Annotated in this window: 94 protein-coding genes, 1 tRNA gene, 1 other RNA gene and 7 pseudogenes (1 of these 103 cut by a window edge); 42 read left to right on the top strand and 61 right to left on the bottom strand. The window is 64.6% G+C overall.

Annotated features, from left to right (window positions below; genetic code table 11):
• Positions 1-354 (top strand): annotated as a pseudogene (locus tag BLEFHOIH_RS09580) (hypothetical protein); the annotation flags it as partial.
• Positions 355-2,271: 1,917 nt separating this feature from the next.
• Here BLEFHOIH_RS09580 and BLEFHOIH_RS09585 read toward each other — a convergent pair.
• The 7 genes and pseudogenes from BLEFHOIH_RS09585 to BLEFHOIH_RS09615 all read right to left on the bottom strand — a co-directional run bounded on the left by BLEFHOIH_RS09585 (position 2,272) and on the right by BLEFHOIH_RS09615 (position 7,316).
• The gene (locus BLEFHOIH_RS09585; protein ID WP_125461641.1) at positions 2,272-2,559 is read right to left on the bottom strand and encodes a hypothetical protein; all 288 of its coding nucleotides are present in this window, start codon (positions 2,557-2,559) and stop codon (positions 2,272-2,274) included.
• A gap of 63 nt (positions 2,560-2,622) precedes the next feature.
• On the bottom strand, positions 2,623-3,225 hold the full coding sequence (locus BLEFHOIH_RS09590) for a hypothetical protein (RefSeq protein WP_125461642.1): 603 nt from the start codon (positions 3,223-3,225) through the stop codon (positions 2,623-2,625).
• Between the two features lie 192 nt (positions 3,226-3,417).
• A pseudogene (locus tag BLEFHOIH_RS09595) lies at positions 3,418-3,696 on the bottom strand (ATP-binding protein); the annotation flags it as partial.
• Between the two features lie 451 nt (positions 3,697-4,147).
• Positions 4,148-4,579, bottom strand: coding sequence for a DoxX family protein (locus BLEFHOIH_RS09600; RefSeq protein ID WP_088344809.1), 432 nt, complete (start codon positions 4,577-4,579; stop codon positions 4,148-4,150).
• 139 nt (positions 4,580-4,718) lie between these two features.
• The gene (locus BLEFHOIH_RS09605; protein ID WP_245296944.1) at positions 4,719-5,942 is read right to left on the bottom strand and encodes an epoxide hydrolase; all 1,224 of its coding nucleotides are present in this window, start codon (positions 5,940-5,942) and stop codon (positions 4,719-4,721) included.
• 136 nt (positions 5,943-6,078) lie between these two features.
• Positions 6,079-6,495: a nuclear transport factor 2 family protein gene (locus BLEFHOIH_RS09610; protein WP_088344813.1), complete on the bottom strand. Its 417-nt coding sequence runs from the start codon at positions 6,493-6,495 to the stop codon at positions 6,079-6,081.
• A 68-nt stretch (positions 6,496-6,563) separates the two neighbouring features.
• A complete protein-coding gene (locus BLEFHOIH_RS09615) occupies positions 6,564-7,316 on the bottom strand; it encodes an SDR family oxidoreductase (protein WP_088344815.1) in 753 nt (250 codons plus the stop codon).
• Between the two features lie 111 nt (positions 7,317-7,427).
• Here BLEFHOIH_RS09615 and BLEFHOIH_RS27225 point away from each other — a divergent pair.
• Positions 7,428-7,577 (top strand): annotated as a pseudogene (locus BLEFHOIH_RS27225) (LysR family transcriptional regulator); the annotation flags it as partial.
• A gap of 21 nt (positions 7,578-7,598) precedes the next feature.
• Here the strand turns inward: BLEFHOIH_RS27225 and BLEFHOIH_RS09620 are convergent.
• Entirely contained in the window at positions 7,599-8,519 is a 921-nt protein-coding gene (locus BLEFHOIH_RS09620) for an SDR family NAD(P)-dependent oxidoreductase (RefSeq protein ID WP_088344817.1), read from the bottom strand.
• A gap of 99 nt (positions 8,520-8,618) precedes the next feature.
• On the opposite strand from BLEFHOIH_RS09620, the gene BLEFHOIH_RS09625 reads away from it, so the two are divergent.
• Complete coding sequence (locus BLEFHOIH_RS09625; protein ID WP_210191678.1) at positions 8,619-9,515, top strand: LysR family transcriptional regulator; 897 nt, start codon at positions 8,619-8,621, stop codon at positions 9,513-9,515.
• A gap of 430 nt (positions 9,516-9,945) precedes the next feature.
• Here the strand turns inward: BLEFHOIH_RS09625 and BLEFHOIH_RS27230 are convergent.
• The 4 genes and pseudogenes from BLEFHOIH_RS27230 to BLEFHOIH_RS09640 form a co-directional block, all read right to left on the bottom strand.
• Positions 9,946-10,078: pseudogene (locus BLEFHOIH_RS27230) on the bottom strand (LysR family transcriptional regulator); the annotation flags it as partial.
• Positions 10,079-10,099: 21 nt separating this feature from the next.
• Positions 10,100-10,807 carry an SDR family oxidoreductase gene (locus BLEFHOIH_RS09630; RefSeq protein WP_088344821.1) on the bottom strand — a complete coding sequence of 236 codons (708 nt, stop codon included), beginning with the start codon at positions 10,805-10,807 and terminating at the stop codon, positions 10,100-10,102.
• Between the two features lie 125 nt (positions 10,808-10,932).
• A complete protein-coding gene (locus BLEFHOIH_RS09635; RefSeq protein ID WP_245296963.1) occupies positions 10,933-11,421 on the bottom strand; it encodes a cytochrome c in 489 nt (162 codons plus the stop codon).
• A 183-nt stretch (positions 11,422-11,604) separates the two neighbouring features.
• Positions 11,605-11,862: a hypothetical protein gene (locus BLEFHOIH_RS09640; protein WP_125461644.1), complete on the bottom strand. Its 258-nt coding sequence runs from the start codon at positions 11,860-11,862 to the stop codon at positions 11,605-11,607.
• A gap of 106 nt (positions 11,863-11,968) precedes the next feature.
• Here BLEFHOIH_RS09640 and BLEFHOIH_RS09645 point away from each other — a divergent pair, with 106 nt between their 5' ends.
• From BLEFHOIH_RS09645 to BLEFHOIH_RS27235, 4 genes and pseudogenes are all read left to right on the top strand, one after another.
• The gene (locus BLEFHOIH_RS09645; protein ID WP_245296945.1) at positions 11,969-12,904 is read left to right on the top strand and encodes a LysR family transcriptional regulator; all 936 of its coding nucleotides are present in this window, start codon (positions 11,969-11,971) and stop codon (positions 12,902-12,904) included.
• 859 nt (positions 12,905-13,763) lie between these two features.
• Entirely contained in the window at positions 13,764-14,051 is a 288-nt protein-coding gene (locus tag BLEFHOIH_RS09650) for a CopG family ribbon-helix-helix protein (RefSeq protein ID WP_088344825.1), read from the top strand.
• Entirely contained in the window at positions 14,048-14,338 is a 291-nt protein-coding gene (locus BLEFHOIH_RS09655; protein WP_088344827.1) for a type II toxin-antitoxin system RelE/ParE family toxin, read from the top strand. The genes BLEFHOIH_RS09650 and BLEFHOIH_RS09655 overlap by 4 nt, the downstream gene beginning before the upstream one ends.
• A gap of 137 nt (positions 14,339-14,475) precedes the next feature.
• Positions 14,476-14,607 (top strand): annotated as a pseudogene (locus BLEFHOIH_RS27235) (sigma 54-interacting transcriptional regulator); the annotation flags it as partial.
• 458 nt (positions 14,608-15,065) lie between these two features.
• Here the strand turns inward: BLEFHOIH_RS27235 and BLEFHOIH_RS09665 are convergent.
• From BLEFHOIH_RS09665 to BLEFHOIH_RS09705, 8 genes and pseudogenes are all read right to left on the bottom strand, one after another.
• Positions 15,066-15,311, bottom strand: a complete 246-nt coding sequence (locus tag BLEFHOIH_RS09665) for a hypothetical protein (protein WP_088344829.1) — start codon at positions 15,309-15,311, stop codon at positions 15,066-15,068.
• Positions 15,312-15,456: 145 nt separating this feature from the next.
• Positions 15,457-15,633: a hypothetical protein gene (locus BLEFHOIH_RS26620; RefSeq protein WP_170937086.1), complete on the bottom strand. Its 177-nt coding sequence runs from the start codon at positions 15,631-15,633 to the stop codon at positions 15,457-15,459.
• 466 nt (positions 15,634-16,099) lie between these two features.
• A pseudogene (locus BLEFHOIH_RS27240) lies at positions 16,100-17,151 on the bottom strand (IS3 family transposase); the annotation flags it as partial.
• 325 nt (positions 17,152-17,476) lie between these two features.
• Positions 17,477-17,860: a DUF6768 family protein gene (locus tag BLEFHOIH_RS27010; protein WP_210191679.1), complete on the bottom strand. Its 384-nt coding sequence runs from the start codon at positions 17,858-17,860 to the stop codon at positions 17,477-17,479.
• On the bottom strand, positions 17,823-18,464 hold the full coding sequence (locus BLEFHOIH_RS09690) for a sigma-70 family RNA polymerase sigma factor (RefSeq protein ID WP_210191680.1): 642 nt from the start codon (positions 18,462-18,464) through the stop codon (positions 17,823-17,825). The genes BLEFHOIH_RS27010 and BLEFHOIH_RS09690 overlap by 38 nt, the downstream gene beginning before the upstream one ends.
• Before the next feature lie 268 nt (positions 18,465-18,732).
• Complete coding sequence (locus BLEFHOIH_RS09695) at positions 18,733-19,575, bottom strand: Fic family protein (protein ID WP_088344839.1); 843 nt, start codon at positions 19,573-19,575, stop codon at positions 18,733-18,735.
• A 120-nt stretch (positions 19,576-19,695) separates the two neighbouring features.
• A complete protein-coding gene (locus tag BLEFHOIH_RS09700; RefSeq protein WP_088344841.1) occupies positions 19,696-20,490 on the bottom strand; it encodes a hypothetical protein in 795 nt (264 codons plus the stop codon).
• The gene (locus BLEFHOIH_RS09705; RefSeq protein ID WP_088344843.1) at positions 20,487-20,807 is read right to left on the bottom strand and encodes a hypothetical protein; all 321 of its coding nucleotides are present in this window, start codon (positions 20,805-20,807) and stop codon (positions 20,487-20,489) included. The genes BLEFHOIH_RS09700 and BLEFHOIH_RS09705 overlap by 4 nt, the downstream gene beginning before the upstream one ends.
• Before the next feature lie 52 nt (positions 20,808-20,859).
• Here BLEFHOIH_RS09705 and BLEFHOIH_RS09710 point away from each other — a divergent pair.
• Positions 20,860-20,933 (top strand) — tRNA-Arg (locus BLEFHOIH_RS09710).
• Positions 20,934-21,733: 800 nt separating this feature from the next.
• Here the strand turns inward: BLEFHOIH_RS09710 and uvrA are convergent.
• From uvrA to BLEFHOIH_RS09725, 3 genes are all read right to left on the bottom strand, one after another.
• Positions 21,734-24,361, bottom strand: a complete 2,628-nt coding sequence (gene uvrA, locus BLEFHOIH_RS09715) for an excinuclease ABC subunit UvrA (RefSeq protein WP_088344845.1) — start codon at positions 24,359-24,361, stop codon at positions 21,734-21,736.
• 229 nt (positions 24,362-24,590) lie between these two features.
• Positions 24,591-26,117 carry an aldehyde dehydrogenase family protein gene (locus BLEFHOIH_RS09720; RefSeq protein WP_245296946.1) on the bottom strand — a complete coding sequence of 509 codons (1,527 nt, stop codon included), beginning with the start codon at positions 26,115-26,117 and terminating at the stop codon, positions 24,591-24,593.
• Positions 26,118-26,283: 166 nt separating this feature from the next.
• Positions 26,284-27,291 (bottom strand): NADP-dependent oxidoreductase, encoded by a 1,008-nt coding sequence (locus BLEFHOIH_RS09725; RefSeq protein ID WP_210191681.1) that lies wholly within the window; start codon positions 27,289-27,291, stop codon positions 26,284-26,286.
• 838 nt (positions 27,292-28,129) lie between these two features.
• On the opposite strand from BLEFHOIH_RS09725, the gene BLEFHOIH_RS09730 reads away from it, so the two are divergent.
• From BLEFHOIH_RS09730 to BLEFHOIH_RS09740, 3 genes are all read left to right on the top strand, one after another.
• Positions 28,130-31,915, top strand: a complete 3,786-nt coding sequence (locus BLEFHOIH_RS09730; protein ID WP_170937087.1) for a hypothetical protein — start codon at positions 28,130-28,132, stop codon at positions 31,913-31,915.
• A gap of 441 nt (positions 31,916-32,356) precedes the next feature.
• Positions 32,357-33,094, top strand: a complete 738-nt coding sequence (locus BLEFHOIH_RS09735; protein ID WP_125461645.1) for an outer membrane beta-barrel protein — start codon at positions 32,357-32,359, stop codon at positions 33,092-33,094.
• Positions 33,095-33,266: 172 nt separating this feature from the next.
• On the top strand, positions 33,267-33,587 hold the full coding sequence (locus BLEFHOIH_RS09740; RefSeq protein ID WP_088344853.1) for a hypothetical protein: 321 nt from the start codon (positions 33,267-33,269) through the stop codon (positions 33,585-33,587).
• Positions 33,588-33,614: 27 nt separating this feature from the next.
• Here BLEFHOIH_RS09740 and BLEFHOIH_RS09745 read toward each other — a convergent pair whose 3' ends face one another.
• The 10 genes from BLEFHOIH_RS09745 to BLEFHOIH_RS09790 are packed head-to-tail and all read right to left on the bottom strand — an operon-like array spanning position 33,615 to position 41,599.
• Positions 33,615-34,169: a hypothetical protein gene (locus BLEFHOIH_RS09745; protein ID WP_088344855.1), complete on the bottom strand. Its 555-nt coding sequence runs from the start codon at positions 34,167-34,169 to the stop codon at positions 33,615-33,617.
• Positions 34,166-34,729: a type II secretion system protein GspM gene (gene gspM / locus BLEFHOIH_RS09750; protein WP_125461646.1), complete on the bottom strand. Its 564-nt coding sequence runs from the start codon at positions 34,727-34,729 to the stop codon at positions 34,166-34,168. The genes BLEFHOIH_RS09745 and gspM overlap by 4 nt, the downstream gene beginning before the upstream one ends.
• A complete protein-coding gene (locus BLEFHOIH_RS09755; RefSeq protein ID WP_088344859.1) occupies positions 34,719-35,756 on the bottom strand; it encodes a PilN domain-containing protein in 1,038 nt (345 codons plus the stop codon). The genes gspM and BLEFHOIH_RS09755 overlap by 11 nt, the downstream gene beginning before the upstream one ends.
• Positions 35,753-36,655, bottom strand: coding sequence for a type II secretion system protein GspK (locus BLEFHOIH_RS09760; protein WP_088344861.1), 903 nt, complete (start codon positions 36,653-36,655; stop codon positions 35,753-35,755). The genes BLEFHOIH_RS09755 and BLEFHOIH_RS09760 overlap by 4 nt, the downstream gene beginning before the upstream one ends.
• Positions 36,652-37,359, bottom strand: coding sequence for a prepilin-type N-terminal cleavage/methylation domain-containing protein (locus BLEFHOIH_RS09765; RefSeq protein WP_170937088.1), 708 nt, complete (start codon positions 37,357-37,359; stop codon positions 36,652-36,654). Before BLEFHOIH_RS09765 ends, BLEFHOIH_RS09760 begins: the two co-directional genes overlap by 4 nt.
• On the bottom strand, positions 37,359-37,778 hold the full coding sequence (locus BLEFHOIH_RS09770; RefSeq protein WP_170937089.1) for a prepilin-type N-terminal cleavage/methylation domain-containing protein: 420 nt from the start codon (positions 37,776-37,778) through the stop codon (positions 37,359-37,361). Before BLEFHOIH_RS09770 ends, BLEFHOIH_RS09765 begins: the two co-directional genes overlap by 1 nt.
• Entirely contained in the window at positions 37,775-38,248 is a 474-nt protein-coding gene (locus BLEFHOIH_RS09775; RefSeq protein WP_088344867.1) for a prepilin-type N-terminal cleavage/methylation domain-containing protein, read from the bottom strand. The genes BLEFHOIH_RS09770 and BLEFHOIH_RS09775 overlap by 4 nt, the downstream gene beginning before the upstream one ends.
• Before the next feature lie 7 nt (positions 38,249-38,255).
• A complete protein-coding gene (gspG, locus tag BLEFHOIH_RS09780) occupies positions 38,256-38,705 on the bottom strand; it encodes a type II secretion system major pseudopilin GspG (RefSeq protein WP_348626041.1) in 450 nt (149 codons plus the stop codon).
• 19 nt (positions 38,706-38,724) lie between these two features.
• Positions 38,725-39,960, bottom strand: a complete 1,236-nt coding sequence (locus BLEFHOIH_RS09785; protein WP_088344871.1) for a type II secretion system F family protein — start codon at positions 39,958-39,960, stop codon at positions 38,725-38,727.
• Positions 39,953-41,599 carry a GspE/PulE family protein gene (locus BLEFHOIH_RS09790; protein ID WP_088344873.1) on the bottom strand — a complete coding sequence of 549 codons (1,647 nt, stop codon included), beginning with the start codon at positions 41,597-41,599 and terminating at the stop codon, positions 39,953-39,955. The genes BLEFHOIH_RS09785 and BLEFHOIH_RS09790 overlap by 8 nt, the downstream gene beginning before the upstream one ends.
• A 221-nt stretch (positions 41,600-41,820) precedes the next feature.
• Between BLEFHOIH_RS09790 and gspD the strand changes: the two genes are divergently transcribed.
• Complete coding sequence (gspD, locus tag BLEFHOIH_RS09795; RefSeq protein WP_170937090.1) at positions 41,821-44,031, top strand: type II secretion system secretin GspD; 2,211 nt, start codon at positions 41,821-41,823, stop codon at positions 44,029-44,031.
• Here the strand turns inward: gspD and BLEFHOIH_RS09800 are convergent.
• A complete protein-coding gene (locus BLEFHOIH_RS09800) occupies positions 44,024-44,632 on the bottom strand; it encodes a prepilin peptidase (RefSeq protein ID WP_088344877.1) in 609 nt (202 codons plus the stop codon). The genes gspD and BLEFHOIH_RS09800 overlap by 8 nt on opposite strands.
• A gap of 174 nt (positions 44,633-44,806) precedes the next feature.
• Between BLEFHOIH_RS09800 and BLEFHOIH_RS09805 the strand changes: the two genes are divergently transcribed.
• A complete protein-coding gene (locus BLEFHOIH_RS09805; protein WP_088345158.1) occupies positions 44,807-45,427 on the top strand; it encodes a putative 2OG-Fe(II) oxygenase in 621 nt (206 codons plus the stop codon).
• Between the two features lie 18 nt (positions 45,428-45,445).
• Here the strand turns inward: BLEFHOIH_RS09805 and BLEFHOIH_RS09810 are convergent, their stop codons facing one another.
• The 4 genes from BLEFHOIH_RS09810 to BLEFHOIH_RS09825 are packed head-to-tail and all read right to left on the bottom strand — an operon-like array spanning position 45,446 to position 48,534.
• Entirely contained in the window at positions 45,446-46,045 is a 600-nt protein-coding gene (locus tag BLEFHOIH_RS09810) for a HupE/UreJ family protein (protein WP_170937091.1), read from the bottom strand.
• Positions 46,042-46,650 (bottom strand): HupE/UreJ family protein, encoded by a 609-nt coding sequence (locus tag BLEFHOIH_RS09815; protein WP_088344880.1) that lies wholly within the window; start codon positions 46,648-46,650, stop codon positions 46,042-46,044. Before BLEFHOIH_RS09815 ends, BLEFHOIH_RS09810 begins: the two co-directional genes overlap by 4 nt.
• Positions 46,651-46,660: 10 nt before the next feature.
• Complete coding sequence (locus BLEFHOIH_RS09820) at positions 46,661-47,635, bottom strand: HupE/UreJ family protein (RefSeq protein ID WP_088344881.1); 975 nt, start codon at positions 47,633-47,635, stop codon at positions 46,661-46,663.
• Positions 47,632-48,534 (bottom strand): peptidylprolyl isomerase, encoded by a 903-nt coding sequence (locus BLEFHOIH_RS09825; RefSeq protein ID WP_088360705.1) that lies wholly within the window; start codon positions 48,532-48,534, stop codon positions 47,632-47,634. Before BLEFHOIH_RS09825 ends, BLEFHOIH_RS09820 begins: the two co-directional genes overlap by 4 nt.
• Before the next feature lie 329 nt (positions 48,535-48,863).
• Between BLEFHOIH_RS09825 and BLEFHOIH_RS09830 the strand changes: the two genes are divergently transcribed.
• Together BLEFHOIH_RS09830 and BLEFHOIH_RS09835 are read left to right on the top strand one after the other, a co-directional pair.
• Positions 48,864-50,888 (top strand): hypothetical protein, encoded by a 2,025-nt coding sequence (locus BLEFHOIH_RS09830; RefSeq protein ID WP_088344885.1) that lies wholly within the window; start codon positions 48,864-48,866, stop codon positions 50,886-50,888.
• Positions 50,889-51,035: 147 nt separating this feature from the next.
• Positions 51,036-53,627 carry a fused MFS/spermidine synthase gene (locus BLEFHOIH_RS09835; RefSeq protein ID WP_088344887.1) on the top strand — a complete coding sequence of 864 codons (2,592 nt, stop codon included), beginning with the start codon at positions 51,036-51,038 and terminating at the stop codon, positions 53,625-53,627.
• A gap of 310 nt (positions 53,628-53,937) precedes the next feature.
• Here the strand turns inward: BLEFHOIH_RS09835 and BLEFHOIH_RS09840 are convergent, their stop codons facing one another.
• The 3 genes from BLEFHOIH_RS09840 to BLEFHOIH_RS09850 all read right to left on the bottom strand — a co-directional run bounded on the left by BLEFHOIH_RS09840 (position 53,938) and on the right by BLEFHOIH_RS09850 (position 58,258).
• Entirely contained in the window at positions 53,938-54,924 is a 987-nt protein-coding gene (locus tag BLEFHOIH_RS09840) for a glycosyltransferase (protein WP_245296948.1), read from the bottom strand.
• A 435-nt stretch (positions 54,925-55,359) separates the two neighbouring features.
• Positions 55,360-56,976 (bottom strand): DHA2 family efflux MFS transporter permease subunit, encoded by a 1,617-nt coding sequence (locus tag BLEFHOIH_RS09845; RefSeq protein ID WP_088344891.1) that lies wholly within the window; start codon positions 56,974-56,976, stop codon positions 55,360-55,362.
• Positions 56,977-56,989: 13 nt separating this feature from the next.
• On the bottom strand, positions 56,990-58,258 hold the full coding sequence (locus BLEFHOIH_RS09850) for an HlyD family secretion protein (RefSeq protein ID WP_245296949.1): 1,269 nt from the start codon (positions 58,256-58,258) through the stop codon (positions 56,990-56,992).
• 194 nt (positions 58,259-58,452) lie between these two features.
• Here BLEFHOIH_RS09850 and BLEFHOIH_RS09855 point away from each other — a divergent pair, with 194 nt between their 5' ends.
• From BLEFHOIH_RS09855 to BLEFHOIH_RS26625, 3 genes are all read left to right on the top strand, one after another.
• A complete protein-coding gene (locus tag BLEFHOIH_RS09855; RefSeq protein WP_088344895.1) occupies positions 58,453-59,097 on the top strand; it encodes a TetR/AcrR family transcriptional regulator in 645 nt (214 codons plus the stop codon).
• A gap of 569 nt (positions 59,098-59,666) precedes the next feature.
• Positions 59,667-60,788, top strand: coding sequence for a TAXI family TRAP transporter solute-binding subunit (locus BLEFHOIH_RS09860; protein ID WP_245296950.1), 1,122 nt, complete (start codon positions 59,667-59,669; stop codon positions 60,786-60,788).
• A gap of 74 nt (positions 60,789-60,862) precedes the next feature.
• Positions 60,863-61,762: a hypothetical protein gene (locus tag BLEFHOIH_RS26625; protein ID WP_170937092.1), complete on the top strand. Its 900-nt coding sequence runs from the start codon at positions 60,863-60,865 to the stop codon at positions 61,760-61,762.
• A gap of 526 nt (positions 61,763-62,288) precedes the next feature.
• Here the strand turns inward: BLEFHOIH_RS26625 and BLEFHOIH_RS09870 are convergent.
• Entirely contained in the window at positions 62,289-64,625 is a 2,337-nt protein-coding gene (locus tag BLEFHOIH_RS09870) for a hypothetical protein (protein ID WP_088344901.1), read from the bottom strand.
• Between the two features lie 63 nt (positions 64,626-64,688).
• Entirely contained in the window at positions 64,689-65,804 is a 1,116-nt protein-coding gene (locus BLEFHOIH_RS09875) for a TAXI family TRAP transporter solute-binding subunit (protein WP_170937093.1), read from the bottom strand.
• 393 nt (positions 65,805-66,197) lie between these two features.
• Here BLEFHOIH_RS09875 and BLEFHOIH_RS09880 point away from each other — a divergent pair, with 393 nt between their 5' ends.
• Positions 66,198-66,962 (top strand): metallophosphoesterase family protein, encoded by a 765-nt coding sequence (locus tag BLEFHOIH_RS09880; protein ID WP_088344904.1) that lies wholly within the window; start codon positions 66,198-66,200, stop codon positions 66,960-66,962.
• A gap of 151 nt (positions 66,963-67,113) precedes the next feature.
• A complete protein-coding gene (locus BLEFHOIH_RS09885) occupies positions 67,114-67,566 on the top strand; it encodes a host attachment protein (RefSeq protein ID WP_088345160.1) in 453 nt (150 codons plus the stop codon).
• Positions 67,567-67,713: 147 nt separating this feature from the next.
• Here BLEFHOIH_RS09885 and BLEFHOIH_RS09890 read toward each other — a convergent pair whose 3' ends face one another.
• Complete coding sequence (locus BLEFHOIH_RS09890) at positions 67,714-70,410, bottom strand: bifunctional acetate--CoA ligase family protein/GNAT family N-acetyltransferase (protein ID WP_088344905.1); 2,697 nt, start codon at positions 70,408-70,410, stop codon at positions 67,714-67,716.
• Between the two features lie 96 nt (positions 70,411-70,506).
• Complete coding sequence (locus BLEFHOIH_RS09895) at positions 70,507-71,448, bottom strand: ornithine cyclodeaminase (protein ID WP_245296951.1); 942 nt, start codon at positions 71,446-71,448, stop codon at positions 70,507-70,509.
• A gap of 143 nt (positions 71,449-71,591) precedes the next feature.
• Here BLEFHOIH_RS09895 and BLEFHOIH_RS09900 point away from each other — a divergent pair, with 143 nt between their 5' ends.
• Positions 71,592-73,175 carry a gamma-glutamyltransferase gene (locus BLEFHOIH_RS09900; protein WP_088344906.1) on the top strand — a complete coding sequence of 528 codons (1,584 nt, stop codon included), beginning with the start codon at positions 71,592-71,594 and terminating at the stop codon, positions 73,173-73,175.
• A gap of 208 nt (positions 73,176-73,383) precedes the next feature.
• Positions 73,384-73,818: a hypothetical protein gene (locus BLEFHOIH_RS09905; protein WP_088344907.1), complete on the top strand. Its 435-nt coding sequence runs from the start codon at positions 73,384-73,386 to the stop codon at positions 73,816-73,818.
• A 24-nt stretch (positions 73,819-73,842) separates the two neighbouring features.
• On the opposite strand, the gene BLEFHOIH_RS09910 is transcribed toward BLEFHOIH_RS09905, so the two are convergent.
• The 4 genes and pseudogenes from BLEFHOIH_RS09910 to cysQ form a co-directional block, all read right to left on the bottom strand.
• The gene (locus tag BLEFHOIH_RS09910) at positions 73,843-74,604 is read right to left on the bottom strand and encodes a Crp/Fnr family transcriptional regulator (RefSeq protein ID WP_088344908.1); all 762 of its coding nucleotides are present in this window, start codon (positions 74,602-74,604) and stop codon (positions 73,843-73,845) included.
• A 325-nt stretch (positions 74,605-74,929) separates the two neighbouring features.
• Positions 74,930-76,561, bottom strand: a complete 1,632-nt coding sequence (locus tag BLEFHOIH_RS09915) for a hypothetical protein (RefSeq protein ID WP_088344910.1) — start codon at positions 76,559-76,561, stop codon at positions 74,930-74,932.
• Positions 76,562-76,679: 118 nt separating this feature from the next.
• Positions 76,680-77,159: pseudogene (locus BLEFHOIH_RS27245) on the bottom strand (DUF1134 domain-containing protein); the annotation flags it as partial.
• 510 nt (positions 77,160-77,669) lie between these two features.
• Positions 77,670-78,506 carry a 3'(2'),5'-bisphosphate nucleotidase CysQ gene (gene cysQ, locus BLEFHOIH_RS09925; RefSeq protein ID WP_088344912.1) on the bottom strand — a complete coding sequence of 279 codons (837 nt, stop codon included), beginning with the start codon at positions 78,504-78,506 and terminating at the stop codon, positions 77,670-77,672.
• Positions 78,507-78,794: 288 nt separating this feature from the next.
• Here cysQ and BLEFHOIH_RS09930 point away from each other — a divergent pair, with 288 nt between their 5' ends.
• The 3 genes from BLEFHOIH_RS09930 to BLEFHOIH_RS09940 all read left to right on the top strand — a co-directional run bounded on the left by BLEFHOIH_RS09930 (position 78,795) and on the right by BLEFHOIH_RS09940 (position 80,331).
• A complete protein-coding gene (locus BLEFHOIH_RS09930; RefSeq protein WP_088344914.1) occupies positions 78,795-79,436 on the top strand; it encodes a histidine phosphotransferase family protein in 642 nt (213 codons plus the stop codon).
• Between the two features lie 56 nt (positions 79,437-79,492).
• Positions 79,493-79,894: a response regulator gene (locus BLEFHOIH_RS09935; RefSeq protein WP_245296952.1), complete on the top strand. Its 402-nt coding sequence runs from the start codon at positions 79,493-79,495 to the stop codon at positions 79,892-79,894.
• Between the two features lie 122 nt (positions 79,895-80,016).
• On the top strand, positions 80,017-80,331 hold the full coding sequence (locus BLEFHOIH_RS09940; RefSeq protein ID WP_088344916.1) for a hypothetical protein: 315 nt from the start codon (positions 80,017-80,019) through the stop codon (positions 80,329-80,331).
• Between the two features lie 582 nt (positions 80,332-80,913).
• On the opposite strand, the gene BLEFHOIH_RS09945 is transcribed toward BLEFHOIH_RS09940, so the two are convergent.
• Positions 80,914-81,612, bottom strand: a complete 699-nt coding sequence (locus tag BLEFHOIH_RS09945; RefSeq protein WP_088344918.1) for a response regulator transcription factor CtrA — start codon at positions 81,610-81,612, stop codon at positions 80,914-80,916.
• Positions 81,613-82,290: 678 nt separating this feature from the next.
• Here BLEFHOIH_RS09945 and BLEFHOIH_RS09950 point away from each other — a divergent pair.
• The 4 genes from BLEFHOIH_RS09950 (at position 82,291) to BLEFHOIH_RS09965 (ending at position 84,850) form a co-directional block, all read left to right on the top strand.
• Complete coding sequence (locus BLEFHOIH_RS09950) at positions 82,291-82,713, top strand: flagellar export protein FliJ (RefSeq protein ID WP_088344920.1); 423 nt, start codon at positions 82,291-82,293, stop codon at positions 82,711-82,713.
• A gap of 114 nt (positions 82,714-82,827) precedes the next feature.
• Positions 82,828-83,313, top strand: a complete 486-nt coding sequence (locus BLEFHOIH_RS09955; protein ID WP_088344922.1) for a YajQ family cyclic di-GMP-binding protein — start codon at positions 82,828-82,830, stop codon at positions 83,311-83,313.
• A 93-nt stretch (positions 83,314-83,406) separates the two neighbouring features.
• Entirely contained in the window at positions 83,407-84,084 is a 678-nt protein-coding gene (locus BLEFHOIH_RS09960; RefSeq protein ID WP_125461648.1) for a hypothetical protein, read from the top strand.
• A gap of 196 nt (positions 84,085-84,280) precedes the next feature.
• Complete coding sequence (locus tag BLEFHOIH_RS09965) at positions 84,281-84,850, top strand: hypothetical protein (protein WP_125461649.1); 570 nt, start codon at positions 84,281-84,283, stop codon at positions 84,848-84,850.
• A gap of 126 nt (positions 84,851-84,976) precedes the next feature.
• Here BLEFHOIH_RS09965 and BLEFHOIH_RS09970 read toward each other — a convergent pair whose 3' ends face one another.
• A complete protein-coding gene (locus tag BLEFHOIH_RS09970; protein ID WP_210191682.1) occupies positions 84,977-85,453 on the bottom strand; it encodes a DUF488 domain-containing protein in 477 nt (158 codons plus the stop codon).
• A gap of 116 nt (positions 85,454-85,569) precedes the next feature.
• Positions 85,570-85,845 carry a DUF1153 domain-containing protein gene (locus BLEFHOIH_RS09975; RefSeq protein ID WP_088344928.1) on the bottom strand — a complete coding sequence of 92 codons (276 nt, stop codon included), beginning with the start codon at positions 85,843-85,845 and terminating at the stop codon, positions 85,570-85,572.
• A gap of 384 nt (positions 85,846-86,229) precedes the next feature.
• Here BLEFHOIH_RS09975 and BLEFHOIH_RS09980 point away from each other — a divergent pair, with 384 nt between their 5' ends.
• From BLEFHOIH_RS09980 to BLEFHOIH_RS10000, 5 genes are all read left to right on the top strand, one after another.
• Positions 86,230-88,653 (top strand): penicillin acylase family protein, encoded by a 2,424-nt coding sequence (locus BLEFHOIH_RS09980; RefSeq protein WP_170937094.1) that lies wholly within the window; start codon positions 86,230-86,232, stop codon positions 88,651-88,653.
• A 330-nt stretch (positions 88,654-88,983) separates the two neighbouring features.
• A complete protein-coding gene (locus BLEFHOIH_RS09985; RefSeq protein WP_088344932.1) occupies positions 88,984-92,457 on the top strand; it encodes an indolepyruvate ferredoxin oxidoreductase family protein in 3,474 nt (1,157 codons plus the stop codon).
• 420 nt (positions 92,458-92,877) lie between these two features.
• Entirely contained in the window at positions 92,878-93,540 is a 663-nt protein-coding gene (locus tag BLEFHOIH_RS09990; RefSeq protein WP_088344934.1) for a peroxiredoxin, read from the top strand.
• A gap of 170 nt (positions 93,541-93,710) precedes the next feature.
• Positions 93,711-93,926: a DUF433 domain-containing protein gene (locus BLEFHOIH_RS09995; protein WP_088345170.1), complete on the top strand. Its 216-nt coding sequence runs from the start codon at positions 93,711-93,713 to the stop codon at positions 93,924-93,926.
• A 161-nt stretch (positions 93,927-94,087) separates the two neighbouring features.
• A complete protein-coding gene (locus tag BLEFHOIH_RS10000) occupies positions 94,088-94,708 on the top strand; it encodes a LysE family transporter (protein WP_088344936.1) in 621 nt (206 codons plus the stop codon).
• 27 nt (positions 94,709-94,735) lie between these two features.
• Here BLEFHOIH_RS10000 and ffs read toward each other — a convergent pair.
• Together ffs and BLEFHOIH_RS10010 are read right to left on the bottom strand one after the other, a co-directional pair.
• Positions 94,736-94,831: signal recognition particle sRNA small type (gene ffs / locus BLEFHOIH_RS10005), an RNA gene on the bottom strand.
• 73 nt (positions 94,832-94,904) lie between these two features.
• Positions 94,905-95,681 (bottom strand): nicotianamine synthase family protein, encoded by a 777-nt coding sequence (locus BLEFHOIH_RS10010; protein WP_088344938.1) that lies wholly within the window; start codon positions 95,679-95,681, stop codon positions 94,905-94,907.
• A gap of 112 nt (positions 95,682-95,793) precedes the next feature.
• Between BLEFHOIH_RS10010 and obgE the strand changes: the two genes are divergently transcribed.
• A complete protein-coding gene (gene obgE / locus BLEFHOIH_RS10015; protein WP_088344940.1) occupies positions 95,794-96,849 on the top strand; it encodes a GTPase ObgE in 1,056 nt (351 codons plus the stop codon).
• A gap of 194 nt (positions 96,850-97,043) precedes the next feature.
• Positions 97,044-97,757 (top strand): septal ring lytic transglycosylase RlpA family protein, encoded by a 714-nt coding sequence (locus BLEFHOIH_RS10020; RefSeq protein WP_088344942.1) that lies wholly within the window; start codon positions 97,044-97,046, stop codon positions 97,755-97,757.
• 494 nt (positions 97,758-98,251) lie between these two features.
• Here the strand turns inward: BLEFHOIH_RS10020 and BLEFHOIH_RS10025 are convergent, their stop codons facing one another.
• Together BLEFHOIH_RS10025 and BLEFHOIH_RS10030 are read right to left on the bottom strand one after the other, a co-directional pair.
• Complete coding sequence (locus BLEFHOIH_RS10025) at positions 98,252-99,376, bottom strand: M20 family metallopeptidase (RefSeq protein ID WP_245296954.1); 1,125 nt, start codon at positions 99,374-99,376, stop codon at positions 98,252-98,254.
• Positions 99,377-99,379: 3 nt separating this feature from the next.
• Positions 99,380-101,341: an acetoacetate--CoA ligase gene (locus BLEFHOIH_RS10030; protein WP_088344944.1), complete on the bottom strand. Its 1,962-nt coding sequence runs from the start codon at positions 101,339-101,341 to the stop codon at positions 99,380-99,382.
• A 138-nt stretch (positions 101,342-101,479) separates the two neighbouring features.
• On the opposite strand from BLEFHOIH_RS10030, the gene BLEFHOIH_RS10035 reads away from it, so the two are divergent.
• From BLEFHOIH_RS10035 to BLEFHOIH_RS10045, 3 genes are all read left to right on the top strand, one after another.
• Complete coding sequence (locus BLEFHOIH_RS10035; protein ID WP_088344946.1) at positions 101,480-103,330, top strand: AsmA family protein; 1,851 nt, start codon at positions 101,480-101,482, stop codon at positions 103,328-103,330.
• Between the two features lie 263 nt (positions 103,331-103,593).
• Positions 103,594-105,150, top strand: a complete 1,557-nt coding sequence (locus BLEFHOIH_RS10040) for an extracellular solute-binding protein (RefSeq protein WP_125461651.1) — start codon at positions 103,594-103,596, stop codon at positions 105,148-105,150.
• Between the two features lie 734 nt (positions 105,151-105,884).
• A complete protein-coding gene (locus BLEFHOIH_RS10045; RefSeq protein WP_088344950.1) occupies positions 105,885-107,276 on the top strand; it encodes a hypothetical protein in 1,392 nt (463 codons plus the stop codon).
• Positions 107,277-107,370: 94 nt separating this feature from the next.
• Here the strand turns inward: BLEFHOIH_RS10045 and BLEFHOIH_RS10050 are convergent, their stop codons facing one another.
• On the bottom strand, positions 107,371-108,663 hold the full coding sequence (locus BLEFHOIH_RS10050) for an adenylosuccinate synthase (protein WP_088344952.1): 1,293 nt from the start codon (positions 108,661-108,663) through the stop codon (positions 107,371-107,373).
• 175 nt (positions 108,664-108,838) lie between these two features.
• Between BLEFHOIH_RS10050 and BLEFHOIH_RS10055 the strand changes: the two genes are divergently transcribed.
• A complete protein-coding gene (locus BLEFHOIH_RS10055) occupies positions 108,839-109,786 on the top strand; it encodes a DMT family transporter (RefSeq protein ID WP_088344954.1) in 948 nt (315 codons plus the stop codon).
• Here the strand turns inward: BLEFHOIH_RS10055 and BLEFHOIH_RS10060 are convergent.
• On the bottom strand, positions 109,773-111,446 hold the full coding sequence (locus BLEFHOIH_RS10060) for a mucoidy inhibitor MuiA family protein (RefSeq protein ID WP_170937095.1): 1,674 nt from the start codon (positions 111,444-111,446) through the stop codon (positions 109,773-109,775). The genes BLEFHOIH_RS10055 and BLEFHOIH_RS10060 overlap by 14 nt on opposite strands.
• A 181-nt stretch (positions 111,447-111,627) precedes the next feature.
• Between BLEFHOIH_RS10060 and BLEFHOIH_RS10065 the strand changes: the two genes are divergently transcribed.
• Positions 111,628-112,332: a pyroglutamyl-peptidase I gene (locus BLEFHOIH_RS10065; RefSeq protein ID WP_170937096.1), complete on the top strand. Its 705-nt coding sequence runs from the start codon at positions 111,628-111,630 to the stop codon at positions 112,330-112,332.
• Between the two features lie 7 nt (positions 112,333-112,339).
• Here BLEFHOIH_RS10065 and BLEFHOIH_RS10070 read toward each other — a convergent pair whose 3' ends face one another.
• From BLEFHOIH_RS10070 to BLEFHOIH_RS10080, 3 genes are all read right to left on the bottom strand, one after another.
• Positions 112,340-113,143, bottom strand: coding sequence for an ABC transporter permease (locus BLEFHOIH_RS10070; protein WP_088344960.1), 804 nt, complete (start codon positions 113,141-113,143; stop codon positions 112,340-112,342).
• Complete coding sequence (locus tag BLEFHOIH_RS10075) at positions 113,140-113,862, bottom strand: ABC transporter ATP-binding protein (protein ID WP_088344962.1); 723 nt, start codon at positions 113,860-113,862, stop codon at positions 113,140-113,142. Before BLEFHOIH_RS10075 ends, BLEFHOIH_RS10070 begins: the two co-directional genes overlap by 4 nt.
• A 92-nt stretch (positions 113,863-113,954) precedes the next feature.
• The gene (locus BLEFHOIH_RS10080; protein WP_088344964.1) at positions 113,955-114,257 is read right to left on the bottom strand and encodes a hypothetical protein; all 303 of its coding nucleotides are present in this window, start codon (positions 114,255-114,257) and stop codon (positions 113,955-113,957) included.
• A 258-nt stretch (positions 114,258-114,515) separates the two neighbouring features.
• Here BLEFHOIH_RS10080 and gfa point away from each other — a divergent pair, with 258 nt between their 5' ends.
• Positions 114,516-115,030, top strand: partial view of an S-(hydroxymethyl)glutathione synthase gene (gene gfa / locus BLEFHOIH_RS10085; protein WP_088344966.1) — the 5' portion only. It continues 58 nt past the right edge of the window; the window shows 515 of its 573 coding nt (coding positions 1-515); it begins with the start codon at positions 114,516-114,518; its stop codon lies beyond the right edge, outside the window.

The raw sequence follows: 115,030 nt of genomic DNA on the forward strand, positions 1-115,030 counted from the left end.
ACCAAGATCACAGGTCCGCAGCAACTGACCGATCCCCGCGCCATGCCGCTGAACGACTTCATCGAGGAGGTAATGACACTGCTCGAGGCGGGTGATCACGATCGAAGAGAAATTCTCGTGCAGCGGGCGCGCGGCGACCGCATGGCTGAGAAGCGGCTTCCTAGTCAGCGCGGTCGGCAGGAGATAGGCAAGGCGATCTACACGATCCCGGCCAATGTCGGCCAGGGAGATTGGAGCGTTGCGTTTTCTGCCGGATCTCATAGAAACACCCCATCTTGCATACACTTCAGTCCTGCGCAGAGTGATGTCGGCCCCCCGCTCCTGGAAGTCTACAGGACACTCGCGGATTCCTAGGGCCCTAGTGTCAAGCAAGCCTCCTGATGGCCTCCTAAGGTGTCATAAAGCCTCCTGTTCGCCCGGCGAGCGGTGCCCCCAGGTCGCAAGTGGAGGCCGGAAGTTATACCCGCTGGACGTTGCGAAATTCCGTCATTAGGGAAAATCGTTATTCCGTATTCTCGCTACTGCGGCCCTCCCAATTTCGCATTTTTGCTATTGCGGAGAGCCCAGATCCGTAAAGCCGCAACTCCGCAACTGCGAGGTTTGGGCGTACGATCCCAAGGCCGGCTGGACGGCGCAGCACGGCAAAAGCAGAGGCCATGGACCGGCTGATGGTCACCGCGGCCGGTGTGAACGAGCCGTCGCATCGGCGACGACACGCCGGGTCTATACCGGCAATGCCTATGCCAGCCATCAACGCCGGGCCATTTTTTCGGCTTGCGGCATCCGCAACGGCATCATGCGTCGCGCGCGCGGCAGCACAACTTAGGGCTGAATGATGGGCAACCGCCAACACTATTCGGCAACGACCCCATTTCAGAATCCGGGTGCTGCGTCAATGCGGCATTCCGCAATTGCGCATCTGCGCAATGTCAGGACCTTGGCAGGACCATATTGTGGCAAGATCTTGCTCCAGACATGATCAGGACCTTGTCAGGACCTTGTCAGGACCTTGGGGAAGCCGGGGAGGGGAGGCTCCCCAGGGAGGGCGGAACCTCGTTACGGCTCCCTAAATGCAAAGCCGAACTGCTCGTGGGCGACAGGCGTCGGGGTCGAACAAAAGACAAACCTATTGCCAGCAGCCAAATTCACACGGGTTAAGGCCCCCCCCGGTGAAGTCGAGATACCGGCTATGCCCGACCTGGTCACTCTACGCCGTAGAAACTGCTGCAGGACCATAGCGGCGCATTACGGAGCCATGGTCCTGGACCTTACAAGCATTTTTGGCGGCAATCGATAGATCCGACGGTGTTGAAAGGCCCAACATCGAGACTGTCATTGCGCATATGCGCATATGCGGAGGTGCGATAATCCGCTCATGCGGCCCCCGGATCTAAGCTCGTAGACCAAACGCGTCGACGCAATTACAACCTTGCCGATTGCCCGCTGGCTCCATGATCTGGCCAGTTTCGGGCGGTTATAAACCTCGATGCGGCATAGTGCGGTCGGTGCGGCAAAATGCGGAATAATGCGGGATGGTGCGGCGAAACATGCGGGCAAGATATGTGAAGATGGCCACCCGGCAAGCCGGTCACGCACTTCTACTCTTACTCGCTAAAGCTCGACGCCTGAGGGTGCCGTCCGGCAGCGGATGATGTTGCCAGGAGCTACATGAAGTATACGAGAACACGATAAGTACCACGCTTATTCGAGAGCCGTTGTGACCAACCAAATTCGAAGGCGGCGTGCCACGGCAGCTAAAAAACACGGATGAATTGGCAGGGAGTGTACAGGTTCCCGCTGCCGCAAAACGAACTTCAAACTCTCTGTTTTTACGGATTTAACTGCCGAACGCCCCGCCGATGCAGGCGCACGTGCGGACCGTGAAGTTTGACCATGCACGAGGGGGCGCCAGCTTGTGCAAAAGGCAACAGCCAGAGCCATTCAGGCCAGTAACCGACAACGAAATGACTTTCATGGCGTCTTGCAAGTCTCCTGATTGACCCAGTAGGCCGAACTTTAATTCCGCTTGGGGTATATCGTGCTGCTTGGCGATCACCAGCCCAATGAGCAGCACATAAACTATCTGTGGTTGGTGCTTCGGTCCTTTTCTCGCCGGCACTTTAGGATTCTCCAATGAGCGTAGGGCGGCTTGCCGTGCAGCTTCGGCCAGATGCCCCCCGGCCTTCAGCATCCGGGCTGTAGCCCCTGCTTCCCGCCGCTGCAAACGCCTTTTCTGTCAATCGGCGCCGAACTTTGACCCCGCGTATTGCCTCATCTGAGAATGTTACCGAACTCGGAGGCAGGGGCTGTGGTCGGGTCGGGCCCTGCATAGCCCGAGCCGTCCACAGCGCGGGGCGGTCTGGTCGGCGGCAGCGCAGCGGTGATCTGCTGCGCGGGCTTGGTTCGCAGCCCCCTCAGCAGGCGCTGCACGATAGAGTGCTGCCGCGGTCCAAACTGATCGGGATGCCGCTCGGTCAGCCGGCCGAGGATGGCCAGCGCCGTTAGCTGCGGCTCGGCGGCAAGCCAGTCCTCGATCGCGGCGAGGTGCGGGTCGAGCATGGAGGGCATCCGCACCCTGGTCTTGAGTGCTCCCTTGCGCGTCAGCAGCGGCAGGCACTCCGTTCAGCCCGTGGCCACGTCGACCATGGTGAGCGTCTGGATGAAGGAGCCCGCCACCGACGTGCCGCCATGCGCGACCATGTCGATCTCGCAAAAGCCAGGGGCTGGATCCTTCCAGTCATTGAAGGTCCGGATTGGAACCTCGCGGCGCACAGCCGAATAAAACCCGACCCGCCGCCTCCAGCCGCCGCTGGCCGCAACTTTGGTGGCGACCAGCAGCCGATCGATGGTCGCGGCACTCACGCCCAGGACAAGCGCCCGGCCTTGGCTGTCGAGCCTCAATCGGCCATGCGTCTCCAGCGCCGGGAGCAAAGCCGGGATCATCGCGACAAGCCGTTTGCCGCAAACCCGATCGGACGCTTCCCACAACGCAATCACCGCATCCTTGATCGTGGCGCCATATCGGCAAGCCCGCTGGCGCGGCTGATCCGCGGCCTTGCCGCCGACGCCGCGCAGCGCCCGGACCGCATGCTTGCGATGCCACCCCGTCACCGCGCAAAGCTCGTCGAGAATGCGCCCCTTCTCCCCCCGCGTGCCAGACCGGTAGCGTTCCGCCACCGCCGCCACAACCTCCCGCCGTGCACCCATGCTGATCCTGTCCGCCATCGGCGCCATCGAGCCGATTTGATGACCCAGCCCAAGTCCTGGCGGTCAGGTCTCGGGTAACATTTGCGATGAGGCAATCCGCCCCCGATCGGCGTCCAAGATTGACCCCGGTTCGACGCGCTTTTTCGACTGCCTGGCGCGGAGCTGTGGAGCGTAGCGGAACAGCGCAGAGCCAGGCAGGCGGTGTTCGGCTCAGGATCTGTTCTTGAAGCGCCAGCTGTCGTTGCCGGTCTCGATGATGTCGCAGTGATGGGTGAGCCGGTCGAGCAGCGCTGTGGTCATCTTGGCGTCGCCGAAGACGCTTGGCCATTCGGCGAAGGCGAGGTTCGTGGTAACGATGATAGAGGTTCCCTCATAGAGCCGGCTGATCAGGTGGAACAGCAACTGGCCGCCGGATTGGGCGAAGGGCAGATAGCCGAGTTCGTCGAGGATGAGGAGATCGACGCGGGCGAGGCCGTCGGCGATGCGGCCATGGCCGCCGAGCTCTAAACTGGGGAAAGTCCAGACAGTCGCGTGCGGGAAGCCTCGCCCCACGAGGTGGTCGTAAAGCCCTCCTCGGCGTCGGGATCCACCAAAAGATCGCGAACGTCGTTCGACTTCGACAAAGTCGTCACTTTCAACTCCATTTGCTAATATTGATCACACGCCGCCAACGGCGCTTGGCGCTGGCGCGAAATATCCACGATGCGGCAGTCTCAATCGGTGTTCAGCGAAACTTGCGGACCCGCTTTACGCGCCGTTCGTTGGCGCGCGCACGCCCGTCATGGTCTCGCACTACGACCAGAGTCGATCGGCGACGCTCACGCCGAGCGCCCAGGATTTCAGGCCGTAGGGCGCACGCCCCTCGTCAGGCACCACGGGCAGTCCTCCAGATAGACGCCGCCTTTGCCGTCCAGGTCTCGGCTGACGGCCGGCCTGTCCATCAGCCGCGACGGGCGTCGAGGCTAATGCGGCCGCCGCCGAAAGCAACGACGTGCAGCAGACCGCCGGCAATCGCGATGTTCTTGAAGAAGTGGATGAACTGGTTCTGGTCGCCGAGCACGCTGTGGAAGAACGCCGCGGTGACAAGTGAAAACAGCGCCAGCACACCCGCGACGGCGCGCGTGCGATAGCCCAGCAGCAGGGCGAGGCCGCCGGCGAGTTCCACGAACGTCGACAGGCCGAAAGCGACGCCGGGCATCGGCAGGCCGACGGACTGGATGTAGCCGATGGTCATAGCCGGCGCGGCGATCTTCGACAGGCCCGACAGCAAGAAGATGGCGCTGATCATGCCGCGGCCGACGAGCGGAACGAGCGTCGAGATCAGGTTGAAAGCCGCAGCGCTCGGAGCGTCGGCATAGGTCTGGGTATTCATCTCTTTAGATCCTTCATCTGAGTTGCAGTGGCCGTGTCCGGGCGTGAGAAGTCATGCCGCCGATCCGGAGACGGGCTCGGCTGCACGAAGGGGCTTGGAAGGTACGCGGAGCGCGGGAGCCGTAACGGCGGCGGCCCGCTTACCCGCCGCGAATGGTGATGAACGCCTTGCGCATCTCGCTGGCGAAAAGCGCCGGCTGCTCGAAGGCCGCGAAATGGCCGCCGCGATCGACCTTGTTCCAGTAGATGAGGTTAGGCCAGAGCGCCTGCGCCCAGGCCTTGGTCGTCGTGAAGATCTCACGCGGGAACACGGTTGCCGCCATCGGCAATTCGATGCGCCCGGCGTTCACGCCACGGCCGTTTCGCGCATTCTCCCAGTAGAACCGGGCGGCGGAGGCCGCTGTGTCCGTGAACCAGTAGATCGAGATGTCGTCGAGCATTTCGTCGAGGCTCAGGGCGTCTTCCGGATCGCCGCGGTTGTCGGTCCAGGCCTGGAACTTCTCGTAGATCCAGGTCGCCAGCCCGGCCGGCGAGTCGGCTAGCGCATAGCCGATCGTTTGCGGTCGGGTGGCTTGTTCGCGGAAGTATCCATAGCCATCGCCCGTGAAACGTTGGAAGGCCTCGATGGCGACCCGTTCCTCGGCCGTCGGGTGCTCGGGGAGGTGTTCGGGAATGACGAACTGCCAGTTCACATGCGCCGCGGCGAGGCCGGCGGGTTGCTGATGGGCCAGCGCATGCGTGACGCCCGATCCCCAGTCCCCGCCTTGAGCAACCCATCGGGTATAGCCAAGGCGTTGCATCAGGGTGGCCCAGGCGCGGGCCGTCCGCTCGACCGTCCATCCGGTCTGGCTAGGCTTGCCCGACCAGGCAAAGCCCGGGAGCGATGGGATGACGACGTCGAACGCGTCTTCGGCGCGGCCGCCGTAGGCGGTGGGATCGGTGAGCGGCCCGATCACCTTCAGAAACTCGACGACCGAACCTGGCCAGCCGTGCGTCAGGATCATCGGAAGCGCCTCCGGATGCTTAGACCGCACATGGATGAAGTGGATGCCCAGCCCGTCGATCTCGGTGCGAAAATGCGGGACCGCGTTGAGACGCCGCTCGAAGCGCCGCCAGTCATAGCGGTCGCGCCAATAGGCGATAAGCGCCTTGGCCTTATTCAGGGGCACACCTTGCGTCCAATCGGTCACGGTCTCCTTTTCTGGAAAACGAACCCTGCGCAGACGTTGCTTGAGATCGTCGATGGCCGCTTGCGGAACGGCGACGCGAAACGGGGTGACGGCGCCTGGCGCTGCCGACGTTACGGGCGCGCCAACGTCCGCGCGGACCTCCGATGAGAGGCCAGCCAGCGTGGCGACCGCCAACCCTTCGGCTAGGCTGCGTAGGGCCTGCCGGCGCGAGGCCGATGGGAGGTCGGGCGATAGTGGAGTGAACACAGGGCAACTCCTTGCTGCCGGGGCCCGCCCCTGGAGAGAGCGAGCGTGTTGTCGGGAATGCGGATCAAACCGCGGGGTGTGTGGTGGCTCGGCGAAACTCTTCCGATGCCTCATCGAGGAAGACGTAGAGCGCTGCGATCTTGCCATCGCGAACGATCACGACGTCCCAGCCGGTATATTCGGGGGGCTCGCCAATGGGCCCCGACCCCCAGGCCAGACGCCCGGCGTTATGGAGCACCTGTGGGGCGCCATGCGGCGTGTAGACGTAATGCGGATGCGTCGCCCGCAGGTCGCCGGCGAACTTGTCGATCGCATCGCGTCCGACAATCACGCCGGGCGGCACGTAGAGGACCGCGTCCTCCGCCCAGAGCGCGTCGATCGCCGCGCGGCGCCGCGCATCGTCGCTCTCGCCGAAGACCTCCTGGAGGTTTCGGTCGAGCAGTTGGCGGATACGCTCCGCCGATTCCGCAGACTGGATCATGATGGTCTCCTTGGAAGGGAGCGCGGCCTCGGGCTGTCACATCGCACCGAGGGCGGCCCGGTGATGGCTTAGATCTGGGCCTGACCGCCGTCGACGAAGAGCTCGACGCCGTTGATGAGGCCGGGGTCATCGGAGGCGAGGAACAGCACCGCCTTGGCGATCTCGTCGGGCTGGCCGACGCGGCCGGCGGGGATCAGGCCGGCCAGATAATCCCGGGTGCCTTGCGCCTGCGCGCCGCCGCCGAACAGCTCGTCCAGTCCGGCGGTGTCGGTGACGCCGGGGCTGACCGCGTTGACGCGGATATGACGATCCTTCAGGTCGAGCATCCAGTTGCGGGCGAAGTTGCGCACCGCCGCCTTTGTCGCGGAATAGACGCTGAATCCAGGGGTGCCGGAGATGCTGGTGGTGGAGCTCGTAAGGATGATGGACGCGCCGTCCTTGAGCGGCGGCAGCGCCTTCTGAACCGTGAACAGCACGCCCTTCACGTTGGTGTCGAACGTACTTTGATAGTGCTCCTCGGAGATGGCGCCGAGGGGGACCATCTCGCCGCCGCCAGCGTTGGCGAACAGCACGTCGATCTGAGCGTGCTTCTGCTGGATGGTGTCGTAGAGCCGGTCTATGTCGGCCAATTTCGACATGTCGCCCCGGACGGCGGTGACGCGGCCGCCGATCTGCTTCCCGGCGGCGTCGAGCGTTTCCTGCCGGCGGCCGGTGATGAACACCGAAGCGCCCTCGGCTGAGAACGCCTTCGCCGCGGCCAGGCCGATACCGCTGGAGCCGCCAGTCACCACCACGACCTTGTTGCTGAACCTGTTATTCATGGTCTGTCTCCTTGGGCGGCCGAGCGCCGGTGATGACGAAGAGATGCAGTCAGAACGATGATGCGTGTAGTCAGCGAATGTGGCACTTAGCGTTCTACTGGAGGAACGCTGATGCGGATCACCCTCAACGACTACGCCTACTTCGCCGACATCTTGACGCACGGCGCCTTGGCCGCCGCCGGGCGCGCCTTGCGCGACTCCAAGTCCAAGCTCAGTCGAACGATCTCGGGCCTAGAGGAGAAATTGGCGTTACGCCTTATCAGCGACCGAGCCTGCGGTTCATCATTCCGCGATCATCGCGGCGGCCATCTCCCAAAGCCGGTCCGCATTGCCCGGATCGAGCGCATAGGGCGCCACGCCCGCCGGCGGGTCGCTGCCGCGCTCGGTGACGCTGTCGGCCTCATTGCAATTGTCGAAATAGCGGCCGTTGACCCCGGCAAGACGCGGCGAGGCCGCCAGCAGAACCGAGGTCGCGGCGCCCTGCTGCGGGGTCTTGCGATAAGGCTCCGGGGTGCGCAGGCCGCCGGTATGACGCTGCAGATTGGTGGCGATGGCGCCTGGGTTCAGCGCATTGGACGTGATCCCATCGGCATGCCATTGGCGCGCGATGCCGACAGACAGCAGAATGCAGGCTGTCTTGGACTGGGCATAGGCGAGCAGCGGATGGTAGGGGATGAAACGGAAATCTGGATCGTCCCAGAACACCGGGGCGAACAGATTGCCGGTCGAGGCGACGGAGACGACGCGCGCATCCTGCGCCCGGCGCAGCCAGGCATGTAGCCCGGTAGTCAGCGCGAAATGCCCGACGAAGTTGGTGCCGAATTGCAGCTCGCGCCCCTCGTTGGTGCGCTGCAGGTCGGGCGGCGCCATGATGCCGGCATTGTTGACCAGCGCATTCAACGGCTTGTCCCAGCCGGCGACGAATGCGCGCACCGAGGCCAGATCGGCGAGATCGAGCGCGCGAACCTCGATCGCGTTGCTCCGCGTCGCTGTTCGCAGTTCCGCCGCGACGCTTTCGGCGGCATCGGGGCGGCGGGCCCCGATGGTGACAGCCGCGCCGGCGGCGGCCAGCGCGCGCACGGTTTCGATTCCGATGCCGCTGGCTCCCCCCGTCACGATGATAGTCTTGCCGGACAGATCAAGGCCATGCAGGACCTCGCTGGCAGTTGAGGAAAATCCAAAGTTCGTGGTGAAGGAAGCCATCTCGATCTCCGTTGCGGAAAGCGCGAAACGAAGATGGCACGCGATGAGTGTTTGTATTAGCTCTCGCATATGGCACGCAGTAATGAGCTTTATCGAACATTGTCCGATTTAACGCCGGCCGAATTGGCGGCTTTCGCCGCCGTCGCCCATCATGGCGGCTTCCGCGCCGCCGCGCGCGCCCTTGGGGCAAGCCCTTCAGCGCTGAGCCACGCCGTGGCGGGGCTGGAGGCGCGGCTGAATGTGCAGCTCTTCATCCGCACCACCCGAAATGTCTCGCTGACCGACGTCGGCAAGCGGTTCGTCGAGGCCCTCGTCCCCGCGCTTGCCCAGCTTGACCAGGCCGTTCGGGCAGTCAGCGGCTCGAGCGAACGCCCCTCCGGCTTGATCCGCATCAACGCTGCATCCGCCGCGACCGAGCAGATCCTGGCGCCGGTGGTGGTGCGCTTCCTGCAGGCCAACCCGGAGATGCGCATTGAGGTCGTCTCTGAAGGCAAATTGGTGGATATCGCACGCGACGGCTTCGATTGCGGCATTCGCGCCAAGGCGCTCGTGCCCGCGACTATGGTCGCCGTGCCGATCGGACCGGAGCTGCAGCATATCGTGGTCGCGGCACCGAGCTATCTGGCGGATGCGCCGCCGCTGAATTCGCCCGCCGACTTGGCGCTGCACCACTGCGTTCAGCTCCGCTTGCCCTCCGGCCGCCAGTATCGCTGGGAGTTCGAGCGGCATGGCGAGGCCCTCGCCGTCGATACGCGGGGCCGCCTGGAACTCGACAGTTCGCGGCTGATCCGCGAGGCCGTGCTGGCGGGGTTCGGCGTGGGCTATGTGTCCCTGTGGGTGGTGGAGGCGGATCTGGCGGGTTCCGCTCTGGTCCAATGTCTGGCCGACTGGACGCCGCCCTATCCGGGCCTTTGCCTGTATTATCCGCGCCACCGACATTTAAGCGCGGGCATGAGGGCGCTTATCACGTTCATCCGACAGGAAGTGCTGTTGTGACTTTTTCTTTGCCCCATGAGGAATGAACCGAAAGGCTCGTCGAGAGGTCGCCGAAGAAGGCCTCGATGACGCCTGACCTCCTCGTCGGTGATTGGCGCTATGCCGGGCCAGTCGTCGGTGAGCTTGATAGCAGTATCGTCGCCGCGCCGTCGCCAGACGGCGCGGGCTGGAGGCTTCTCAGAGCGGGAAATCGGGTCTGGACGATAGTTCGACCCAGCCCGCACGCGGCAAAAGGCCTGGAAACTCCGGGGATCAGATAGAACCCGGCGGCAGATGGCCGGGAGGCTTCCTCGGCTCTTGGGGGGGCTGGGCGGCACATACGGGGCTCCGCAGCCTGGGCACGTCGCTTTGGTAAAGAGCACGATCGTCCGGCGGCCCCATGGGCAGCCCTCGGCGCTGGCGATCTGCCATACGGAAATAGTCGTACCCAACTGAAGCGGATCCACCCGTGTGGCTCGGCCTGGGCCTGCAAGACAAACCTCAGCATGCTCGGCTTCGGCAAGCATGGCGCGACATCGCTCATAGAAAGCGAGGCCGGTGTCGGTGACGCGGATGCGGGGCGACCATGACGGCGACTGCACCCGTTAAAACGTCGGAAACCCGCCATCGACCTCCAGGTTGATGCCGTTCACGCCCGGATTGTCGAACAGGAACGCCGCCGCATGCGAAACATTGGCCATGGTCACCAGCGCGCGGCTGGCGGTGCGGCTGCGCAGCGTCTCCAGATAGGGCGTGGGTGCGTTTTCCCAGGCGGGACTGTCGGCGACGCCGCCGGGGTGCAGCGCGTTGATCCGGGTCGGTGAAAGTTCGGCCGCAAACGTCTGCGCCATGCTGCTGACAGCGCCATTCACCAGGCCGGTGGAGGTGGAGCCCGGATACCCCACACGGCGCGCGATGCCTCCCAGCACTACGATCGAGGCGCCGGCGTTAAAGCGGGGCATCAGCACCTTGATCACGGCGGTGTAGCCGACAACCTTGACGATCACGGCGCTGGTTCCGGTCGCGATATCGTAGTTCGCGAGCGTATTGCGATCGCGCTCCGAGCCGACTAGCGCGAGATGGTCGAGCGGGGCCAGGCCCCGCAATTGCCCTGCGATGCCGTCCGGCTTGGCGAGGTCGAGCGCCAAGCCCTCGTGCAGCGGTCCCAATTGCGCCGCGACCTCGCGGGCCCGGCCCGCATCCCGGCTGGTGACGATCACGGTTTCGCCCCGCTCGGCGAGAAACCGCGCTATCGCCAGGCCGATACCGGTGGACCCGCCGACCACCAATGCGCGCTTGCTGTCAGTCTTCATCGACTTTCTCCATTCATCTGCTGTGATTCAGGACGGCTTGCCTGATCGGCTTGGCCAAGCGCCTGTTGCATGCCGCCTGTGCCGCAGTCGAGCGGGCGGTCGTGATGCCGCGCGGCGTCGAGAACCTATCGTGCTGGCTGTGCGTCCGCCGCCGGAGGCCGGATCGTCAGCACGAAGACCGGAACCTTCTCATCCGGACCAAACGGCCCGGCGGCTTTGTTGCGGACTGGCGGAAGGCTCTTCAGATAGTCGGCGATCGCTTCGGCATCGGCTTTAGTGAGCCTGGCGAAGGCGCGCCAGGGCATGTTCGGCGACAGGATGCGGCCATCGGGACGGACACCGGTTTGCAGGGCCGTGATGATCTGCGCCTTGCTCCAGTTGCCAAGGCCCGTATCCTTGTCCGGAGTCAGGTTCGGCCCGACGAAAACGCCCATCTGCGGGATTTCAAAACCGACGTCGGAGCCCGCCAGGTGCCGCGAGGCGTCCGGCTTTCCAAAGAAGTAGCCGGGCGTGTGGCAGTCATTGCAGCCGCCGAATTCGACGAGATATTTGCCGCGCGCGATGCTGTCTTGCCTGGCGGTCTGCGCCTGGGGCGCGCCGCTTCCCAGATTCATGACGCAGGCCATGACGGCGATTGCTATATGGCGGATGGCAGCCTTGCTGAGAACATTCCATTTCATGTGATTTCAATCCTAAAACCGATGGCGAAGGGGCGCGCCACGTCAGTGCGTCCGCCTGCGCGCGCAGAAGCGGACGTTTCCCCATCCGCAACCAAGATAAAGAGTCAAAGCGGACGTTTACCGTCCGCGAATATGCGAGGCATGCTGCTGAACCGCGTCGCAGAGACGGTCGAGATCGGCTAGTTGCAACACATCGCTGCAGATGCCGATGGCTTTCGGCCCGATCTCCTTCACCGCGGCGTCAAGTTCGGCCGGACGGCGCCCGGTGACGAACACCCCGTGCGCCTTCTGCCGCGAACGGCTTGGCCACGGCAAGACGATGCCCGTCGCGCGCCCCGTAACCACCGCGACCCTGCCTTCGAGTTTCCCGCTCATCGCGCTCTCCATTGTGCTTCCACGAACCATTTCGGTGGTGGCAACTGAGATAAATTCAGGACGATGATGCGGGTAGTCCGCAGTTCTGATACCTTGCGTTCTATCAATGAAACGCCAGCCGGGCCGCATGCAGAACCTCAACGACGTCTATTATTTCACCGAGGTCATCGCGCATGGCGGCTTTGCGGCGGCCGGCCGGGCACTGCGCGTGCCGAAATCCAAGCTGAGCCGGCGGATCGCGGAGCTGGAAGCACGCCTAGGCGTACGGCTGATCGAGCGTACCTCGCGCCGTTTCCGCATCACCGAGATCGGTCAATCATTCTATGAGCACTGCCGCAGCGCACTGACCGCCGTCGAGCGCGCCGAAGCCGTCGTTGCGGCCAGCCAGAGCGAGCCGCGCGGACTGGTGCGCTTTTCCTGCCCGACGGGGCTGGTGGAAGTGGTGATGCCGGGGCTACCCGATTTCCTGCGGCTCTACCCTCGTGTGAGTGTGCAGATCGTCGCTATCGACCGCCCAGTGGACCTCATAGCCGAGCGCATCGACGTGGCCCTGCGCGTGCGATTGAAGCTGGACACCGATGCCGCTCTCACCATGCGCACGCTCGCGAAAAGCCGGCGCATCCTGCTGGCGAGCCCGGCCGTCGCGAACGCCTTGCCGGAGAGCGGAGACATCGCCGCGCTCGCCGCGCTGCCGACGCTGAGCACATCCGATTCGCTCGGTCCCGCCATCTGGAGGCTCGAAGGTGCCGATGGCGAGATCCGCAGCGTCACGCACGAGCCGCGCTTTTCCTGCGCCGACTTCACTTCCTTACGCGAGGCCGCAATCGCCGGCCTGGGCATAGCCCTGCTCCCGGATCACAACTGCGCCGAGGCGTTGCAGGCGGGCCATCTGGTGCGGGTGTTTCCCAACTGGCAGGCGCCCGAGGGCCTTGTGCATCTGGTGTTCACCACCCGCACCGGCCTGCCGCCACAGGTGCGCGCCTGGATCGATCATCTTGCCGTACGCCTGAGAAACACGGCGATCTTTACGGTGAGCCTCTAGCAATGGCCGGAGATCGATAGCGTTGCTCACACGGGCGCCAATATTCGATGGTGCGCGGCCGCAGATCTATTCGGCTTTGGGAATGCGGACCGACATGTCCTAAAGCTCGCCTGCGTTTGGACGCGAATTATGCGAGATGGCGGCAAATGTCTCTTCCTGCGGCGAAGCTGGAGCCACAGTCGCCGCCTCGGAGTCTCTTGTGCTCCCAAAGCCGGAGGTCGCGGCGCGTGGTCTAGCGTCTCTCAAGCGCCATACCGCCCAAACGGGGCTTTGGTCATCGACGCGACTCCCCAATGTGCAGGCGGACCGGCTATAGCCCACCTCGGGCAGGTCGGCATCACGAGGTGCGTTTGGTCGGCTTGGGCTGGAAAAAGCGGCCTCGGACAGTCGGGCCACGCCGGTGAGATTCTGCTTCGGGAGGTAGACCGGTCGAGCGCGATCGCCGCAATGTTTGTAGCGTCGACGCGACTCCGACGGTGTCGGCCGACGAGGCGCATGTTCGGCGATGCGATAGCAAGAGATGCGGTCGAGTCCCGAGGCGTCGACCGCATTGATGCTGGGCCGGTGGTCATTGCGCGGCGATCATACCCAGAGCCGGTTGCCCGTTCGGCAGCAATTCGTCGGGTGCGGAAGGTTCGCGATTATTGCAAACCGGCAGCAATGAGGCGAAACCGGAATCTGGTCGGCGGCAACGCCAAGGGTGACGCGGTCGCCAATGTCGCCACTTGATTTGGTCCGGTTGCCACCACAAACCTGCCGAGCAGAGGGATGACGCTGCTAACGTCCCGCGACCTTGACCATGCTCACTCCGTATGGCAATGTAATACGCGGTAATACGTCATCCGTTGAGGGCAACCACATGTCAAATGGCATATTCACCGTGCGCCTGCCGGAGGACCTGAAGGCCGAGCTCGACCTTCTCGCGAAAGCAACCAACCGCTCGAAATCCTATCTCGCCACCCGGGCGATCACCGATTACCTGCAGCGCAACGCATGGCAAATAAGGGAATTGCAGCAGGCAGGTCAAGAGGCTGACGAAGGCACGTTTGTTTCCGATCGGGCCGTTGACGCGTGGCTCGACAGCTGGGGCTCCGAGAATGAACTCGTTCCTCCTCAACCCGATGTGGTGATCAAGAAAAGGCGATGAAACTCGTCTGGCTGCCGCGCGCCGTCGCGGACTTGCAGGAGGTTCGCGCCTACATCGCGGAGCGCGATGCGCGAACCGCCCGTGCTGTTGCGCAAAAGGTCAGGACGCTGGTCGCGCGGCTGAAGGTCCACCCAGGCATGGGGCGCCCGACGGAAATCGACGATATCCGGAAAATCAGCGTACCTGGGCTCCCCTATCTTATTCCGTACCGAGTGCGAGACGATCGCATCGAAATTCTGCGGGTTTTTCATACCGCGCAAGACCAACCTGGCTCGTGGCACGAATAATGGAAAGGCGGTCGAACGTTGTGGGCAACGCCGTTCCCCGCTAGTCCTTGCACTACGAAAGCTCTAGGCAGCGCGCCCTTCTCATGAACAAGGGACATTGAAACCGGCCAACTGGCGCTCGGCACCTAACACCGAAGGCCGCCGCCTCGAAAGCCACGGTTTTCATCACCGGCGAGAGCGGCACCGGCAAGGAGGTCTGCGCGGATGCCATCCACTCATGCAGTCCGCGGCGCAACAAGCCGTTCGTGGCGATAAACTGCGCCGCCATTTGTCAATCGGCGCCGAACTTTGACCCCCGATCGGCGTCCAAGATTGACCCCGGTTCGACGCACTTTTTCGCCTGCCCTACTCAGGTATCGCGGGGCCTGCGGCTCGCAGGTCATCGGAATTAGGATCGGAAGTTACGGATGATCGCGGACGATCGGCTACCCCCCTTGGGACCATCCATAGAGGATATCCTCCCTATCCCCCGCCTCCTGGAAGTCTACAGGACACTCGCGGTTTCCTGGCTCCCTAGTGTCATGCAAGCCTCCTGATGAGGTATCACGAGCCCCCTAAAGCCTCCTACCACGAGAGGATGCGGCGCGCCTCTTTGCGGACTCTCGGTCAGCCGCCGCAGGCGATACGCCGCTACTCAAGACCGGCAGTTTGACCGTCCTACGAGTCCGCTGGGGCAGGCGCCACCGGGCGGCGCAGCCAGCTTTGCCACAGGTTCCCTCTGGAACAATCAGCCGTCCATTGCCGCCACGGCTTTTCTGAATCTTCTGATGGCGGCTTCCTCAGCATCGACCCTCTCGGCTTCATCGCGGAGACGCTCGCCTCTGGACCGGTATTCTCGGTCAATCTGTGCCTGCAAGGTGGCCATGACCTCGCCACGAGTCTTCCCGGACATATCTGCTTCCAGATCGGTGGAGGTTTGCAGATATGGGAGAAGGGCACGGGCGGCGGCGATGAGTTCGTCTGATGCAGTCATTGCGAAGATCCTTTCGGAGCGGCGCGCGGCCAGCTTCCTTACTGGTTACAATTGAAAACGATAGGGGCGCCGGGTGGCATTCGCCAGCGTTGGATGCGGCTCAAGCCGCATTCTGGGCTGGCCGCGGTCGATCCACAGGCGGCGTTCAGCCCGGATAACGGCGCGAGCGCATTCCGACGCCATCAGCGTTTTTTATGGGTAAAGCCGCGCTGGCGTAGAATCGCGACAGCGTCGCCGGATCGGCTTGGACCCCGTGCTCGCTCATCAGCCGGGCGCTCAGTTCGGGCATGGTGATGTCCGACTCCTCCTCGACGACTTTCACCCGGCATAGGCCGCAAGCTTGCCGCCTCCGGGCGGGCGGCCCCTGCCGCGGACATCATCAAAGGCACCCCGCCGTCGACGGTGACACGATTGAGGTCAAAGAGCAGAAGATCAAGCTTCTGGACGTCGGCGCGCCCGAAGCGGCTCAGCGCTGCCCCCGCTAGTACAAGTTTTATGCCCTTTCAAAGTGCCTAATCGAGCCGGCGGCGAGTTCCTGGTGCGTGATGTAGGCCTACATCACATATCTTGCCCGCAAGTTTGGCCGCACTATCCCGCATTATTCCGCATTTTGCTGCACCGACCGCACCATGCCGCATCAAAGTTTGATAGGGTCCGAAACTGGCCAGCCCATGGAGCCAGCCGGCAACCGGATCCGACCCGATTTGCGTGAGACATCGCGCTGGATCGATAATGCAGGCCGAGTGACCCCGGCTTTTCAGAATACAGCCAGTCAAGCGCAGCTGAAAAATCAGGACTTGAGCCTCGCGGAGCGTGGTGAAAATTTCGCCGTTGAGCAACTCATCGCGCAGCTTCGAATTGAAGCTCTCATTGTAGCCATTCTCCCATGGGCTGCCGGGTTCAATATAGAGGTCTGCACGCCAATCCGGCCGAGCCAGCGGCGCACCGCCTTGGCGGTAAATTCGCTGCCATTATCGGATCTTATGTGTTCCGGCGGGCCATGGATGGTGAACAGCTCGGTCAGGCAGAAGCGAACGTTTATCGTGAGCGACAAGCGCTCACAATATGCAGAACATCGTCGGAGTTCAGCTTGCGCGCCGTGACGATGGCGAGGCACTGGCGCGTAAACTCATCAACGACCGTCAGCAGGCGGAACAGCCGGCCGTCTTGCGTCTGGTCCTGGACGAAATCATAGCACCAGACATGGCCGGTGCGCTCCGGCCGAAGACGGATGCACGACCCGTCATTCAGCCAGAGACGGCCGCGTTTAGGTTGTTTCTGCGGCACTTCGAGCTCTTCCCGCCGCCAGATGCGATAGACCCGCTTGAGGTTCGCCCGCCAGCCTTCGACGCGAAGCAGCGCGGTGATCCGGCGATAGCCGTAGCGACCGTAAGTCGTCGCCAGCGGATGATCGCCGCAGTCAGCGCTTCTTCATCTCGCGGATGATGGGCCGCCGACGCTGCGTCGCGCGCGGCTGGCCAATCACGGCGCAAGCACGGCGCTCCGAGACATCAATCCGGGAGCGCGCGCGCCGGACACAGTCCCGGCGGCGGGAAGGGCTTAGTATTTCCCCCAAGCGCCTCCTTCAGGATCAGCTTGTCCAAGGTCAGCTCGGATATCGCTTTCCGAAGCCGCTCGTTCTCGCGCTCCAAATCCTTCAGTCGTTTTGCCTGGTCTTGGCTATCAGCCCGCCATAGTCGCGCCGCCACCGGTAATAGCTCTGTTCTGAAAGGCTCAGGCCTTTGCAGATCAAACCAATCGACTGCCCCTGGCCGAGGCGAACCTCCGCCTCGCGCAACATCCCGATAATCTGCTCCGTGGTAAACCGCTTCCGTGCCATTCCTCGTCCCCCTTCATCGGGTTGGAAATAGCCGGCTTCTCTTAATCAAATTGGTATCGGTTCAGGGGAACAGACCAAGTTGCAGGCGCGGTCTGTGTTATCTGGATCGAGGACAACCCGGAGAAACCCGATCGCTACAAGCCGGACGATGAAATCATCCGTCTGCGATATTGGGACGGCACGCCCTTCCTGCCCGATAGCGCCCAACGTCGATCGAATTTGTAAACGCGACTGCGGACGTGCGGATTTCCGCAGGTGCGCGAGACGATTCAGTAATAATGTGCGGCAGCCGCCGGGGCTGCCCCCGCCGGCTGCCTTCCGCATCTTAGTCGATCCTCGGCGCCGGTCCAGGGCCGCGCGCGAGTTGCAATTCGAGCCGTTTCAGTTCGCGCAGCACGCGGTTGGCCTCGATGGTCGGCAGCACCGCCATCTTGATTATCAGCGACGTCAGCAGCAGCACCGAGGACGGCAGCCCCCAGCGCAACTGCGTGACCGGATCGACAGCGGCAAAGAACATCCACGCTGCCCAGACGCCTGCGACAAAAAGCAAAGTCTGCACCGCGAACAGCACGGCGTTCACCCATCCGGCCCTGCCGCTGAAGATGCCGAATACCTGGCCGAAAAAGCCCGGCTCCTCGCCGATCCGCCGCAGCAGGTCGCGCTCCTCCTCCTCAATCGCCCGGTCGATCAACCTGTCCAGATCGCTCATTGCTACCTCCTTCGAGCACGGCGCGCAGAGTGCGCCTTGCATGCATCAGGCGAGTCTTGACCGTGCCCGCCGGAACGTCGAGGGCGACCGCCACTTCGGCGACGCTCATGTCTTCGAGATGGAACAGCGCGACCGCGGCGCGCTGGCCGGCCGGCAGCGCCCGGATCGCCGCGCGCAACGCATCGATATCCGACGGCTCGGCAGTCTCGGCATACGCGGGTGGCGGCTCGGCCGCGATCGCCTCCACCAATCGCCGCCGCCGCTGAATGCCGCCGATCAGCCTTGCCGCGCGCCGCGAGACGATCCGGTAGGCCCAGGCCGGGAAGGCGCGCCCGTCCTCAAGCGCGCTGATGCCGCGGACGATCTCCGCCCAGGCGTCCTGGACGGCGTCGCTGGCTGCCTCGCGGTCGCCGAGCAGCCGCCAGCCATGTGCGAGCAATTTGCCGTTCCAGCGCTCGACGAGCATGGCGAGCGCCTTGCGATCGCCGAGCCGCGCCGATGCCACGAGATACTCTTCGAGGATCCGCGCCTTGGCCTGCGCTGCTATTCCGCCGCCTAACGGTTTCATGCGGAATAGGTGGCGGGAAATGCGCGAGCGGTTCAATGGGCGGGGAGAAAATCCGGTGGCGTTTTCGGGCGGCCGGTTACGGAAACGCACTCATCACTCTGCAGCATTCCCAGCGGCGCCTGGGACCAGGTCCTCCGCTATTAACTTCGCCCTGATCCCAGGAGGAATCCACCTCGCTGTCGACAGCCCTGGCCCACAGCGCGATCTGATTTCAGTTTGGAATGGCAGTTTTTGCCGTGGAAAGTCCCGCGCCCGGCAGAGACTGGCGCGTGCATTGGGGGGCAGCGTCAGTCACTGACGGCTTCTAAAGCTGTTGGATGGCGTGAACCTCATCCTCAGTGAGAGCGGCGAACTCTTGTGTTCGCGCTCGTTTCGACAGGGTTCCTCCTTGCTGACTTAGAAAGCGGAACAGGAGATCCACCGTGCGATCAGGCATGTCGACGATGGATTGCAGTCGGGAGCAGAATTGGTCGTAGCGGACCAGGAACCGCGCTTCCCGCGGCAGATCCTCGAAAATTGTCTGCTCGATCGCTGCAAACAGAAACTCGGCGTGCGGCGTTGCGTCGAAGTAGCGATAGAAATCCGCAGTTTCGTGGGTCACCACGACGTTGCCATTAGGCGTCGCCCGCCACTCTATGGCCGGGAGCAGGCGCGTTGAATAGGTCTCAAGAACTGTCCGGTATGCATCGATCCGATCGAGAATGGCGGAAGAGACTGGGAAGACCACACCCGGCGGATGGAATTTCCGATGCGCCAGAGTGTAGTGAATAAGGTAGCGGTGCAGGCGACCATTGCCGTCTTCGAACGGGTGGATATAGACGAAACCAAACGCGAGGCAGGCTGCAGCAAGAATGGGATCGCGTTCACTACCGGCTCCCATGTCGAATGCAACCAAGCCATGAATGAGGCTGTCTAGGTCTTGTGGGCTGGCATCGATATGGTCCGGCAAGGGCATTCCGGTCGCACGTTCATGTTCACCGACAAAGCCGCCCTCCAGTCGAAGCCCCATCCGCGTAAAACGCTGATCCTCGATGACGATCCGCTGGAGGCGGATCAGCTCGGTCAGGTCGAGCGCAGTTATGCCGGCCTGCCCGATCGCGCGTCCCCAGCGCTGAATGCGGCTATGGGGCGCGCGTTCGCAGTTCATCGTGGGTGCGGGCGATTGCCTGCAACACAAGACCTCGGCGCGTTCCTGTCCTGGTGTCGGAACCGGTTGGCAAACCGCAGCAGCGCCCGGCAAGGCCGACAAGAAACATCAATCACGAATTCACGCGGCACCTGCTCTGGTACGAGTGACTGCCCAGCGCGCGCAGGCGTTCACCATGTCTTTCGGCCGCGGTCGGCCGGCCATCTCGGCTTTGAACTCGGCGAGCAGCGCGTATTTGTCCCAGCCTCGTGCCGCCATGTGAAGCTTGTCAACGAGTCGGTCGCACATCTCCAGCGGCTCGACACCTAAAGGCACGCCGGGCGCGTCGCCGCGCTGCCGGTGGTCTCGGCCGGTGGCTGGCTCCGCTTTCGCTTCAAATTTGCGTGCGCCTTTTTCTATATATTTTTTCTCTAAGAAGACTCTTTCTTTTGTAGGTGCGGATTCCGCCTGACATGGTTTTTTCAGGGTGTGGTTGGAGCCTGTTTTTTCAACCACAAACGGCTTTTCAGTGCCCTGGTGAAAAACCGTTTCGATAGAACCACTTACCTTCGGAGCGGCTTCGGGCAGATCTTGCCCGGCGTCGCCTTCCACCTGGTGAAAGGCCCCCTTGGTGTGGGTGAACGTGAAGCACGATGGGCCTAGCGTACCGTCGGCATTTCGCAGCCGCTCGAACCTGACATAGCCTGCCTCGCAAAGCTCACGCATCAGGCTGTCCAGCTTGTCCCGTCCTATGCCATGCTTCTTCATCGCCCACGATTTGTGGAAGACCCAATTGTGCGGGAGCGATAGTGTCCGCAGCAGCAAGGCATGCGCCGCCAGCGACAGGCTGTAGTCTTGCAGGCAAGCATTAGGGAGCACGGTGAACCCGCCTTCTAAGGGGGCACCGTTGCGGAAGATGGCGCTAGCGATGCTCATTGCCCACCCTCACGAAACAGAGGGCGATAGACCGGTCCGGCGGTTATCTCGATCAGGCCAGCCCGCTTAGCGAACTCAGCGTGCTTCTTGACGGTGCGCCGATCCATCGCAACGTTTGCGCAGAGTCTCGCAAAGCTCGGGGTGATGAAATCGCCGCGGTCCGATGTCTGCTGCACGAGCATGCAGCAAATCAGTTTTGCACGGGCCGGCATCTTGGCGGCGATGACGGCCTTATACCAAGCCTCTGCCGCGGGGATGCAAATCTGCAAGGTGACTTCGTCGGCATTATCGCCTAGAACGCGATTAGCACGCAGCATTGAATTTCTCCAATGTTCACGTGCATGCTTATGAGTGCTGGTGACGTTCTAAGTAGTTGATTCCATTGGCAACGACTTGCCCTCCGAAGGCAAAGGTCAGAGGTTCAAATCCTCTTGGGTGCGCCAATTTCCTGTTTCTTGGAAACAGGTCTAACTTAGCCAAAATCAACATCTTAGCCTGCCGCACTGGTATCAAACGGTGCGATCAAATGCGGCTGATCATGGGCATCGTACGTCACTCGAATGGGGTGTTTTACGCGCGGAAGAAAGTTCCAGCGCGCCTCGAAAAGGCGGTTGCAATGGTCACGAATGCAAAGACGCCACGCGTCTCCTGGCTGGACCTCCGCACTCGGGCGAACTGCGCCTCCTGGCAAGTGCGGGCGCGTCGCGAAGCTTGGTGAGATGCAAAGTTGGCAGGACCCGAACAAGATGGGTTTGGGCGCGTCGCTGGCATCGGGCACGCTGGGCGAACTTTGGGGTGGGGATACATGTCGTCCGGATGGTTGATTACGCTTTATCTCGTCTCCGCTCTGATCGCCGGCATTGCCGGCGCAACTGTCGCGCGGGCAAAGAATCGGTCTGGCTTATTCTGGATGGTGGCGTCGTTTCTTTTCCCCCCTCTTCTTTTTGTACTTGCAGTTTTACCCAGGAGCATGAGTGTCCGAATTGAGACGCCCGCCTCCGAAGATTCGGATAATACGGATGACTTTTGAGCCGCGTGGGTGGTTGGGACCGCCTGAGACTTGATATGGTCGTCGGCCGGTTTAACGTGAGGGCCATCACGATCAGGCGACGCAATCGCGCAGTTCGGCGAGAGCCGGCAGAGATCACTTGCGATTTTGGAGGAGACGAACAACCGGTGGCATCTACGCGCTCGAAAGATGGGTGGTGTTGAAGGGCGCCGAGAACAAGGACGCCGCCTGATTTCATCGACACCGCATTTCGGCCGAATCCGCCTTACTGAGTGCCGCGACGCGATTTGACGCTGACGCGTCGGCTGCGAGCCGCGCCTTGAAACGCGACAGGTATGGCGCGGTGCGGCTTATGGGCGATCCCGAGACCTCGGCCGGCGTGCCGAACGCCACCACATGACCGCCTTCGTCACCTGCACCAGGGCCGATATCCATGACCCAGTCGCTGGCGGCGGCGACGCGCATGTCATGCTCCACCACGATGACGGTATTGCCGGATTCGACCAGCCCGTCGAGTTGTGCGATGAGCTTCTCGACGTCAGCCGGGTGTAGTCCCGTGGTGGGCTCGTCAAGGACGTAGAGCGTTTGGCTACGCTGCGCCCGCTGCAACTCGGTGGCAAGCTTGATCCGCTGGGCCTCGCCGCCGGAAAGCTGCGTCGCCGGCTGGCCAAGTCGCAGATAACCCAGGCCAACCTGCCGCAGCACATCGAGGGACCGGCGCAGGTGCGCCTCCTCGGCAAAGAATGCGAAGGCGGCATCGACCGTCATTTCCAGGACGTCGGCGATGGTCTTGTCGCGGTATTTTATTTCAAGGGTTTTGGCGTTGTAGCGAGCGCCATGACAGGTCGGACACGGTGCATACACACTGGGCAGGAACAGCAATTCGACGCAAACAAAGCCCTCGCCCTCGCAGGTCTCGCAGCGGCCTTTGGCGACATTGAAGGAAAAGCGTCCGGCGTCGTAGTGACGGGCGCGCGCCGACTTGGTGGCCGCGAAGATCTTGCGAACGTAATCGAACAGCCCTGTGTACGTCGCGAGGTTGGACCGTGGTGTGCGTCCGATCGGCTTTTGGTCGACGACCACCAATCGCTTGACGCCCTCCATTCCGCTCACGATCCGGCCGCCGAGTGTGGTCACGACGGTCCGCTCGAGTTCGTCGCCTTCATCGTCGATCGAGGGGACGGGATGGCCGAGCTGTTCTGCAATCAATTCCACCAGGACCTGGCTCACCAGGCTCGACTTGCCCGAGCCGGAAACGCCAGTAACGGTGGTGAATATTCCCAAAGGAAAATCGACATCGAGTTCATGGATGTTGTTGCGAGTGACACCACGCAATCGCAACCAGCTCTTGGGCGAGCGCGGCGTTCGGTTTGACACAATCTCGTCGCCGAACAGGTAACGGCGGGTTTGCGATTCCTCTACGTGCTGGAACCCTTGCAGCGGACCGCTGTAGAGCACATGGCCGCCGAGTTCGCCGGCGCCGGGCCCGACGTCGACAATCCAATCCGCATGCCGGATCACATCGATCTCGTGTTCGACCACGAACAGCGAATTGCCGGACGCTTTCAATCGGTCGAGCGCCGTCAACAGCGCCTCGGTGTCCGCGGGATGAAGTCCGGCGGAGGGCTCGTCGAGCACATAGACGACGCCGAACAGATTGGAATGCACTTGGGTTGCCAGCCGCAGGCGCTGCAGTTCGCCCGGAGAAAGCGTCGGGGTACTCCGCTCCAGCGAAAGATAGCCAAGCCCGAGGTCAAGCAGGACCGTGAGGCGGCTGCATAGGTCCTCGGCGATCCGATGCACCACCAACGCCTTCTCCGGATGCTCCACCTTCAGCTTGGTCAGGGTAGGGGCGGTGGCCTCGGCATAGGGACGCAGGAGGTCAGACAGCCTGACCAGCGGAAGCCTGGAGATATCGGCAATATCGAAGCCGGCGAACTTGACCGACAGCGCTTCGTGGCGAAGCCGCTTGCCATGACAGAGCGGGCATTCGGTACTTACCATATAGCGCGATACCCGCTTCTTGATCGATGCGCTTTCAGTGGTGGCAAAAGTGTTCAGCACATAGCGTCTGGCGCTGGAGAAATTGCCGCGGTAACTGGGCTCCTCCTTGCGCCTGATCGCCCTTCGCGCCTCGTCCGCGTCATACCCGATGTAAACCGGGACCACCGGCTGCTCGTCCGTGTACAGGATCCAGTCGCGGGTTTTTTTCGGCAATTCGCGCCACGGACGATCAACGTCGTGGCCGAGCGAAATCAGCATGTCGCGCAGGTTGCCGCCATGCCAGGCGGGCGGCCAAGCTGCGATCGCGCGCTCGCGAATGCTTTTGGAATCATCCGGCACCATCGAGCGTTCGGTCACCTCGTAGACCCGACCGAGCCCATGGCACCGGGGACAGGCGCCCGCTGGCGTATTGGGCGAAAAAGCCTCGGCGTCGAGATGCGCCTGGTGCCGTGGATAATCGCCGGCGCGCGAATACAGCATGCGAAGCAGGTTGGACAGCGTCGTTACGCTGCCGACGGAAGAACGCGTGGTCGGCGACCCGCGCTGCTGCTGCAAGGCCACGGCCGGGGGCAGGCCATCGATTTCGTCAACCTCGGGAACCGCCATCTGATGAAACAAACGCCGCGCATAGGGCGAGACGGATTCGAGATAGCGCCGCTGCGCCTCCGCATAGAGCGTGCCGAACGCCAGCGATGATTTGCCTGAGCCGGACACGCCAGTAAACACAACGAGGGCATCGCGGGGAATGGTAAGATCGATGCTTTTCAAATTGTGCTCGCGTGCGCCACGCACGCGAACGAACCCCCCCGGAGTCTCGTCCGTAACCTTTGTAGTACGAGGCTTGTTAATTTCTAACATTTACATCCGCCGCAGCCAGCAAAACGCATGACATCAGAGCGGAGTTCCGATGACACTGATGGCCATCAAGGCAGCGCCATCGATGGTTGCTCAGGCGTGAACTTTTAATGTTGAAATCAGCTTGGGCGGATCGATCCCGAATTTCTTGGGAGAGCCGTCATGGAAGATCTGATATGCGTCGACTGTCGCCGAAATGCGTCATGATCAAGAGCCAATACATAGCGGCGTTTCAGGCCCACGGACCCTGTACCTCGTTCGCGTTCCAGGGATAGCGGCGTGGAGCGTGCTGAACCGTGACCCACTGATCGGTCGTGAAGGCCTCGATCGCCCAGTGACCGTTGAACCGGCCGATCCCGGAATTCTTCTCGCCGCCGAACGGGCTGTTGGGCAGGTCGACGATCGACTGATCGTTGACGTGCGCCATGCCGACCTGCATGCGATTGGCAAATTGCTCGCCACGCTCGAGGTCGCGCGTGAAGACCGCCCCGGCCAGCCCGTATTCCGTGCCGTTCGCGATCCTCAAGGCGTCTTCCTCGCCATGCGCGCGGATGATGGGCGCGACCGGACCGAATATTTCGCGCTGCGCCAGCTCCATGTCATTCCTCACATCCGTAAAGACGTGAGGCGGCAGAACAAGTCCATCCGGCTCACCGCCGAGCACCTGCCGGGCGCCCGCATCGCGAGCGTTCCGAACGAGCGCGAGAAGCCGCTTCATTTGAGACTCGTTGATGATGGGACCAACCACCGTGCTTGCATCATTGGGATCGCCAACCTTCAGACCTTTGACCCGTTCGACGAAGCGATCGACGAAGCGGTCGTAGACCTGATCGTCCACGATGAGCCGATTGATGGCGATGCAGATTTGACCCTGGTGCAGGAACTTGCCGAAAACCGCCGCTTCGACCGCATGATCGAGGTCGGCGTCGTCGAGCACGACGAAGGGACCATTGCCGCCAAGCTCCAGATCAACCCGCTTCAGCATCGGCGCCTGCGATGCGAGTTCGCCGATATGGCGGCCGACAGGCGTTGATCCGGTGAACGAAATGACCCGGGGCGTGGGGTGCCCGACAAAGGCATCGCCGATCTCGCTGCCCCCGGCGACGATGACATTGAGCACCCCGCTGGGGAGCCCAGCCTCCTCAAAGATCTTCGCGAGCAGCAAGGCACCCGTGACGGGCGTGTCGCTGGCCGGTTTGATGACCACGGCGTTGCCGACGGCGAGGGCCGGCGCCACAGAGCGCATCGAGAGATGGAGGGGCCAGTTCCAAGGGCTGATGACGCCGACGACGCCGACCGGCTTGCGATAGACCCGGCCTTCCTTGCCTTTAATGTCGGTGGGCAAGTTGGGTGCCTCGACGAGGTAAGGCGCCGTGGCCGACCACTGCAGGATCGCGTGCGCCGACTGCCATTCGAGATTGGCCTTGAGGCGCGTGCTGCCGGCTTCGGCGACGAGCCAATCGACAATCTCCTCTCGGCGAAACTCCATCACATCCGCCGCGCGCCGCATCACTTGCGCGCGCTCGAGCGGTAGCTTGGACATCCAGTGCTCGTGCGACTCGAGGGCGGCAGTAAAGGCATCGTTGAGGTCGCCCTGGTTCGCCTGCTCAATCGCTAGGATGACCTCTCGGCTATAGGGATTGCGGTCCTCGAGCGTCCGCTTCGAGCTGCCGCTCCGCCACCTGCCGCCAATGAGCATCTGGTCAAAACCGGAGTAGGGTCGGGGCCCTGCTTGCTTACGTCTCGTGGCGTTCTGCATGATCGGACCTTCGATTGGGTTGTGAGTGGCAGTAAGTCGAACAAGCTAAGTTGGATCAGGGCGCTCGACGAGTTTCGGATGGTCGGTGCCGTACTCGCCCGTGAGTTCAAAGATCTTCATTCGAGCCTCCTAACGTTCGCGCGATGGGCCGGGGCCTGCCGTCGCATCATGCGGCAACGCGGAGCACGATCTTGCCGAGGACGTGATGTTGGGCGAGGCGCTCGTGGGCCCTGGCCGCTTCGCCGAGGGGAAAGCCCTGGGCAATTGCGATCACCGGCTTAGAACCTACGATAGCGCGTTCCAGGCGCTCGAATTCGCGGACGCCCGCCACTGCGTCATAGGCGAGGATTTCAATACCCGGACGCTTCTTGGGCTCAGGATCGATGCCATTGGGATACGCCACTCGACCGCCTTTTCGCACAGCATCGATGCAGCGCTCGACTTCGGAACCGACCAGGGCGAGAACGGCATCGACGCCCTTGGGCGCGAAGCGCTGCGCGACGGCGGCGATGTCCTCGATCCGGCCGTTGACGACCTCGTCGGCGCCGAGCCGGCGCGCGAAATCCACTCCGTCATCGCTGGATACGGTCGCGAGAACGCGCCCGCCATGCCACTTGGCGAACTGGACGGCAAGGCTGCCGACGCCGCCTGTTGCACCGTGGACGATAATGCTTTCGCCTTGGCGGAGGTGGATCGCATTCTCGATCCCCTGCAGAGCCGTCAGCCCCGTGGTCGGGATTGCTCCGGCATGTTCGAGATCGAGCGATTTGGGTATGGGGGCGACTTTCTCGGAGTGCACCGCGACATACTCCGCGTAGAAGCCGCCCTTGGGGTTGAGGAAGCTGTATGAGTAAACCTCGTCGCCCAGAGAGAAGCGGCGAACCGTCGCTCCGAGGCCTACGACAATTCCCGACCCGTCTGTCCCGAGAACGAGTGGGAACTTCGCCTCACCATCGATTGCGCCCTCTCGCATTTCAGCATCCCAAATCCCGACGCCGGCGGTGTCGACTGCGATCAACACCTCGTTGGCATCAAGGGCGGGCGTCGGAAGCGAGTGCATCGTGATGACTTCGGGTCCGCCAAATCGGTCGATGGCCGCTGCCCGCATCGTCTTCGGCACGTCGGGCTCAAGCCGGGCTCCAGCCGCCGTGTCAGCGTCATGAGTTCGCGTCATTGCCGATACTCCTCTCTCGATGCGATCACACGGCGCAGACGCTCTCAGCATTCGCGGACATCCCAACTACCCCCTGTGAAGGCAGGGAGGTCGTCCGGCTATTGCGCCCGCATTGCGCAAATCGGCCCTCAGTGAGTGCCACGAGGGCGCGGCATCCGCGTCGATCGATGTCCACGAACCTTGGCACATGGCGGCGACGGGCTTCCTTCCGGCGTGATCTGGAGCGTATCCGGACGCATCGCATCTCAGCCCCTTGAGCAGTCATTCTGTCGATTGCCGTGGGCAGTGCGCTCATCAATTCCGCCGGTTGAGCCATGCAGTCTCATCTCGCGGATGTGTCTTACCGAATTCGATCGTATCGAAGCTGCTCCAGTCCGGCGTTGATAGCAGTCAGTATTTGCTGCGCCCTAACGGACTGGTTCATCATCAAGGAGATTGATGGTGATGGTCACCGAACAGGTCATGAGTGGAGAAGTGCAGCCAACAGCGTCACGCTGTCTATCGTCGAAAGAAGAAGCTTTTTCTTTCAAATACTTGGGAAAGTCGGCCCACATACGCGCCGCCTAATGAATAGGCAAGATGCTTAAAAACCCTGCAAGCTCCAAATAATGCGCATCGAAGTGATAATGTGTTTTTTCAGGAAGCCGGGTATTTGCTGTAGAAACAGGTTCTGCATCATGAGAACTTAATTACATCGCGAAAGCTCATGGTTTCGGAGCAAGCAATGCCGGTAGTCGCAGCCCGCCCCGCAGCAAATCCAACGGTTTATGACAAAGATCGCGCCCTTGCGGGGGAGTATGGACCGGAAGTCCAAAAGGCCTTCGAGCTTTCCGTCTCGATGATTAAAGGAGATGCCGACAATAACGAGACGCTGTCAAAGCAAGAGATTGACGATCTTGGTGAAGAGGCCAATGGCGAATGGAGCCTTGCTGAAGGGCAGGACAGCACGAAGCTGGTGGAGGATTACGGGGGCAGCGATGGCGAACTGTCGCTCGACGAGATCGCGCAGGCTTATCTCGGTGGCGTGATCATAACCCCAGGGACCGGAACCGTGAACCGGCTCCGGCTGGGGAACGGCAGCTTCAATCCGCCCATCATGATCGCGGCCGTGGAAGGCGGGGACAATGTTCCCGGCATCGATGAGCGCGAGACCCGCATTCTGAAGGCCGCTTACGGCACGAATGGCGAACTCAGCGACGAGCAGCTCCAGAAGGCCGTCGATGATGGCGTCATCGTCCGCGACGGCGACAAATACAAGGACATCAATCTCGGCAAGATGCCGGCCGAGAACAAGGCGCGGGCCTTTTTCACCGGCGACAAGAACGGCGACGGCCTGATGACCGCCGAGGAATTTCATGATGGCATGGACTATATCTTCAGCAAGCACGCCCGCCTGAAGAGCCTCAGTCTGGACGACGCCCGCACCCTGGTGGACGCCTACGGCAAGGACGGCCTGATCAACGCCGAGCAGGTCAAGAAGGCGATGGACGACGGCTCGTTCATCGTCGAAGGCGGCCGGTCACCGCTGCGCAGCGGCTTTTCGCCCGACAAGAAGACCCTCTACGGCACGGTGAATTTCAAGAATCTGCCCGCCAAGCAGAACGCCTATATGTCGAAGGACGAAGACCATAGCGGCGGCCTCAACGTCAAAGAGCTCGGGGCCTTCTTCGATGAGCGGCAAGCGCGGCTCCTGATCGCCGCCTATGGCGAAAAAGGCGAGGTCAATGAAGACCAGATCAAGAAGATGCTTGAGGATGGGATCATCTACCGGGACGGCGAAAGCCTGAAGAACTTCAATCTCGGCAAGCTTCCGGACGACCGGTTGGCGAAAACATTCTTTGCATTCGACGACAATCACGACGGCACCATCAACGCCGAAGAGCTGGACAAGGCGACGGACGCGATCTTCCTCGACAACAAGCTGGTGGACGCGCAGCAGGCGCGCGTCCTGGTCTCGGCCTATGGCAAGGACGGCCTGCTCAATCTCGATCAGATGGGCAGCATCATCAAGGACGGCGTCATCACCGCGAAAGACGCCACGACGCGGCTTCGCTCCGGCACTACGCCGGACCGCGAGCGGCTCGAAGGCACCCTGGCCCTCGCCAAGATGCCCACCGAGAAGCTGCCCGGAGCCCTGATGGCCTATGACGGTAATCATGACGGGCGGCTGAATGCGGAAGAGCTGGATAATGCGACCGATGGGATTTCTCAAGGCGACGAAAAGCTGCTGACGAGAGACCAGGCGCAAATGATCGTCACGGCCATGGCCGACGACGGCAAATCGCTCACCGCCGAAGAAGTGAAGGCGATCGCGGACAGCAAGATCCTCACCACCTCGAACGGCAAGCTCGCCTTTGACGCGAACCGCATCAGCGACTACCTGTTCGCGAACCCGGACACGCCGACGCCGTGGAGCGAAGACTATTTCAAATATATCGGTGACGAAAAGCTCCCCGGCCAGCAGGGAACGATCAGCGATCTGTCCTTCCAGAAGCTTCTCGAGCAATATAAGGACGCGCCGAAAGACTCCAAGCAGCGTAAGTTTTACGACCTTATCCTGGCCAAACATCTCACGACGCAAGGCTGGTCCAACCCGGATCATTTCGATGCGCCGATTTCAGGCGACGAGTTCAGCCAAAATGTTCTCGATAAAACGAAGGTCGACGAAGAGCTTACAAAGCTGCTGAAGGACGGCGACTTCACCAAGACCATGAGTGAGGACTTGGCGAAAAAGACCAATGAGGTCATCGCCGAAAACTTCGTCATGATCGACGGCAAGATCACGCTATTCGACAAAAACAACGAGGCGCATAAGAACGCCCCTCGCGCCAGCGGCACCGGATGGGCCAAGGCCGCTCTCGCCTATACGCGCTCGGAGGAGGGGCGCAAGGAGTACCGGACCGGCACCCCCGAGGAGCAGAAGGCCTTCATCGAGAAATATTTCGGCGCCTTGGGCGGTTTGCTGCCGCCGGAAGATGTGCAGTCGGCCCTGGGCGAACTCGGCGTGGCCACGGCTGTCGACGCGATCGCCAACACCGATCTGAAAGACATCAGCGACGAAAACCTCGCTTCCTCGCTGCAGGTCGTCGGCCAGTACCTCATGAAGGCCCGCGGCCCGCTCAATCTGATCGGCAATCTGTCGAACATGACGCGGGAAGACTGGCTGTCGCTCGCGCGCGCCTTCAAATTGGCCGGCGCGACCGACAAGCTCGATTTCAAATCCGTCATGGACAAGCTGACGGACGGCAACGCCAAGAATTTCGTCAAGGCGATGGGCGCCACCGGCATGTGGGGCACGTTCGCGGGATCGGCCGGCATCGCCGGCGCCATCCTCACCTATGCCTCCGACGGCCCGGCACGCGATCGCCTGCTGGCGGGAGACCCGCGCGAGGTTCTCGGCCTCATGCAGAACATCTCGCTGGTCCTGTCCTATTCGACCAGCATGATCAAGGCGCCGACGGCGGCGATCGGCAAGCTGCTGAAGGCGGTCGGCTATAATGGGGTGGAAGATTTCTATAAGGACTTCAAAGACCTCCCCGGCTTCAGCGGCCTCGTCCAGTATTCCTCGCAGTTCCAGCCGTCATTCTCGGCCGTTGCCGATGCACTGAATGGCGTCGATCTGAAGGATAAGGCGGCGGTGACCGAGGCCCTGAAGAAGGTCAAGGCCGATTCGCTGCGGCTCTGGAACGACATCGGCTATGATTTCGACAAGCTGGCGGACCGGATCGTGGAGCATGCCAGAACCTTCGATACGACAGCCGTTTACGGCGACAAGGTCCCCAACACGACCGTTTTCTCGAATGAGGAGCGGCTTGGCTTCCTCTACGACATGACCGGCGTCGACGACAGTTATAAGGACTTCGTCCGGGCAAACCAAATTCTCGATCTGAAGGATCCGAAGGGTAAGGCCCCCGATGTCGCCGTGACCGACGAAGCGTCGCTGCGCACCAGGTTGCGGGCGGGCGGCATGTCGGAAGAGGCGATCAATCGCGTGGTGGGCGATCTGGATCTGCTCAGCCGGGATGGCGCGCCCCAGGCGACAGGCGAACGCAAGCTGATGCTGGACCGCTTCAAGGACTCCAAATTCATCTCGTCCCCGTCTGGAGCCAGCGCCGCGCAGACCCTGGTCGAAGGCTCCGTCGAGAAATTCCTGAATTCCAGCCCGGACGCCAAGCTGGCGCCGGTCAAGCTCGAGCGGGCGGGGGCGGGCCTGTTCGTGAAGTCGCTCGGCGCGGCGATGGACGTGATCGGCGGCGCGCTCGGCATTGCGACCGGCATCATGGACGTGGTGTCCGGCGCCGGGTCCGGCGACAAGCTGAAGATCGCGAGCGGCTCGTTCGGCATCGCTTCGGGCATCCTGGGCGGCTTGGGCGGCCTTGCCGGTTTTGGCGCGCTCGGCAGCATCGCGGCCGGGCCGCTGTTCATCGTGGCCGGCGTGTTCGGCGTGGTCAGCCTGATCCTCACGCTCGTCAACGGCGACAAGCATGAATCCGACCAGTTTGCCGACAGCATCCTGGATCGTTTTACGGATGACGGCGTGGTGAAGGACGGTGCGCACGACTATCTGAAGACCTGGTGGCTGAACCACACGACCGATTACGAAGACAGCGGCATCGCCTCCTGATCATCTCAGGCAAATGACCGCGAGGCGGGGGCCAATGGTCGCCGCCGCCTCCGGTGAATCCAGCCGGGTCTACAGCGTGCTCCTCAAAGATGCTGTTTCCCGCCTTAGCGGGAATGACAAAAAGAGGATACGCCGCGACTGACGTTCCATTTGAAATCACCCCGCCCAAGACCACGTATCCGAGTATTTTGGGGTCGTTCCGGGTTCCCGGAGATTATGACAGTTTTGCCAAACAGGGTTGTGGCTGGGGTGCAACGGCAAATAAGCGATTGAATTCTCCGCACATTACGCGGTTTATTGCATTTTCGTGTATGATATACAATTCATGATTGAATTTAAAATCATATGCTGGAACCCAGGGTTGCTACCAGCCCCTGTGCCCCTGCAATAGCGTGCCCCCGGTGATGGCCAACATCACGACGAGATCTTTGGGGGAATTCCGTGTTCAAATCGAGAGTCGTGTTTCTCGGCGCTGCCCTGCTGGCCGGTGCCATGTCGTCCGCGAATGCGGCTGACGTCTATTCGCGTGGCGAGAGCCTCAAGGACGGGGCTTACGACGCCCCAGCCATCCACTGGGCCGGCTTCTATGCCGGTATTCATGCCGGCGCCGTTGTCGGCGACGACACGACCTTTAACCTCGCTGTCACTGCTGGCGAAACGTTCACCACGCGCGAGCAAGGCGATGCCGAGAACGCCTTTCTGGCGGGTGTCCATGTTGGCTACAACTGGCAGCTTTCCAATATCGTGCTCGGTGTCGAAGGTGATATCAGCGCACTCGGCGGCAAGCGCGATGTCGAAGACCAAGGCTTTAAGCTTGCGGAGCAAGACGACAAATGGCTGGCAAGCATCCGCGGCCGTCTCGGCTATGCGGCTGGCCCCTTGCTGATCTATGGCACCGGCGGCGTCGCGTTCCTAAACGGTGAGCTGACATATCCGGACGGCACCAAGCCATTCGATGACAGCGTCACTGGCTGGGTCGCGGGCGGCGGCGTCGAGTACAAGCTGGACGGCAATTGGAGCCTGGGCGTGGAAGGCCTGTACTATGCCTTCGACGATGAGGCTACGGAGATCGGCGACGGCGGTATCCGTTTCGACCGGGACTATGATCGCGACTTCTGGACCGTCCGCGCCCGCGTAAGCTACCAGTTCGGCGACTACAACGACGAACCGCTCAAATAAGACCTGACGATTGCAGCAGCGAGAGGCGCGGCCCGCACGGCGCCGCGCCTCATGTCTTAGGACGCCGAGCATGAAGCCTGCCGCGCGGCCCTTTTGCCGATCCGGAAATCGAGCCGTGGCGGCTAGCGTCCTTCTCTGCTGTGCTTTGGGAACGCCGGTCCATGCAGGTGAGGTGACGATCGAGAACGGCGGGCCCCGCCAGTCCATCACCTTGCGCATTCGGGACGTCACTGTCGTTGGCGTCCTGCGCGAACTCCGCCAGACTTATGGCTTCGAGATCGCCGGTCTTGCCGAAGCCGATCAGGGCGAGGCGATTGCCGCGTCCATGTCGGGGAGCCTTTACGACGTCCTCGCCCGGCTCTTGCGCAACCGTGACCACGTCATCGTCCGGTCGGCCGAGAACGCATCGGGGGTGGAGAAGGTGATTCTGCTTGCGAAAGGCGGCAAGCCGCCGCCGGCAATCGGGGCAAACCCGCCTTCCAGTCATGATTGACCCGGCAGGCGTGCAATCCGGCCAGCGCTACTTTGCCAGACGCAGTTCATGCAAGGCGCCGTCCGCGCGCCGTAGCGATACCGCCGCCGCCCTGACATTGGCGATTTCCCAGGTCCCGATCACATCTCCGGCTTCGACGCGGATGTTGCGGCCATCGTCGCGATTCCTAAGCAAGGCGACAGCGCGGCCGCCATCCTTGATGACGCCGAGCAGAGTGTAATTCGGCGGTGCGGGCGGCGGCGGAGCGGGCGGCGCAATCGGAGGCGGCGCGGCAGCGGTCAGGTCCGGCGCGGGCGCAGGGCGGCGGCTCGGCGCGAAAAGCGGCCGCTCCACCGTTGCGCTCAGGCTCTCGATATCGAGCTCCGCCAAGGGGTTGTCCAAGCCGCCATCTGGCAGATGGATCGGCCTCGCGGCGGGAGCGTCCCGAGCGGGATTGCGGTCGATGGGCGAAAGCATCACCACCCCATTGCTGCTTCGGCTTTTTCCTTCATTGCCGGCTTGGCGCGCCCCTCGATCCAGCCAGAGAAGCAATCCCATGGCGAGGGCGATCAGGATGAGCCATGGCGCGCGGTTCTTCGTCATGGCCGCAAGGCTCCCGATTTCGGCGCGAAGCCGCTGACCTGCAACGTAACCTCAATCGGCCCGCCCGCGTCGGTCCGTGCCTCGCCGGAGGCGGCATGTGGCACGCGCATCGTGACGTCATCCACGAACAGCAGCGGCAAGCCGGTCTCGATGCGGTGCAGCAGCGTCCGCAGCCCCGCAATATCGATGCTGACCAGCAGGCTGAGCGACCGGCGCTCGAGGCCGCCGGCCTCCTCCGGCGGCAGGAGCTGATAGCTGCTCGCTGTCCCATTGGCGTCGGCGACCACGTCGTTCAGCATCTTCTGCAAACCGGCGCCGGCAATGCCCGTCGTCTCTCCGCTCAGCAACAGTCTCGCGGGATCGGCGAGTGACGCGCCCGGCGTGGTCGACCGGCGCGCTACCTGCGCTTCCAGGGCCGCCAGCAGGGCCCGGCTCTCTTCCAGCTCCCGGCTTCGTTGCGGCTGCTCCAGGAAGGGAAAGGCGGCGAAGCCTACCAGCAGCGCGAGCGACAGTCCGAGCAGTCCGAGCGCGAGAAGCCGGTCTTGAGCGCTAGCGGGCATCGCCATCTTCCTTCCGATTTGGAGCCGCGCCGGTGGCCTGCGCGGCGATGGTGAAGCTCTCCGTGCCGGCGGCGGCGTCGCGGGTGGTGGGCGCGGCGAATTCGACTTTTTCGAATTGCGGCGTGCCCTCGATCTCGCCGATCAGCGCGGTCACGTCGCCGGACTGGCCGAGCAGCCGGATCTGGCCGCCGCGCATCTCCAGCTCGGTCAGATAGGCGCCGTCGGGCAAAGCCCGGCTCAGAGCCTCCAGCAGGATGACGACAGCGGGTTCGCCGGCCTTGCGGGCGGTAAGCGGCGCGACGGCCTCGGCAAGCCTCGCGCTCTCGGCATTGAGGCTTTTCAACGCGGCGAGGCGGGTGCGAGCGGCGGCGATGCGCGCCTCAATCTCCTGAGCTTCTCCCGCGCTTCGCCAGCTTCCGACGAACCCAAGGCAGCCGGTGGCGAGCCCAGCGATCAGAAGCGCCAAAAAAATCCTGTGCAGCCGCTTCGCCGTCTTTTCGCGCGGATCGCGGACCAGGGACAGCAGCTCGATGCCGGTGCGCGCCGCTCCGGGGGCGGCGAAATCGACGACCGCGGGCGCAAAGCCCAGGGCGCGCGCTTGGGCTAGTCCGCCATCCAGGACGGTCCTGGTCGTGGCGACGACGCGGATGTCGAGCTGGTCGGGCGCATTGTTGGCGCTGCCGATGATCTCGAAGCCGTAGGAGGTCTCCTGCTGCGGCCACGGAACCAGGCGGCTCATCTGGTTGAGCAGCACCGGTTCCAGGACGTCGCTGGCGGCTCTCGGGATTTGCACGCGGCGTTCCAGCACCTGCTCCGGAGAGAGGCGCAGCACGACATATTGGCTGTCCTGCTGGCTCGCCGTAGCGCCGTTCCTGGCGATGACATCCATGCCGTTCTCCCCAAACAGCAAAAGGATGTCCCATGGTTTGGCTTTCAACGGCACCCTCGTCATCAGAGCGCTGAGGCCCATCAGCCACCAGCCATAGAGGCCCCGCAGTGCGCGAAGCGCATTCAGCATGGGCGTCATGAGCCTGGATCCTCATCGCCAAGAGGCATGTCTCTGACCGAAAGCAGGCGGTAAGGCGCGTCCTGGTCCAAACCGGTGGCGATGACGAACCGCTTGCCGAGCGCGAAAGCCTTCGCTGGCCAGCGCACCACGACGGACACAACAGAAGCCGGTCCGGGCTCGTTCGCCAGATAGCCGCTGGCCGCTTGCAGGCTCTGCGGAAGCAGATCGGGCGAACGCGTGCCGAGCTTGTCGCGCGCCATGAAGCGGTCGATATCCAGGGCGCTCAGCTTGGGAAGGCTGGCCAATACGGGCCGCGGCGCGGCGAACGGGTCGATACGGCCATCGCGGCTGTAGACGGTGACGTAAGGCTCAACGCGCCGGTAGAGCTCGGGCGTCATGCCTTCGATCTGGCGCAGATCGGTCACGTCCAAAAATGCCGCGTTGCCAACGGAGGTGGCGGGAGAACCGGCAGGCCCACCATCTCCGCTTGCGCGGCGACGCATGATGTTGTCGCGGAAGGGCTTCGCGGCATCCTCCGATCCGGTGGCCTGCGTGAACAGACCGAGCAACACCTCCTCCGGGCCCTGGTTGAGATCGACGAGGCCGTTCGGATCGTCAATGGCGATCGACAGCTCGGCCCCGGCGAAGGCGATGCGGTGCCATTTGCCGTCTGCCGGCCATGCATGGGCGGTGTCCTCGTCGATAAGCCGCGCGGCGGCGATCTCCAGACCCGCATCGAGCAATGCCTCGGTTCGCGTCAGCAGCACCTCGCTACTGACGAAGCTGGCCCCGCTGCGAACGGTTGCGCCCAAGGCCGAAACCAGCAGCGCGGCTGCCCCCACGATCCACAGAACGACGAGCAGCGCGAGACCGCGCTCCCCAGGTCGCCGGGCGTCGATGGTCGCGGGGTGCGTCATCTCGCGGCCTCATGCTGAGAGGCACCGTTTTGCGGGCGCAGCTCGCCAGCCGTTTTGGCACTGCACAGCTTGGCTTGAGGCGCGAGACAATCGAGTTCGGCGCTCGCGCGAATGCGGACGGTCATCGGTGGCACCGCCGGGACGCCCGCCGCCTCAAGCCTTATCAGATCGGGCAGACGCTCTGTGAACGGCCAATCGGCGTACCATGCCGTTTTGCCCGGCCCCGCGCGGCCATAGGCGAAGCGATAGGCGCGCTGCCTCTGAAGCAAGGGAACGCGGTTCGCTGGCGTCGCGCCTGGGAAGCGCTGCATATCTCGGACATATTGCGCGCGGGCGCGGATCAGGTCGAAGCCAGTGCCGTTGGGCGCAACCGAATAGTCGATGAAATAGAGGCCCGCCTGCGTGGGATGCGGCGGCTCGAGCGCGACGAAGCTCAGGCGCTCCGCCGTGCCGGAGAAAACGTAGGCCGGCCGCCCGCCCGATAGCATCGTGACGCGCTGAAGATTTGCGGCGTCGCGGGCGAGCAGGTCCAGGGCGCGCGCAGTCATATCGAGCGCTTCCATCCGGCCCGCATTGGCATCGGCATTCTTACCCAGCACGTGCAGCATGCCGCCGAGCAGCGCCATGATCGCGGCGAGCACCGTCATGCTGACGAGCAGCTCGATAAGCGTGAAGCCGTGCTCGTTGCCGCGCGCGCGCTCCATCACCCGGCCTCGCGCGCGGGACGCACCAGCTTGAGGCCGTGCAACTCGACCAGCCGTCCGCCGCTCCACGCAACCCTTACGCTGATGTGGTGCATCTGCCATTGCTGCTTGGACCGCAGGGACGCCCATGGCTCGCGCGCCGGAGAGACCGTTACGGACCACCGGAAAGCGCCATCCCTCCCTTCGGCAGGCAATGGCCCGGTGGCAGCCGGGCCGCCCAAGGCGTTCGCCAGCAGCGAATGGGCAAGGATGCGCGCGCGTCCATAAGCATCGGCCGCCCCCGCCGTCCGCAAGCCGGTCGATTGCGCCTGGAACAGGCTCACCATGGCAATGGCGAGGATCGCCAGCGCCGTCAGCGTCTCGAGCAGGGTGAAGCCGGCGCTAGGGTCGCCGGGCGCGGGGTGCGAGCGGCTGTTCAAGGTGTTGCCTGGGTGGAGACGCGGCCGGTGAGCCAATTGATGCGGACTTCATGATTCTGTACCCCCGACCGAAAGGCGAGCGTGGCGCCGCTGGAGCTGCCATTGGGATAGAAGCGGATGCGGGCGCGCGTCGGCGAGCGGGCCGCATCTTCTGCGGCGGTGACGGTCAGGCCGATCGGGGTCTTCACCAGGATCGGAGCGCGGTTGTCGCTGAAGCCGATGCGGCGCGCCGCCGTGTCGATGGTCGCGACGCGCTGGGTCTGCGTCGCCATGGCGAGCGCGCGCAGGTCGCGCAGCCGCGACGCGGTCTGCCGCGCCAGCGCCTTGACCTCCTGTCCTGGCGAGGCCGACCGATAAAGCAGCGGGACGGCGCCGAGGACCAGCACGATGATGGCCATCACCACAAGCAGTTCCAGCAGGGTGAATCCGCTGCTTTTGTCGGTCGCTGGTGCGCGCTCGGCGAGTGCCATTGCGGGCCTATAACCAGCTCATGACGTCTTGGTCCTCACCGTCGCCGCCCTGCTGATTGTCCGCGCCGAAGGAATAAATATCGAACCGCCCCGACTGGCCGGGCGTGCGGTAGTGATAGGGCCGGCCCCAGGGATCGTCGGGAACCTTGTTCTTCTGCAGATAGGGGCCGTTCCAGCTCGCCAGATTGCCAGGGCGTTCGATCAGCGCGCCCAGCCCCTCGCGCTCGGTCGGATACCGGCCGATGTCGAGCTTGAACAGCTCCAGCGAAGTGCTGATGCTCTCGACCTGGACCTTGGCGGTTTTGGTGCGCGAGCTGCCGAGATATCCCATCACCCTCGGCGCGACGAGCCCCGCCAGCAAAACGAGGATGACCATCACCACCAGCAGTTCGATGAGCGTAAAACCGGCTTCGCCCGTGCGCGCGCCGCTTTGCCGCAATGAAGATAGGTTCAACACCACCGCTGGTCCCCCCGGGCTAGAGCGCAAGGTCATTGATGCTGATGACAGCGCTGAGAATGGAAATGATCACGGTTGCAATAAACCCGCTGACCAAAAGAATTATGACAGGCTCGAGCAGGGTCAGCGTCCGCTGCACGGAGGTGTCGAGCTTGTCCTCGAACAGATCGGCCATGTGCAGCAGCGACCGCGTGAGGCCGCCGGTCTCCTCGCCGACCCGCAGCATGTTGATGACCACCGGCGGAAACAGGCCCGAATGCGCCAGCGGATCGATGAAGCTGCGGCCCTTGCGCAGATTGTCATAGGCCCGCTCCAGCGCAGCCGCCGCCGAACGGTTGCCGCTGACGTCGCGGACGAGACGCATCGCGACCGGCAGCTCCACCCCGTTCTCCAGCAGCACGCCGAGCGTGCGGCAGAAGGCGACCGTCAGGCTCAGCCTGACGATGTGGCCGATCAGCGGGAGGCGGAGCAATGCCGTCTCGGTTGCCTCGCGGGAGGAGGGTTGCCGCATGAGCAATGTCAGCCCGGCTGCCCCGGCACAGAGGGCGAGGAGCAGCATCACGCCGTTGGCGATCAGCCAGTCCGACATCGCGAAAACGGCGGCGGCGGCGGCCGGGGCCTCGGAGCCCGCCTGCATCACCATCTCCTTGAAGCGCGGCACCACGAATACGAGCATCAGCACTACGGCGGCAACGGCGACCGTGACCAGCAGCGCGGGATAAAGGCTCGCCGAGAGCACCTTGCCGCGCAGCTTTTCGGCGCGCTGGCGGCTCTGTGCGATGCGCTCCAGCACGGCGTCGAGCGTGCCGCTCGCCTCGGCGATGCGCACCATGTTGGTGTAGACAGGCGGGAAGACGCCGCCCTGCGCGGCCATCGCCTCATACAGGCTTTTGCCGCCGCTGATCTCAGCGTGCAGGCGCATGACGAGCTGCGACAGGGATTTCGAGCCCGCATCCGTTGCCAGCAGTTGCAGCGAGCGGTCGAGCGGCAGGCCGGCCTTGAGCAGCATGGCCAGCTCATGCGTGAGGAGTGTGAGCTGGCTGGAGGAAGGCCGCCCGGAAAACCCGGTCATGCCCGGCGCCGGAGCGGGTTTGCGGGTCTCGCTCACCTCCACCGGAAAATGGCCGAGCGTCTGGAGATGGGCGAGCACGCTGTCGCGGCTGTCGCCTTCCATCTCGCCGGCAAGCTTACCGCCGGAGCGGTCGAGCGCGGTGTAGCGGAACAGTTTCACGCTGTGCCTCGCGTGATCAGACATCGAGCGCCACGCGCCGGACTTCCTCCGGCGTCGTGATGCCTTGCATGCATTTCGACAGGCCGTCGGCGAGCATCGGCGTCATGCCGCGTCGGCAGGCTGCCGCGTGGATGTCGCCCGGCCGGCTGTCCGGCTGGATCAGCTTGCGGATCTCCTCGTCGACGTCGAGCACTTCGGCGATGACGATGCGGTCATTGTAGCCGGTGCCGGAGCAACGCTCGCAGCCGACCGCGCGCCAGAGCTGTTTCGTCCCCTCCGCTGCGTGCTCGGCTTGCCTGCAATGTATGCACAGCACCCGGACCAGCCGCTGGCCGATCACGCAGCGCAGGCAGGAGGCCAGCAGGAAGGCGTCGATCCCCATGTCGAGCAAACGGGGAATGGCGCCTGCGGCGGTGTTGGTATGCAGCGTGCTCAGCACCAGATGGCCGGTCAGCGCGGCGTGGATGCCGATGGCGGCCGTCTCGCCGTCGCGCATCTCGCCGACCATCAGCACATCGGGATCGTGCCGCAGGAAGGAGCGCAGCGCGGCGGCAAATGTCAGCCCGATCTCGGGCATGGCCTGGGTCTGGTTCACCCCGGCGATCTCATACTCGATCGGGTCTTCGATCGTCAGGATCTTGCGGTGGCCCTGGTTGAGCACGGAAAGGGCGGTCGCGAGCGTCGTGGTCTTGCCGCTGCCCGTTGGTCCCGTCACCAGGACGAGTCCGTAAGGGGCTTCGAGATTGCCGCGCACGATCTCCTCGTCGCGCTTGGAAAAGCCGAGCCGGGCGAAATCGAGCGTGCGCCTGACATTGTCGAGCAGGCGAATGGCGACGGTTTCTCCATAGATGGTCGGCATGGTGGCCACCCGCAAGTCGAGACGGTGCTGCTCCAGCCGGATGCGTGCCCGGCCGTCCTGCGGCAGGCGGCGCTCGGCAATGTTGAGGCCGGAGAGGATTTTTACGCGCGAGACAATGGCCTTCGCCATGGCGGCGGGCGGAGCGGCGACGTCGCGCAGCATGCCGTCGATGCGCATACGGACCGTCAGCCGCCCGTCGAACGGCTCGATATGGATGTCGGTGGCGCGGGCATGAACGGCATCCTGGAAAAGCTGGTTCACATAGCGGACGACCGGCGTGCCGAGTGCGATGTCCCGGAGATGCTCGACATTCTCGTCGGAGCTCTGCGACGCAGCATCGTCCTGCCAGAGCTGAGGCTCGGCGGCGTCACGGGTCAGGCGCTCGATGGCGGATTGAATATCCTCGGCGGCGGCGACCACGGGACGGACGGGCCGCTGCAGAGCCAGCCGCACCGCCTTGATCGTACCGGCGTCCGTGGGGTCGGCCATTGCCAGCAGCACGCCGTCGCCATCATCGCCGAGCGGCAGCACATTGTTGTCGCGCAAGAAACTGCGGGAGAGCCGGCTGAGATCGAAGGAAATATTGCTCCACTGCTCGTCCGCCGCGAGCGGCAGGCGGTAATGCTCGGCGAGCAGGCGCGGCAGGGCCTCGGGCTCGACGAGCGACAGTTTGCGCAGGACGGGAACGAGCCGTTCGTCCGCATCGGCGCACAGCCCGAGCGCCTTGTCGAGATCGGCGGGCGACAAGAGGCCGAGCGCCAGCAGATGCTCCCCGAAACCGGATGGAAGAATCGGAACTGTCATAATGGCGTGTGGCCCCCTGCCTATAATCCAACCCTACACCGCCAATCGTAATGGCGATGTGACAGGGGGATTGGCCTAGCAGAGAAGGATTTTGGAGCCGGTGCTCAGCCCGCGGCTCCATGGGTGTGCCCGGCACCTGCCGGGCATGGGGGCAATCAGCGTGGGTTCATCACAACAGCCGGAAACGGCGCCTGCGGCAGAGTACGAGTGGAACCCGGCCGATGATTTGGGGGCATAAGGCGTTTCTGGCGGTCCTTGCCTGCATGTTCGTGGGCGGCTGCTCCTCCTTGGGCAAAGCCCCGGACCTCGTCGACCAATTGGCGAGCGCGGACCTCTCCGCACGCGGCCAGCAGCCGACGCCGTCCCGCACCGAGTTCGCGAGTGACGACCGTTCCGCCGACGCGGGCGCGGAATTTCCCGGCAGTGACCAGACTGTCGCCAGGCGCGCCGAGGTTAAAGGCATAGCCAAAGGCAACAACGGCTATGAGCTGAATTTCAGCGATGCCGGCCTCGCCGACCTCACCAAGGTGATCCTCACCGACACGCTGCAAATTCCATTCGTCTACGATCCGCGCGTGCAGGGAACTGTCACGCTCTCGACCGGCGGACCGGTGAGCCGTGCCGAACTCCTCACCATTCTGGAAACCGTGCTCGCGATGAACCGGGGGGCGCTGATCGCGGAGGGTCCGGCCTACCGGATCGTCCCGGCGACAGGAGGCCGCGCGCCCGGCGCCAATGTCGACTACGTTGCCGAACGGCGCCGGATCGGGCCGGGCTTTGGCGTCGCCATTTTGCCGCTGAAATTCATCTCCGCCGACACCATGATCCGGATGCTCGGCTCGTTCGCGGGCGACGAGAATGCTGTTCAGGCGAATGTCCATAAGAACCTGCTGATCCTGCGCGGCTCCAGCCAGGAGCGCCAGTCGCTCATCGACGTTGCGACCATGTTCGACGTCGACTGGATGAAGGGCCAGTCCGCAGGCATCTATGTGCTGAAAAGCGCCGCTCCGTCCGAGATCATCAATGAACTGCAAGAGGTCTTCCAGGCCGAAGGGCAAGGCAGCGGGCTGATCAAATTCCAGCCGGTCAACCGCCTGAATGCCGTGCTCGTCCTGACGCAGAAAAAGGCCCTGCTGGAGAATGCCGGCAAATGGATCGCGCGGCTCGACCGCAGCAGCGCGGAGGGCGATAGCTTCTATGTCTACCGGGTCGAGAACGGCAAGGCCAAGGATCTGGCGAAAATGCTGAACGCGATGTTCGGCAGCGGCAATGGCGGAACGGTGCGCGCCGCCGAGGAAACGGAGGTCGCGCCGAATAAGGCGGCGACGCGGATCGGCACCTCGGATAATGGCAGCCTGGGCGCGGCCTCCGGCGGCGGCGATCCGCAGCATGGCCAGTCGCCGCAGCGGTCTGCGCTGGCTGGCGGCGACGCTGCCTCCGGTTATCCGCAGCCCGATGGCGAAGCGGCGTTCTCCGCCGAGAACGTCTCCTCCGGCGCGATCCGCATCGTCCCGGATGACATCAACAACAAGTTGCTGATCCGGGCGCCCGGCCGGACCTATCGCAAGATCCTCGGCGTGCTCAACCGGATCGACCGGGCGCCGCTGCAGGTGCTGATCAATGCCACGCTCGCCGAGGTCACGCTCAACGACTCGCTCGAATACGGCGTGCAGGTGTTCCTGGAAAAGCGCAAAGGCCGTTACGGGGCGCTCGGCTTCAGCACCGGCTCGACCATGGGCATCGCGCCGACCCTGCCGGGCCTGAATTTCGTGCTGGGATCGGCGGCGAACTCGCCGCAGCTCATCATCGACGCCATCGCCTCGGAGACGAATGTGCGCGTGGTGTCCTCGCCCTCCGTGGTGGTGCTGCACAATCAGACGGCGACCTTGCAGGTCGGCGACGAAGTGCCGATCGCCACCCGGCAGATCGCCAACGCCACCGAGTCGAATGCGCCGCTCATCAATGAGATCAAGTTCCGCGATACCGGCGTGATTTTGAAGGTGACGCCGCGCATCAACACCAATGGGCTCGTCACGATGGATATCGAGCAGGAGATCAGCTCTGTGGTGAACAGCACCACCAGCGGCGAAGGCGGAACGCTAACGCCGACGATTTCGCAGCGCCGCATCTCCAGCATGATCGCCGTGCAGCATGGCCAGATGGTCGTGCTCGGCGGTCTGATCAGCGAGCAGGTCGACAAGGAGAAAAGCCGCGTGCCGGGACTGCAGAAGATCCCCTATCTCGGCGACATCATCGGCGACAATTCCAGCAAGAAGGTGCGCAAGGAGCTGATCGTTTTTCTGCAGCCCAAGATCATCGCCGGATCGGGCGACGCCAGCCATGCCGCCGAGGAGCTCCGGTCGCGCATGCAGTTTCTTGCCCCGTCCAACGGGGCGCCCGGTGGCAGGCAGGAAGCAGCGCAGTTCAAATAGCGTAGGCGAGAGCGGCGTCCTGCAGGAAGCCGGCGGCCTGGGCGAACCAAACCACCCAGATCGCGGGGGCGAGAAAGGCGCCGAAAGGCACCGGCGTGATGGCCGTGACGGCGGCGCGGCCGCTCGCCTTCATGACGAGGACGGCCCCGATCGCCGCCACGCAGGCGAGCAGCATTATGGTGGGAAGGCCGGCAAAGCCGCTCCAGGCTCCGGCGACGGCGGCGAGCTTCACGTCGCCGAGCCCCAGCCCTTCACGGCCTCGAAGCGCGGCATAGGCCCACCTCAGCGCGAAGAGCGCGAAGGCCGCCACCAGCGCCGCGCCGAGATGCTCGGCGATGGCGTCGTCGGGCGGGACGCCGAGCCAGCCCGTTGCCAGAAGCCCTGCGGGGATCGCGGGAAGAGACAGGATGTCGGGCACGATGAAATTGCGGGCGTCGGAGATGGCAATCGCGGCCATCGCCGCCGCCAGAAGGCAGGAGGCGAGGGCAGGGGCCGGATCGAGCAGCGCAAAGGATAGCGCCAGGATCGATGCGCCGATGGGCGCTCCCAGCAGCGCGGCGCGCCACCCCGGTCCGCGCTGCGCGCCCTCATCGGCCAGCATCGGTTCTCCCCTGATCCGTTGTGTCGGTCAATCTAAGCGCCCCGCATCGCATTATCGTGACGCGCCGCCGTTATCCGGCTGTCATCTCGGGAGGCTAGGAATTGACCATGCCGCCCTCCGCTCGGCCCACGCGGTCTGGAGGCCCCTTGCAACCGCCCAACCTTGCGAATGCTCATGGATGAAGTCGTTGGACTGTTTCCCACACCGTTCCTGATCGTCGGCAAACTGCTGGACGGCGGCCTCGTCGCCTCATGCCTGGAGGACGCGCTCCAGTCGCGGAAGGCCGCAAACGCCCAGACGGGGCTCCTGTCGCATTCCGAGCCCGTCAATCCGCAGACCAAGCCGGCCTATGCCCAGATCGCCCGCCTCATCGCGCCGAAGCTGGTGGAGTTCGGCGCGGTGCTGTTCGGCGAACGCCTCGCCTGGACGGTCAAGGAAATGTGGGTGAATGTGCTTGAGACCGGCGGCCATCAGCTCATCCACACCCATGCCAATAGCTTCATCTCCGGCGTGATCTATCTGACGCCGTCGCACCCGTCCGCCCGTACGGTGTTCCATAAGAATATCGGCGGCACGAATTTCATCTTCCGCCATGCCGGTCCCAATGTGCAGATGGGGCCGTTCAACGCCGACAAATGGCAGATGCCCGAGGTCGAGCCGGGCGCGATGGTGCTGTTCCCGAGCTATCTGCTGCATGAGGCGCCGGTCAATAAGGGCGGCCAGCGCGTCACCATCGCGTTCAACGCAATCCCCAACAGCCTGGACAGTTGGGGCTACCGGGTGAATTTCGCCTAGGAATGCCGCGCCCCTGGCTCAGGCGAGAGCCGTGCCCAGCATCATCACGCCGATGGCGAAGATCCAGCTTCCGAGCGCGCGCAGGGCGATGCGGGCGGCGCTCCATCGGCGCGTGACGAACGCGCCGGCGGCGGCGGTCAGCAGGATCATCAGATAGCCCGCCATGACAACGCCGGGCGCGAACAGCACCGGGTTCGTCGTCGCCGCCATCGCCGTGCCGTTCACATAGCCATGGCTGATGCCCAGCGCGCAGGCGATGACCGCGAAGGCCGCGGCCGACAATGGCAGATCGAGCGCCACCAAACCGCCAAGCACCAGGATGGACACCAGATTGGCCGTGCCGAAGCCGGGCAGCGCCGGCATCGCCGCATCGAGCGTCACGCCGATGGCAAGGCCGGCGGGAAATGCCAGCAGCGCCCAGCGCCCCGCTTGCGGCCGCGCGGCCATCAGCAGGCCGAGCGCCAGCCACGGCACGATATGTTCCAGCGAGGTGACGGGATGCAGCATCCCGTCATAGAAGTCGCCGAAGCGGGTGCTCACCAGATGAGCCTGCGCCGTGCCTGGAAAGAGCAATGCGCAAGCGAACACGCCCGCGAGACGGCCGATGTGCCGCGTCATGCCGTCAGGCCTGCGGAGGCCGCCAGGAAATAGCAGCCGACCGCCGCGATCAGCAGCCCGCATGCCCGAACGAGATGCGCGCCGGCCGGCAATTTGATCAGCAGGCCGATCACGATGCCGCACAGATGCAAGAGGCCCGTCGCGGTCACGAAGCCGACGCCATAAGCCAGCGGATTGGCGGCCTCGGGCAGTTCCAGCCCATGCGCATTGCCATGGAAGACGGCAAAAGCGGCAACGATAACCCCAGCGATCGCGAGCGGCGGGCGGATGGAGAAGGCGACCATGAGGCCGAGCACGATGGCGGAGGCGGCGATGACGATCTCGGTCAGCGGCAGCGCCACGCCCATGACGCCGAGGATGCCGCCGACGGCCATGACTGCCGGAAAGGCGATCGGCAGCACCCAGATCGCCGGATTGCCGAGTTGCGCGCCCCAAAGGCCAACCGCCACCATCGCCACGAGATGATCGGGACCGAAGAGCGGATGCGAAAAACCGCTTACGAGGCCGCCCGCGACGCCGGTCTCGGTATGGGCGAAGGCCGTATCGGCGGCAAAGGCGACGAGCGCCAAGGTGGCGGCGAATAGGGTTGGTGAATGTCTCGACATGGCTTCCCCCTCAGGACGTAAACATCATGCTCATCCGGCCAAGGAACCAGAACATCGCAATCCCTCCGATGGCGTAGGCCGGGACCGGATCGAGCCGGCGGTCGAAATGCACCATCATCGTGCGGTGTCCCCACTGGACGGCAAGAACGACGGCGACGAAGGCGATTTGCCCGATCTCGACGCCGATATTGAATGACAGGAGCGCCAGCACGATGCTGTCCTGCGGCAGGCCAAGCTTGGTCAGGGCATTGGAAAAACCAAAGCCGTGCAGCAGACCGAAGGCGAATGCGACGACCCAGGGATGCCGGACGGTGAGGCCGATCTGCCCGCGCTGCAGCTTGATGATTTCCGCCCCGACGAAGACGATGCTGAGCGCGATGGCCGCGTTGACGGCGCGCTCGGGCACGCCGACCCAGCCGAGCGTCGCGGCGGCGAGGGTGAAGGAATGGGCGATGGTGAAGGCGGTGATCGTCTTCAGCAACATCCAGCGCGAGCGCACCAGCCAGATCAGGCCCAGCACGAACAGCAGATGGTCGACGCCGAGCAGGATGTGCTCGAAGCCGATCAGGATATAGGCCCGCATGAGATCGGCGAGGGCCGCGAGGCTGCTGCCGCCGCCAGGGCCGAAGGCGACGCTGGGGCTGCCGGGGGTCAGGGTATAGGCCTGCGTTTTCTCCCCCGCGCGGGTGAATTGGATCACCACGCCGGAATAGCGCTGGTCGAGCTGCTCGACGCTCAACATGCCGACGAGCCCGCGCGACCCGCAGTCGAGTAGCGGCGCCTCATAGGTGCAATGCGGCGGGAAGACCGCCGTGGGCGCCGGCAGGCCCTTGTCGGACTGGAAGATCCATTGTGCGTAGTAGCGGCCCGCCGTCTCCTGCTTGATGCGCAGCACCGCGATCGGCGTCTCATGCGCGTAAGCCGCGCCGGCGATGGCAAGCAAGGCCATCCAAAGGAGGGCAAGGAGGGCTGCGCCTCGTCTCATGAGGGCTGCCCGGGCTTGGCGGTGGCGACGGTGGGGGCGGCTTCTAATGCATCAGCCGGGTTGGGCACCTCGGCCGGCTGGATCTCCAGATATTTCATTCCCGGTCCGGTGACCGTGTAGCGCTTGCGCATCTCCCTGATCGCCTCGAAGGCGGCGGCGGTCTTCTGCATGCCCTCCCAATCGGCCCGGACATTGGCCTTGATCGTCTCATAGGTGGCGGGGACGGCCGGATGCACGGCATCGAGGCGGACGACATGCCAGCCGAGCGGCGATTGCACGGCGCGCCATTGCGGCGCCCGTTCGGCAAGGAGGGCAACGGCAAAGCTTTCGCCGAACATATCGGCGATGTTTTCGCGGCTGCGCTCGCCATAGCTGCGGAGCTGGTCGGCGTAAGGCGCGGCGACCGGCTCGCCATCAGACGCGGGCAGCGCCTTCTCTGCCGCCTCGCGGGCCCCCGCGTCACCCGCCACCAGCGCCTGGCTGAAATCATAGCGCTCTGGCACCTCGTAGCGGGAACGGTTGGCCTCGAACCAGGCGCGCAGCTCCTCCTCGGAGGGTGGCGATACGACGATATTGTTGAGCACCACTTCGCGCATTTTCAGGATCAGGCGCGAGTGGATCATCTCGTCGCCCTTGTCGAGCCCCATGGTCAGGGCCTCGCGGTAATAGACCTCGTTTTGCAGCCAGCGGTGGACGAGCATCGAGACCTCCGCCTCGGTCGGCTCGCGGCCTTGCCCTTCCCGGAAAAGAGAGACGAGAGACTTTTCGACGCCCGCGTCCAGGCGGATGACGTGCCGCTCGTCCGCCTGCCAGCGCAGGTAGGCGTCGACCGCGAAGATGAGCAGCCCGAGCACCGCGAAATGCAGCAGCGGTTCCCGCAGCAATGAGGACCTGTTCATGAGCGACAAGATCTCCGGGTTCGCGGTGCAGGGGTTTCGATCGGGTTCGGGCACGGATTCGATCCGGCTATAGCAAGCGTGAAGTCGCAGTCAATGTAATTTCATGTCGTAAAAATTTTACATTTGCGCAACCGCAGCAATGCGACTCCAGCACTGACCCATCCCGGTGTAATGCCAGAGGATTTTGAACTTTCATATAATTTTCATGAAGCCGTTACCTTGGGTGCCTAAAAGTGCATTCGCATTGATCTCGCAATTGAGTGACAGGCTGATGTCAGTCGCGCTCCGGGCGAGGTGGGATCGCATGTCGGTAGAAGGGGGTACACAGAATGAAAGACGTGAAAGACGTGCAACTCGGGAGCGCCAGCATCATTGCGCTGGCGTCAGCGCTCGCGCTGGCGGCGCCGGCCTCGGCCCAGACGGCCGGGAGCAACTCGTTCCAGAGCAAATATACGGCGGCGGGCAATTACATGTCCGGCGACTTCCACAATCACACCACCTGCTCGGACGGCGCGACCTCCGTGCAGACGCTGACGCAGAAATCGCTGACCTATCTCGACTGGTTCATCCAGTCCGATCACAGCGGCACCGGCGACCGCGATTGCCGCTTCGACGATTTCGCCTCCGGCCAGCGCAAGCTGTGGGTGGAGACGGTCGGCGCGGCCGCCATCAAGGGCGATCCCAAGCCGTCGGGTAACGCCATGTGGCGCTGGCAGAGCCTGCAGGAATACCAGTTCCCGGTTCATGTCCAGCAGCGCAACCTGGCCAACAAGCCGGTCTTCGCCGGCATGGAATGGGTGGTGCCCGCGCATGAGCATACGTCCAGCTCGGTAATTGCCGGCCAGTATGACGCGGCCAACCCGAATGCCGCCGCGCTCGCTCAGTTCGAATATTGCTTTGCCGTCTCCAGCAACGACACCAGCCAGGGCGGCGGCCAGGGCTGGACCTGCGAGATCAGCGCCGACAACAACGCCAAGCTCGTCAACCGCTTCGCGACCGACCCCAATCAGGGTCCGGCCAATTACAACGGCACGCTCAGCACACGCGGCATCAACACCGCCGATGACGGCGACCATGTCAAGTCGACCGCCGCCGTTCATTGGATGCAGCAGAAATATCCGGGCCAGAGCTATGTCGTGCCGGCTCACCTGGAGCGCGCCGGCGCCTTCGTCCCGGCCCAGAACCGCGGCTTCAATGTCGAGCATCTGCGCGACTGGAACAACGCCTCGCCCGACATCGCCTTCGGCATGGAAAGCCAGCCGGGCCATCAGGCGTCCGACAATCGCGGCGAGTATAGCGCCGGCCGCAGCCCCAACGGTTCCGCCGGCCAGTGGACCTATGGCGGAACGGGCTGCTACGCCGCCGCCGAATCCGCACGGCCGGGTCTGGATTTCAACGGCCAGCCGCTGACCGTGGCCGATTTCGCCGCGAGCGGCCGCTTCCCCGATATTCCAGACAACGCCAATCCTGCCGGTGTGACGCTCTGCAAGCCGGGCATCCGCACCATGTGGGACGCCATGCTGTCGGAAGGTCGCCGCTATTGGTTCTTCGCCTCGTCCGACTGGCACAGCCGGGGCAGCTTCGCGCCGTTCGACGTCGCCTCGACCAACGACTTCTGGCCGGGCGAGTATCAGAAGACCTGGACCTTCGTGCGCAAGGGCAGCGAGACCAACCCGAACCCGTCCCAGGACATCGTCAATGGCCTGCGCAGCGGCAACAGCTTCGTCGCCATGGGCGATCTGATCGACCAGATGCAGTTCAAGGCCTGCGTGGCGACCTCCTGCGCCACCATGGGCGAGACGCTCAAGGTCCGCCGGGGCGCCGATGTGCTGATCACCCTGTCGATCCGCGATCCCGCGGGCGCCAATCTCAGCCCCTATAGCTTCAACAATCCGGCGCTGCTGCCGCTCGGCATCCAGCTCCCGATCAACAAGCCGGAAGTCGCGCAGGTCGACCTGATCCAGGGCGATGTGCACGCGCCCTACGATCCGGTGCAGAATTTCGACCAATATCGCGACCCGCTGGCTCCCGCGACGACCAAAATCGCCGCGACCTGGACCAAGAATGGCGGGCTGCGCTGGACCACCAACGGCGAGTATAAGACGATGGCTTTCGCCCTGCGCGGCGTCACCACCGACAAATATATCCGCGTTCGCGGCAGCAACCTGCCGGCCGGCACGCCCTTCAAGCGTGACGCCGACGGCAACCCGCTCGCCGACAATATCGGCTCGGCCAACATCCGTTGCGCCGACGCGGCTTGCCCGACCCATGTCGCCGGCAAGTTCGACTTCGACGTGGAAGGCTGGAGCGACCTGTCGTTCTTCGGCAATCCGATCTTCATCGACGTGCAATAGGCCGCGCCGCTCCGGCGGGGTCCATCACGCGATGAGCGTTTGATCATGGGGGAGGGGGCTTGGCTCCCTCTCCCCTCGCTTTTTAGGATTGTCGTCACCGTCGCCCTTCTCCAACCGGGGAGGCGCGATAAGCCAGATCGGAATGCCGTGAGCCGACCTACCTCTCTCCCGCTGCTGCATGCGCTGTTGTGCCTGTCCGGATTTGCCGGGCTCGGCTATGAGATCGTCTGGGCGCGGATGCTCGCGGTCGGGCTGGGGCACGAGATCGTTGCCGTTCTCGCCGTCATCGCAGCTTTCTTTTCCGGCCTTGCACTGGGCGCCTATGTGCTCGACAGGGCGATTGCGCGGACGTCTTACCCGGGGCGCTGGTATGCGGGCCTCGAGCTGGCAATTGGAGCTTGGTCGCTTGTGCTGACCAGCCTCATCCCGCTGGCGAACCGTTTCGCCGCGACGCTGATCGGAACGGACCCGTCGCCCGTCTACCACTGGACGGTCGCCTTTGCCCTGCCGTTTTTCATCCTTCTTCCCGCGACCTTCGCCATGGGTGGAACGCTGCCTGCGATGGAGCGGCTGCGGGCCCAGTTTGCGCGGAGCGGGCGCGAGGTCGGCGGCCTCTATGCGGCCAACACGTTCGGTGCCTTCGCCGGCACGCTGCTGACGATGTTCCTGATCGTTCCGCAACTCGGCATCAGCGGCACGCTGCTCGTGCTCGCTGCCGCGAATGTGCTCTGCGCGGCAGCGGTCTTGATGATCGCGCGTCGGAGCGAGACCGCCGCGACCGAGCCTGACGCACAGGGCGAAGCCGGGACACCCGCTCCGCGCCTCTGGATCATGCTGTTCGCGACGGGGCTGATCGGCATCGGCTATGAGGTGCTGGCGATCCGCGTGCTGGCGCATGTGATGGAGAACACGGTCTACACCTTCGCCTCGGCCTTGTCCGTGTATCTGCTCGGCACGGCCCTCGGTGCGGCCGCGTATCAGCGCTTCGGACGGAGCTGGAGCGTCGAGGGCGGCCTGTCCGGCCTGCTCCCGGCGGCCTGCGCGGCCTGTCTCGCCGGCATCCTTGCGCTTCACGCGGCTCCTGCTGTCTATGATGGGCTGCTTTCCGTTTTCCGCCGGACATTCGCGGGCTCGGTCGCCGCCGAACTCGGCGTGGCGATGCTGGTCTTCCTGCCGCCGACGATTGTCATGGGCGGCCTGTTCAGCCATCTCGCGCAGGCCGCGCGGGGGCTAGACGGCGGCCTTGGCCGGGCGCTGGCCATCAACACTCTAGGCGCCGCCGCCGCGCCGCTCCTGTTCGGCGTCCTCTTGCTGCCCTGGGCCGGACCGCGCCTTGCCCTGGTCGCCGTCAGCCTCGCTTACCTGCTGCTGCTGGCTCCGCTGCCGGGGCTGCGCTTCGGGCTGATGCCTGGACTGGCGGCCACTGCCGCGCTGGCGCTCGCGCTCATGCCGCTGGACCTGAGCTTTGTCACGGCGCCTCAGGGAGGACGCATCATTACCCATGTGGACGGCGTGCTCGCCTCGGTCAGCGTCGTTGCCGATGCCCGGGATGAACGCTACCTCAAGGTCGACAATCATTTCCGCATGGGCAGCACCGCCTCCGCCTTCTCCGACCGGCGCCAATCCTATCTGCCGTTGCTGCTGCACCCCAACCCTCAAAGAGCGCTGTTCCTCGGCATCGGTACGGGCGGGACCTTCGCAGGCGCCGCCGATTTTCCGGGCCTGCGCGCCGATGGCGTCGAACTCGTCCCCGAAATCCTTCCGCTGCTGCGCTATTTCGAGCCCGCCACCGGCGATCTGACGCGGGCGCCTGGTCTGCACCTCGCCGTCGCCGATGCCCGCCGCTACGTGCAGGCGACGCCGGAGCGCTACGACGTGGTCATCGCCGACCTTTTCCATCCGGCGCGCGACGGCTCGGGCTCGCTTTATACGCAGGAGCATTTTGCCGCGATCCGCGCCCGCCTCGCCGAGGACGGGCTGTTCTGCCAATGGCTGCCGCTGCACCAGCTCGACCTGGAGACGCTTGCCGTGATCGTGCGGACCTTCCAATCCGTCTTTCCCGATGCCTCCGCCTATCTGGCGCATTACAGCCTGCAAACGCCGCTCCTCGCTCTGATCGGCGGCAGAAAGCCTCTGCGCGTCACGGCTGACGCCCTCGAAAGGCGGCTCGCCGAGCCCGCGCTGCGCCAGAAACTTGCGGCGCTGAGGCTGGACACGCCTTATGCGCTGCTCGGGACGTTCGCAGCCGGCGCCGATGATCTGCACGCCTTCGCTGGCAATGGGCCTCTCAACACCGACGACCGGCCGCTGGTTGCCTTCCACGCGCCCTCGACCGTCTACAGGCCGATGGGGCCGCCGAGCGAGCGGCTTCTTGCACTCATCGACCGTTTCAAGCCGCAGCCCGGCCAGATCCTCGGCTCCACGACGAGCGGCGATCTGACGGCTCGGCTTGCGGCCTATTGGGAAGCGCGCAACCAGTTCCTGAAGGCCGGCATAGGCGTGGACCCGACGCAGGACATCCGCAAAATGGTCGAGAGGGTGCGTCAGCCACTCCTGGCGGCCGTGCAGAAAAGCCCCGATTTCGATCCCGCCTACATGCCACTGCTGTCCTTGGCCTCGGCCCTTGCCGGCGTCGACCGCGACGGCGCCCGGCGGCTTCTGACCGACCTCGCCAATGCCAACCCGGCGCGCGAAGAGGCAAAGTCTCTCCTCAGGCAACTCGCGCCAGCGCACCCGTAAGGCATTGCTCGAACTTGAAGGCGAAGGCCTGACATCTGGCTTAGCCGCGCGCGACCGGCCTGTCGCTGGGCGGGTCGGAGAAACCGCATCTCCCCGCACCCAACTCAGGATGCGACCGTGGAGTCCGGCTGATCGTACCTGGGATCGTGCTCGCCATCGCCGTCGAGACCGTAACCTTCAGCGTCGGGGCCCCGGTCTCCAGATTGGCCGAATCCCGATGACACGGACGCGATAATGGCGCTTTTTTCTGCAGCGGACCGCTCAGGCGCTAGGCGGCGTGAGGCGCCAGGGCAGACGCTGGGCCGCCGGCCTAGCCAATCCCAAGCCAGCCATTCGCTTGCCGGCCGCGCGGTACGGTCGCGGCGTTGAGATGCATGTCATTGCCGCGCCAGCTAAAGTCGTCGCCCACCCAGGCGCCGACCCAGAGCACAGGCAGCATCAGATCGCGCAGTGCCCAGGCCAGCGGCGAGGCGGCGCTCAGGTGCCAGCCTGCCGCTCGCGTCAGCAGGGCTTCGCTGCCGAACCAGAGCGCGCAGAGCGCCAAGGCGAGCGCGCCGGGTGCCAGCCCGAGAGCGTCGGCGGCATAGAGGCCCGCGAGCAAGGGCGGCAGGCTGCCGGCGAAGATCTCCAGGGTAAAGCAGGCCGGAAAGGTCGCGCGCCTCAGCCGCGCCCAACGCAATTGGCGGCTCCAGACCTGCCGCAGACTGCGCCGCCCCAGCGGCTGTCCGAACGCACGCCCGACCAGCCGGACGCGCAGGCCGAGCCGCCTGACCAGTTTCGTTGCCGCCGCGTCCTCGGCGATCTCGTCCGCCAGCGCGCGAATGCCGCCCGCCGCCTCGAGGTCGGCGCGCCGCCAGAGCATGGTCTTGCCTTGCGCGAAGCCCAGGCCCAGACTGTCCGCCGTATATTGCCAGCGCGCCTGATAGCCGTTGAGAAGGGCGCATTCGAGTTGCGCCCAAAAGCCTTCCGGCATGCAGCCGATCGGCGGCGAGCAGACGAGGCCGGTGTCCGGGCGCCAGCGATCGAAGAGCTGCTCGATATAGTCCGGCGGCATCAGCACATTGCTGTCCGCCATGATGATCCATGGGTCGGGCGCGGCGTGCCAGCCCTTGACGAGATTGCCCAATTTCGGATTGGCCGTGCCGGTTTCCTCGCCGATCAGGATCCGCGCCCGCACCTTCGGATAAGCGCGCATGAGCCGGTCGACGACGGGGAGAACGGGGTCATCGGAGCGGGCGCAGCAGAAGATGAGCTGATAGTTGGGCGGGTTCAACTCGAAGCCGGAGCGCAATGTCAATTCATCATGTGGGTCAAGGCCGCAGACCGGCCGCAGGATGGTGACGTCCGGAGTAGCGCTTGAAGATCGAGATCTCTCCGGCCCCCGGAAGCGAAGAAGTGCCGATCCGGTGCTGAACAAATGGATGAGCGTGGCAAGAAAGCAGAATAAGGCGGCGGCTGCCTCGAACGAAGTCATTGTCGATCCGTAAGCCCATAAGACTACAAGTCCTTGTCCGATTCAGACGACAATGTGATGACACCCCGCCAGTTTTCGTCTTTCCGCCGTTAAAGGCGCAGCGCACGGCTTGGCAATGGTTACAAAACGTCTGAGGCGGCCTAATGACGGCGTATTGGCTGGTCGCTCGATTGAGCGCGAAATTGGCCAGGTTACACGCAGCCGTTCAAAATCCGAAGCCTGACTCCCTCTTCCATGGTGAGAGGGCTTGGCTGCGCCTCAATGCGCCTCGGGCGGGGGAGCGGCGGCGGGGGTGGGGCGTTTGACCATCAGCGCCAGGACGGCGAGGAAGGCAAAAAGCAGCGTGAACAACAGGAAGATGTCCGCGAAGGACATCACCAGCGCCTCGCGCTGCACCAGGAGATGCATCTGCTTCAGCGCCATCGGCGCGGCGTCGCTGCCGAAATCGCGGAAGCGCTGGGTGAGGCCTTCGAGCATTTCCATGGCGGGGCGATGGGCGAAGGTCAGGCTCTCCTGCATCCGCGCGGCGTGGAAGTCGGTGCGGTGCGTCAGCAGCGTGCTCAGCGCCGCAAGCCCCACCGCGCCGCCGAGATTGCGGGTCAGGTTGAACACGCCCGAGGCGTCCTTCAGCCGCTCCGGGGGCAATGTCCCGAGCGAGACGTTGTTGACGGGGATCATCGCCATCATCAGGCCGAAGCCGCGAAACACCTGCGGCAGCAGCAGCTCGTAGAAGCCCCAATCATGGGTGATGTTCGACATCCACCAGGTGCCGATGCCGAAGCTGATGAAGCCGGTGATCATCAGATAGCGCGGATCGACGCGGCCGAGCAGCCGTCCGACCAGCGGCGCGGTCAGGAACATGGTCAGGCCGGTGACGAACATGGTCTCGCCGATCTGCAGCGCGTTGTAGTCGCGGATGCGGGCGAGATAGACCGGATAGAGATAGGTCAGGCCGTAGAGGCCGGAGCCCAGGATGAAGTTGAACAGCGTGCCGACGGCGTAATTGCGGTTGCTGAAAGCGCGCAGATCGACGATCGGGTATTTTGTCGACAGCACCCGCCAGAAAAAGATGAGGCCCGAGATCGCCGAGATGACGGTGAACAGCACCACGGTTTCATCGTCGAACCAGTCATTGCGGGGGCCTTCCTCGAGCGCATATTGCAGCCCGCCCAGGAAGCCGGCCATGGCGAAGAAGCCGAGCCAGTCGAAATGATCGAGCAGGCTGTAATCGGGCTTGTCGAAATCGATCAGCAGCGCGGCGGCGATGGTGACGAAGATGCCGGGCACGATGTTGATGAAGAACAGCCAGTGCCACGACAGATGATCGGTGAGATAGCCGCCGACGGTCGGGCCGATGGTCGGGGCGAGGGTGACGACGAGGCCGATCAGCGGCGTGATCAGGCCCATGCGCGAGCGCGGGAAGATCGAATAGGACGCGGCGAAGACGCTGGGGATCATGCCGCCGCCGACAAAGCCCTGAATGACGCGCCAGAAGATCATCTCTTCCAGGGTCGTCGAAAGGCCGCACATGAAACTGGCGATGGTGAAGCCGGCCGCCGCCGCCGTGAACAGCGTCCTGGTGCCGAGCGCCCGCGACAGGAAGCCCGAAAGCGGGATCATGATGACTTCGGCGATGAGATAGGAGGTCTGCACCCAGGCGATTTCGTCCGGGCCGGCGGCAAGCCCCGCCTGGATCTCCGACAGCGAGGCCGAGACGATCTGAATGTCGAGGATCGCCATGAACATGCCGAATGTCATGGCGAGGAAGGCGGCGAAGCGGCGCGGGTCGATGCGGTCCGCCGCCGCCCGGGCCGGAGGAACGGGAGGAGCCGCGGGCGCGGCCCCTCGCGGGGTCAATGTATGAACGTTCGCCATGGCAGCGGCCCGCTCATTTCGACGCGCCGGACGGTGACGCGGGCTTCGCCTCGGCAAACAGCGGCTGGCCGGCGGGAGCGTCGAGCGTATTCACCCGCACGATGACCGACATGCCGGGCCGCAAAACGCCATGCTCGCCCTCACGCTGCTCGACCTCGATGCGCACCGGCAGGCGCTGCACGATCTTGGTGAAATTGCCGGTCGCGTTTTCCGGCGGCAGCAGTGAGAAGATCTGGCCGGAGGCGGGCGAGAAGCTTACCACCTTGCCGTGGAAGACGTGGCCCGGCATGGCGTCGACCTCGACGCCGACCTCCTGGCCGGGGCGCAGCCGGGCGAGCTGGGTCTCCTTGAAATTGGCATCGATATAGACGCGATCGAGCGGCACCAGGCTCGCGAGCCGGGCGCTCGGCTGCAGATAGTCGCCCTTCTGCACGGCGCGATTGCCGATGACGCCGTCGAACGGCGCCTTGATCGTTGTAAACGACAGATCGCGTTCCGCCATAGCAAGCGCGGTCTGGAGCTGGGCGAGCGTGCCCTCGGCCTCGGCTTTCTCGGCTTTCAGCACTTCGCCCTGGGCGATGGCGGCCTCGATCGCCGCCTTGTTGCCGAGCACGGCGGCCTCGGCGCGGGCGGCGGTCGCCTCGGCGCCTTCGAGCGTCTGGCGGCTGCCGAAATCGCGGGTCGCCAGATTTTGCTGGCGGTCGAGCTCGAGCTTGGCGCGCTTGGCCTCGGCGTCGGCCGAGACGAGCTGCGCCCTCGCCTGGTCGACCGCTGCGGCCTGCGCCGTGATCTGCCGGGCGATGCGCTCGATGGTCGATTGCTGGATGGCGATCTTGTCCTTGGCGGTCTGCACCGCGAGGCGGTAGTCGCCATCGTCGATGCGGGCGATGACGTCGCCGGTCCTGACCTCGCTATTGTCGGTCACCTCGACCGAGGTGACGTAGCCCGACACTTTCGCCGAGACCGTTGCGATGTCGGCGCCGATATAGGCGTCGTCGGTGGAGATCTGGAAGCGACCGAAGGTCCAGTAATTGTAGCCGTAAAGACCTGCCGCGATCAGTACCAGGGGTGCGATCACCAGCCCCGCCGAGCGCTTCCACGAGCGCGGCTTCGCTTTCGCCTCGGGCGCGGCGTCCGGGCCCGGGGGCGGCGCGGAGCTCGGAGGCGCAACCGGGGTCTTGGGCCCGGGAGCGGGCCGCTCCGCCGTGTCCTTTGCCTGCAATGCCGAGATCGCGCCGCGCTCCGTAAAGCTTGCCACTTTCTGTTCCTGCTGCTCCGCCACGAAACTCTCCTGCCCCATTTTGCGCCGGTATTGCCTTCTCACCCCCGGCGGGTGTTAAATTATGACCGAACGGTTCGGTCACGATTTGAATAATCCCTCTTTTGTGCTATTTCAAGACTTGACCGAACGGTTCGGTCAAATTATCTGCCGACCATGACCAAATTCGGCCAAACCTTTGGCCTCGAGTGCGCCCGATGAACGAGCTATCCGACCCACCGCCCCAGACACCGGAGATCCATAAGGACAGTGCGAAATCGCGCCAGATCATGGAAGGCGCGCGGGCGGTGTTCCTCGAGCGGGGGTTCGACGCCGCCAGCATGGGCGAGATCGCCCGGCGCGCCGGCGTCTCCAAGGGCACGCTCTACGTTTATTTTCAAAGCAAGGAAGAACTGTTCGAGACCATTTTCGAGGCCGAGAGCCGCGCACAGGCTGAACAGGTTTTCTCGCTCGATCATGCCGACCACGACGTCGAGGCGGTGCTGACCAGGCTCGGCCGCGCCTTTGTCCGCTTCCTGTGCCAGCCCGGACGGCTGTCGCCCTTGCGCACCGTCATCAGCATCGCCGGGCGGATGCCCGATCTCGGCCAGCGCTTCTATGATGCTGGACCGGCGACCGGGGTCGGCCGGCTGCGCGATTATCTCGAAACCCAATGCCGGGCCGGAACCCTCGTGGTCGAGGATTGCGAAATCGCTGCCGCCCAGTTCCTGGATGCCTGCCAATCGACGCTGTTCAAGCCGATGATGTTTGCCTCGGCGCCGCCGCCCTCCGAGGAGCGCATCCGCCATGTCGTCGGCGTCGCGGTGCGCTGCTTTCTGGCCGCTTATTTGCCCAGGGCGTAAGTGTTTCTACGTGGAAGTGTAGCGCAATTGCGTTAACCGCGTTAGTTTGCTGGAACTCCAACACCATTTGCCATCGCAATTGCAACCGCATCGGCGTGCAGTGTCGGAGCGGTGCTTCTGGTCGCCAAGATGACGCAATTGCGAGACGCTATGTCGCAAGGGTAAGTCATAAAAGACAAATGACAACTCTTGGCGATAATTAGATATGAATGCAGATTTGCCGTGTTGAAACTGCCCGTTCCACGTGTTCTGGGCAGGTTTTCGTGGTAAAAATCGTCGCGACCTCTTCAAGGTTGCTGCTGTTTAATGCATTTCGAAATTTTTCGATAAAACTTGTCGCAATTACGTATTTTTTTCACAATCCCTTAAAATTTTAATCTATTACTGTCTCCCGCGTCAGCCCGACTACGGGTGCAGGATGCCGCCCATCCCGCGGGATCAATTCAAAGCTGGTTGTTACTCATCACGGAGACCTATTGATGCGCAGTTTGCTCGCCTCAGTAGCACTGATTTCGGCATTACTCGCTTCCTATGCTGGGCCGACCCAGGCCCAAACCGCCGCGCCGTCAGTGCCGAGCGCAGCGGATGCAGACCCGATCCGGCCGCTGACCCTTGCTCAGGCGGGCGCAGCCCGGCCGACGGCAAATACCGAGGGCGAAAGCGAACTGGTCACGCGCATCAACAATTGGACGGTTGGTGTCGCCGGCGGCCTTCTCGAAGGCACGTTCAGCCGGTTCGCCGCCGAATTGGGCAAGGCGTTCGACGACGGCGAGAATCTTCGCGTTCTGCCGGTGCTTACCTACGGCGCCACGGAAAACATATCCGATCTTCTGTATTTGAAGGGCATCGACATTGCGATCACGCATGCCGACGTCTTCGAAGAGTTCAAGAAGCGCCGCAATATCGGCAATATCGACAAGCGCATCAATTACATCTCGCCGATGTTCGTCAGCGAGCTGTATATCTATGTCCGGCCTGAGATCAAAACCATCAAGGATCTCGAAGGCAAGGTCGTCAGCCTCGGCACCAAGGGCGCCGGCCAGACCATCACCGGCCCGATCGTGTTCGAGCGCATGGGCGTGACCGTCAAGACCGTGTTCATCAACAATACGATCGCCTTCGAGAAGATGAAGAGCGGGGAAATCGCAGGTTTGGTGCATTCGGGCGGCAAGCCGAACGACTTCTTCACCAAAATGGCGCCGGAGCCGGGCTTCCACTTCCTGGCCATTCCCTATAGCGAGAAGTTCTCCGATTACTACGTCCCCTCGACCATCAGCTACAAGGACTATCCGAATCTGATGAAGGACGGCGAGGAGGTCGAAACCATCGGCAACCAGGTCGTGCTGGCCGTTTACAACTGGCCGATCGGCACCGACCGCTACCGCCGCCTCGAGCGCTTCGTGCAGTATTTCTTCGAGCGCTTCGACAAGCTGCGCCAGGCGCCGTTCCATCCGAAGTGGAAGGAGATCAACCTGGCTGGCACGGTGCCGGGCTGGACGCGCTATCCGCTCGCCGACAAGATGCTCACCAAGGTCATGGCTGAGGCGAAGGTCAAGGAGCGCATCGCCAATACCGCCTCGAACCTTTCGGCCGGCGGCGCCGGCCCCGACAACCCTCATGCAGAGGTCACCGAAGAGCAGCGGCTGTTCCAGGAATTCATCGACTGGAAGAAGAAGAAGTCCACGAATTGAGGCAAGAGGGTCCACGGCGGCGCCCATCAGGCGCTGCCGTGAGTTGAAGCGTGGCAGGCTTACGGAGTAGACCCATGCCTCAAAGCGGCTTGAGAAGCGGGTTTCTGCACGGTCGATGGAAACGGGTGCGGGTTGCGGCGGTCAGGTCATCCTGGCTGCTCGCCGTGCCGCTGGCCGCCGGGCTGGCGAGTTCCGCATATGTGAGTGTCAACGCGCAGTCCGCGGGGGATATCCAGGTGGTGGTCCCCGCGCTGATCCAGGTTCAGACCGCCACCGAGAGCCCGGTTCCGATCAAGGTGACCCCGCGCGGCGCCGTTCCGCGCCGGGCGATGATCCTGATCCGCGGCCTCCCCTCGACCATCGCACTGTCGCACGGGCGGCTGTTCGAATCCGGGATCTGGGGCATTCCCGTCGCCGAGATCGGCGATCTGCGCATTGCCTCGCCTACCGGCGCGGTCGGACGCACCGATTTCTCCATCTCCTTGGTGACGCTGGCCGGCGACGTTCTGGCCGAGGCGAAATCCAGTTTGGTCATCGGGCAAGAGGCGCCAGCGCCGCGCGAGGTCTCGCCGCCTCCGGCGCGCTCCAGCACGGAGACGACCACCGCCTATGTCGCCCCGGCCGACCTGCCCCCCACCGTGCAGCCCGAGCGGACGGCGCCCCCGCTGGTCAAGCCGGCCCCGACCGGCGAGGCGCTCGACCGGGTGATCCTCTATATGCAGAAGGGCGACGAGAGCCTGAAGGTGGGCAATCTCAGCGTCGCGCGCCTGTTCTACAAGCGTGCGGCGGACGAGGGCTGGGGCGAGGGCGCGCTGGCGCTCGGCGCCACATACGACCCGGTCGAACTGGCGGCGATGCGTGTCGCGGGCGGCATCCAGGCCGATCTGGCGCAGGCCCGGAAATGGTACGAGCTGGCCCAGCAGATGGGCTCGAAGCTGGCCGAGACCCGCCTGCAGCGGATGTCTTCGCGCTGATGCGAAAAGGGCTGCGCCTCGACTCGCGAGGTGGAGCCCGGATCGCCTCCGATCACCATCGACATGCACCGATCGAGTCTGAGGCCCAAAGCGGGATCGCTTGGGCGGACACGGATCAGTGCGCCGCCACCGCGATCCGCCGCCATCCTCTCTCCTCCGAGAGGGTTCGGCTGTGCAAGGGCAAGCGTGGTGGCCGCTCCTCGCGCTCGGCCGCGTTGTGTCCAGCCAGAATGATCCCCTCGAGAGTGACGACGTCCCCGTTTCTTGTCATCCCGCGAGGATGAGGCTGACGAGGGACCACTTTAGGTGGACGGGAAAAATGCACCGCCGCCACGATCCGCAGCGGAACTCCCTCTCTCCTTTTGGAGCGGGTTGAGGTGCGAGATTCTCTCACCAAAGCGGGACGGACGCAGCCGTCGGCCTTCTTCCGATCCGCGGCAAATGCTGTCCCGCCGAAGCGTCAGAGCGAGGAGGACCCGCCTCGGCGGCAGCGGCGTCCATCGACGCCGCGCCTGTTCGCGTCAGCCTATCTCTGCAGCCATTGCTTCAGTGCGTCGATCTTGACGCGGGCCGTCACCAGGCCGCCTTCGAGCGCCTTCTTGTACCATTCGAAGGCGGTGGCCGGGTCGGGCTTGCCGCTCTTGACCTGCAGCTTCTCGAAATAGCTGGGATCGAACGAACGGCCCATGGCGAGGGCGGCTTCCGCATTGCCGGTGGCGGCGGCCTGCTCGTAGAGCTTGCGGGCCTGGGCAATGTCGCCGTCGCGCATCAGGCGGTTGCCGTCGCGGATCAGCATCTGGGTGACGAAATCGGTCTCGATCTGCGGCGTCTCGTCCGGCAGCACGGCAAGGCGCGCGGCCTCGCCGGAATTGGCGCCGACCGAGACCGGCGTGCTGCGCGTCGCCGTGCCGGAGGGGCCGGTCTGCTGCGTCCGGTCGTTCACCTTGAGCTGGAACGGCACAGGATCGGACAGGCTGGTTTGCGCATCGTCCTGCAGCAATTGCACTTCCAGATCATATTCGCCGGCCGCGCCGCGCGGCAGGGCAACCGTCAGATCGCGAAGCCGCGCCGGAGGCAGCAGCCACTGGCCACCACCGACATCGATGCCGGTCGAGAGCTTGGCCGCCGAGGGCAGGCCCTTCAGGCTGACGAGGGTTTCGTCGCGGTCGGGCGAATCGGCGACCCTGATATCGAGCGAGATCGAATCGCCCGCCACGCCTGAGGCATTCTGGGCGCTGAGGCGCTGGGCGGCTGGAGCCGGTTGCGGCACGGGCCGGGGCGTCACCACCGGCGCGGGCGCGGCTTCGGGCTGGATCACGGCCTGGCGCGGCACGGTGATCTGCGCGGCCGGTTGCGGTTGCAGCGCAGGGGCCGTGTCGGCAGGCGGAGCGCTCAACCGTTCCACGACCTTTTGCGAGCCGCCGAGATTGTTCGGATCGTTCTCATCGACGAAGGAATTGAACACGAACACCGCCAGCACGCCCGCCAGCGCGATGCCGCCGATCAGGCCAAGTCCGGCCGCGCCGAGCAAATGGCCGCTATCGGGGCTGCCGGCCGACAGGCTGCCTTCGGTCGCGCCCGAGGGCAGGGCGGTGGGGTAGATCTGACCGCTCGCCGCGCCCGGATGGGAGAGATAGGGCACCTGGGCCCATTCGGCATCGTCCGAAGGATCGCCGCGATAGCTCGAATCGGGGTCGCGCAGGAAGATGCTGTCACCGGGATCGGCATAGCGGGGCTGGCCGCCGCGATAGGGCGCATCGCCGAAATCGCGCAGCGCGCCATGGCCCCCGCCGACCGCGCGGTCGTCATAATCGGGACCGTCCTGCCATTGCTGGCTGTAGCCCGCCGCCTCGCCGAAATCGCGCAAGGAGGAATCGGCCGACAGCCCGGCGCTCGGCCGCCCGCGATCGGCGCGGCGCTGGCCGTAGAGATAGTCGAGCACGGCTTCGGTGCTGGCCTCGCCGGCCGGCTCCTCGCGCTCGCTCTCGTAGTAATCCTCGTTCTGCTCCGGCTCCTGTTGCTGCTGCTGCGACCAGGCGGTGGGGCTTTCCGACCAGGAGGGGTCCGGATTGACGCGGTCCGCGGAGGACGCATGCATCAGCGATTCGGCGACGGTGTAGCCGCCGGGGCCGGGCTCAGGATCCTCGCCCCGGTCGACCGGCTGGCCGCCATAGACATTGCGCAGCGCGGATTGCACGGCATCGGCGAGCGCGTCGCCGCCGCCATTGTCGAAATCGGGCTGCGGTTCGGGAAGCTCCTCGGCGCGTCCGGCAAAAAGCTCACCGCGCCCGCCATCGCTCATGCCGCGCAGCATGTCGGACGGCGCGGGGTCGGCCGCGACCGTCGCGCGTGGCATGGCGGCGCCTGGGAACGGCATCACATTGGCCTCGGCGCGGTGCGGCGGAGGCGGCGCCGGCTCATAGGCTGGCTCGGGGCGCTCGGCGCGGGCGCGCAGCGGCGCAGGGCGCTCGATGCGGTCGACGCTGTCCCAGCCGGTATCTTCGCCGAGCGGCATGTCCAGCCCGTTGCGCGGCGCGGACGGCTCGACCGCCGGCGGCTCGTCATCGGCGCTCATGCTGATGCCGGCGCCGGAGCGGAGATCTTCCGGCGGCGCGCTGCGCGGCGGTTCCGGGAAATCGAAATCGGGCATGCCGAAATTGGCCTCGATGCGGGCGGCGGCGCTCACATGGGGCGGTTTCGGAAAGGAAATCGTATTATTGGCGCGCTCGCTCACCTCCTCGGCCGCTTCGTAAGGCGGCATGGGGATATCGCCGGCGCCGTCCTCGGGCGTCGTCTTGGCATCGGCGTCATCGCCGGGAAGGGTGTCCTCGTGGCGAGAGGTCAGCTTTTCGTCATTATCCATTCCAAGACGCCCCTTACTCGAGTCCCGATAGCCTTAGCCGGCGCCGCGCGCCCATCGCCATGGCTAATTCAGGTTTCCTTGCTGATACCAGCGCATAAAGTCCTTGAAAAGCTTCTCGCGATCGTCTCCGGACACCGGACCACGGTCGCGGGTGTATCGTTCGAACATGAGCTGTAGCCGTGCCGCTTCCGATCCGCCGGGTTCCAGCCCCAGCGACAACGCCGTCCCCGACCGGGCCGCAGCCGACTCCGGATGATCTTTAAGCCATTGTTGGGCGGCAGGGAAGCGCGTCCAGCCTGGAACAGGTGTCGAAAGCGTCACTTCCCGCCATTTGACATGGTGCGGCGGCTGCCGAAACTGCTCGAATTTCGAAAAGAAGCTGTCGGCGAAGCGTTCCAGCTTGCGGTAGCGGTCGCTGCGCGGCGGCGAGTTGAACACGGCCATCACCGCGCTGACCGCGATGGTGCTCACGGTTTCGTTCGGCGCGATCAGGTCGGGATAATCGTCATGGGTCATGATCGCCGGCAGGTAATCGCGCTGCAATTCATCGGCGAAATCGACATCGAGGAAATGCACCCCGTCCTGATGGTGCATGCGCTCGAAGGCCTGGGCCGGCTTGCCCGAGACGAACACCGTCGCATCGATCTCGCCCCGGCGCAGCTTGTCCGCCGCCGTCGGATAGTCCAAATATTGCGGCTGGACCTGCACCTTGCTCGCCTCGAAGACGGCCTCGGCCGTCAGCGCGCTGCCACTGCCGGCTGGACCGAAATTCACCTTGCGGCCTGTCAATTCAGCCAGGCACAGATATTTCATACGCGACAAAACGTGAAATTCTTCCGAATGCAGCTTGGCGAGATAGTTCAGACGGTCCTCGATGCCGGGCATTCGCTTGGTGCGGCGCAAATTCGATAAGACGTCTGACTGGACGATGGCGACGTCGACGCCGGGCAGGTAAAACAAATCCGTCACGTTGCGAATCGAACTCTCCCCGATCATCGGCACGACGCGTAAATTGGGCCCGTCGTTCAGCGCGACGGCGATCTCATTGGCCATGCGGAGCGATGTGCCGTCCAATTCGCCGGTCATCATGCCAAGCGTCCAATTGCTCGCGGCGGCGTAGGGATTGGTCGGGACAGGCTCGGTGCCGGCGCGCTGCTGCGCGGCGCTTGAGCTGGACAAGGCCAGGGCCGAGAGCAAGAAAAAGAACGAAAGCCTGCCCGGCCGAAACATCTCCTCCCCCGTTCCTCTATATCTAAACCGCTCGCTCCGCCTCTAGGAGGCAGAAAACCAATCGCACCTCGGATGACGTTTTGTCCGGAAAGACTGCTGGGTTGGCACCATGCCGCAACGTCATTGTGTCGATCGCTTGTCCGGCATCGGCCAAGCAAGTGGCGGCGTGCCTACGTCCAGTAAGCGGCGGAAGTGTGCCAAAATTTTGATAGGCTGTCCATGCGGGTGGTGAATGCAAGATAGTGTTTCGCTTTAACCGCGAAGCGGCCGCAGCGCTGGCGGGAGAGGGGTTTTCTTGCTAAGCCGCTCGGCGGGCCTGCAATTTTACCGCGAGGAAGGCGCATGGCGAGAGCAGACGCGTCCGCGACGCCGCCCAGCATTCCGCCCGGCTTAAGGGTTTATGCGATTGGGGATATCCATGGCCGGCTCGATCTCCTGGACGCGCTGCTCGGCATGATCGAAGCGCGCGAGGCGGCTTGGCCGGCGGAGAAAGCGATGCTGATCTTCCTCGGCGACTATGTCGATCGCGGGCCGGATAGCCGGGGCGTCGTCGAGCGGCTGCTCACCGGCCTGCCCGAGAGGTTCGACGCCGCATTTCTGCGCGGCAATCACGAGGACATCCTGCTGCATTGCCTTCGCGGACCGGGTTGGTTTGACAATTGGGCCATGAATGGCGGGCTGGCAACCATCAAATCCTACGGCGTGGAGATCGATGCGGAGACCGAGCTGCGGCGGCTCGATGCAAAGAGAATCCTCGCCGCGTTCCGGCGGGCGATGCCGGAAGCGCACCGGGCGTTTTACCGGGGGCTGCCGGTGTCGCGGGAGATCGGCGATTATTTCTTCGTCCATGCCGGCGTGAGGCCGGGCGTGCCGCTCGGCGCGCAGAGAGCGGCCGACCTGACCTTCATCCGCGATCCTTTCCTCAGCCATCAGGGCGATTTCGGCAAGATCATCGTGCATGGCCATACGCCTGTCGCAGCCCCGGAGTTTCACCCCAATCGAATCGCCATCGACACCGGCGCCGTCTTCACCGGAAGGCTGACGGCGCTTTGCCTCGAAGGCGCGGCGCGATCCTTTCTGACGACGGAGGGACGGGGACGGGTTTAGCAGCGGCTCGCATGCGGCATCGGTCGGCGGCTCGGCCCGGAATTACTCTTTCCTTACCGCTGCGGCGCCTGCGCCCGAACACCTGCGGCGCTTCCGAGTTGTTGTCTTGGCCGCCCGCTGCGCCGGGCGGTCCGAAAAGAAGGAGAAGCCGATGGAAGCGATCAAAATCAAATCCGGTGAATGGGTGCTGGTCTGCGACGGCCGCAAGGCGCTGATCCTGGAGAACGAGGGCGACGCCATGTTCCCCAATCTGCGCACCAAGGAGACGCACGAGCACGACGTCGAACGCACCAGCGCGCTCGGCGCCGACCATCCCGGCCGGGTGCATCAGTCGGAGGGCGCCTCCCGGTCCTCGGTCGAGCAGACCGACTGGCATTTGCAGGCCGAGGACGATTTTTTGGGCATGATCGCGCGCCGGCTCGACGAGGCCGTGCGCAATGAGGAAACGCGCTCGCTGGTCATCGTCGCCGCGCCGCGCGCGCTCGGCTTCCTCCGCACCGCCTTCAGCCCCGCCGTACAGCAGGCCATCAAGACCGAGATCGCCAAGGATTACGTTAAGATGCCGATCCATGAGATCGAGAAGTTTCTGACGCAGCAGGGGTAGTGGTGCTGGCTCTCACCAGCATACAATAAACGAAATCCCCGCGCAGGCGGGGATCCAGTAATCACAAACTCGAAATAGGCTCTCTGCGTAACCACAAATGCTGCGGAGTACTGGATCCCCGCCTGCGCGGGGATTTTGGTACATGGATTACCCCGCGAGCGGCAGCGTCACCTTGCACAGCATAGGGTCATCCGTGGCGCAGTTCACGTTGAAGCCCAGGCTGCGGCACATGGAGAGCATATGCGTGTTCTCCACCAGCACGTCGCCATGGAGCTGCTGCAGCCCTTCCGCCTTGGCATAGGCGATCAGATGCTGCATCAGCGCCCAGCCGAGGCCCTGGCCTTTCAGGTCGCTGCGCACCATCACCGCATATTCGCCCTTCACATAATCGGGGTCAGCGATCAGGCGCGATCCGCCGAGCATCGCTCCGCTCGCCGGATCGACGGCGATGAAGGCCATGGCGCGCGAATAGTCGATCTGGGTGAAGCGGGCGACGAATTGATGCGGGAACTCGTTCTTCACCGAGAAGAAGCGCAAACGCAGGTCGGCGGGCGAGATCGAGCGGAGGAAATCGCCGTAGATGCCCTCGTCCTCCGGGCGGATCGGGCGCAGCAGGACGGAGCGCCCATTGCCCAGCGTCTCGGTTCTCTCCCAGCCGTTGGGATAGGGCCGGATGGCGAAATAGGGGTTGGGCGCGGGCACCTGCGCATGGGCCCAGTCGACCTTGATTCGGGCATCGAGCGCCACCACGCCGCGCTCATCGGCGAGCAGCGGGTTGATGTCCAGTTCCGCGACGGCAGGCAGGTCGGTGATGAGCTGCGAGATGCGCACCAGCACCATGGCGACGGCGTCGAGATCGGCGGCGGGGCGGTCGCGATAGCCCTTGAGTAGCTTCGACACCCGCGTCTCGCCGATCAGGCCCTTGGCGAGCGCAAGATCGAGCGGCGGCAGCGCCACGGCGGTGTCCTTGATGACTTCGACGGCGGTGCCGCCCGCGCCGAACAGGATGGTCGGGCCGAAGATCGGATCTTCCGAGACGCCGACGATCAGCTCATGCGCGCCCGGCCGCCGCACCATTTCCTGCACGGTAAAGCCCTGGATGCGCGCCTCCGGCCGCTGCTGGGCGACCCGCGCCGCGATCTCCTGCGCCGCCTTCGCCGCCGCCGCCGCGCTCTCCAGATTGAGCACCACGCCGCCGACATCGGATTTATGCGAGATCTCCTCCGACAAAAGCTTCACCACCACCCGGCTGCCCTTGGCGAGCAGTTGCGCCGCGATTTTCTCGACCTCGGCCGCGTCCCTGGCGATGCGGGTCTCCGCCGTCGCGATGCCATAGGCGGCGAGCACGGCCTTGGCCTCCGGCTCGGTCAGCACGGCGCGGCCCGCGCTCTCGGCGGCGGCCATGGCGGCGCGCGCGGCTTTCGGGTCGGCCTCGAAGGCGTCGGGCAGGCTGGGCGGGGTGCGCATCAGCGCGTCCTGCGCCTTGTTGTAGCCGGTGAGATAGGAAAAGCTGCGCACGGCGTCGTTGGGGAACTCATAGGTGGCGATGCCCGCCTCGGCGAACAGTTTTCGCGCGCCCCGCGCCGTGCTCTCGCCGAGCCAGTTGGTGAGCACCGGCTTCGTGCCGCGCTGCGGGCGCTTGCGCGCCTCGACCACGCCGATCACCGCCTCGGCCGCCTCGCTGGAGGAAGCGAGCGCCGTCGGGCAGTTCATCACAAGCACCGCATCCGTGCCGCGATCATCGAGCAGGGCAGCGAGCGCCGCCTCATAGCGCTCCGGCCCGGCATCGCCGATCACATCGACCGGATTGCCGCGCGACCAGGTCTTGGGCAGCGCGGCGTCGAGCTTGGCCATGGTCTCGGGTGCGATCTCCGCCAGCTTGCCGTCCAGGAGCATCAGCGCCTCGACGGCCAGCACGCCGGCGCCGCCGCCATTGGTCAGGATGGCCAGCCGGTCGCCATGCACCCGGCCGAGCCGCGTCAGCGTCTCGGCGGCGTCGAACAACTCCGCGAGGCCATCGACGCGCAGCAGCCCCGCCCGCTTGAACGCCGCCTCGACGACGCGGTCATTGCCTGACAGTGCGCCGGTATGCGTTGCCGCCGCCTTGGCCGCCGCTTCATTGCGCCCGGCCTTGATGACGACGACCGGCTTGGCGCGTGCCGCCGAGCGCGCGGCGGAGAGGAATTTGCGCGCGTTGGTGATGGTCTCCAGATACATCAGGATCGCCGTCGTATTCGGATCGCCGCCGAGATAGTCCAACATGTCGCCGACATCGACATCGGCCATGTCGCCCAGCGAGACGACCGTGCTGAAGCCGATATCGCGCGCCGCCGCCCAGTCGATCGCGGCGCTGATCACCGCACCGGATTGCGAGAGCAGGGCCAGATGGCCGGGTTTCGGCACAATATGGGCGAAGCTGGCATTGAGGCCGATCTTAGGCACGAGGATGCCGAGGCAATTCGGCCCGATGACGCGCAGCAAACTCGGCTGCGACGCGCTCAGCATCGCCTGGCGCAACCCGTTTTCGCGCCCCACCCCGGCACTGAGCACGACCGCTGCCCGCGTCCCCTTGCGGCCGAGTTCGGCGACGATGCCGGGCACGGTGGCGGCGGGTGTCGCGATGACCGCCAGATCGGGCGTGCCGGGCAATGCGGCGACATCGGGATAGCAGTCCGTGCCGTCGAGGCGCCGGTGCTTGGGATTGACCATCCATATCGGCCCGGCAAAGCCGCCCGCGCGCAGATTCCGCATCACCGTCAGCCCGACCGAGCCGGGCCGTTCGCTCGCCCCGATCAGCGCCACCGATTTCGGTTCGAGGGCATATTCCAGATTGCGTATGGTCATGGTTCTATCCCGGCAGGCGTTGCGGCTCGGCTTCCGACATTGGCTGCGCCGCGGGCATCCTTGCAAGTGCCGATGAAGACGCGGTGAAGCCGGCGGTCAGGGTCCGGCAGTGGCGCGGGCGAAAATGTGCCGCGCCACGATCAGATCGAGATGCGCGCCGCCGCCGTTCTTATAGAGCGTGATGTCGGCAGGCGCGCGGTTGACGGCAAAGCCCCGGCAGAGGTCGAACAGGTCGGCCTCGATGCTGGCGGGCGTGATGGTGCCCGCCTCCAGCGGAATGCGGATTTCGCCGATATGGGGCATGGTGGTCTCGCGCGCGTCGACGAAGATCCGTGCGCGCAGCAGGGCCGCGTCATCCGCCTCGCGCATGTCCGGCCGGAAGGCGCCGACAAGATCGAGATGCGCGCCGGGCTTCAGCCATTCGCCGCGAATGAGCGGTGCGACGGAGAGCGTTGCTGCCGAAATCAGGTCGGCGGCGGCGACGGCTTCGGCCAGATCGCCGGTGACGCGGATGCGCGGGCCGAGGCCGTCCAGCGTCGCGGCCAAAAGCTCGGCATTGGCCTGGGTGCGGTTCCAGAGGCGGATCTCCTCGATGGAGGGGCGCGCCGAAAGATGCGCCTCGATCAGCGGCCGCGCCATGGTCCCGGCGCCGACCATCGTCATCACCCTCGGCGCGGGCGGGGCCAGCAAGGATGCGCCCAAGGCGGAATCGGCCGCCGTCTTCCAGGGCGTGATCGCTGCGCCGTCGATGCTGCAAAGCTGGCTGCCGTCCTCCTCGCCGAACAGCAGGAACTCGCCCTGCACGGTCGGCTTCGGCACGGCGCGCGCGGCATTGGCCTCGAACACCGTCACCGCCTTCAGCCCGATGCCGACGCCTTCGAAAAACGCGCCGCGCACCAGAAGCGTGCGACCCGCCGGACCGAGCATCATGTCGCCGATCTGCGGGCGCGGCCCCGTGCTATGCGCCTCCCGCATGGCCGCGATCAGCGAGGGCCAGTCGAGCAGAGCATTGACCTGATGCGCATCGATGTGAAGCACGCTACCCTCATGCCGGGATCGGGACCGCCGTTCCGGTCAAGGCTAGGGCAAGCCGCGCGAGAGGGGAACGCCTTTTGCATGGCCACGCGCCGAAGCGATCGTTTTTCACCGCTTCATCGAGCGATATTCGGAGGACGCCCTCAGTGCTGCGTGCGCGAAAATGTCTGAAGGGGATGGTGACGGCACCGCATCATCTTGCGGCGGAGGCGGGCGTCAGCGCCATGCGCGAGGGCGGCAACGCCATCGAGGCGATGATCGCCGCGGCGGCGGCCATCGCCGTGACCTATCCGCATATGAACGCCATCGGCGGCGACGGCTTTTGGCTGATCGCCCTGCCGGGGCGCGCGCCCATCGGCATCCGCGCCTGCGGTCCGGCCGCCGGGCTGGCGACGCGGCAGTTCTACGCCGCGCACGGCGATGCGGCGATCCCGGCGCGCGGGCCCCGCGCGGCGCTGACGGTTGCGGGGGCGGTCGCGGGATGGGCCGAGGCGGCGGCGGTCGCGCGCGAGGCGGGGGGAAGACTGCCTGTCGCCGCGCTGCTCGCCGACGCCATCCGGCACGCCCGCGACGGCGTGATCGTAACGCGTTCCCAGGCCGAGCTGACCGCCAGCAAATGGAACGAGCTCGAACCCGTCCCCGGCTTTGCCGAGACCTATGCGCCGCTGGGATTGCCCGCCGACGGATCGCTGCTGAAGCAGCCGCAACTCGCTGCCACGCTGACCCGTCTCGCCGAAGCCGGGCTCGGCGATTTCTATCGCGGCGATCTCGCCCGGCTGCTGGCGCGCCGCCTCGAAGCGGCGGGCAGCCCGCTGCGGCTCGAGGATCTGGAAGCCTTCGCCGCGCGCCGCGTCGATCCGGTGTCCGTCCGCCTCGCTGCGGGCGAGATCTTCAACATGCCGCCGCCGACGCAGGGCATCGCCTCCCTGATGATCCTCGGCATCTTCGAGCGCCTCGGCGTCAGCGAAGCGGAGGGCTTTGCCCATGTTCACGGGCTGATCGAGGCGACCAAGCGCGCCTTCATCCGCCGCAACGCCCATCTCGGCGATCCCGCCCGCATGGCGCCCGGCTGGCAGGACTGGCTGAGCCCGGAAATCCTCGCGCAGGAGGCCGCCGCCATCGATCCGGCCCGCGCCGCGCCCTGGCCGCATCGGGCTCTCCCCGGCGACACCATCTGGATGGGCGCGGCGGATGCCGATGGCTGCGTCGTCAGCTACATCCAAAGCATATTTTGGGAATATGGCAGCGGCCTCGTGCTGCCCGAGACCGGCGTGCTCTGGCAAAACCGCGGCGCCAGCTTCACCCTCGCTGACGGTCCGAACGCGCTCGAGCCCGGCCGCCTGCCCGCCCACACGCTCAACCCCGCCCTTGCCCGCCTCGCTGATGGCCGCACGCTCGCCTACGGCACCATGGGCGGCGAAGGCCAGCCGCAGACTCAGGCCGCGATCTTCAGCCGCCATGTCCTGTTCGGCGAGGACATGCAGGCGGCCGTCACCGCGCCGCGCTGGCTGCTCGGCCGCACCTGGGGCGCCGAGGCGACCAACCTCAAGCTGGAATCCCGCTTCCCGCCACAGCTCGTCGAGGCGCTGCGCGCCGCCGGGCACGACGTCGAGATCGCCGGCGCCTTCGACGACATGATGGGGCACGCGGGGATGGTCTCGATCGACGCGGCGGGCGTGATTTCCGGAGCCACCGATCCCCGCGCCGACGGGGCGCTTGCGGGTTTTTGAGGCTTGCCCAACCTATGGCGCTCTAAGTACGAACGCTTACACCGCCCATATGGGGGATTGATCCGCGCCGCTTTTTTACGCGGCTAGGTGGGGATCGGCCAGGTCCACCCGTTCAGATTGATATTTATCAAAGAATGCCAGCGGCTCGCGGGTTAGCCTGCCCTAAAAACAAGCATCCTGAAACAAGTGTTGCGTTGAGGAGGAACAAATGAACCGTCAATCCTCGGGCGGCCAGCGCGCCGATCTCGACTTCGCGCCAGCCTTGCGCATGTATCTCGACAACATCGAAAGCTGGCGTAAGCACTACGAAAAACTCACCCAGGCGCAAGCCGCCTCGACCGATCCGGTCACTTCCGCTTATGAGCAGACGGTGGCCAATCTGCAAAGAGGCGGCCAGGAGGTGTTCAAGCGTCTCGTCGAGCAGCAGATCGAGCTCTGCCGCTTCATGGGACGGCGCTGGGAAAACTACCTGGAATTGCCGGACCAACTCGCCCGGTGCCGGTCGCCGGCCGATTTCGGCCAGACCCAGCTCGCCTTCCTGAACCAGCTCGCGTCCGAATATGCACAGGAAACAGGGCGGCTGCTGCAGCCGATGAACGAGCTTGTGAGCAAATTCACGCCCAACACGGCGATGAATAGCTGATGAGCTTTCCCCGGGCGCCGCTCTTCAAAGCGGTCGGCGCCCGGGCTCGGCTCCGTAGCGGCCGTCCCCGCCCGCGTCGATCCGCGCCGCCCGCGCCAGCAGCGCCATGTCGGGCACCACGACATCCCGGCTGGCCGGCATGGCGATGATATGTGTCGCCTTCAGCCGGCTGAACTGGCGGCTGACCGTCTCCAGCGTCAGCCCGAGATAATCGGCGATTTCCGCCCGCGTGAACGGCAGACGGAACCGCACGACGCCCTCGTGGCGATAGCCGTAGCCGGATCGCGCCGTCCGCCGCGCGACCATATAGAGGAAGCTGCCGACACGCTGGTATGAGGATTTCCGTCCCAGCAGCAGCGTCCATTCGCGGCACAGATCCAACTCGCGCACGGTGAATTCGAGGATCTTGCGCTCGAGCTTGGGCTGCGCTTCGAGCACGGCCTCGAACGCGCCGCGCGGAAAGCCGCAGATCTCGACATCGGTCGCCGCCTCCGCCGTGTAAGTGTGCCGGTCGCCGAGCGGCCGGCCGAGGAAATCCGGCGGGTAGATCAGGCCGACAATATGCTGCTCGCCATCGGCCAGCGTCTTCACCAGCTTGACCACGCCGCTGATGACGTTGAAGCACTGTTCGGCTTCGTCGCCATCGCGGAAAATTGGCTGATGCGCGCCGACCACCCTCGGCCGCGAGATGACGGAGAGCCGGGACAGCTCGTCATCCGTCAAGGCTCCGCAAATGCTCTGATAGCGGATGGGGCATGTGCCGCAGCGCGTACAAATGGCACGCATCCCGTACCTCCAAGCCGAAAGCTGGAAGCGTCAAAGGCTAGCATCGCAGCGCAGCGCAAGGAAGCGGTTTGTCCGCCTGCGGAATTATACGGATGGGCGTCCGAACCGGCTTTCGGGGGCACGCGCGTCGCAATATACCAGGCCGAACAGCAGGTTAAAGCGCGCCGCTGGCTCGGCAATAAAAAATAGCCCCGGATATCGCGCCGCAACATTTGTTGCCGCTACCTCCGGGCTGAGCCATTGCCGGACGGCGCGCGCCGCGCCGATCGCCACGCTGCCCAATGAGCTGATCGATCACTGAACCAAGCCTGAGTGCCGGAAGCGGTCAGCCCGTCTGGCGCTCTTGCGTGACGCGGAGGCGGTCGAGCAGGGTGCGCTTCTGGTCGCCGCCCTCATCCTCCTCGGACGGCTGGCTGGCGGTCTGAGTGCTCCGCGCGGGCTCGGCCTTGGGACCGGGCTCCTCCGCCGGGGCGGCCTGAGCGGAGGCGCGGCTCTCGATGATCTCGCGCAGCACCTGGTCGAGCTTTGGATCCGCAGCGCTGGGCGGGGCTTCTGAACTTGGCGCAGGATTGCCGCCGCCGGATTGCGGCGCGTCCGAAACCACCTCGAATTCGACGTCCAGCGTCTGCGCGGCTTCCTTGCTGAGGGCCGTGACCGCGTCTTCCATCACATCGACGCCATAGCGGCCGGTCTCGCCCGGAGCCTGCTTGGCCGCCTCGCCGCTGCGGACCGGCTGCCGGGGGCCGCGATCGAGCAGCACGCGCAATGCGTCGCGCTTGTCCTGTGTGATCGGCGATGCTGTGGGGGCTGCCGCAGGCGCGACTTCGATCTCCGCCGCCGCTGAGCGTTCGCCGGTCTTGCCATTGGGCTTGGGAGCGGGCGCAGCCGGCTGCTGCGGCACCGCCGGCTCGGTCCAGCGCGAACGCGTCTGGCGCGCGGGCGAGGGGGCGGCCGGTGCGGTGCTGTCGCTCGCCGCCGCTTTCGCCTCGACCTTTTCCGGTGCGGGCGCGGCGGGGCGGGGCGCGGTCACGGCGGCGGGGGCTTCCTTCGGCTTCTCGCCCGGCCAGGGCTGAGCCTTGCCGGCGGGGCGGCCCGGAAGTCCACGCCGGGGACTGGCCGGCGCGGTGTCGGCGCGCGTGCCGGGCCACGGCTTCGGCTCGGGCTCGGGCGCCTTGCGGCTGACCGCCTCGTGGCGTTCCTGCGCCGCGACCGAATGCATGATCTGTTCGCCGAGCTGCTGCAATTCGGTGCGCAGCACGGCGATCTGGCCGGCCTCGCGCTCATGGCCGAGAATCAGTTGCTCGCGCATCTTCGACATCTCGACATTCAGCCGGTCATATTCGGAGCGGTATTCGTCCAGCGTCCATTGTGCGGGGCGGCGCTTGAAGCGGCCCGTGGTGTCGGATCCGGCCTTCTCCAGCGTCTCGCGCAGGCTCTTGATCTCGTGCTGCTGCTGTCCGGCGGAACGCTGGGCGATGGTCAGAGCCTCCTCGCGGCGGCGCAGCTTGCTGGTCAGGTCGGTGACCTCATAGGCCCGTCCGTCCAGCGCGACCTTGGCCGCCGCTACGGCGTTCTCCAGCTCCGGGAAGCGCTTGCGGATGGTGTTCTCGAACACGGCGGCGGCGTTGCGGCGCTCGTCGAGCTGGGTCTGCAGCGCGGCGATGGTGTCCTGCAACTCGCCGATCTGCATCTGCAGCCGGCTGATATCGACGAGCTGGTTGGCGGATTTATCGCGCGTCTTGCTCAATCCGGCCTCAAGCCGCCTGATTTTGATGGCATAAGAGGCCCTGAGCAGATCCTTGTCCGCCTCGATGTCGGACAGCGACATCGGCATCGTCGCCTCCAGCCGCTTGGTGGTGAGGCGAACGGCGCGGTGCCATAGCGTGGGCGCCAGCAGAAAGGCGATCAGGCCGCCTACGCAAAAGCCCAGCATGATCAGCAACGCATACTCGATCATGTGGCAAGGCTCCCTCTCATGCCCGAGTGGGGATCAAAAAGCAATGCAAAGCCGCAAAGCCCGTAAGGCTTGCGGCTTTGGCGGACGGTCCCCATAACCAGCCGCTGCGGTGGGTACTCTAAAACGGATTCCAGGTTGGAGTCCTCGTATATTTCAGATAGCCGACATTGGCCCCCAGGCGGAGACCGACACCGGAACGGATCGGCGCGAGAACGACATCGTCATAAGTCTGAAACGTCACGCCGACGCCTCCGACCAGATAGGCCGACCCGTCGACGCCCGCAAAGCGGTTGTACAATTGGTCGACATTGTGGAGGTTATAAACCAGGATCAGCGTTTTTGATCCCTCGGCGCCGAAATCATAGCCGAAAGACGGGCCTTGCCAATAGGTTCGGTGCAGCCCGGCGTTCTTGGTGTAAAGCATGCCCTCGCCATAGCGCAGGCCCGCGACAAAGGCGCCGCCGGCCTCTTCGCCCAAAATATAGCCGTTCGGGCGGCCCTGCTTGGAGAAGGTGTGCTCGATCACCTGGGCAAGCCCCTTGGAGACGCCGCCGAAAAAGCGCTCGCCTTCCGCCACGATCTCGTTGGAGGAATAGGTGTCCTGCTCGTAGGGCGCGGGCGGGGCGTTGTTATAGCCCTGGTCCTGCGGCGGCGGCAGGTAATCCCGGTTCGACCCCGTCTGATTGTCGTAGCGATTGCTCGGCTGGTTGTCGTAGCGGTTGTTGTAGACGTCGGCCGATGGCGGCGGCGCGGCTTGCGGCTGGCTGCTTCTGCCGGGCGGGGTGATGCGCTGCGGCTCGGCTGGGCCGTCATTGCTGCCTTGCCCGCCCTGGCCGCGCTGCCATGGCGGCAGATATTCGTCCTTCTGCGCCTGCGCGACCTGCGGATTAACCGGCTGCCCGGCCGTCGACTGCGCCAACGCCTCAGAGGCCGCGAACGCGCCGAGAAGCAGCGCCGAAACCGCGGCAAATCTGGACCTGCGCCTGTCTTGCATCGGATTCGCCTTCATGGATTGCATCACCTTACGCCGAGAAGGTTTCGCTTTGATTGCCGATCGCTTCAGCCAAAAGCGATTCGGATCCCCAAGATCGTTAACCAGGAAATGCCACTAAACTTTGGCTGCGCCCAAGTCCAGCGCCGTGTTGCGCCGACCCCAGGCTATAAAGCCTGGATTGAGAAAATTCTCGCCGATTTTTCCATATTTCAGCGGCGTGCCAGCCTCGGAGACGACATAGCCTCCCGCTGCATGCAGAATCGCCTGTCCCGCCGCCGTATCCCACTCCGAAGTGGGGGAGAGTCGCGGGTAGAGATCGGCGCCGCCATCGGCCAGCATGCCGAATTTCAGTGACGAGCTGAATTGCAGCGTCTCGCTGACATTGATGCCGCTCATGAAGCGCGAGGTCGCCTCGTTCAAATGCGAGCGGCTGGTGAGCGCGGTGAGCTTGCCGGGCTCGGGCTCGCGGGTGCGCAAGGGCGTGGTTTGCAGCGCCTCCTGCTCGCCGCGCGAGGGCGAAAGCCGCGCCGAGACCGCCTCGCCGACAGCCGGCGTCAGATAAAGGCTTTCGATCGCGGGGGCGTAAATCAGCCCGAAAACCGGCTCGCCTTGCCGGATCAGGGCGATGTTGACGGTAAAATCCTTGCCGCCGCGCACGAAATCGCGGGTGCCGTCGAGGGGATCGACCAGGAAGAAGGATTTTTGCGGATCGAGCGCGTCGCCGATGACGCTCGCCGATTCCTCCGCCACCACGACGATGCCCGGCGCGAGCCGCGCCAGATCGTTGAGAATCAGCTCCTCCGCCGCCCGGTCGGCATCGGTGACTGGGCTGCCGTCTTCCTTGAAACTCACCTCCGCCGTTGAATTGCGATAGCGCATGATCAACTCGCCGGTGCTCTGGGCTGTTCGAATCAGCGCCGCTGCCAGCTCTTTAATGTCCTCGTCCCGCATGAAAATCCGCTTCCCATAATGCTGGCCTGACTGAAACAGATATATAGCCACGACAGGGATGGCGACAGTGCGTCGCCGTCGATTCGCGCCCTATCGGCTGCCCGCTCACGGTTAAGTCGCTCTTTATCCACCAAATTAGCGATAAAATTTTATTTTGATAACAGTTTGTTATGCTGAATCCGAGCAAAGCAGTAGCGATCTTGGGGCAACATGGCTATCAGCGGCCCGACATAACGCTATTGTAGCCGCGTGCAATCACAACGACCAGCGATACGCCAGGGGGCTCTCATGTCGGAAGCTGCGGTTCTCGACGATCTACATCTTGCGGCTTTCATGTCGAGCAAGATTTGCCATGATCTGGTCGGTCCGGTCGGCGCCATCAGCAACGGTCTGGAGCTGCTCGAGGAGGAAACCGACGAGGAGACGCGCGCCTACGCCTTCGAGCTGATCCAGTTCAGCGCCTCGGTGGCGCGGGCGCGGCTCGAATATGCGCGGCTCGCCTTCGGCGCCTCCTCGGCGCTGGGCAGCGACGTCGATCTCGCCCATGCCGGCAGCGTCGTGCGCGGCTTCGTCGAGGAGGGCAAGCACAAGCTGCATTGGAAGACCTTTGCCGGCGGCCTGGAGAAGACCAAGGTGCGGGTGCTTTTGACGCTGGTCACGGTCGCCATGACCGCGATCCCCGCCGGCGGCGACCTCAAGGTCAACGTCACCGGCAATGCCGAGGCGCCCAATTTCGAGATCCGCTGTTCGGGGCGCGGCGCGCGCATCCCGGAGGGCATCGAGGACATGTTCGCCGGCCGCCCGGCCGATGTCGATCCGCGCTCCATCGTCGGCTATTACGCCTCGCGCATGGCCCAAGCGTCGCGCCTGGCGTTAACCGTGCGGAAAGACGGCACGGATATTGTGTTTCAAGCCAAGTCGATTCGCTAAAACTTGAAGGATCCGGGAGAAGATTCTTCCACGGGTCCCCGTCCGGAGCCTTTCCCGTGCTGCGTCATTTCATTTCCCGCTTCTCGCCCCGGAAACTGTGTCTCGTCGCGGACAACAGCGCCGTCATCCGCCGGGCCGCCGCCTCGATCCTGCGGGACCTGCGCTTCCACGTGGCCGAAGCCGAGAACGGCCAGGACGCCTTGATCAAATGCCACCAGCGCACGCCCGACGCGGTGCTGCTCGACGGGTCGATGGATTATCTCGACGGCTTCGAGTTCCTGCAGGCGCTGAAGGACCGGGCTCTCGCCGGCCAGACCAAGATCATCTTCTGCACCGCCGACCGCGACCCCTCCCGCATCGCCCGCGCCATCGAGGCCGGCGCGCATGAATATGTCATCAAGCCCTTCGACCGCTCGATCCTCACCGCGAAATTCGAAAAGCTTGGGCTGACGGCTTAACGCCGTCCCGCTTGCCGCCCTTCGCGCGCTTTCCAGCAAAATCCTAACGAAGCGCGCGACGCTTCATTTGCACCTCGCGCCTAAGCTGTCCCCGATGCGGCCTTGACGGTGGAGGACAGACGATGACTGCGACCATTATCAATCTCATCATTCAACTCGTCGCGGGAGCCGGCGGCGCCAATGTGCTGGCGAACGCGGTTCGCAAGCTCGATCTCGGCCCGCTGGGCAATACCATCATCGGCGCGCTCGGCGGTTTGGGTGGCGGCAGCCTCGCCGGCGCCATGATGACCGGCGGCGCGACCGCCCTCGGCACGACGGCCGGGCTGGATTTCGGCACGCTGCTGACGCAGGTGATCGCGGGCGGCGTCGGCGGACCGGTGCTCACGGCCGTGGTGGCGATGGTCAAGAATGCGATGGCCGGCCAACGGCCCGCGTAAGACGCGGTCCGCGAAACCCGACGGGCGCGGGACTCGTCTTTGCAAAGCCATGCTCCAGCCAGAGGGCGGGCGTTTTGTCCCGGTCCCATCGGGCCGGGCTCCTGCGCCCTCTCGCCTTGCATGGAAAATAAACCCGCGCCTGTGCCTCCTCCTGCCGGTGGCCATGATGGCGCTGCTATCTGGGCCGACGGCGATAGAGCACTTGCCCAAGGGGCGCCACATGAGGCCGCGCCCCTTGCGGCGAGCCTCGAACGCGCCCGCTCTCCGCACAGGACAGCTCCGGGCAAGGCGTTCGACGCAGGCTTCAGCAATGGCTCCAGGCGCAAGCGAAGCAGCACCGCAACCGTCACGGCAGCATGGCACAGGGCGTGTATTCTAGCGTCGGCGCATAAGCTCAACGCAGGCCCGCATCTGACATGGGTGCGGGCGAAAACCTTCGATCGTGAAATATCAGGCGCGACTGCAAATAGATCCGGCCAGCCCTGCCGGTCGCAGTGACCACGGAAACCCCATGCTTCCGCGCTCTGCAATGCCGCCGGGACCGGCGGCAGCGTGTTTGATCGGTGCCGGAAGCGGGAAGCGCTAAGCGGCGGCCGAGGAATGATCCTTAGGGTCCCGCAGCACATAGCCGCGTCCCCATACGGTTTCGATGTAGTGATCGCCGCCGGTCGCCATCGCCAGCTTCTTGCGCAGCTTGCAGATGAAAACGTCGATGATCTTCAGCTCGGGTTCGTCGATGCCGCCATAGAGATGATTGAGGAACATCTCCTTGGTCAAGGTCGTACCCTTACGGAGGGAAAGCAGCTCAAGCATCTGATATTCCTTGCCGGTCAGATGCACCCGCTCGTCGCCGACTTCGACCGTCTTGGTGTCGAGATTGACGACGAGGCCGCCGGTGTTGATCACCGACTGCGCATGGCCCTTGGCGCGGCGCACGATGGCGTGAATGCGCGCCACCAGCTCGTCTTTGTGAAAGGGCTTGGTCATGTAGTCGTCGGCGCCGAAGCCGAGGCCGCGCACCTTGTCTTCCGTGCCGGCCATGCCGGAAAGGATCAGGATGGGCGTCTTTACCTTGCTGACGCGCAGCGTACGAAGCACTTCGTAACCGCTGATGTCGGGCAAGTTCAGGTCGAGAAGGATAATGTCGTAATCGTAGATCTTGCCGAGATCCACGCCCTCTTCGCCCAAATCGGTGGTGAAGACATTGAAGCCATCGGACTGAAGCATCAATTCGATGCTTTGGGCCGTCGCCCGGTCGTCCTCGATAAGCAATACCCTCATCCTCTTTCCTCTTATAGATCGAAGCCCAGCGAGCCGGATCGCCTCGCATCGCTTGCAGCACGCGATTGGGCAGGGTTAATTTGAAGTCAAAAGTAAACGGAACAGGTTAACAAAAGACTGAACTCCGGGAGTTTGGATGGGGCCGGACGGCCCTGGGTACTCATACCTACTACACGCTTAGCGTGCATAACGCGGAAAACGCGGTCCGATTCGGCTGAGACTCATGATACGCAAGACCATGACAGAACGCGGGCATGGCGGATGGAATCCGGCGCACGCAAATCATACTCGCGTTGCCGAAGCGAATAAAGCCCGCATGCCATGGATTTGGCCGTAACAGCTCGAAAAATGCTGCTTGCCTTCGTCGTCCACGCAGCATGGGCCGGAAACTTCCGGTTTTGCCGCGCCTTCCGTCAACGGCCGGCGCTTGCCGCCGTCCGAATCACCCGCAAACGAAAATTAGCAGAATTTGTGACGCATCCATAGGTTGCGCACCGGTTTTATATCAGAAGGATTGGCGCTGTGGCCGCAACGCACCGCTTGTGGTTTACCACCGCTTAATGTCTCGCGAGCATCATTCTTCTGGGCCAATCCGCGATGCCGCATGACTTGCCGATTGTGACATCGCCACCAGAGAGGAGTGCTCGCCGCCAACGGCGGCGGGAGCTTGTGCACGCGATGAAATCCAACGACACATTGCTGAAACTGCGCCGATTCGAGGTCAACGAAAAGCAGCAGAAGATCGCCGAGATCGAGATGATGATCGTCGACTTCAGGCGCATGGCCGACGACCTCAGCCACCAGATCCGCGTCGAGGAGGAGGCCTGTAACATCCGCGACGTCAATCACTTCGCCTATCCGACCTATGCCAAGGCCGCCCGGCAGAGGCGCGACAATCTTCTGGCCTCGATCGGCGATCTCGAAGCCAAGCTTGCCGAGGCCCGCGCGGAACTGGCCGAATCGAATGAAGAGCTAAAAAAATCGGAACTGGTCGAGGAGCGCAGCCTGATCGAGCACGACCGCAGCCATGCCGGTCCGCACGCGCTCGCCGTGCCGCTCGGCCTGATGCAAACCCTCGCCAACCGGACGCTCGGCAGCTAAGCGCGACCGCCGACACCGCCCAAACCCGCCGCCGGCCTTGTGAACAGACCGGCGGATTTTCTTGCGCCGGCCCTAAAAATTCCAACACTAGGGCTGACGCAAGGAGTTCGAGTCGTGCCCTCATTCGATATTGTCTCGCAGACCGATCTGGCCGAGGTCGACAACGCCCTCCAGAATATGGCGCGCGAGATCACCACGCGCTATGACTTCAAAGGCTCCAAAAGCCGGATCGAGCGCAAGGATCTCGAGATCGTCATCCATGCCGATGATGATCTCAAACTCAAGCAGATGCATGAGCTGCTGCAGGGCCATCTGGCCAAGCGCAAGATCGAGCCCGGCGTGCTCGACTACAAAACCGTCGAGAAGGCGGCCGGCCAGTCGGTGCGGCAGACGGTCCAGATCAAGACCGGCATCGACAAGGAATTGGCCAAACGCATCGTCAAGGATATAAAAAATTCCAAAATGAAGGTGCAGGTCGCCATTCAGGGGGACGAACTGCGCGTAACGGGCAAGAAGCGCGACGACCTCCAGGAGGTCATCGCCTTCGTCAAGACCCTGGATATCGAAATGCCGCTGCAGTTCGAAAATTTCAGGGACTAGATCACGAAACCCGCTCCAGGGCAGCGCATGCGCCGGGCCAATCTATTGGATGGGCCTGCGCTCGGCCACCATGGAGACGGTTGGGGGTTTTTCATGCGCGCGATGGCAACGCTATTGGGGGTGATGCTGGCTGCCGGGCTGAACGCCTGCACCGCTGGCGGCTTGCCGAAAATGGCGCTGCTCGACGATGGTGCCGACGAGGCCAAATCCCAGGAGGCGGCGGCGATCGCGGCGGATAAGGGCGTCGATGTCGCCAATGCGCCGCCCGTGCCCGATCGCGAGCAGCGGCGGCGCAAACCCGGGGCCGCCACGGCGGCGAAGGCATCGCCGGCGCCCGCCCAGACCGCGGCCCCCGAGGATGCGTCCAAGAAAACGGCCGGGCTGTCGCTGCCGAGCCTTGGCGATGTGAAGATTTTCGCCGCCCCCGCCGCCTATGCACCGGATTCGGTGCAATGGGAGCAGGATCCGGTCGGCGTCTACAGCGTGCTCGCCCAGCAGATCCGCGCCTGCTGGCTGAAGCCGGGCGTAACAAAGCTGCCCGATCATGGTTTCCACGCCGACGTCGCGCCGGGCGACAAGGACGCCACCATCATCATTTTCAAGAAGGACGAGGAAGGCCGGCGCGGTCCGCTCGCCTTCCGCATCCAGATCAGCAGCGACATCGGCGGCGGCTCGACCGTGCGCGCCGAGAACCGACGGCTCGACGCCAAGATGGACAGTGATTTCAAGGCCGACCTCGCCCGCTGGGCGAAGGGCAAGCCGGAATGCTGACAGGCCTGCCGGCAGCGCAAGCGTCCCGCGAATTTTCCAGATTAAAATCATAAGAATGCAGATCACCGTTGCCTCCGTTTTCAGAGCCTTGCAGTTCGGGCGGGTGCCTCCGGCGCCGGCGGCAGCCGCTCCAATTTTGACAATTTCGCCTGATAGTTCAGCGGCCGGGGATTGTTGCGGGGGATGGGAGTGGCCATTGCGTAAGGCATCGATAGGCACGGCGTGCCTGCTCGTGATGCTTGCGGCTGGCTGCGCGAAGAAAGACCCCGTCCTCTCCCGCATCGAGGGCGCCGAACCCCAACGCCTTTCCTTCGGCACGCCCGAAGCCGTGCAGAAATCCTTCACCGAGCAGATGAAGGTCTGCTGGTTCAGCGGCGCCTCGCCCTTGCTGAGCGGCTACCAATACGACACCACCCCCGCGACCCTGGAGACGGGCGACGGCCTGACCCCCTTGCAGCAGGTCACGATCAGCTCGGGCCAGGGTCCGCAGGCGCAGATTTTCATCGTGCAGTTCTATCCCTTCAACGACAACACGCTGATTTCGACGCGCAACCAGTCCTTTCCGGTCGAGCTGGCGGCGCGTCTGAAGCGCGATGTCGAGACCTGGATCTTCGGCCGGGGCGAATGCGAGGAGCCGAAGGCTCGCGGCGGTTACGCGTCGGTGCCGGCGCTCAGCCCGCAGACGAGTTCGGCCGGCGCGGTGCAGACCTCCGCCAGCGGCTGGTCCGGCAGCCAGGAGCCGAGCCCCGGATCGTCGATCCGGTAGGGGGAGCAAAGCGGTCCGGCGGAAGCTGAGCGCGCGATTCCGCAGCAACTCAGTAAGTCGCCTGCGCCCCGGCGGAAGGCCGGTTTCGCGTTCGCAAGCGTTGCGTGGAAGAGCCCTGCGAGCCGCCTAGAAATCGAACGCGCTCTGCGCCGGATGCGGCTGCTTCGCCTGAACCTTCAGGTTGACGATTTCCTGGCCGGACAGGGCGTGCATGCGGGCCGCGACCATGCCGCGATGGCAGTGCGAGGCGGCCTTCTCCAGGCACAGCAGACACACCGTCTCCGCCGCCGCAAAAGCCAGCGCCCGGCGCGCCTCGGGGCCGTCCAGATGCGCGGCGAAGATCTCACGGAAGGCGGCCGCGTGGCCGGCGCGCGCGGCTTCGCGGCCAGGCGGCGGGTTGCCCAAAGCGCGCAGATGCGTATAGGCGATGCCGAAATCGGCGAGGGCGGCGGCGAGCGTGTCGGTGGTGAATTCCTCGCGGCGCGAATAGGGCGCCTCGCGCACGTCCAAAAGCCGGGTCACGCCCGCGCTTTTCAGCGTCGCGATCAGATCCTCGATCGCCGCGCCTTCATAGCCGATGGTGCAAATCTTCGGCAGTGCCACTGCACACTCCGCCAGTCCCGAGCTTGCGCGAGGCTAGCGGCAACAGCGGTTTGTGTAAATGAGAGCGCGCCGGCGTCCCGTCGCCGATCCCCGCCTTATCCCCGGGATTCGAAGGATTAAGCGCGGTAGTCCTGGACGCGGGTGGCGCGCAGGCCGGGCAGGCCGTGCCGGTCGATCGAGCGCTGCCAGCTCAGAAATTCGTCCACCGTCAGACGGTAGCGGTTGCAGGCGTCGCTGAGACTGAGCAACCCGCCCCGAACGGCGGCCACGACTTCGGCCTTGCGGCGGATGACCCATCTCTTGGTGGTGACCGGGGGCAGATCGGCAATGGTCAGCGGGCTGCCATCCGGCCCCATCACATATTTTACGCGCAGTCTGAACTGTTCGGTCATCGGACTCTCTACAAACGACTTGACCTCGACCTCGCCAATTTACGCCGCCTCGCTTAATGTTGGTTTAATTCGCAAAGTTAATAAAACATAGAAACTTGAAACCGCAGCGCGAATGTCTGAAATAATTGCACGTTATGAGGGAAATATCCAATCTATCGAAGCTTAGGCTCTGTAACGATTGAGCATCCGTCTAGAAGATTTATTTGTATGTTGCCATTGCACTGTATCGCCTTCGAACGCCGGCGCGAAAATTTGACTTGGAGATGACGTTTGTAACCCAAAATTTCACCCTCCAGCGCATATCCACCGTATCAAAATCACCCATGTCGTTTGCCGCATTTGGCTGCCATACTGCCGCGCGAGCAGAGATTCAAGGAGATGCATATGAGCGGACGAGCCCGGCGGATCGTGATTTGGCTTGTGGCGCTGTTGATCGCGATTCCGGTGATCGGCGCGGGCGCAGGCTATGTCTGGTGGAGCCGCGCCCTTCCCAAACTTGCCGGTGACGTGCAGCTCAAGGGCCTCGGCGCCGATGTCCGCGTCGTCCGCGACCGCCACGGGGTGCCGCATATCTTCGCCAAATCCCTGCCCGACGCGGCCCGCGCGCTCGGCTATCTGCATAGCCAGGACCGCTTTTTCCAGATGGACATCACCCGCCGGGTGAGCGAGGGACGGCTCGCCGAAATCATCGGCCCGCGCGGCCTGTCGCTCGACCGGCTCTACCGCACGCTCGATCTCGCCGGCAGCGGCCGCGCCTCCTACGCCGCGCTGGCCCCGGACGTGAAGGCGTATCTGCAAGCCTATGCGGACGGCGTAAACAGTTGGCTCGCCGAGAGCGGGCAGGCGCTGCCGGTCGAATACACCGTGCTCGGCTTCAAGCCGGAGCCTTGGCGGCCGGAGGATTCGCTGGTCTGGGGCAAGGCCATGGCCTGGAAGCTCAGCGCCAACTGGCGGCAGGACGCCTCGCGCGCGCGCCTCGCGGCCCGCGTCGGCCTTGAGCGCGCCGAGCGCATGTACCCGCCGAAACTTCCCGAATCGCCGGTGACGCTGAAGCCGGAATTGAGCAGCGCCGTGACGCGCGGCGCGGTGTTCGGCGCGAGCGGGCCGCGCTTCGCCAAGGCCAGCGACGCCATGCTCGACAGGCTGCTGGCGCTGCCGAGCGTCGGAGCGGGCGCCTCGAATGAGTGGGTCATCAGCGGCGCCCGCAGCATCACCGACAAGCCGCTGCTCGCCAACGACCCGCATCTCGAGCTGAACATCCCGATCCTTTGGTATCTGGCGCGGATCACCACCCCCGAGATCACCATCACCGGCGCGACCGCGCCCGGCACGCCCATCGTGCTGCTCGGCCAGAACGAGCACATCGCCTGGGGCAGCACCACGACCGACAGCGACACGCAGGACCTGTTCGTCGAGACCGAGACGCCCGACCGCGCCGGCACCTACCAGACACCGGACGGGCCGCAATCGATCCGCTCCGAGCGCATCGTCATCAAGGTGAAGGGCGCGGGCGATGTCGAGCTGAACCGGCGCGAGACGCGGCACGGGCCGGTGATCTCGGACGCGATCGCCGATGCGCAGGGTCTCGGCGCCGACGGCACGCTGATCAGCCTCGCCTGGACCGGCTTCAGCACCGCCGACCGCACCGCCGAGGCGTTCTACCGCATCAATCTGGCCAAGACCAAGGATGAGTTCATGGCCGCGCTGCAACTCTACACGGCGCCGGCGCAGAACATCGTCTATGCCGACCGGGCCGGCAATATCGGCTTCGTCAATGCCGGCGCCGTGCCGATCCGCAAGACCGGCGACGGCCGCTATCCGGCGGAGGGCGGCAGCGGCGCCTCGGATTGGACCGGCATGATCCCATTCGAGGGCTGGCCGCAGCTCTTCAATCCGCCCGCCGGTGCCATCGTCAACGCCAACAATCCCGTGGTCGATAGCGACTACCCCTATTGGTTCGGCCGCGACCAGGCCGCCGGCTACCGGGCGATCCGCATCCTGGAGCGGCTGAGCGCCAAGCCGCGCCACGATCTGGCCAGCATGTCCTCGATCCAGATGGACATCCAGGCGGCGCATGCGCGCGATCTGGTGCCGTTCCTGCTGAAGCTGCAGCCGGAGACGCCGCAGGAGCGGCAGGCCCTCGACCTGCTGCGGAGCTGGGACTTCACCGCCAGTCGCGACCGGCCCGAGCCGCTGATCCTCGACTGGTGGCTGCGGCGCATGAATGAGGATTTGCTCGATGCCAGCCTCGATTCGATCGCGCCCTCGGTCGGCGGCCTCAACGCCTCCGTCGTCGTCTCGATCCTGCGCGATCCGGCCGGCTTTTGCGATGCCGAGGAGGCGGGCGCCGATTGCATGCTGGCGGTCAAGAGCGCCTTCAAGCAGACGCTCGCTGAACTCACCGACGAATATGGCACCGATGTCAGCGACTGGCGCTGGGGCGACGAGCATGTCGCCGAGATGGAGAACCAGGTGCTGGACAACGTCCCCGGCTTCCGGGCGCTGTTCGGCGTCTCCTTCCCGAGCGATGGCGGCTTCTATTCGGTCAATCGCGGCGGCGGCCTCGGCAAGCCGGAGGACAACCATCCGCTGGTCCGGCGCTCCGGCGCCGGCTTCCGCGGCGTCTACGACCTCGCCGACCCCAGCCGTTCGCGCTTCATCATCGCCACCGGCCAGAGCGGCCATCCGCTATCGCGCTTCTATGCGGATCAGCTCGCCCTGTATAAGGCCGGCGAAAGCATAAGGCTGAATTTGACCGAGGATGAGCTGAGCAAGGCGAATAGCGGCACGCTGATCTTCCGGCCTTAGATGACGCGCGGGTCGTGGCGGATCGGCTGTAGCGCCCCGCCCGACCGCTTGCGCTCCGCACTATGCGCATATTCGTCGCCCCGGCCGTCAGAGCCCGGCCTGCTTGCCTCTCCTCTTGCAGCAGCGCTCGCGGTTCCGCCATTGGGTCCCGGCTCACCGCTTCGCGGTGTCCGGGACGACGGGAGAGAGTGCCGCAGCGCAAAGATGCAGAAGTCCCGCACCGACCGTCCCGCGCACCACGTCCCGGGCCCCCCGCAACAAGCGGGTGAGACTTCTCCCTGGATTGCCATATACTAAGGATCAAGTCTCAATCCGCCAAAGGGGCGCCGCATGACCCTTGCCAAGGTCGGTATCGACGACAAGTTCGATCTCGCCGCCGAGCGCGTCTACATCTCCGGCACGCAGACCATCGTCCGCCTCGCCATGATGCAGCAGGCCGCCGATGCCGCGCGCGGGCTCAACACGGCAGGCTATGTCACCGGCTATCGCGGCTCCCCGCTCGGCGGCGTCGACCAGACCTTTTTACGCGCGGCGAAATACACCAAGCCGCACAACATCGTCTTCCAGCCCGGCCTCAACGAAGATCTCGCGGCGACCGCGCTGTGGGGTGCGCAGCAGGCCGAATTGCGTGGCGAGGGCGCCTATGACGGGGTATTCGGCATCTGGTACGGCAAGGGGCCGGGCGTCGACCGCTCCGGCGATGTCTTCCGCCATGCGAATCATGCGGGGACCTCGCGGAATGGCGGCGTGCTGGCGCTGATGGGCGACGACCACACCTGCGAGTCCTCAACCTCCGCGCATCAATCCGAATTCGCCTTCGTCGACGCCATGATGCCGGTCTTGAACCCGGCCAATGTGCAGGAAATCCTCGATTACGGTCTTTATGGCATTGCTCTCTCCCGCTTTGCCGGCGTCTGGGTCGGGCTGAAATGCGTGAAGGACAATATCGAGCAGACCGCAATCATCGACGGCCGCGCCGGGCGCGTCAATCCGGTCATCCCCTCCGATTTCCCGATGCCGCCGGGCGGACTCAACCTGCGCGTCAACGACACCGCGCTCGCCAAGGAAGCGCGCCTGCACGACCATAAGCTCCCCGCCGTGCTCGCCTTCCTGCGCGCCAACAAGCTCGACCGCATGGTGCTGTCCGGCGGGCGGGCGCCGAAAATCGGCATCGTCACCACCGGCAAGAGCTATCAGGACGTCGCCGAGGCGCTGGATTTCCTCGGCATCGACGAAGTCACCGCCGCCAATTACGGCTTGCGGCTCTATAAGCTCGCCATGACATGGCCGGTCGAGCCGGAGGGCATCCGCCGCTTCGCCGAAGGGCTCGACCTCATCATGGTGGTCGAGGAGAAGCGCGCGCTGATCGAGACCCAGCTCAAGGAGCAGCTTTACGGCCTCGCCAATGCGCCCGCCATCATAGGCAAGCGCGACGAGAAGGGCGACTGGCTGCTGCCCGCCAAAGGCGCGCTGGAGCCGGTGCAGATCGCGCTGGCGCTCGCCCGCCGCATCGCCGTGCAGGGGCACGCCGCCGCCATGGCGTCCAAGATCGAGGAACTCGAGGCCGCCGACCGCCATGCCCGCGCGGCGCAGTCGGTCGCCGAGCGCATCCCCTATTTCTGCGCGGGCTGCCCGCATAATTCCTCCACCGTCGTGCCCGAGGGCGCCCGCGCCTATGCCGGCATCGGCTGCCATTACATGGTGCAGTGGATGGACCGCGCCACCGAGGGCTTCACCCACATGGGCGGTGAGGGCGCCAACTGGATCGGCGAGGCGCCCTTCTCGACCCGCCGCCACGTCTTCCAGAATATCGGCGACGGCACCTTCATCCATTCCGGCAGCCTCGCCGTGCGCGCCGCCGTCGCCTCCGGCGTCAACATGACGGTGAAGCTGCTCTATAACGACGCCGTCGCCATGACCGGCGGGCAGGCGCTCGACGGCGCCATGACCGTCTCGCAGATGGCGCACGCGCTGGCGGCGGAAGGCGTCAAGCGCATCGCCATCGTCTCCGACCAGCCCGAAAAATATTCCGCCGGGCAGTTCCCGGCGGGCGCGGCCATCGCCCATCGCGACGACATCGACCCGGTGCAGCGCTCGCTCTCCGAGACCGCCGGCGTCACCGCGCTGATCTACGACCAGACCTGCGCCGCCGAAAAGCGCCGCCGCCGCAAGCGCGGGACGTTCCCCAATCCCGACAAGCGCGTGCTCATCAACGAGCTGGTCTGCGAGGGCTGCGGCGATTGCGGCGTGCAGTCCAACTGCGTCGCCATCGAGCCGGTTGAGACCGAGTTCGGCCGCAAGCGCGCCATCGACCAGGACGCCTGCAACAAGGATTTCTCCTGCATAAAAGGCTTTTGCCCGAGCTTCGTCACCGTGCATGGCGGTCAGCGGCGCAAAGCCGAGCGGCAGAGCGGCCCGGACGCGGCCGCCTTCGCCGATCCGGCCGAACCCGCCATGCCCTCGCTCGACCGTCCCTATTCCATGGTGATGACGGGCGTCGGCGGCACCGGCGTGGTGACGGTCGGCGCGGTGCTCGGCATGGCCGCGCATCTGGAAGGCAAGGGCGCCGGCATCATCGATATGTCGGGCCTCGCGCAGAAGGGCGGCCCGGTTGCCGTGCATGTGCGCATCGCCGAGCGCCCGGAGGACATCAACGCCATCCGCGCCTCTTCGGCCGGGGCCGATCTGGTGGTCGGCGGCGACCTGCTGGTGGCGGGATCGGGCAAGGTGCTCAGCGTGGTGCGCGCCGGACGGACGCGCATCGTCGCCAGCCCGCACGAGACCATGACCGGCGACTTCACCCGCACGCCCGACTTTTCGCTCCCCGCCGTCGCGCTTCGCCGCGCGCTGGAGGACAGGGCAGGGGCGGGCGCCTGCAATTTCATCGACGCGCAGAGCTACGCCGCCGCGCTGACCGGCGACAAGGCGATGGCCAACATCCTCCTGCTCGGCTTTGCCTATCAGAAGGGCCTCTTGCCTCTTTCCGCCGAGGCCATCAACGAGGCGATCCAGCTGAACGGCGTCGCCATCGGGGCCAACCAGCAGGCCTTCCGCTGGGGCCGCCTGCTCGCCATCGACGAAGCGCCGATTGCGGCACTGGTCGCAAAGCGCGCCAAGCCCATCGAAGGCGAAAGCCTGTCTCGCACGCTGGACGAGGCCATCGCACGCCGCGTCCGGTTCCTCACCGCCTATCAGGACGCCGCCTATGCCGAGCTCTACCGCTCCCGCGTCGAGGCGATCCGCGCCCGCGAGGCAAAGCTTGCGCCCGGCAGCGAGGCGCTGACACTTGCGGTGGCAAAGAACCTGTTCAAGCTGATGGCCTATAAGGATGAGTATGAGGTCGCCCGGCTCTATACGGACGGCTCCTTCCAACGCCAGCTCGCGCGCGAATTCGAGGGCGATTACAAGCTGGAGTTCCACCTCGCGCCGCCCTTGTTTTCGAAGCCCGACCCCGAGACCGGGCGGCCGCGCAAACTGCGCTTCGGCGGCTGGATGATGACCGGCTTCCGCCTGCTGGCGCGGATGAAGGGCCTGCGCGGCAGCCGCTGGGACGTCTTCGGCTACAATGCCGAGCGCCGCCAGGAGCGCCAGCTCATTGCCGATTACGAGGCGATGCTGGACGAGATCGCCCAGCTCCTGCGCCCCGAGACGCTGGCCGCCGCGACGGCGCTGGCCTCGGTGCCGGAGCAGATCCGCGGCTACGGCCCGGTGAAGGCGGCGGCGATCGAGAAGGCGAGACTCCGCCAGCGGGAACTGCGCGATGCGCTGCATGGTCCGCAGCCGGTAAACCGGCGGGCAGCCTGAGCGGCCCCCGACCGCGTGTGAGAAAATGCAGGATGTAAGAGCAGCCTTTTGAGCGGGTGCATTTAGTCGGAACGCTGGGCGCGACGCATCCTCTTTTGTCATTCCCGCGAAGGCGGGAATCCAGCCGCGTTACGGCAGGCCCATCAAGGATGACGGCGCCGACCGAATCCAACACAGCCGATCCGCTTTAGCGAGGGGCGACCAGAACGCGTCGCCGCTTTGCCCTGCTGCATCTGGTTTTAAGCTGGCCCCGAAACTGAATTCAGCGCGCAGCTAGCTTGAATTAAATTTTTGATCCCGATATTGCCGCTGTAACGAAAATATATTCGCTCTGCCACGAAGGTTGCTTGCGTAAGGAGGAATGGTTTTCTATATTTCGACCCCGATTACAGCCCAAAGGGCATCGCACGGAGGCACATAATGGCTCTGCAACTCGGTCAGGTCGCGCCCGATTTCGAAGCGGACACGACCCAAGGACATATTCATTTTCATGAATGGCTCGGTGATAGCTGGGGCGTACTGTTTTCGCATCCAAAAAACTTCACCCCGGTCTGCACCACCGAGCTGGGCACCATGGCCGGGCTGAAAAGCGAGTTCGATCGCCGCAACGTCAAGATCCTCGGCCTCAGCGTCGATCCGGTCGAGGACCACAACCGCTGGGCCGACGACATTCGCGACGTGACTGGCTTTGCGCCGAACTACCCGCTGATCGGCGACCCGAACCTGAAGATCGCCAAGCTCTACGAGATGCTGCCGGCCGGCGCGGGCGAGACCTCGCAAGGCCGCACCCCGGCCGACAACGCCACCGTTCGCAATGTCTTCGTCATCGCGCCGGACAAGACCATCAAGCTGATCCTCACCTATCCGATGACCACGGGCCGCAATTTCGATGAGATCCTGCGCGTGATCGACTCGCTGCAGCTCACCGCCAAGCACAAGGTTGCGACGCCCGCCAACTGGAAACAGGGCGACGACGTCATCATCACCGCCGCCGTCTCCGACGAGGAAGCCAAGGGCAAGTTCCCGCAAGGCTGGAAGCAGCCAAAGCCCTATATCCGGCTGGTCAATCCGCCGAAGAACTGACGCCGGTTTCTACTGCCTGGGCAAATTGGGACCCAGACCGGGTGATGCGGTCTGGGTCTTTTTTATTGATTGTTTGGGATCCTCGTGGCGAGTGCTTATCTTGACTGGGACAATGTGAGGTACACAGCTTGTCTAGGCGCACAGGACATGAGATAAACGAGCGGACCTCCATCGATTTTGATCGCATCACCATCGAAACCGGGAAGCGCGGCGGGCAACCCTGCATTCGCGGGATGCGGATCACCGTGGCCGACGTGCTCGATTATCTTGCAGCAGGCATGAGCCACCAGGAGATCCTGGCCGATTTTCCGGAACTGGTCGAGGAAGACATCCAGGCGGCCCTGGCATTTGCCGCTAGGAGCCAGCGCCGCGCCCTGCTGGCGTGAGGCTTCTGCAATTGATCATCGGAGCGAGTCGCAAGCATACACAGTAGCTGTGCCGCCAGCGCTTCGGCCCTCGCCCTGCCGCATACAAGCCATGAGCGAAACGCGCAGCTCGGGGCGCGGCGGCTGCCCTATCTTTGCCTGCTGGGAGGCGAAAAACCCAAATGCTCATCAAGACATGGCTGCTGTTCATGGCGGTCGCGATCCTGCCTGTGCTCAGCCCGGGGCCGGGCATGCTGCTGGCAATCTCAAACGCGCTGCGCTACGGCCCGCAGGCGACGTTCTATTCCGCGCTCGGCAATTCGATCGGCCTCACTGCACTCGGCCTGTTCATCGCCTTCGGCCTCGCCGCCATCCTCGAAGTCTCCGCCGCCGCCTTCACCATCATCAAGATCATCGGCGCGGCCTATCTCGCCTATCTCGGCATCAAGCTGTGGATCGACGGCAAGGCAATCTCGCTGCCCGGCGACGTCGTCCCCGTGATGAGCCGGGCCAAACTCTTCCGGCAGGCCTTCTTCCTCTCGATCACCAACCCGAAGGCGCTGGTGCTGATGGCGGCGCTGTTCCCGCCCTTCATCGACCGCGCCGAGCCACTATTCGCGCAAGCCGTCATCATGTCGCTAACCTATGCCGCGATGTGTTTCGCCAACCATCTGATGCTGGCATTCGCGGGCGGCAAGATTCGGCGCTTCCTGTCGTCGGAGAAGCGCATCACCACCGTGCGCCGCGCGCTCGGCACGCTGTTCATCGCGTTTGGCGCGGCGCTCGCGACGGCGAGCCGGTGACCGGAATTTTGCGCTGTGGGGGATTGGGTGGAAGGCCGGCAGACAACCCGAGTCGGATTCGTTAGGGCTGCTTCCTTCCGGACCTGACCCGATTGGCGAGCAACTCGTCTGCCGCCAACCTTCCGCTTTCTATATCGGGCCAATCGCGCCGCCGCGCAAGCCCGTTTGCGCGCGCATCGGCGGCTCGCGCCGGGCCTCAACATTTCCGGTATAGTTTCGACGTCACCAGCTTATTCTCGCTGGAATTGAGCGTCGTCGCCAGACAGAACAGGGAATTCGGCTGGCAATGACGCCGGTAAAAGAATTCGACGACGCCGTCGCCCTCCCGCGCGAGGATATATTCCGCGCGCGAGGCAAGAATAGAGTCGAAAATATTGAAATCCTCGATCAGCGCCGCGCATACGATGAGATCGACGCTGTCCGAATTATAGGTATTGGCGTCCGAATTGACGACGCTGATGCGCGCATCGAGGTCGAACAGATCGACGATCGTCCGGCAAAGCTGGCAGGCGGCCTCGTCCCGCTCGATGCAGACGATATTGGCGTCCGGGTGCCGCTTGGCGACGACCAGGGCGCTGAGGGGCAGCGGGCCGCTGCCGAGGAACAGCACCTGGCGCGGACTGCACCCGAGCAGGGCGACCTCGTCGGTGACCAGCTTGTCGTAATCATTATAATAGGGGAAGCTCGCCAGCGTCGCGTTCGGGGCTTTGGAATCGATGATCTTCTGCGACCAGAATTTCTCCATCTCATATTCGGCCCTGGCGCAGATGCGCGGCAGGTCGCGCGCCGCTTCGGCGAGGTCGGGATGGTTGAGCAGGTCGCCGCCGAAGCCGTCCATATGCCATTGCTTGAGCTTGCTGACCAGCGCGCCAAAGCAGTGGTTTACCTCGGAATTGTTTGGGGATAAGTCTTGCTGACGAGCCAGTCTGCAATGGGTGGTTTTCAGGAAATGTATGGCGTCAGCCTCGATCATCCGAATCTCGCTCTATCGCGTCGCGTGAAGTTCGCGCATTTACCGCAAATGTAATAAGGTTGCAGCTGCCAATGGCGGCCCGAACCCCTTTTTCCCCGAAGCGTTGCATTCCATGAAATTCCTCGACCAAGCCAAAGTCTACATCCGCTCCGGTGATGGGGGGAATGGTTGCGTTGCCTTCCGGCGTGAGAAATTTATCGAGTTCGGCGGGCCGAATGGCGGCGATGGCGGCCGCGGCGGCGACGTCTGGGCCGAATGCGTGGCCAATCTGAACACCTTGATCGATTTCCGCTACCAGCAGCACTACAAGGCCAAGCGCGGCGGCCATGGCGAGGGCTCCAACCGTACCGGGCGCGGCGGCGATGACGTCACGCTGAAAGTGCCGCCGGGGACCCAGATCTTCGCCGAAGACAATGAGACCATGATTGCCGACCTGACCGAGCCGGGCCAGCGCGTGCTGCTCGCCGTGGGCGGCAATGGCGGCTTCGGCAATGCGCGTTTCAAGACCTCGACCAATCAGGCGCCGCGACGCGCCAATCCCGGCCTCGAAGGCCAGGAGATGACGATCTGGCTGCGCATGAAGCTGATTGCGGACGCCGGCATCGTCGGCAAGCCCAATGCCGGCAAATCGACCTTCCTGGCTTCGGTCAGCGCGGCGCGTCCCAAGATCGCCGATTACCCGTTCACGACGCTCTATCCCGAGCTCGGGGTGGTGCGCATCGACGATGTCGATTTCGTGCTGGCCGACATCCCCGGCCTCATCGAAGGCGCGCATGAAGGCGTCGGCATCGGCGACCGGTTCCTGGGCCATATCGAGCGCTGCCGGGTGATCCTGCATCTGGTCGATGTGAATGAGGAGGACGTTGCCGAAGCCTATAAAATCGTGCGCCGCGAGATCCGGGCCTATGGCGCCGGATTGGACAAGAAACGCGAGATCGTCGCCCTGTCGAAATGCGATACCGTGCCCCCGGAACGTGCCGCCGCGCAGGCCGAAGCGCTAAAAAAGGCAGCCCGAAAGAAGCCGATCCTGATTTCCGCCGTAACTAAATTTCATGTGGAAATCGCCCTTCGACGTATTGCATCGATTCTCAAGGCACCGGCGGGAGCGGATCAGGATGATACGGAGTCCGAGGCCGGAAACGGTGCCCAATGGTCGCCAATCAGCTAATAATTACAGTACGTTGACAGAAAATTTCTGAAAATCAACGACCTCCGTATTTTCCCATAAGCAGACACTTCACGGCACCGACTGCGGATTACTCATGCAAATTTTGCATGGCAGCCATGCGTTAATACATTCTCAATCCTGCCTCATTTCCCCCGTCTACCGTCGCCCTTCCCGACCAACAAGGAAAGGTTGCGATGTTCAGCAATAAATCGTTCCGCGTGTGTGCCATTGCGTTCGCTGGTGTGTGCGTGTCTCAGACTGCGGCCTATGCCCAATGCGGCACGGCGTCGTGGTACCATGAAGGCGCACGGACGGCGACGGGCGAGCGGTACAATCCGGACGGCATCACCGCCGCGCATCGGACGCTTCCCTTCGGCACCAAGGTTCAGGTCCGCAATCAGCGCACCGGCCGGACGGTCGTCGTCCGCATCAATGACCGCGGCCCGTTCATCGGCGGCCGCATCATCGACCTGTCGCGCGGCGCCAAGAACGTCCTCGGCATGGACGGTCTCGCCTCGGTCTGCATCAGCGTGCTCGGACGCGGCGAAACCTACGCCTCCAACGAAGCCCGGCCGCGCCGCGTCGCGGCGGCTCAGGTCCGCAAGCGCGTTGCCCGGGCCGAGCGCCGCAATGTCCGCGTCGCCCGCGCCGAGCGGCGCAATGTCCGTGTTGCCCGCGCCGAGCGGCGCAACGTCCGCGTTGCTCGCGCCGTCTACCGCACGACGCAGACCAGCGCCCGCTATGACGACGAACTCGGCAATGGCCGGGTCGTCCGCAAGCATCACCGCGTCCGCTCGGCCAAGCGCTCGCAGCGCTTCGACGGCCAGTACCGCCAGGTCCGCTATCAGCAGCGCGCCCAGCGTAACGCGTTCCAGATGGGCTCCTGGCCCGGCACGGACCGCTTCTGAGCCGATTTTTCCAAAAAATGAGCTGAGCTACGACGAGCCCTGCGCGGAAATCCTTCCACGCATCGCCCGGCAGGAGCGCCGTTGCCGAGATTTGACGATGGCGCTCCACATAATTTGAAGATTGGGAGAGGGAGGTGCGCAGGACCCGGCGGCTGTCCGCCTCTGTCCAAGCACAGCCAAATCTCCGCGAGGGCGGGGATCCAGTATTCATCGGAGTGCAATCGGATTTCTGCATGCCGATTGCACGATGGAGCACTGGACCCCCGGCGTTCGCGGAGATTTTTGCTGAGGCGATCTCTCATCCGTCGCCCCGGCCGTAAGAGCCGGGGCCCACTAGCCTTTTGCTTGGCACGGTGCTCGCGGATCGGCGAGTGGATCCCGGCTCGCCGCTTCGCGGTGTCCGGGACGACGAGAAGAAGACGCACTCGCGGAGTAGTCTAAGCTGCGGATCTTTGTCGGCGCGGATGCGCTAAGCCGGCCGGCTCGGCCGGCCGTTAAACCCCGCACCAGCGCTTCGCGATCTCTGTGAAGCCGGCAGTGGCTTCCTCGATGCGGCGGATGTAGCAGAACTCGTCGGTCTGATGGGCCATCTCGGCCTCGCCCGGACCGAGGATGATCGTTGGCGGATTGCCGTAAGCCTTGGTCAGCGCGGCGGCGTCGGTGAAATAGGTGGCGATGCCGGGAGCGTGACGCTCGCCGGTGATCTCGGCCATCACCTCATGCACGCTGGCGATCCACGGATCGCTCGGCTCGGTGAAGACCGGCTCGGAATAACCCTGCCGCGTGAAGGCGACATCCTTGCCGCCGATCTCGGCGAGCTGTGCCAGCACCTCGGTGTCGGTGAGGCCCGGCACCATGCGGATGTCGAGGCCGAATTTGGCCTCGTCGGGAATGGAATTGATGTTCATGCCGCCATGGAACCAGCCGACATTCAGGGTCGGCAAGCCGCCCTTCAGCACGCGGCCGTCCTCCAGCTTCAGCCCTTCCAGCCTGCCGATTACCCGCGCGGCCTTATAGACCGCGTTCACGCCATGCTCCGGCGTGGATCCATGCGCGGTGACACCCGTCGCGCGGCCCTCGATCCAAAGCACGCCCTTATGCCCGTTGAGCGGACGGTTCGAGGTCGGCTCCGCCACCAGCAGTGCGCCGGCCTCGCCGAGCACGCCCGGTTGCTGGACCAGGAAATTGGCCCCCTGGCAGCCGCGCTCCTCGCCGGCGGTGATGACCAGCACGAGACCCGGCGTGCCTTCGAGCCGCGGCGCCAGCTCCACCGCCGCCGCGACGATCGCCGCGACGCCGCCTTTCATATCGGTCGAGCCGCGCCCGAAAATCTTGCCGTCGGCAATGTCGGCGGCGAAGGGCGCGACGCTCCAGGGCGCGGCGCCGAGCGGCACCACGTCGGTATGGCCGGACATGCAGAGCGGCTTCTTGCCCGCGACGCCGCCGATGCGCGCGATCAGATTGGCGCGGCCGTCCTCCATCGGATGATAGGCGATCGAAAAACCGGCGCGCTCCAGAATGCCGCCAATATGCTCCGCGCAGGGCGTCTCGTTGCCGGGCGGATTGATGGTGTTGAAGCGGATCAGCTCGCGCGTCAGTTCGATAGGGTCGATCATCATGCCTCAGGTTCTCAACTCGGCTATGCCGCGATAGAAATCCAGCGCCTCCGGATTGGACAGCGCCTCCTTGTTCTTGATCTCGCGCCCATGCACGAGATCGCGCACGGCGATTTCGGTGATCTTGCCCGATTTGGTGCGCGGAATGTCCGGCACCTGGATGATCTTGGCCGGCACATGACGGGGCGTCGCGCCATTACGGATCTGCAGCTTGATCTTCTGCATCAGCGCGTCGTCCAGTTCGAGCCCGTCGCGCAGCACCACGAACAGCACCACGCGCACGTCATTGTCCCAGTCCTGCCCGATCACGATCGACTCGCGCACCTCTTCCAGCTTCTCCACCTGCCGGTAGATCTCCGCCGTGCCGATGCGCACGCCGCCTGGATTGAGCGTCGCGTCCGAGCGGCCATGGATGATGATGCCGCCATGCGGCGTCCATTCGGCGAAGTCGCCATGGTGCCAGATGTTCTCGAAGCGGGCGAAATAGGCGTCGTGATATTTCTGGTCGCCCGGATCGTTCCAGAAGCCGACCGGCATCGACGGAAACGGCCGGGTGCAGACGAGTTCGCCCTTGCCGCTGGCCATCGGCTTGCCGTCCGGGCTGAACACATCGACCGCGAGGCCGAAAGCCGGCCCCTGGATCTCGCCGCGCCAGACCGGCAGGTTCGGGTTGCCGAGCACCAGGCAGGCGCAAAGATCGGTGCCCCCGGAGACCGAGGCGAGCTGGATGTCCGGCTTGATCGCGTCATAGACATAGTCGAAGCCTTCCGCGACCAGCGGCGAGCCGGTCGAGGTCATCATGCGCACGCTGTTGAGGCGGTGGGTGTCGCGCGGGCGGGCCTCGGCCTTCTTCAGCGCGTCGATATATTTTGCCGACGTGCCGAAGATATTCATACCCTCGGCGTCGGCATAGTCGAAGAGGATTTCCGGGCCGGGATGGAAGGGCGATCCGTCATAGAGCAGGAGCGTCGCGCCGCTGGCGAGGCCGGTCACAGTCCAGTTCCACATCATCCAGCCGAGCGTGGTGAAGTAGAACAGCTTGTCGCCCGGCTTGATGCCGCAATGGAGCTGGTGCTCCTTCAAATGCTGCAAGAGGATGCCGCCCGCCGAATGCACGATGCATTTCGGCACCCCCGTCGTGCCGGAGGAGAAGAGTATATAGAGAGGGTGCTGGAAGGGCAGGCGGCGATATTCGATGGCGCCCGCCGCGTAGGGCGCAAGGGCCGCCTCGAAACTCACCGCATTGCCGACCGTCGCCGCCGCCGCGTCCACCTCGCCGAGCAGTGGCACGATCACGGTCAGCGGCTCGCCGGGCAGCCCGGCGGCGATGTCGCGGACTTTCTCGGCGGTGCGGATCTCCTTGCCGCCATAATGATAGCCGTCGCAGGAGATGAACAGTTTCGGCTCGATCTGGCCGAAACGGTCGAGCGCGCCCTGGACGCCGAAATCGGGCGAGCAGGACGACCAGATCGCGCCGAGCGAGGTCACCGCCAGCATCGCCGCCAAGGCTTCCGGCATGTTCGGCAGCATGGCCGCCACCCGGTCGCCGGTGCCGATGCCATACGCGGTCAGGAATTGCTGGAAACGCGAGACGAGGCCGTTTAGCTCCTCCCAGCTTACCCGGCGCTTGACCTTGTCCTCGCTCCAGAACACCAGCGCGTCGCCGCCATTGGGCCGGGCCAACATATTTTCGGCAAAATTCAAGCGGGCGGCGGGGAAGAACTGCGCGCCGGGCATCTTGTCTGCATGCAAAATGTAAGGTGGCGCGCCCTTATCCCCGATGATGCCACAAAAATCCCACAAGGCGGGCCAAAATACCTCTGGAGCCCGCACGGAGAAGGCGTGCAGGTCGGGCGAATCCGCCATATAGGCACCGTAGTGGCGGGAGAGATAGCGCATGAAGGCGGTAAGCGTGCTTGCCGCGATCCGATCTTCTCCAGGCACCCATAATGGCTTTTCGTCAAACATGTCTTGCCTCTCCCAACGTTCGCTGCCTATGTGCAGCGGACTGGACCGCCCTGGCGGTCCCCTCCCATTGCAGCGATCCCCGGCAGGGGCCGTCGTGCCAAGACCCGCCTGAGCGGGCTAAATCATGATTGAGCGCGTATGAGATTGAAAGTCCCCTTTTTCGGTTACCTTCTGGCGCTCATTGGGCTTTTTCTGCCTTCGGTGATTTTCGTCGCGATCCTGCCTTCGCTGATCAACGCCGAACCGGTCAAGGCGCGGCTCCTGGCTGAGTTGAACGACTGGGCGGGGGCGCGGGTGACGATCGGAGGGCCCGTTTCCATCGAAAGCTTCTTCTCGCTATCCGTCAATCTCCAAGACGTCGAAATCGCCAGTTTCAAAGGGCTTCCGAACATCAAGCTCTTCAAGGCCGAACGGGTCATGGCCCGCATCGCCTGGACCAACCTGCTGACCGGCACGCTCGATTTCGACAAGATCAAGATCTACAACGCCCAGGCCGATGCGGTCGGCTTCGGCACCGATGATTTGCCGGACGCGCTGAGGAGCCTGTTGACCGCGCAATACCGCAACCCGTTCGACGCCTTCAGCCTGACCAATTGCCGAATCACCTTCATCGACGCGCCCGATGCGTCCCGCCGCGACCTGCTGATCGCCGGGATCGGCGTCTATACCCGCAAATCCGACGCCATGATTACGGCGGACGGCGTCTTTGCCTGGAACGGCGAGCGTGTGCATGGCCGCCTCGTCACCAGCGCGGTCGCCCCGGATGCGGGCGATGCGGCGGTGCCGATCCGGCTCGACGTGACCAGCCGCCTGCTGAGCGCCAGTTTCCACGGACAGGCGCAGCTCGGCCCGTCGCGCACCGCCTCGGGCGATGTCAACGGCAACACGCCGGACGCGGCCGAGCTTGCGAAATGGATCGGGGTGAACGGGGCGCCGCAATTGCAGAAGGCGGTCGGCATTGCGGGCAAGCTCGATTTCAGCGGGGCGACGCTCAGCCTGCAAACCGCCGCCCTGTCGCTCGGGGCGGAAAAGGCCAGCGGCGACCTGACCCTGACGCTAGAGGACGCCGCCGGAACCGCGCGCCGTCTCGAGGGCTCGCTGGCCTTCGAAGCGCTCGATCTGCGCCCGATCTGGCAAGCCGGATTTGCCGAACCCTCGCCGGCCTCACCGCCCGAATCCCCGGCTGAGAGCCTTGCCAAATCGATCGACATGGATTTGGGCATCTCCGCCAGGAGCGTGCGCTGGGACGCGCTCGCCTCCGGCTCCGCCGCCTTCACCGTGACCCGCAAGGCGCGGCTGGTTTCGGTCGAGATCGCGGAACTGGGACTGTTCGAGGGATCGATGCTGGGCCATGTCGAGCTCGACCTGAGCCGTCCGCGCGCCATGGCCCGTGCCCGATTGACGGCGGAAAATGTCGAGGCCGCCCAGCTTTTGCAGGCGCTCTCGCAGCGGGACTGGCTGGACGGCCGCGCCGACGCCAATATCGAGGCCCAGGCCGAAGGCGGCAGCCCGGACGAGCTTCTGTCGAGCGCGACCGGAAGCGCCCGGCTCGGTTTTCCCGACGGCGGCCAGATCCGGCTGGACATTCCCCAACTTGCCCGCTCGGCCGGCGCCGACGGTGTCGATGGCTGGACCGGCCTAGATTTCGCCCGCTCCGATTTCGACGAGATGCGGGCTCAGCTCTCGCTGCAATCCGGCCAGATCCGCTGCAGCGAGCTCAGCCTGTCCAACCGCAATTCGGTGGTGCGCGGCAATGGCGAGGTCGATCTGGCGCGCCAATCGCTGGACTGGAAATTCACCGTCAGCCCGAATGCCGGCGATGACGCGGCGGCCGACGCGCCGCGCCAGCAGACCGGCGCCGAAAGCAGCCTCTCGATCAAAGGGCCGTGGCTGCGCCCCGCGATCCGCTCGAGCGAGCGCTCCAGCCGGGCCGGCGGCAACGGCAGCACCACCTGGGGCATGGTGAAAAACCTGCTTGCCGTCCAATAAAGCGGCTGGCGCCGCCACATTCTCAACCCACTGGTGTGTTTTACGCTCAGTAATATTCCTGGTTGAGAAATGCAGGAAATCGGTCGCATTGGCCGGGTTTTTTGCGCTAGAGCTTGAGCCGTTCCGAATGTACGCGACCAGGCAAGGCTCAAGGCTTTCCGGCATGGGAATTTTGCGGCAGTAAATCGATATCCACTCCGCTGGAGAATGCTTTAGGGTGGGCGGCCAAAGCGCGGATAGACCAGGGCAGAAGGACGGTTAAGGTGAGAAGACCACAGGATATTTCAGGGCTGGCGCTGACGATCGCCGCAGCCGCGCTGTTGTGTTTTCCGGTGAGCGCGCAGACCTCGCCGCCGGAGGCTGACGCGGCCGCCGCGCCGCCTTCCGCCGAAGCCGTCGACCCTGCGGTGACCGCCGCTCCCGCCGAAAATGCGACGCCGCTGGACGCAGCGCCCGCCATCATTGCGGAGCCTGCCGCTCCCGAGCCGGATCTGACCGATCCCGAACCGGCGACCGGCGCGGCGAATGCGGAGCCCGCCGAACCCGCCGCCCAGGCTCAGAGCGAGCCGTCCACCGGCACGCCCCTGGTCGAACCTGCGGCACCCGCGCAGGCCGAGAGCGAACCCGAAACCGCGGCGCCAGCCCAGGTCCAGAGCGAACCGGAGCCCGCCGCACCGGCCCAGGTCCAGGTCGAGCCCGAACCAGCCGAACCGCCAACCGGTGCAGCGGCCGTCGCGGCGCCCGCCGCTCCGCCGCCCGCCCCGCTCAATCCCAAGGACGTCACGCTGAAGATCGCCACTTGGAGCGGCGCCTATGGCGAGTCGCAGGAGCGGGCGTATTTCGAGCCCTTCACCGCCCGTTTCGGCTATCAGATCAACGCCGTTACCTATGATGGCAGCTATGACGTGCTGAAAGGGCAGGGCGCCAAGCCCGAATGGAGCCTGGTCGACATCGACGGCGAGACGGCCGCCCGCGCCTGCGCCGAGAAACTGCTCGAACCGCTCGACGCGTCCCTGCTGCAGAGCGCCCCCGACGGCGCGTCCGCCGCCGAGGACTTCCTGCCCGGCGCTATCCAGCCCTGCGCGCTGGCCAGCGTCGCCTGGTCCGCCGTCATCGTGTTCGACAAGACCCTGAAGCGCAAGCCGGCCACGCTGGAGGATTTCTTCAACACCAGCAAGATTCCCGGCAAACGCCTGCTGCCGAAACAGCCGCGCTATTCGCTCGAATTGGCTCTGATGGCCGATGGCGTCCAGCCGGGCGAAGTTTATAAGGTGCTCTCGGCGCCGGAGGGCCAGGACCGCGCTTTCGCCAAGCTCAGCACCATCAAGAACGACATCCTCTGGTGGGACAAGCCGTCCGACGTTTTCGGCCGTATCGTCAAGAAAGAGGCCGCGATGGGGCTGGCCTTCAACGGGCGCGCCTTCATGGCCATTGTCGGCGGCCAGCAGCCGCTGGAAATCCTCTGGGATCACCAGATCTACGCCTTCGACTATTGGGCCATCCCGCGCGGCGCGGCCCATCAGGAGGCGGCGAAGGAATTCCTCCGCTTCGCCACCACGCCCGGACCGCTCGCCGATCAGACCCGGTGGATGCCCTATGGCCCGGCGCGGCGCTCGGCGGTCAAGCTGGTCGGCAAGCACGCCGAGCTCGATCTCGAGATGAAGCCTTATCTGCCCACGCATGAGCCCAATTTGAAGAGCGCGCTGGCCTTCGATGGCGGCTGGTGGGGTGCCAATGAGGCGGCGCTCACGGCACGTTTCGAGGGCTGGCTCGCCGGGCGCCAGACCGCCGCGCCGAAAGAGGCGCCGACATCGCAATGATCCATGCGAAAACGGCGAAGCGCGAAGCCCTTGCCTTGTAGCATTTCCGTCACAAAGGCGTTGGCGCTGCCTTAATCATGGCGAAATAGGGCCCTCGCTAAGGGGTGCCAAGATCGAGGGCCGCGCGATGCGGCCCTTGCCTTTTTCCGCCCCTGACTTTTGTCTGAAAAGCCAAAGGCTAATCGATCGCGGATCGCCGGCGCTTGCATGACGGGCGTTCGGCGCCTCCGGCAAGGTAACTGATCGGTCCTAGCCGAAGCCGCCGCAGCCACCGCCATAATTCAATATAGGGCCGCCCAGAAATCCGATTCGGGCGTCCTGCTTCCAATTGCGCTGGGCGCCCGCTTGGGGCAAATTCCCGCTCAACAAGGGGTTGGCGGAAGTCCGAAGCACAATGGCTTCCCGCCCAGCCAAGAAAATTCGCTTGAACGCAAAGATCCTGCCGGCTGCGCCGGACGGGATCCGCACCGGCTGCGGCGATCCGTGCCGGGCTCGCAAGCGTTGGGCAAAATGCGGGGTTATAAGCACTGCCGTCCCCAAAGGCGGCAGTGTTTTATTTTGCCTGCCGCTGGTCGCAACGCGACTGCCAAACGCATCCGTCCAGGCGCTTGCGCCGCCTCGCAGCGATTGCCGGTCCGCGCCGCGCGGCCGGGATGCGCCGGTTTCTTTACGATGAGTCCCGTAGGATGCCCGCCACGGCCCCTTGTTGTTTTGCGTTAGGGACGAGCAGTCACATGATGCGTTTGCGCTTTCCTCTCGCCATGGCTGTCCTGGCGGGCACCCTCCTCGCCGCCAAAGCCGAAGCAGCCGGTCCCCGCCCCGCGCCGGCCGCCGCCATGCCGGACATCACCCGCGCCGCGCCGCCGGCCGAGCCGCCCCGGCAGATGCGCGCCGGCCCGGTCAGCGGCGAGCTGACGGCCTCCGCCATCGGCACGCCGTCCTCGCCCGGCAGCTCGACCTTCGCGCAGCTAAAACTCTCGAGTGCCGGCACCGGTAAACGCGGGCTGGCGATCGAACTCGTCGCCGAGGCCGAAATCGGCGAAGTGGTTTCGGTGACGGGGCCCGATGTCACCTCGGAGAAGAAGGGCGGCGCGACGCTGGCGCGCATCGCCGGTCTCCGGGAGGGCCGCGACCGCATCGTGCTGGTCGAATTCAAGCTCCGCGCCGCCGCCGGCAATCCGGCCAACCGTTTGAAGCTGACGCTGCGGGCGCCGCGCACCGGCGACAGCACGGCGGAGGACAGCGTCGCCATCGCCTGGCCCGTCGCCGATTGCGCCGGCGCCTATCACGCCGCGCTGACCCGGATCGGCGCCGATGGCGGCAACATGCTGCGCGAGACCTGGCGCGCCGCCGCCCAGCCGGACAAATCCATGCCGCGCAACTGGCTGTTCCGCCCCGCATCGCCGAGGCGCGACACGCGCCGCGTGTCCGAAACCGCCGGCGCGGACGCCAAGCTCCAGCGCGAGGTGTTCATCGAGGCTGGCGAGCTGGTCAGCGCGGGCTATGACAGCGCGCTGCGCCAGAACGGCCGCTACGGCTGGACCATCTCGAAGGTGGCCGAGGATCTGAACAAATATTTTACCCAGGAGCCCAATCCGGCGCTCTGCACCGGCGCCATCGGTTTCGTCGCTTATTATGACGAGCGGCTGGCGCCGCTGCGTCAGCGCGCTGAGCGCCTGACCGCGCTGGCCGGCGCCGCGCGGGCGATGTCGCGCGAAAAGGCCGAGGCGCTGCTCGAGTCCGTGCGCGCCGCGTCCGGCGGCCATCCCGCCTGGGGCGGCGCGACGCTCGCGTCGCTGAAGCCCGTCAGCGACGGGCCGGAGGATGACAAGGCACTGATCCTCGCCCTGATGCGTGTCGGCAATTTCTCCAAGGACCGCATCGCCGAGGTCAGCGCCGCGCCCGATGGCTACGCGGCGTTGCGCATGCTGGACGGCATCGGCCCCAAAACCGGCAACATGCCCGCCGCCACGCGCGAGGCGATGCGGGAGGCGATGTCCTCCATCGAGGCAGCGCTCCGGCTCGGCGCGGCGCAGTCCCGCTACGACCGGCTCTGGCGCGGCCTGAACGGTAGCCTCCAGGCGATCCGCGATGCCCACGCCAAGCATTGCACGTGCGGGAGTTGAGTTTAGATCAGAACGGATATGGCCGACCGATCAGGAGGATCATGCAGGGCACAGGCGATTGGACATTCCCTCCGCTGCCCGCGCCCCGCCTGTCTCAATCCTCGAACGGATCGTTGACCAGAATGGTGTCCTCGCGCTTCGGCGAAGTGGACAGCATCGTCACCGGGGCTTCGATCAATTCTTCCAGGCGCTTGACATATTTGATCGCCTGCGCCGGCAGCGCGGCCCACGACCTTGCGCCCTCGGTCGAGGCTTTCCAGCCCTCCAGCACCTCATAGATCGGCTCGACCCGCGCCTGCGCCCCTTGCGCCGCCGGCAGATAATCGATCTCCCCGCCGTCCAGCCGGTAGCCGACGCAGACTTTCACCTCGTCCAGCCCGTCCAGCACGTCGAGCTTGGTCAGCGCGATGCCGTCGATGCCGCACACTTTCACCGCCTGCCGCACCAGCACGGCGTCGAACCAGCCGCAGCGCCGCGGCCGCCCCGTCACCGTGCCGAATTCATGGCCCCGCTCGCCGAGCTGCCGGCCGACCTCGTTCGACTGCTCGGTCGGAAACGGTCCCTGGCCGACACGCGTCGTATAAGCCTTGGTGATGCCGAGCACATGCGTCACCGAGCGCGGGCCGAGGCCCGAGCCGGTCGCCGCCTGTCCCGCCACGGTGTTGGACGAGGTCACGAACGGATAAGTGCCGTGGTCGATGTCGAGCATGGCGCCCTGCGCGCCCTCGAACAGGATTCGCTTGCCCTCGCGGCGGTGCTGGTCGAGCAACTGCCAGACGCGGTCCATATAGGGCAGCACCTCCGGCGCGATGGCGGCGAGTTGATTGTAAAGCGCATCGCCAGAAACCTCCTCGACGCCGAGGCCGCGCCTGAGCGCATTGTGATGCGTCAGCGCGCGGTGGATCTTGGCGCGCAAGGTCTTCAGATTGACGAGGTCCATCACCCGGATGGCGCGGCGGCCGACCTTGTCCTCATAGGCCGGGCCGATGCCGCGCTTGGTGGTGCCGATGGCGTTGACGCCCGCCGCGCCCTCGCGCAGGCCGTCCAGCTCGCCGTGGAAGGGCAGGATCAGCGTCGCATTCTCGGCGAGGCGCAGATTGTCGCGCGAAATGTTGACGCCCTGGGCCTTGAGGCCGTTGATCTCCTTGGCCAGTGCCCAGGGATCGACCACGACGCCATTGCCGATCACCGACAGCTTGCCCTGGCGCACCACGCCGGACGGCAGCAGCGAGAGCTTATAGGTGATGCCTTCGACCACCAGCGTATGGCCGGCATTGTGCCCGCCCTGGAAGCGCACGACAATGTCGGCCCGTTCGGAGAGCCAATCGACGATCTTTCCCTTGCCCTCATCGCCCCATTGCGAGCCGACAACCGCCACGTTCGCCATAAAATTTCCTCAAGCTCAGAGCACCGCGCGAATATTGCGGCAGACGGAGAGAATTTATCTATAACGCGTGGCACGCCGTTCCGCGAGCGGTCATGGGCGCGGCGGAATGACCGAAAAATCGGCAGGCTCGCCGGCAAAACTTTACGTGCCGGGCTGGCTCGCGTAATGCAACGCCATGCAAGAGAGCGTTCGCCCGGAAAATAAGCAATCCCTCATCGCGCGCGGTTTCGACAACGCCTATGTGCTGCTGGTGCTGACCATGCTGTTCTGGGCGGGAAATTCCGTCGTTGCGCGAGGCACTTACGACGTCGTGCCGCCCTTGGCGCTGGCCTGGCTGCGCTGGACGCTGGCGACGCTCATCATCCTGCCCTTCGCCTGGGGGCAGCTGAGGCGCGACCTGCCGATGATCCGCAAGCATTGGCGGATGCTGGCCCTGCTCGGCACGCTCGGCACCGGCACCTTCAACAGTCTCTATTATATCGGCCTCAGCAAGACCACGGCGATCAACGGCCTCATCATCAATTCGGCCATCCCGATCCTGATCCCGATTGCCATTTTCGTCATCTACCGGGAAAGGCTGCGCCCGATCCAGGCGGCGGGCATCGCGCTCTCCTTCCTCGGCGTGCTGACCGTGCTGGCCAAGGGCGACCCGCATCTGCTCTTGTCGTTCCAGTTGAACGAGGGCGATCTCTGGGTGCTGGTCGCGATGATCGTCTGGGCCGTCTATACCAGCATCCTGCGCGAGCAGCCGCCCATCCACTGGCTGAGCTTTGCCACCATCACCTTTGCCGTCGCTTCCGTCATCACGCTGCCGCTGTTCATCGGCGAGAACATCGCCGGCAAACATGTGCAGCCCACGCTGCACGCCATCCTGGCCATCGCCTATGTCTCGACCATGCCAAGCGTCCTGGCGCAAATCTTCTATATTCGCGGCGTCGAGCTGATCGGCGGCAACCGCGCCGGCGTCTTCGTCCACCTGGTGCCGCTATTCGGCGCGCTCCTGGCGATCGTCTTTCTCGGCGAGGATCTGCATCTCTATCATCTCGCCGGTTTCGGGCTGATCCTGGCGGGGGTCTGGATTTCCTCGCGCCCCGCCCGCACGCCCGCGCTCAATATTCGCTGACGATGACCTCGCGCCTCGCCGGCCATTTGATCTCGTAGGAGAGGGCGATTTCCTTTTCGCCTTGCGCGGCGAGTTCGAAATTCCAGGCAAGGACGCCGAGCTTGTCGTCGAAATTGCGCTCGCTCGGCTCCGTCGTCATCGGCAAGAGCTCGACCGCGATCTGCTCGTCCTCCGAAACCGGCATCTGGTCGATGACCGTCACCGGCATCGCCCAATCATGCAGGTTCTTGACGCTGATGCGGAAATGCTGCTCGTCGGTGGCCGAGCTGGAGATGATGCCGGATTCGCCCTTGGCGCGGGCTAGTTCCACGCGCCCGACCGTCACCGCATCGTCCGGGCCGAAGCCGAGTTCCTTTTCCTCGCCGCGCATCGTCAGCGGCAGGTGGCCCTGGCCGATATAGACGCCGTCCCGGTAGAGCGAGACGGCGCCGGGCAGCAGCGGCGCGACGCCGTCATGGGTGAATTTGGCGTGCAGATAGGCTTTGGCGTCGAGCTTGGGCACCGCCAGCACATAGAGCAACGGCTTCAGCTCGTCGGCGGAAATCAGCAGCTTCTTCTCGCCGACGCCGGACTTGACCGTGACGCGCTGCTGCAGGTTGAAGGCGGCCTGATAGGGCGCCTCCTCGATGTCCGCGTCGCGGTCGCTGACAGTCGCCTCCCCGGACGGGCGCGGCTTGGCTTGCTGGGCCGGCATGTCCATCCGGCCGGCGCCGTCCAGCGATTTGCCGATCGAGCGCAACTCGGGCTTGAACTCGACCTTCATGGCGGCAAGATCGGGCGCGGCGGTCGCGCCGTCGGGCCGGACGGTGGACAGCGTCAGCATGGCGTCGTCCCAGTCCTCGCCCGTCGATTGCGAGATGCTGGCCCGCCGCGCCAAGGCGAGCGTCCCCGCCCCGTCCTTGCCGCCGGTGGTCAGCCGCGCATCGTAGATCGGCGTCCATTCCGCCGCTTTCACCTGGTAGCGCACCCGCAGCGAGCCCTTCACGGCGGCGCGGGCGTCGGCGAAGATCCGCAATTCGGTCCTCTCCTGCTCCTCGGCGGGCTCGCGCTGCAACTGCTCCTTGAGCAGCGCGATGCGCTCATCGAGGCCGCGCTGCGCCACCTGCGCTTCATGAACGGCGTTGGCCGAGCCGGCGATCCGCGCGCCGATCAGGTCGAACATCGCATTCCAGTCGGGGCCGGCGGCGGCGGGCGCGTCGCCAGTCTTCGCGGTTGCGGCGAGCGGGGCGCGGCTGAGATTTTCGGCGAGCGCCTTTTGCCCTTCGGCGGCGGCGATGGTGCCGTCGAGGGCGGCGCGCTCATCGGTCAGGCGCTGAATCTCGGTTTCGATGCGCTTGCGCTCGCTCGGCGCGAGGCCGGTGTCGCCGCCCTGCTTGCGAACCAGGATGCGGCGCGCGTCGAGCGAGGTGATTTCCATGGCGGTGGTCGCCTCGCCGTCGACGCGGATCGAGTTGGGATCGAGCGCGGCGGGGAGGTCGGTGAGAACCAGCACATGCGAGCCGGCTTCGGCGGCGACATCGAGCCGGCGCGCGATCTCGGCGCCGCTCGGGAACACCGTCACCGCGTCGACGCGCGAGGCGGCGCGCATCTCGGCCGCCGCGCCCGGCAAGGGAGAAGCGACCAAGACCGCAGCCGCCAGATAGGTCAAATGCCGCATCATATCGAACCTCCGCGTAACCGTTTGCCGATTGCCCTCCGCGCCGCGCGCATCAATTTTTCCAAAATCCCGGAAAGGCAATGATCTGCAGCTTGCCTTCGATCTATAATCCCTCAAAGGGCTTTTAGAACGGCGGCAGAGCAACATGCTTAATGCCGGCATTCAGCCCGCTGGAAAATCGCGCATGGTCCGGCCGCAAATCCGCATCCTCGTCACCGGCTTCGGGCCGTTCCCGGGCGTGCCCTTCAACGCCTCCGCCGCGCTGATCGGCCATCTCGCCGAGACCGACCGGCTGCGCGGCGCCGGCGTCAGCCTGCACACCGCCGTTCTGCCGACGGACTGGCGCCGCGCCTCGGCCGAAGCGGGGGCGCTGATCCGCTCGATCCGCCCGGACGCGATCGTGCATTTCGGCGTTGCCCGCCGCGCCAAAGGCTTCCAGGTCGAAACGCGGGCGTTCAATGCGACGCGTCCGGTGCTCGATCATGACGGCCGCATGCCGGGGGGACGGTCGGTGCGGCCGGGAGCGCCGCCCATGCTGGCCGTGACGGTGCCGTCCGAGCGGCTGGTGCGCAGCTTGCGGCTGGCCCGTTTGCCCGCCGTGCTGTCGCGCGACGCCGGGCGCTATCTGTGCAATGCCATCCTGTACCAGAGCCTGCTGCAAGCGCGCGCCGCCGCCGATCCCCCGCTGGCGGGATTTGTGCATATTCCGGCGCTGCCGCCGATTTCGGCCGGGCCGGGCGGGGAGAATGCGCCTTGCGGCTGGACGGAATTGAAGGCCGGCGCCGAGACCATCATCCGCGCGCTGATTCCCTACGCCCGCGCGGCGCGCCGGGGTGGCGCCACGGCGCGCGGCGTGGACCGGGCCTGCCGGCGAGCGCTGCGGCGCTGACCCTCGTTCAGCTTCCCGCCGCGGCCTTGCCCCGGATCATGCCGCGGCTGGGGTCGTAGCCGCGCAGTGCGCCGGCCATGAAGATGGCGAAGGCCAGCACGGTCCAGCCGAGCGCCCACCAGTTCACCTGGCCGTAAAGCGCGAAGCGGATCAGCTCGACGGCGTGGGTGAACGGGTTGACCGCGCAGATGTCGTGCAGGATCGGCGAGCTCTCGGCCATCTTCCAGAGCGGGTAGAGCGCGGTCGAGAGGAAGAACATCGGGAAGATGACGAAATTCATCACGCCCGCGAAATTCTCCAGCCGGTCGATGGTCGAGGACAGCATCAGCCCCAGCGCGCCGAGCATCAGCCCGGAGACGATCAGCGCGGGCAGCACGAGAAAATATCCGCTCCAGGGCAGCACGATGCCGGTCGCCGCCGCGGCCGCCAGGAATGTGTAGACCTGCAGGATCGAGATCATGGTGCCCGCGACGAGCTTGGAGAACAGCAGCCACCAGCGGGGCAGGGGGCTGGTCAGCAAAAGCCGCATCGAGCCCATCTCGCGGTCATAGACCAGCGACAGCGAGCTTTGCATGCCGTTGAAGAGCTGGATCATGCCGCACAGCCCCGGCACGATATAGACTTCATAGGTGATGTAGGTCTCGTAGGGCGGGATGATCGACAGGCCGAGCGCGGCGCGGAAGCCGGCGGCGAAGACGACCAGCCACATCAGCGGGCGGACGAGCGCGGCGATGAAGCGTTCGCGCTGGGTGATGAAGCGCAGCGCCTCGCGCCAGACGATGGCGAGGAGGCAGGTCAGCCACGCTCTCATGCGGCCTCCCGGGTCAGGCTGGCGAAGGCGCTGGCCAGATCCGGCAAGCCGCCGCGCACCTCGCCCATGGTGCCGTCGGCGACGATGCGGCCGCGATGCAGCACCACCAGCGCGTCGTCGGCCTCGACCTCATCGACCAGATGCGTGGCCCAGAGCGCGGTGATGCCTTCGTCGCGGCAGAGCGCGTGGACATGGGCGGTGATCGACATTCTCGCCGCCACGTCCAGGCCGACGGTCGGCTCGTCGAGCAGCAGGAGCGCCGGGCCGTGGATCAGCGCACGGGCTATCTCCATGCGGCGGCGATGGCCGCCATTCAGGTCGCGCGCCTTCTCGCCGGAGCGCTCCCTCATGCCGAGCCGGTCGAGCGCGGCTTCGATGCGGCTCCTGGCGGCGCGGCCGGAGATGCCATGCAGCGCGGCGTAATAGGCAAGGTTTCGCCACACGGTCAGGTCGAGATCGAGGGTCGGCTGCTGGAACACCACGCCGATGCGGGCGAGCGCCGCGCGGGGATTGGCGGCCAGATCGATGCCGGCGATCTCGATGCGGCCATCGCCCGGCAGGAACAGCCGCGTCAGCAGGGCGAACAAGGTGGATTTGCCCGCGCCGTTCGGGCCGAGCAGGGCGCAGAAGCGGCCCGGCGCGACGCTGAAAGAGACATCGTCCAGCGCGCGCTTTGCTCCATAGCCGAATGACAGATGCGATACGGCCAAGCCGTTCATGGAGCCCTCGGGGCCAAGCTGAGCTGCCCGATGCAGCGCTCTCCTGCTGAATGCATCGGGCGGGGGCTCCGCGTCAATAGGCGCTTCGCCCCTTATTTCGGCTGGCTTTTCGTTCCTGGTTGCGGCGCCGGCACCGGACAGTCGCCCGGCGGCGTCATCGTCGGCACCTTTTCGCTGAGCCCGGCGGTCGGGGGATGCTGCTTCTGCCGGTCGCCCGCCTCGGTGGCCGGCGGGCAATCCGGCTTCATCGGCTGGACCTGGCTTCCGACGGCTTCGGTTGCCTCGGTTCCGGGCTGGAGCGGCGGCGGCTGCTGCGCCTTGAGCGAGGCCGGCAAAGCTGCGATGGCGAGTGCCAGCAGCGGCAGCCGGCAATATCCGGCAAAATACCCATGCATCCGATCAACTCCTTTGGCGCCCGCTCATCCAAGGAATGAGGCGGTACGCGGAAATAATTGCCGCAAGTGACGCTCTCCCCGCGACAGTCGCCAAGAGATAACCATCGGTCCGGCAGCTATATCCGTGCCGCTGTTTCACGGCGCTAGTGAATTCTGGAAACTAATCCGGGCAAGACGCGCGTGTTAGCATCTTCAGACAAAAGGGCGGCGAGGAAATTGTCTTTCCTCGATCGGATCAACAAGCAAGGGAGGATGGCAATGGCCGTATCAATTCATCCAGCGGTGGACAATGGCGTCAAGGCGGGCACGCCCGGTTTCGAGGGCGGCCGGCTCTATTGCAATTGCGCCAGCGACCGCGTCGAGGTCGCCATCGCCGGCAACACCGCGCACAACCATGTCTGCGGCTGCAGCAAATGCTGGAAGCCGGCCGGCGCGCGCTTTGCCCAGATCGCGGTCACGCCGCGCAGCGGCGTCTCGGTGATCGCCAACGGGCAGAAGCTCGCCATCGTCGACACCTCAGCCGCCATCCAGCGCTATGCCTGCCAGGGCTGCGGCGCGCATATGTATGGCCGCATCGAGAACACCGGCCATCCCTTCTACGGCCTCGACTTCGTGCATACCGAGCTGTCGCCGCAGCAAGGCTGGTCGGCACCGGAATTCGCCGCCTTCGTGTCCTCGGTGATCGAGACCGGCACGCCGCCGAGCCTGATGGGCGAGATCCGCGCGCGGCTGAACGAGCTCGGCCTGCCGCCCTATGATGCGCTGTCTCCGGC

The organism is Rhodomicrobium sp. R_RK_3 (assembly GCF_002198715.1).
GTDB lineage: Bacteria > Pseudomonadota > Alphaproteobacteria > Rhizobiales > Rhodomicrobiaceae > R-RK-3.

Coding starts and splice junctions, on each gene's coding strand:
- BLEFHOIH_RS09585 (WP_125461641.1), bottom strand. CDS start 2,559: ATGCTCGACCCGCACCTCGCCGCGATCGAGGACTGGCTTGCCGCCGAG.
- BLEFHOIH_RS09590 (WP_125461642.1), bottom strand. CDS start 3,225: ATGGCGGACAGGATCAGCATGGGTGCACGGCGGGAGGTTGTGGCGGCG.
- BLEFHOIH_RS09600 (WP_088344809.1), bottom strand. CDS start 4,579: ATGAATACCCAGACCTATGCCGACGCTCCGAGCGCTGCGGCTTTCAAC.
- BLEFHOIH_RS09610 (WP_088344813.1), bottom strand. CDS start 6,495: ATGATCCAGTCTGCGGAATCGGCGGAGCGTATCCGCCAACTGCTCGAC.
- BLEFHOIH_RS09615 (WP_088344815.1), bottom strand. CDS start 7,316: ATGAATAACAGGTTCAGCAACAAGGTCGTGGTGGTGACTGGCGGCTCC.
- BLEFHOIH_RS09620 (WP_088344817.1), bottom strand. CDS start 8,519: ATGGCTTCCTTCACCACGAACTTTGGATTTTCCTCAACTGCCAGCGAG.
- BLEFHOIH_RS09630 (WP_088344821.1), bottom strand. CDS start 10,807: ATGAAGACTGACAGCAAGCGCGCATTGGTGGTCGGCGGGTCCACCGGT.
- BLEFHOIH_RS09635 (WP_245296963.1), bottom strand. CDS start 11,421: ATGAATCTGGGAAGCGGCGCGCCCCAGGCGCAGACCGCCAGGCAAGAC.
- BLEFHOIH_RS09640 (WP_125461644.1), bottom strand. CDS start 11,862: ATGAGCGGGAAACTCGAAGGCAGGGTCGCGGTGGTTACGGGGCGCGCG.
- BLEFHOIH_RS09645 (WP_245296945.1), top strand. CDS start 11,969: ATGAAACGCCAGCCGGGCCGCATGCAGAACCTCAACGACGTCTATTAT.
- BLEFHOIH_RS09650 (WP_088344825.1), top strand. CDS start 13,764: ATGTCAAATGGCATATTCACCGTGCGCCTGCCGGAGGACCTGAAGGCC.
- BLEFHOIH_RS09655 (WP_088344827.1), top strand. CDS start 14,048: ATGAAACTCGTCTGGCTGCCGCGCGCCGTCGCGGACTTGCAGGAGGTT.
- BLEFHOIH_RS09665 (WP_088344829.1), bottom strand. CDS start 15,311: ATGACTGCATCAGACGAACTCATCGCCGCCGCCCGTGCCCTTCTCCCA.
- BLEFHOIH_RS27010 (WP_210191679.1), bottom strand. CDS start 17,860: ATGAGCGATCTGGACAGGTTGATCGACCGGGCGATTGAGGAGGAGGAG.
- BLEFHOIH_RS09695 (WP_088344839.1), bottom strand. CDS start 19,575: ATGAACTGCGAACGCGCGCCCCATAGCCGCATTCAGCGCTGGGGACGC.
- BLEFHOIH_RS09700 (WP_088344841.1), bottom strand. CDS start 20,490: ATGAGCATCGCTAGCGCCATCTTCCGCAACGGTGCCCCCTTAGAAGGC.
- BLEFHOIH_RS09705 (WP_088344843.1), bottom strand. CDS start 20,807: ATGCTGCGTGCTAATCGCGTTCTAGGCGATAATGCCGACGAAGTCACC.
- uvrA (WP_088344845.1), bottom strand. CDS start 24,361: ATGTTAGAAATTAACAAGCCTCGTACTACAAAGGTTACGGACGAGACT.
- BLEFHOIH_RS09720 (WP_245296946.1), bottom strand. CDS start 26,117: ATGCAGAACGCCACGAGACGTAAGCAAGCAGGGCCCCGACCCTACTCC.
- BLEFHOIH_RS09725 (WP_210191681.1), bottom strand. CDS start 27,291: ATGACGCGAACTCATGACGCTGACACGGCGGCTGGAGCCCGGCTTGAG.
- BLEFHOIH_RS09730 (WP_170937087.1), top strand. CDS start 28,130: ATGATTAAAGGAGATGCCGACAATAACGAGACGCTGTCAAAGCAAGAG.
- BLEFHOIH_RS09745 (WP_088344855.1), bottom strand. CDS start 34,169: ATGACGAAGAACCGCGCGCCATGGCTCATCCTGATCGCCCTCGCCATG.
- gspM (WP_125461646.1), bottom strand. CDS start 34,729: ATGCCCGCTAGCGCTCAAGACCGGCTTCTCGCGCTCGGACTGCTCGGA.
- BLEFHOIH_RS09755 (WP_088344859.1), bottom strand. CDS start 35,756: ATGACGCCCATGCTGAATGCGCTTCGCGCACTGCGGGGCCTCTATGGC.
- BLEFHOIH_RS09760 (WP_088344861.1), bottom strand. CDS start 36,655: ATGACGCACCCCGCGACCATCGACGCCCGGCGACCTGGGGAGCGCGGT.
- BLEFHOIH_RS09765 (WP_170937088.1), bottom strand. CDS start 37,359: ATGGAGCGCGCGCGCGGCAACGAGCACGGCTTCACGCTTATCGAGCTG.
- BLEFHOIH_RS09775 (WP_088344867.1), bottom strand. CDS start 38,248: ATGGCACTCGCCGAGCGCGCACCAGCGACCGACAAAAGCAGCGGATTC.
- BLEFHOIH_RS09785 (WP_088344871.1), bottom strand. CDS start 39,960: ATGTCTGATCACGCGAGGCACAGCGTGAAACTGTTCCGCTACACCGCG.
- BLEFHOIH_RS09790 (WP_088344873.1), bottom strand. CDS start 41,599: ATGACAGTTCCGATTCTTCCATCCGGTTTCGGGGAGCATCTGCTGGCG.
- gspD (WP_170937090.1), top strand. CDS start 41,821: ATGATTTGGGGGCATAAGGCGTTTCTGGCGGTCCTTGCCTGCATGTTC.
- BLEFHOIH_RS09800 (WP_088344877.1), bottom strand. CDS start 44,632: ATGCTGGCCGATGAGGGCGCGCAGCGCGGACCGGGGTGGCGCGCCGCG.
- BLEFHOIH_RS09805 (WP_088345158.1), top strand. CDS start 44,807: ATGGATGAAGTCGTTGGACTGTTTCCCACACCGTTCCTGATCGTCGGC.
- BLEFHOIH_RS09810 (WP_170937091.1), bottom strand. CDS start 46,045: ATGACGCGGCACATCGGCCGTCTCGCGGGCGTGTTCGCTTGCGCATTG.
- BLEFHOIH_RS09815 (WP_088344880.1), bottom strand. CDS start 46,650: ATGTCGAGACATTCACCAACCCTATTCGCCGCCACCTTGGCGCTCGTC.
- BLEFHOIH_RS09820 (WP_088344881.1), bottom strand. CDS start 47,635: ATGAGACGAGGCGCAGCCCTCCTTGCCCTCCTTTGGATGGCCTTGCTT.
- BLEFHOIH_RS09825 (WP_088360705.1), bottom strand. CDS start 48,534: ATGAACAGGTCCTCATTGCTGCGGGAACCGCTGCTGCATTTCGCGGTG.
- BLEFHOIH_RS09830 (WP_088344885.1), top strand. CDS start 48,864: ATGAAAGACGTGAAAGACGTGCAACTCGGGAGCGCCAGCATCATTGCG.
- BLEFHOIH_RS09845 (WP_088344891.1), bottom strand. CDS start 56,976: ATGGCGAACGTTCATACATTGACCCCGCGAGGGGCCGCGCCCGCGGCT.
- BLEFHOIH_RS09855 (WP_088344895.1), top strand. CDS start 58,453: ATGAACGAGCTATCCGACCCACCGCCCCAGACACCGGAGATCCATAAG.
- BLEFHOIH_RS26625 (WP_170937092.1), top strand. CDS start 60,863: ATGCCTCAAAGCGGCTTGAGAAGCGGGTTTCTGCACGGTCGATGGAAA.
- BLEFHOIH_RS09870 (WP_088344901.1), bottom strand. CDS start 64,625: ATGGATAATGACGAAAAGCTGACCTCTCGCCACGAGGACACCCTTCCC.
- BLEFHOIH_RS09880 (WP_088344904.1), top strand. CDS start 66,198: ATGGCGAGAGCAGACGCGTCCGCGACGCCGCCCAGCATTCCGCCCGGC.
- BLEFHOIH_RS09885 (WP_088345160.1), top strand. CDS start 67,114: ATGGAAGCGATCAAAATCAAATCCGGTGAATGGGTGCTGGTCTGCGAC.
- BLEFHOIH_RS09890 (WP_088344905.1), bottom strand. CDS start 70,410: ATGACCATACGCAATCTGGAATATGCCCTCGAACCGAAATCGGTGGCG.
- BLEFHOIH_RS09905 (WP_088344907.1), top strand. CDS start 73,384: ATGAACCGTCAATCCTCGGGCGGCCAGCGCGCCGATCTCGACTTCGCG.
- BLEFHOIH_RS09910 (WP_088344908.1), bottom strand. CDS start 74,604: ATGCGTGCCATTTGTACGCGCTGCGGCACATGCCCCATCCGCTATCAG.
- BLEFHOIH_RS09915 (WP_088344910.1), bottom strand. CDS start 76,561: ATGATCGAGTATGCGTTGCTGATCATGCTGGGCTTTTGCGTAGGCGGC.
- cysQ (WP_088344912.1), bottom strand. CDS start 78,506: ATGCGGGACGAGGACATTAAAGAGCTGGCAGCGGCGCTGATTCGAACA.
- BLEFHOIH_RS09930 (WP_088344914.1), top strand. CDS start 78,795: ATGTCGGAAGCTGCGGTTCTCGACGATCTACATCTTGCGGCTTTCATG.
- BLEFHOIH_RS09940 (WP_088344916.1), top strand. CDS start 80,017: ATGACTGCGACCATTATCAATCTCATCATTCAACTCGTCGCGGGAGCC.
- BLEFHOIH_RS09945 (WP_088344918.1), bottom strand. CDS start 81,612: ATGAGGGTATTGCTTATCGAGGACGACCGGGCGACGGCCCAAAGCATC.
- BLEFHOIH_RS09950 (WP_088344920.1), top strand. CDS start 82,291: ATGAAATCCAACGACACATTGCTGAAACTGCGCCGATTCGAGGTCAAC.
- BLEFHOIH_RS09960 (WP_125461648.1), top strand. CDS start 83,407: ATGCGCGCGATGGCAACGCTATTGGGGGTGATGCTGGCTGCCGGGCTG.
- BLEFHOIH_RS09975 (WP_088344928.1), bottom strand. CDS start 85,845: ATGACCGAACAGTTCAGACTGCGCGTAAAATATGTGATGGGGCCGGAT.
- BLEFHOIH_RS09980 (WP_170937094.1), top strand. CDS start 86,230: ATGAGCGGACGAGCCCGGCGGATCGTGATTTGGCTTGTGGCGCTGTTG.
- BLEFHOIH_RS09985 (WP_088344932.1), top strand. CDS start 88,984: ATGACCCTTGCCAAGGTCGGTATCGACGACAAGTTCGATCTCGCCGCC.
- BLEFHOIH_RS09990 (WP_088344934.1), top strand. CDS start 92,878: ATGGCTCTGCAACTCGGTCAGGTCGCGCCCGATTTCGAAGCGGACACG.
- BLEFHOIH_RS10000 (WP_088344936.1), top strand. CDS start 94,088: ATGCTCATCAAGACATGGCTGCTGTTCATGGCGGTCGCGATCCTGCCT.
- BLEFHOIH_RS10010 (WP_088344938.1), bottom strand. CDS start 95,681: ATGATCGAGGCTGACGCCATACATTTCCTGAAAACCACCCATTGCAGA.
- obgE (WP_088344940.1), top strand. CDS start 95,794: ATGAAATTCCTCGACCAAGCCAAAGTCTACATCCGCTCCGGTGATGGG.
- BLEFHOIH_RS10020 (WP_088344942.1), top strand. CDS start 97,044: ATGTTCAGCAATAAATCGTTCCGCGTGTGTGCCATTGCGTTCGCTGGT.
- BLEFHOIH_RS10025 (WP_245296954.1), bottom strand. CDS start 99,376: ATGATGATCGACCCTATCGAACTGACGCGCGAGCTGATCCGCTTCAAC.
- BLEFHOIH_RS10030 (WP_088344944.1), bottom strand. CDS start 101,341: ATGTTTGACGAAAAGCCATTATGGGTGCCTGGAGAAGATCGGATCGCG.
- BLEFHOIH_RS10035 (WP_088344946.1), top strand. CDS start 101,480: ATGAGATTGAAAGTCCCCTTTTTCGGTTACCTTCTGGCGCTCATTGGG.
- BLEFHOIH_RS10045 (WP_088344950.1), top strand. CDS start 105,885: ATGATGCGTTTGCGCTTTCCTCTCGCCATGGCTGTCCTGGCGGGCACC.
- BLEFHOIH_RS10050 (WP_088344952.1), bottom strand. CDS start 108,663: ATGGCGAACGTGGCGGTTGTCGGCTCGCAATGGGGCGATGAGGGCAAG.
- BLEFHOIH_RS10055 (WP_088344954.1), top strand. CDS start 108,839: ATGCAAGAGAGCGTTCGCCCGGAAAATAAGCAATCCCTCATCGCGCGC.
- BLEFHOIH_RS10060 (WP_170937095.1), bottom strand. CDS start 111,446: ATGATGCGGCATTTGACCTATCTGGCGGCTGCGGTCTTGGTCGCTTCT.
- BLEFHOIH_RS10065 (WP_170937096.1), top strand. CDS start 111,628: ATGGTCCGGCCGCAAATCCGCATCCTCGTCACCGGCTTCGGGCCGTTC.
- BLEFHOIH_RS10070 (WP_088344960.1), bottom strand. CDS start 113,143: ATGAGAGCGTGGCTGACCTGCCTCCTCGCCATCGTCTGGCGCGAGGCG.
- BLEFHOIH_RS10075 (WP_088344962.1), bottom strand. CDS start 113,862: ATGAACGGCTTGGCCGTATCGCATCTGTCATTCGGCTATGGAGCAAAG.
- BLEFHOIH_RS10080 (WP_088344964.1), bottom strand. CDS start 114,257: ATGCATGGGTATTTTGCCGGATATTGCCGGCTGCCGCTGCTGGCACTC.